The 113,699-nt window shown below is 72.1% G+C and carries 99 protein-coding genes and 1 riboswitch (2 of these 100 running past the window's edge); of the genes, 70 read left to right on the forward strand and 29 right to left on the reverse strand.

Going from position 1 to position 113,699, the window contains the following annotated elements:
• The 10 genes from ruvX to nusB form a co-directional block, all read left to right on the forward strand.
• Positions 1–283 carry the 3' portion of a Holliday junction resolvase RuvX gene (gene ruvX / locus ACZ4Z3_RS24620; protein WP_468503013.1) on the forward strand. The gene continues 224 nt to the left of window position 1, outside the view, so the window shows 283 of its 507 coding nt (coding positions 225–507); its start codon lies beyond the left edge, outside the window; the stop codon is at positions 281–283.
• A 123-nt stretch (positions 284–406) separates the two neighbouring features.
• Positions 407–2,203 carry an endolytic transglycosylase MltG gene (mltG, locus tag ACZ4Z3_RS24625; RefSeq protein ID WP_468503014.1) on the forward strand — a complete coding sequence of 599 codons (1,797 nt, stop codon included), beginning with the start codon at positions 407–409 and terminating at the stop codon, positions 2,201–2,203.
• Complete coding sequence (locus tag ACZ4Z3_RS24630; protein WP_468503015.1) at positions 2,200–3,039, forward strand: shikimate dehydrogenase; 840 nt, start codon at positions 2,200–2,202, stop codon at positions 3,037–3,039. Before mltG ends, ACZ4Z3_RS24630 begins: the two co-directional genes overlap by 4 nt.
• Positions 3,040–3,370: 331 nt before the next feature.
• On the forward strand, positions 3,371–4,555 hold the full coding sequence (gene aroC / locus ACZ4Z3_RS24635) for a chorismate synthase (RefSeq protein ID WP_468503016.1): 1,185 nt from the start codon (positions 3,371–3,373) through the stop codon (positions 4,553–4,555).
• Positions 4,556–4,587: 32 nt separating this feature from the next.
• Positions 4,588–5,070 carry a shikimate kinase gene (locus ACZ4Z3_RS24640; RefSeq protein WP_468503116.1) on the forward strand — a complete coding sequence of 161 codons (483 nt, stop codon included), beginning with the start codon at positions 4,588–4,590 and terminating at the stop codon, positions 5,068–5,070.
• The gene (gene aroB / locus ACZ4Z3_RS24645) at positions 5,067–6,158 is read left to right on the forward strand and encodes a 3-dehydroquinate synthase (protein WP_468503017.1); all 1,092 of its coding nucleotides are present in this window, start codon (positions 5,067–5,069) and stop codon (positions 6,156–6,158) included. The genes ACZ4Z3_RS24640 and aroB overlap by 4 nt, the downstream gene beginning before the upstream one ends.
• Positions 6,159–6,336: 178 nt before the next feature.
• Positions 6,337–7,323, forward strand: a complete 987-nt coding sequence (locus ACZ4Z3_RS24650; protein ID WP_468503018.1) for an AAA family ATPase — start codon at positions 6,337–6,339, stop codon at positions 7,321–7,323.
• Positions 7,324–7,655: 332 nt separating this feature from the next.
• The gene (locus tag ACZ4Z3_RS24655; protein ID WP_468503019.1) at positions 7,656–8,762 is read left to right on the forward strand and encodes an aminopeptidase P family protein; all 1,107 of its coding nucleotides are present in this window, start codon (positions 7,656–7,658) and stop codon (positions 8,760–8,762) included.
• Between the two features lie 60 nt (positions 8,763–8,822).
• Positions 8,823–9,389 (forward strand): elongation factor P, encoded by a 567-nt coding sequence (gene efp, locus ACZ4Z3_RS24660; RefSeq protein ID WP_055522452.1) that lies wholly within the window; start codon positions 8,823–8,825, stop codon positions 9,387–9,389.
• Positions 9,390–9,391: 2 nt separating this feature from the next.
• Entirely contained in the window at positions 9,392–9,826 is a 435-nt protein-coding gene (nusB, locus tag ACZ4Z3_RS24665) for a transcription antitermination factor NusB (RefSeq protein WP_055542045.1), read from the forward strand.
• Between the two features lie 171 nt (positions 9,827–9,997).
• Here the strand turns inward: nusB and bldD are convergent, their stop codons facing one another.
• Entirely contained in the window at positions 9,998–10,498 is a 501-nt protein-coding gene (gene bldD / locus ACZ4Z3_RS24670; protein ID WP_055522449.1) for a transcriptional regulator BldD, read from the reverse strand.
• Positions 10,499–10,717: 219 nt separating this feature from the next.
• Here bldD and pyrR point away from each other — a divergent pair, with 219 nt between their 5' ends.
• The 14 genes from pyrR (at position 10,718) to ACZ4Z3_RS24740 (ending at position 27,470) form a co-directional block, all read left to right on the forward strand.
• Entirely contained in the window at positions 10,718–11,314 is a 597-nt protein-coding gene (gene pyrR / locus ACZ4Z3_RS24675) for a bifunctional pyr operon transcriptional regulator/uracil phosphoribosyltransferase PyrR (protein WP_468503020.1), read from the forward strand.
• A 126-nt stretch (positions 11,315–11,440) separates the two neighbouring features.
• The gene (locus tag ACZ4Z3_RS24680) at positions 11,441–12,421 is read left to right on the forward strand and encodes an aspartate carbamoyltransferase catalytic subunit (protein ID WP_055541601.1); all 981 of its coding nucleotides are present in this window, start codon (positions 11,441–11,443) and stop codon (positions 12,419–12,421) included.
• Positions 12,422–12,426: 5 nt separating this feature from the next.
• The gene (locus ACZ4Z3_RS24685) at positions 12,427–13,713 is read left to right on the forward strand and encodes a dihydroorotase (RefSeq protein ID WP_468503021.1); all 1,287 of its coding nucleotides are present in this window, start codon (positions 12,427–12,429) and stop codon (positions 13,711–13,713) included.
• Positions 13,710–14,276 carry a PH-like domain-containing protein gene (locus ACZ4Z3_RS24690; RefSeq protein WP_468503022.1) on the forward strand — a complete coding sequence of 189 codons (567 nt, stop codon included), beginning with the start codon at positions 13,710–13,712 and terminating at the stop codon, positions 14,274–14,276. Before ACZ4Z3_RS24685 ends, ACZ4Z3_RS24690 begins: the two co-directional genes overlap by 4 nt.
• Entirely contained in the window at positions 14,273–15,415 is a 1,143-nt protein-coding gene (carA, locus tag ACZ4Z3_RS24695) for a glutamine-hydrolyzing carbamoyl-phosphate synthase small subunit (protein WP_468503023.1), read from the forward strand. The genes ACZ4Z3_RS24690 and carA overlap by 4 nt, the downstream gene beginning before the upstream one ends.
• Positions 15,408–18,716: a carbamoyl-phosphate synthase large subunit gene (gene carB / locus ACZ4Z3_RS24700; RefSeq protein ID WP_468503024.1), complete on the forward strand. Its 3,309-nt coding sequence runs from the start codon at positions 15,408–15,410 to the stop codon at positions 18,714–18,716. Before carA ends, carB begins: the two co-directional genes overlap by 8 nt.
• 95 nt (positions 18,717–18,811) lie before the next feature.
• The gene (locus ACZ4Z3_RS24705) at positions 18,812–19,921 is read left to right on the forward strand and encodes a quinone-dependent dihydroorotate dehydrogenase (protein ID WP_468503025.1); all 1,110 of its coding nucleotides are present in this window, start codon (positions 18,812–18,814) and stop codon (positions 19,919–19,921) included.
• Positions 19,918–20,766: an orotidine-5'-phosphate decarboxylase gene (pyrF, locus tag ACZ4Z3_RS24710; RefSeq protein ID WP_468503026.1), complete on the forward strand. Its 849-nt coding sequence runs from the start codon at positions 19,918–19,920 to the stop codon at positions 20,764–20,766. The genes ACZ4Z3_RS24705 and pyrF overlap by 4 nt, the downstream gene beginning before the upstream one ends.
• 299 nt (positions 20,767–21,065) lie before the next feature.
• Positions 21,066–21,389 (forward strand): integration host factor, encoded by a 324-nt coding sequence (locus ACZ4Z3_RS24715; RefSeq protein WP_003977346.1) that lies wholly within the window; start codon positions 21,066–21,068, stop codon positions 21,387–21,389.
• 57 nt (positions 21,390–21,446) lie between these two features.
• Positions 21,447–22,040 (forward strand): guanylate kinase, encoded by a 594-nt coding sequence (gmk, locus tag ACZ4Z3_RS24720; protein WP_055521903.1) that lies wholly within the window; start codon positions 21,447–21,449, stop codon positions 22,038–22,040.
• A 51-nt stretch (positions 22,041–22,091) separates the two neighbouring features.
• Positions 22,092–22,361: a DNA-directed RNA polymerase subunit omega gene (rpoZ, locus tag ACZ4Z3_RS24725; RefSeq protein WP_055541593.1), complete on the forward strand. Its 270-nt coding sequence runs from the start codon at positions 22,092–22,094 to the stop codon at positions 22,359–22,361.
• A 162-nt stretch (positions 22,362–22,523) separates the two neighbouring features.
• On the forward strand, positions 22,524–23,726 hold the full coding sequence (gene coaBC / locus ACZ4Z3_RS24730) for a bifunctional phosphopantothenoylcysteine decarboxylase/phosphopantothenate--cysteine ligase CoaBC (protein WP_468503027.1): 1,203 nt from the start codon (positions 22,524–22,526) through the stop codon (positions 23,724–23,726).
• Positions 23,727–23,966: 240 nt separating this feature from the next.
• Positions 23,967–25,175, forward strand: a complete 1,209-nt coding sequence (gene metK / locus ACZ4Z3_RS24735) for a methionine adenosyltransferase (RefSeq protein ID WP_468503028.1) — start codon at positions 23,967–23,969, stop codon at positions 25,173–25,175.
• 144 nt (positions 25,176–25,319) lie between these two features.
• The gene (locus tag ACZ4Z3_RS24740; protein ID WP_468503029.1) at positions 25,320–27,470 is read left to right on the forward strand and encodes a primosomal protein N'; all 2,151 of its coding nucleotides are present in this window, start codon (positions 25,320–25,322) and stop codon (positions 27,468–27,470) included.
• A 159-nt stretch (positions 27,471–27,629) separates the two neighbouring features.
• Here the strand turns inward: ACZ4Z3_RS24740 and ACZ4Z3_RS24745 are convergent, their stop codons facing one another.
• Positions 27,630–28,247, reverse strand: a complete 618-nt coding sequence (locus ACZ4Z3_RS24745; protein WP_468503030.1) for a hypothetical protein — start codon at positions 28,245–28,247, stop codon at positions 27,630–27,632.
• A gap of 393 nt (positions 28,248–28,640) precedes the next feature.
• Between ACZ4Z3_RS24745 and fmt the strand changes: the two genes are divergently transcribed.
• Positions 28,641–29,585, forward strand: a complete 945-nt coding sequence (gene fmt / locus ACZ4Z3_RS24750; protein ID WP_468503031.1) for a methionyl-tRNA formyltransferase — start codon at positions 28,641–28,643, stop codon at positions 29,583–29,585.
• 207 nt (positions 29,586–29,792) lie between these two features.
• On the forward strand, positions 29,793–31,223 hold the full coding sequence (locus ACZ4Z3_RS24755) for an RsmB/NOP family class I SAM-dependent RNA methyltransferase (RefSeq protein WP_468503032.1): 1,431 nt from the start codon (positions 29,793–29,795) through the stop codon (positions 31,221–31,223).
• A gap of 72 nt (positions 31,224–31,295) precedes the next feature.
• Here ACZ4Z3_RS24755 and ACZ4Z3_RS24760 read toward each other — a convergent pair whose 3' ends face one another.
• Together ACZ4Z3_RS24760 and ACZ4Z3_RS24765 are read right to left on the reverse strand one after the other, a co-directional pair.
• A complete protein-coding gene (locus ACZ4Z3_RS24760; RefSeq protein WP_468503033.1) occupies positions 31,296–31,919 on the reverse strand; it encodes a hypothetical protein in 624 nt (207 codons plus the stop codon).
• 42 nt (positions 31,920–31,961) lie between these two features.
• Positions 31,962–34,079, reverse strand: a complete 2,118-nt coding sequence (locus ACZ4Z3_RS24765) for an MMPL family transporter (protein WP_468503034.1) — start codon at positions 34,077–34,079, stop codon at positions 31,962–31,964.
• A 131-nt stretch (positions 34,080–34,210) separates the two neighbouring features.
• On the opposite strand from ACZ4Z3_RS24765, the gene rpe reads away from it, so the two are divergent.
• The 6 genes from rpe (at position 34,211) to ACZ4Z3_RS24795 (ending at position 40,425) form a co-directional block, all read left to right on the forward strand.
• Entirely contained in the window at positions 34,211–34,897 is a 687-nt protein-coding gene (gene rpe, locus ACZ4Z3_RS24770; RefSeq protein ID WP_468503035.1) for a ribulose-phosphate 3-epimerase, read from the forward strand.
• A 138-nt stretch (positions 34,898–35,035) separates the two neighbouring features.
• The gene (locus ACZ4Z3_RS24775; RefSeq protein ID WP_468503036.1) at positions 35,036–36,079 is read left to right on the forward strand and encodes a sugar-binding transcriptional regulator; all 1,044 of its coding nucleotides are present in this window, start codon (positions 35,036–35,038) and stop codon (positions 36,077–36,079) included.
• A 198-nt stretch (positions 36,080–36,277) separates the two neighbouring features.
• The gene (locus tag ACZ4Z3_RS24780; protein ID WP_468503037.1) at positions 36,278–36,631 is read left to right on the forward strand and encodes a barstar family protein; all 354 of its coding nucleotides are present in this window, start codon (positions 36,278–36,280) and stop codon (positions 36,629–36,631) included.
• 130 nt (positions 36,632–36,761) lie between these two features.
• Positions 36,762–38,204: a GuaB1 family IMP dehydrogenase-related protein gene (locus ACZ4Z3_RS24785; RefSeq protein WP_468503038.1), complete on the forward strand. Its 1,443-nt coding sequence runs from the start codon at positions 36,762–36,764 to the stop codon at positions 38,202–38,204.
• 291 nt (positions 38,205–38,495) lie between these two features.
• Positions 38,496–39,962, forward strand: coding sequence for an amino acid permease (locus ACZ4Z3_RS24790; RefSeq protein ID WP_468503039.1), 1,467 nt, complete (start codon positions 38,496–38,498; stop codon positions 39,960–39,962).
• A gap of 10 nt (positions 39,963–39,972) precedes the next feature.
• On the forward strand, positions 39,973–40,425 hold the full coding sequence (locus ACZ4Z3_RS24795; RefSeq protein WP_055517441.1) for an Lrp/AsnC family transcriptional regulator: 453 nt from the start codon (positions 39,973–39,975) through the stop codon (positions 40,423–40,425).
• Positions 40,426–40,467: 42 nt separating this feature from the next.
• On the opposite strand, the gene ACZ4Z3_RS24800 is transcribed toward ACZ4Z3_RS24795, so the two are convergent.
• Positions 40,468–41,208: a GntR family transcriptional regulator gene (locus ACZ4Z3_RS24800; protein WP_468503040.1), complete on the reverse strand. Its 741-nt coding sequence runs from the start codon at positions 41,206–41,208 to the stop codon at positions 40,468–40,470.
• A gap of 226 nt (positions 41,209–41,434) precedes the next feature.
• On the opposite strand from ACZ4Z3_RS24800, the gene ACZ4Z3_RS24805 reads away from it, so the two are divergent.
• The 8 genes from ACZ4Z3_RS24805 (at position 41,435) to ACZ4Z3_RS24840 (ending at position 51,322) form a co-directional block, all read left to right on the forward strand.
• Entirely contained in the window at positions 41,435–42,586 is a 1,152-nt protein-coding gene (locus ACZ4Z3_RS24805) for an ABC transporter substrate-binding protein (protein WP_468503041.1), read from the forward strand.
• Positions 42,583–43,485 carry an ABC transporter permease gene (locus ACZ4Z3_RS24810; RefSeq protein ID WP_468503042.1) on the forward strand — a complete coding sequence of 301 codons (903 nt, stop codon included), beginning with the start codon at positions 42,583–42,585 and terminating at the stop codon, positions 43,483–43,485. Before ACZ4Z3_RS24805 ends, ACZ4Z3_RS24810 begins: the two co-directional genes overlap by 4 nt.
• Complete coding sequence (locus tag ACZ4Z3_RS24815; RefSeq protein ID WP_468503043.1) at positions 43,473–44,318, forward strand: ABC transporter permease; 846 nt, start codon at positions 43,473–43,475, stop codon at positions 44,316–44,318. Before ACZ4Z3_RS24810 ends, ACZ4Z3_RS24815 begins: the two co-directional genes overlap by 13 nt.
• A gap of 3 nt (positions 44,319–44,321) precedes the next feature.
• Complete coding sequence (locus ACZ4Z3_RS24820; protein WP_468503044.1) at positions 44,322–45,395, forward strand: ABC transporter ATP-binding protein; 1,074 nt, start codon at positions 44,322–44,324, stop codon at positions 45,393–45,395.
• 304 nt (positions 45,396–45,699) lie between these two features.
• On the forward strand, positions 45,700–47,169 hold the full coding sequence (locus ACZ4Z3_RS24825; RefSeq protein WP_468503045.1) for an HAD-IA family hydrolase: 1,470 nt from the start codon (positions 45,700–45,702) through the stop codon (positions 47,167–47,169).
• Positions 47,170–47,331: 162 nt separating this feature from the next.
• Positions 47,332–48,555, forward strand: coding sequence for an MFS transporter (locus ACZ4Z3_RS24830; RefSeq protein WP_468503046.1), 1,224 nt, complete (start codon positions 47,332–47,334; stop codon positions 48,553–48,555).
• A 226-nt stretch (positions 48,556–48,781) separates the two neighbouring features.
• The gene (locus ACZ4Z3_RS24835) at positions 48,782–49,570 is read left to right on the forward strand and encodes a carbon-nitrogen hydrolase family protein (RefSeq protein WP_468503047.1); all 789 of its coding nucleotides are present in this window, start codon (positions 48,782–48,784) and stop codon (positions 49,568–49,570) included.
• A gap of 54 nt (positions 49,571–49,624) precedes the next feature.
• Positions 49,625–51,322, forward strand: coding sequence for a flavin monoamine oxidase family protein (locus ACZ4Z3_RS24840; RefSeq protein WP_468503048.1), 1,698 nt, complete (start codon positions 49,625–49,627; stop codon positions 51,320–51,322).
• Between the two features lie 13 nt (positions 51,323–51,335).
• On the opposite strand, the gene ACZ4Z3_RS24845 is transcribed toward ACZ4Z3_RS24840, so the two are convergent.
• Together ACZ4Z3_RS24845 and ACZ4Z3_RS24850 are read right to left on the reverse strand one after the other, a co-directional pair.
• On the reverse strand, positions 51,336–52,778 hold the full coding sequence (locus ACZ4Z3_RS24845; RefSeq protein WP_468503117.1) for an NF041680 family putative transposase: 1,443 nt from the start codon (positions 52,776–52,778) through the stop codon (positions 51,336–51,338).
• A 581-nt stretch (positions 52,779–53,359) separates the two neighbouring features.
• Positions 53,360–54,043, reverse strand: coding sequence for a DUF5995 family protein (locus ACZ4Z3_RS24850; protein WP_468503049.1), 684 nt, complete (start codon positions 54,041–54,043; stop codon positions 53,360–53,362).
• Positions 54,044–54,251: 208 nt separating this feature from the next.
• On the opposite strand from ACZ4Z3_RS24850, the gene ACZ4Z3_RS24855 reads away from it, so the two are divergent.
• Together ACZ4Z3_RS24855 and ACZ4Z3_RS24860 are read left to right on the forward strand one after the other, a co-directional pair.
• The gene (locus ACZ4Z3_RS24855; RefSeq protein ID WP_468503118.1) at positions 54,252–55,379 is read left to right on the forward strand and encodes a glycoside hydrolase family 6 protein; all 1,128 of its coding nucleotides are present in this window, start codon (positions 54,252–54,254) and stop codon (positions 55,377–55,379) included.
• 95 nt (positions 55,380–55,474) lie between these two features.
• Positions 55,475–55,939 carry an acyl-CoA thioesterase gene (locus ACZ4Z3_RS24860; protein WP_468503050.1) on the forward strand — a complete coding sequence of 155 codons (465 nt, stop codon included), beginning with the start codon at positions 55,475–55,477 and terminating at the stop codon, positions 55,937–55,939.
• Here ACZ4Z3_RS24860 and ACZ4Z3_RS24865 read toward each other — a convergent pair.
• The gene (locus ACZ4Z3_RS24865; protein WP_468503051.1) at positions 55,899–57,110 is read right to left on the reverse strand and encodes an MFS transporter; all 1,212 of its coding nucleotides are present in this window, start codon (positions 57,108–57,110) and stop codon (positions 55,899–55,901) included. The two genes, ACZ4Z3_RS24860 and ACZ4Z3_RS24865, sit on opposite strands and share 41 nt — an antisense overlap.
• Positions 57,111–57,337: 227 nt before the next feature.
• Between ACZ4Z3_RS24865 and ACZ4Z3_RS24870 the strand changes: the two genes are divergently transcribed.
• The gene (locus ACZ4Z3_RS24870) at positions 57,338–58,690 is read left to right on the forward strand and encodes an ROK family transcriptional regulator (RefSeq protein WP_468503052.1); all 1,353 of its coding nucleotides are present in this window, start codon (positions 57,338–57,340) and stop codon (positions 58,688–58,690) included.
• Positions 58,691–59,200: 510 nt separating this feature from the next.
• Here the strand turns inward: ACZ4Z3_RS24870 and ACZ4Z3_RS24875 are convergent.
• Positions 59,201–59,959, reverse strand: a complete 759-nt coding sequence (locus tag ACZ4Z3_RS24875; protein WP_468503053.1) for an SDR family oxidoreductase — start codon at positions 59,957–59,959, stop codon at positions 59,201–59,203.
• Between the two features lie 466 nt (positions 59,960–60,425).
• Positions 60,426–60,556, forward strand: a riboswitch (FMN riboswitch).
• A gap of 156 nt (positions 60,557–60,712) precedes the next feature.
• Here ACZ4Z3_RS24875 and ACZ4Z3_RS24880 point away from each other — a divergent pair.
• The 9 genes from ACZ4Z3_RS24880 (at position 60,713) to ACZ4Z3_RS24920 (ending at position 68,208) form a co-directional block, all read left to right on the forward strand.
• Positions 60,713–61,315: a riboflavin synthase gene (locus tag ACZ4Z3_RS24880; protein WP_468503054.1), complete on the forward strand. Its 603-nt coding sequence runs from the start codon at positions 60,713–60,715 to the stop codon at positions 61,313–61,315.
• Positions 61,312–61,944 (forward strand): nicotinamide mononucleotide transporter family protein, encoded by a 633-nt coding sequence (locus tag ACZ4Z3_RS24885; RefSeq protein WP_468503055.1) that lies wholly within the window; start codon positions 61,312–61,314, stop codon positions 61,942–61,944. Before ACZ4Z3_RS24880 ends, ACZ4Z3_RS24885 begins: the two co-directional genes overlap by 4 nt.
• Positions 61,941–63,230 (forward strand): bifunctional 3,4-dihydroxy-2-butanone-4-phosphate synthase/GTP cyclohydrolase II, encoded by a 1,290-nt coding sequence (locus ACZ4Z3_RS24890; RefSeq protein ID WP_468503056.1) that lies wholly within the window; start codon positions 61,941–61,943, stop codon positions 63,228–63,230. Before ACZ4Z3_RS24885 ends, ACZ4Z3_RS24890 begins: the two co-directional genes overlap by 4 nt.
• A 72-nt stretch (positions 63,231–63,302) precedes the next feature.
• Entirely contained in the window at positions 63,303–63,788 is a 486-nt protein-coding gene (gene ribH, locus ACZ4Z3_RS24895; RefSeq protein WP_055537205.1) for a 6,7-dimethyl-8-ribityllumazine synthase, read from the forward strand.
• A gap of 34 nt (positions 63,789–63,822) precedes the next feature.
• The gene (locus tag ACZ4Z3_RS24900) at positions 63,823–64,095 is read left to right on the forward strand and encodes a phosphoribosyl-ATP diphosphatase (protein WP_031486114.1); all 273 of its coding nucleotides are present in this window, start codon (positions 63,823–63,825) and stop codon (positions 64,093–64,095) included.
• A 53-nt stretch (positions 64,096–64,148) separates the two neighbouring features.
• Positions 64,149–65,006 (forward strand): ATP phosphoribosyltransferase, encoded by an 858-nt coding sequence (gene hisG, locus ACZ4Z3_RS24905; protein WP_055716222.1) that lies wholly within the window; start codon positions 64,149–64,151, stop codon positions 65,004–65,006.
• Between the two features lie 20 nt (positions 65,007–65,026).
• Positions 65,027–65,482, forward strand: a complete 456-nt coding sequence (locus ACZ4Z3_RS24910) for a PH domain-containing protein (protein WP_107462422.1) — start codon at positions 65,027–65,029, stop codon at positions 65,480–65,482.
• 297 nt (positions 65,483–65,779) lie between these two features.
• The gene (locus tag ACZ4Z3_RS24915; RefSeq protein ID WP_468503057.1) at positions 65,780–67,123 is read left to right on the forward strand and encodes a hemolysin family protein; all 1,344 of its coding nucleotides are present in this window, start codon (positions 65,780–65,782) and stop codon (positions 67,121–67,123) included.
• On the forward strand, positions 67,120–68,208 hold the full coding sequence (locus tag ACZ4Z3_RS24920) for a hemolysin family protein (RefSeq protein ID WP_468503058.1): 1,089 nt from the start codon (positions 67,120–67,122) through the stop codon (positions 68,206–68,208). Before ACZ4Z3_RS24915 ends, ACZ4Z3_RS24920 begins: the two co-directional genes overlap by 4 nt.
• 148 nt (positions 68,209–68,356) lie before the next feature.
• On the opposite strand, the gene ACZ4Z3_RS24925 is transcribed toward ACZ4Z3_RS24920, so the two are convergent.
• Positions 68,357–70,225, reverse strand: a complete 1,869-nt coding sequence (locus ACZ4Z3_RS24925; protein ID WP_468503059.1) for an AAA family ATPase — start codon at positions 70,223–70,225, stop codon at positions 68,357–68,359.
• A gap of 434 nt (positions 70,226–70,659) precedes the next feature.
• Positions 70,660–71,313, reverse strand: a complete 654-nt coding sequence (locus ACZ4Z3_RS24930; protein WP_468503060.1) for a uridine kinase family protein — start codon at positions 71,311–71,313, stop codon at positions 70,660–70,662.
• 172 nt (positions 71,314–71,485) lie between these two features.
• Between ACZ4Z3_RS24930 and ACZ4Z3_RS24935 the strand changes: the two genes are divergently transcribed.
• From ACZ4Z3_RS24935 to ACZ4Z3_RS24945, 3 genes are all read left to right on the forward strand, one after another.
• Positions 71,486–72,868 carry a peptidase C39 family protein gene (locus ACZ4Z3_RS24935; protein ID WP_468503061.1) on the forward strand — a complete coding sequence of 461 codons (1,383 nt, stop codon included), beginning with the start codon at positions 71,486–71,488 and terminating at the stop codon, positions 72,866–72,868.
• 95 nt (positions 72,869–72,963) lie between these two features.
• On the forward strand, positions 72,964–73,107 hold the full coding sequence (locus tag ACZ4Z3_RS24940) for an SCO1431 family membrane protein (RefSeq protein WP_468503062.1): 144 nt from the start codon (positions 72,964–72,966) through the stop codon (positions 73,105–73,107).
• A gap of 128 nt (positions 73,108–73,235) precedes the next feature.
• Positions 73,236–73,895 (forward strand): TetR/AcrR family transcriptional regulator, encoded by a 660-nt coding sequence (locus ACZ4Z3_RS24945; protein ID WP_468503063.1) that lies wholly within the window; start codon positions 73,236–73,238, stop codon positions 73,893–73,895.
• Positions 73,896–73,966: 71 nt separating this feature from the next.
• Here ACZ4Z3_RS24945 and ACZ4Z3_RS24950 read toward each other — a convergent pair whose 3' ends face one another.
• The gene (locus ACZ4Z3_RS24950) at positions 73,967–75,211 is read right to left on the reverse strand and encodes a glycoside hydrolase family 18 protein (protein WP_468503064.1); all 1,245 of its coding nucleotides are present in this window, start codon (positions 75,209–75,211) and stop codon (positions 73,967–73,969) included.
• A 391-nt stretch (positions 75,212–75,602) separates the two neighbouring features.
• Between ACZ4Z3_RS24950 and ACZ4Z3_RS24955 the strand changes: the two genes are divergently transcribed.
• Complete coding sequence (locus ACZ4Z3_RS24955; RefSeq protein ID WP_468503065.1) at positions 75,603–76,775, forward strand: acyl-CoA dehydrogenase family protein; 1,173 nt, start codon at positions 75,603–75,605, stop codon at positions 76,773–76,775.
• On the opposite strand, the gene ACZ4Z3_RS24960 is transcribed toward ACZ4Z3_RS24955, so the two are convergent.
• Together ACZ4Z3_RS24960 and ACZ4Z3_RS24965 are read right to left on the reverse strand one after the other, a co-directional pair.
• Complete coding sequence (locus ACZ4Z3_RS24960) at positions 76,738–77,091, reverse strand: hypothetical protein (protein ID WP_468503066.1); 354 nt, start codon at positions 77,089–77,091, stop codon at positions 76,738–76,740. The genes ACZ4Z3_RS24955 and ACZ4Z3_RS24960 overlap by 38 nt on opposite strands.
• A gap of 226 nt (positions 77,092–77,317) precedes the next feature.
• Positions 77,318–77,743 (reverse strand): hypothetical protein, encoded by a 426-nt coding sequence (locus tag ACZ4Z3_RS24965; RefSeq protein ID WP_055542148.1) that lies wholly within the window; start codon positions 77,741–77,743, stop codon positions 77,318–77,320.
• Positions 77,744–78,010: 267 nt separating this feature from the next.
• On the opposite strand from ACZ4Z3_RS24965, the gene ACZ4Z3_RS24970 reads away from it, so the two are divergent.
• The 4 genes from ACZ4Z3_RS24970 to fxsA all read left to right on the forward strand — a co-directional run bounded on the left by ACZ4Z3_RS24970 (position 78,011) and on the right by fxsA (position 82,134).
• Positions 78,011–78,451, forward strand: coding sequence for an Lrp/AsnC family transcriptional regulator (locus ACZ4Z3_RS24970; protein ID WP_451290219.1), 441 nt, complete (start codon positions 78,011–78,013; stop codon positions 78,449–78,451).
• Positions 78,452–78,523: 72 nt separating this feature from the next.
• Complete coding sequence (locus tag ACZ4Z3_RS24975) at positions 78,524–80,128, forward strand: amidohydrolase (RefSeq protein WP_468503067.1); 1,605 nt, start codon at positions 78,524–78,526, stop codon at positions 80,126–80,128.
• A 556-nt stretch (positions 80,129–80,684) separates the two neighbouring features.
• On the forward strand, positions 80,685–81,500 hold the full coding sequence (locus tag ACZ4Z3_RS24980) for a polyprenol monophosphomannose synthase (RefSeq protein ID WP_468503068.1): 816 nt from the start codon (positions 80,685–80,687) through the stop codon (positions 81,498–81,500).
• Between the two features lie 46 nt (positions 81,501–81,546).
• The gene (fxsA, locus tag ACZ4Z3_RS24985) at positions 81,547–82,134 is read left to right on the forward strand and encodes an FxsA family membrane protein (RefSeq protein WP_468503069.1); all 588 of its coding nucleotides are present in this window, start codon (positions 81,547–81,549) and stop codon (positions 82,132–82,134) included.
• A 112-nt stretch (positions 82,135–82,246) separates the two neighbouring features.
• On the opposite strand, the gene ACZ4Z3_RS24990 is transcribed toward fxsA, so the two are convergent.
• From ACZ4Z3_RS24990 to yczE, 4 genes are all read right to left on the reverse strand, one after another.
• Positions 82,247–82,621, reverse strand: a complete 375-nt coding sequence (locus ACZ4Z3_RS24990) for an RNA polymerase-binding protein RbpA (protein ID WP_003977404.1) — start codon at positions 82,619–82,621, stop codon at positions 82,247–82,249.
• A 266-nt stretch (positions 82,622–82,887) separates the two neighbouring features.
• Positions 82,888–84,243, reverse strand: coding sequence for an MFS transporter (locus tag ACZ4Z3_RS24995; RefSeq protein ID WP_468503070.1), 1,356 nt, complete (start codon positions 84,241–84,243; stop codon positions 82,888–82,890).
• A gap of 41 nt (positions 84,244–84,284) precedes the next feature.
• Entirely contained in the window at positions 84,285–85,052 is a 768-nt protein-coding gene (locus tag ACZ4Z3_RS25000) for a glycerophosphodiester phosphodiesterase (RefSeq protein WP_468503071.1), read from the reverse strand.
• Positions 85,049–85,699: a membrane protein YczE gene (yczE, locus tag ACZ4Z3_RS25005; RefSeq protein ID WP_468503072.1), complete on the reverse strand. Its 651-nt coding sequence runs from the start codon at positions 85,697–85,699 to the stop codon at positions 85,049–85,051. The genes ACZ4Z3_RS25000 and yczE overlap by 4 nt, the downstream gene beginning before the upstream one ends.
• Positions 85,700–85,800: 101 nt before the next feature.
• On the opposite strand from yczE, the gene ACZ4Z3_RS25010 reads away from it, so the two are divergent.
• The gene (locus ACZ4Z3_RS25010; protein ID WP_099965430.1) at positions 85,801–87,300 is read left to right on the forward strand and encodes an SCO1417 family PLP biosynthesis transcription factor; all 1,500 of its coding nucleotides are present in this window, start codon (positions 85,801–85,803) and stop codon (positions 87,298–87,300) included.
• 287 nt (positions 87,301–87,587) lie between these two features.
• On the opposite strand, the gene ACZ4Z3_RS25015 is transcribed toward ACZ4Z3_RS25010, so the two are convergent.
• Together ACZ4Z3_RS25015 and ACZ4Z3_RS25020 are read right to left on the reverse strand one after the other, a co-directional pair.
• Positions 87,588–89,138, reverse strand: coding sequence for a hypothetical protein (locus tag ACZ4Z3_RS25015; protein ID WP_468503073.1), 1,551 nt, complete (start codon positions 89,136–89,138; stop codon positions 87,588–87,590).
• Between the two features lie 37 nt (positions 89,139–89,175).
• Positions 89,176–89,370, reverse strand: coding sequence for a hypothetical protein (locus ACZ4Z3_RS25020; RefSeq protein WP_055714125.1), 195 nt, complete (start codon positions 89,368–89,370; stop codon positions 89,176–89,178).
• A gap of 306 nt (positions 89,371–89,676) precedes the next feature.
• Between ACZ4Z3_RS25020 and ACZ4Z3_RS25025 the strand changes: the two genes are divergently transcribed.
• The 5 genes from ACZ4Z3_RS25025 (at position 89,677) to ACZ4Z3_RS25045 (ending at position 95,089) form a co-directional block, all read left to right on the forward strand.
• Positions 89,677–90,069 carry an ankyrin repeat domain-containing protein gene (locus ACZ4Z3_RS25025; protein ID WP_468503074.1) on the forward strand — a complete coding sequence of 131 codons (393 nt, stop codon included), beginning with the start codon at positions 89,677–89,679 and terminating at the stop codon, positions 90,067–90,069.
• Between the two features lie 302 nt (positions 90,070–90,371).
• Positions 90,372–91,790 (forward strand): HEAT repeat domain-containing protein, encoded by a 1,419-nt coding sequence (locus ACZ4Z3_RS25030; protein WP_468503075.1) that lies wholly within the window; start codon positions 90,372–90,374, stop codon positions 91,788–91,790.
• Positions 91,791–91,929: 139 nt separating this feature from the next.
• Positions 91,930–93,060: a glycosyltransferase family 4 protein gene (locus ACZ4Z3_RS25035; protein ID WP_468503076.1), complete on the forward strand. Its 1,131-nt coding sequence runs from the start codon at positions 91,930–91,932 to the stop codon at positions 93,058–93,060.
• Positions 93,057–94,244 carry a glycosyltransferase gene (locus ACZ4Z3_RS25040; RefSeq protein ID WP_468503077.1) on the forward strand — a complete coding sequence of 396 codons (1,188 nt, stop codon included), beginning with the start codon at positions 93,057–93,059 and terminating at the stop codon, positions 94,242–94,244. The genes ACZ4Z3_RS25035 and ACZ4Z3_RS25040 overlap by 4 nt, the downstream gene beginning before the upstream one ends.
• Positions 94,241–95,089, forward strand: coding sequence for an SGNH/GDSL hydrolase family protein (locus tag ACZ4Z3_RS25045; RefSeq protein ID WP_468503078.1), 849 nt, complete (start codon positions 94,241–94,243; stop codon positions 95,087–95,089). The genes ACZ4Z3_RS25040 and ACZ4Z3_RS25045 overlap by 4 nt, the downstream gene beginning before the upstream one ends.
• Before the next feature lie 75 nt (positions 95,090–95,164).
• Here the strand turns inward: ACZ4Z3_RS25045 and ACZ4Z3_RS25050 are convergent, their stop codons facing one another.
• The 5 genes from ACZ4Z3_RS25050 to ACZ4Z3_RS25070 are packed head-to-tail and all read right to left on the reverse strand — an operon-like array spanning position 95,165 to position 99,638.
• Positions 95,165–96,037 carry a 5-oxoprolinase subunit C family protein gene (locus ACZ4Z3_RS25050; RefSeq protein WP_468503079.1) on the reverse strand — a complete coding sequence of 291 codons (873 nt, stop codon included), beginning with the start codon at positions 96,035–96,037 and terminating at the stop codon, positions 95,165–95,167.
• Entirely contained in the window at positions 96,034–96,645 is a 612-nt protein-coding gene (locus tag ACZ4Z3_RS25055; RefSeq protein WP_468503080.1) for a 5-oxoprolinase subunit B family protein, read from the reverse strand. Before ACZ4Z3_RS25055 ends, ACZ4Z3_RS25050 begins: the two co-directional genes overlap by 4 nt.
• Positions 96,642–97,400 carry a LamB/YcsF family protein gene (locus tag ACZ4Z3_RS25060; RefSeq protein WP_468503081.1) on the reverse strand — a complete coding sequence of 253 codons (759 nt, stop codon included), beginning with the start codon at positions 97,398–97,400 and terminating at the stop codon, positions 96,642–96,644. Before ACZ4Z3_RS25060 ends, ACZ4Z3_RS25055 begins: the two co-directional genes overlap by 4 nt.
• 31 nt (positions 97,401–97,431) lie before the next feature.
• The gene (locus ACZ4Z3_RS25065) at positions 97,432–98,319 is read right to left on the reverse strand and encodes a putative hydro-lyase (protein WP_468503082.1); all 888 of its coding nucleotides are present in this window, start codon (positions 98,317–98,319) and stop codon (positions 97,432–97,434) included.
• Positions 98,316–99,638, reverse strand: a complete 1,323-nt coding sequence (locus ACZ4Z3_RS25070) for an MFS transporter (protein WP_468503083.1) — start codon at positions 99,636–99,638, stop codon at positions 98,316–98,318. Before ACZ4Z3_RS25070 ends, ACZ4Z3_RS25065 begins: the two co-directional genes overlap by 4 nt.
• A gap of 158 nt (positions 99,639–99,796) precedes the next feature.
• Between ACZ4Z3_RS25070 and ACZ4Z3_RS25075 the strand changes: the two genes are divergently transcribed.
• The 4 genes from ACZ4Z3_RS25075 to ACZ4Z3_RS25090 all read left to right on the forward strand — a co-directional run bounded on the left by ACZ4Z3_RS25075 (position 99,797) and on the right by ACZ4Z3_RS25090 (position 107,980).
• Positions 99,797–100,492 carry a GntR family transcriptional regulator gene (locus tag ACZ4Z3_RS25075; RefSeq protein WP_468503084.1) on the forward strand — a complete coding sequence of 232 codons (696 nt, stop codon included), beginning with the start codon at positions 99,797–99,799 and terminating at the stop codon, positions 100,490–100,492.
• Between the two features lie 132 nt (positions 100,493–100,624).
• Positions 100,625–102,151 (forward strand): hypothetical protein, encoded by a 1,527-nt coding sequence (locus tag ACZ4Z3_RS25080; protein ID WP_468503085.1) that lies wholly within the window; start codon positions 100,625–100,627, stop codon positions 102,149–102,151.
• A 124-nt stretch (positions 102,152–102,275) separates the two neighbouring features.
• Positions 102,276–103,154, forward strand: coding sequence for a hypothetical protein (locus tag ACZ4Z3_RS25085; RefSeq protein WP_055540884.1), 879 nt, complete (start codon positions 102,276–102,278; stop codon positions 103,152–103,154).
• 110 nt (positions 103,155–103,264) lie between these two features.
• Positions 103,265–107,980, forward strand: coding sequence for a hypothetical protein (locus ACZ4Z3_RS25090; protein ID WP_468503086.1), 4,716 nt, complete (start codon positions 103,265–103,267; stop codon positions 107,978–107,980).
• 87 nt (positions 107,981–108,067) lie between these two features.
• On the opposite strand, the gene ACZ4Z3_RS25095 is transcribed toward ACZ4Z3_RS25090, so the two are convergent.
• The 4 genes from ACZ4Z3_RS25095 to ACZ4Z3_RS25110 all read right to left on the reverse strand — a co-directional run.
• Entirely contained in the window at positions 108,068–109,618 is a 1,551-nt protein-coding gene (locus tag ACZ4Z3_RS25095) for a GMC family oxidoreductase (protein WP_468503087.1), read from the reverse strand.
• Between the two features lie 80 nt (positions 109,619–109,698).
• Positions 109,699–111,303 (reverse strand): APC family permease, encoded by a 1,605-nt coding sequence (locus tag ACZ4Z3_RS25100; RefSeq protein WP_468503088.1) that lies wholly within the window; start codon positions 111,301–111,303, stop codon positions 109,699–109,701.
• A gap of 192 nt (positions 111,304–111,495) precedes the next feature.
• Entirely contained in the window at positions 111,496–112,962 is a 1,467-nt protein-coding gene (locus ACZ4Z3_RS25105; RefSeq protein WP_468503089.1) for an aldehyde dehydrogenase family protein, read from the reverse strand.
• Positions 112,963–113,273: 311 nt separating this feature from the next.
• Positions 113,274–113,699, reverse strand: the 3' portion of a protein-coding gene (locus tag ACZ4Z3_RS25110) for a hypothetical protein (RefSeq protein ID WP_468503090.1). Its footprint extends 123 nt past the window's final position; only the last 426 of its 549 coding nucleotides appear in the window; its start codon lies beyond the right edge, outside the window; its stop codon occupies positions 113,274–113,276.

The raw sequence follows: 113,699 nt of genomic DNA on the forward strand, positions 1-113,699 counted from the left end.
GCTGCCACGCTCTCTGAAAGGCGGAGAGGGTCCGGCGGCCGTCAAGGTACGGGGTTTCGCCCAGGAGTTGGCCCGCATGATCGCGCCGGTTCCGGTCAGACTCATCGACGAGAGGATGACCACGGTGACGGCCGGTCAAGGACTGCGTGCCTCGGGTGTGAAATCCAAGAAGGGCAGGTCGGTCATCGACCAGGCAGCGGCCGTGATCATCCTGCAACAGGCGTTGGAATCCGAACGGATGTCAGGCAAAGCTCCGGGCGAGGGCGTCGAAGTGGTCATCTGATCGCGATACGGTAACGTTCCGCGCGATGCGGTGGCCTTCGAACAGCCACCGCACAAAAAGAGGCGGGGACGACACCGAGCCACAGGCCCCGCGTGACCGCCGCCTCGCGGCTCTAGGGGATCGATGACTGAGTATGGCCGGGGCCCAGGCTCCGAACCGTGGCATCCGGACGACCCGTTGTACGGGGACGACGGATGGGGCGGGCAGCAGGCCCAGGTGGGCCGGCAGGCCCCCTACGGCGGCCAGCCACAGCAGCACTACCCCGAGCAGCAGCAGTACCAGCAGTACGCCGACGGCAACGGCAACGGCGGTTGGGGCAACGGCCAGCAGGACGCATACGCCCAGCAGCAGTACCAGCAGGAGTACGGCGACCCGGGACAGCAGCAGTACGCCGGCCAGCACCAGCAGCCGTACCCCGGCCGTGACCAGCAGCACTACGGCCAGGCCGACGGCGGCTGGGCGAACGGCTCGCACCAGGACGCGCAGGGCGCCTACACCCCCGACCCCTCCGACCCGTACGGACAGCAGCAGGCGGCGGCGTACGGCGGCGGTCAGCAGGACTTCTACGGCACGCCCGACGCGTATCCGCCGCCGGAGCCGCCGTCCCGTCGCGCCGCGGAACCGGCACCCGCGCCGACGGCACCGGCTGCGCCCGAGCCCGAGCGCGAGGAGCGGCAGGCCGACGAGCGCACCGACTGGGACCCCGGACCGGACCAGGGCGAGCTCGCGTTCTTCGCGGGGGGCGCGGATGACGATGACGACGAAGCCGAGGGACGCGGCGGCCGAAGCGAACGGAAAGGCCGCGGAGGCAAGTCGGGGAAGCCGGGCAAGGGCGGCAAGAAACGCCGTAGCGGCCTCGCTTGCCTGGTGGTCGTCGTGGTCCTCGGCGGTGGTTCCGCGGGCGTCAGCTATTTCGGCTACCAGTTCTACCAGAGCCGTTTCGCCGAGGCTCCCGATTACGAGGGATCCGGCACGAACGAGACGGTCACGATCACGGTCGACAAGGGCGAATTCGGCTCGGTGATCGGGCGGAAGCTGAAGGACGCGGGGGTCGTCGAAAGCGTGGAGGCGTTCACCACCGCGCTGGCGGAGGATCCCTCGAAACCCCAGATCCAGGTGGGCGTTTACGTCCTCAAGAAGGAGATGTCCGCCAAGAGTGCCCTCGCCCTGATGCTCGACCCCAAAAGCCAGAACAACTTCACCATCCGGGAAGGTCTCCGGAACGCCCAGGTCTACGTCCTGATCGACAAGGAACTCGGGGTCAAGAAGGGCACCACCGCCGACGTCGCCGAGAAGGAGTGGTCGAAGCTCGGCCTTCCCGAGTGGGCGAACGACAACGAGGGCATCAAGGATCCGCTGGAAGGATTCCTCTACCCGTCCACCTATCCGGTGGCCAAGGGGATGAAGCCCAAGGACGTCCTGAAGGAAATGGTCGACCTCGCGAAGGCGAAGTACGAGCAGTTCGACGTGGAAGGCAAGGCGAAGGGCCTCAAGCTGGAGAGTCCGCTCCAGGTGGTCACGGTGGCGAGCCTCGTGCAGGCCGAGGGCAACAACAAGAAGGACTTCCGGAAGATCGCGCGGGTCGTCTACAACCGGCTCGAGCCGACCAACCAGGAGACCTTCGGGCTGCTCGACTTCGACTCGACGGTGAACTACCTGCGCGGTGAATCCAAGCTGGCGACGGGTTCGGTCGACTCACTGCGGCAGATCGACGACCCGTACAACACGTACAAGATCAAGGGTCTGCCGCCCGGGCCCATCGGAAACCCCGGTGACGAGGCGATCGAGGGAGCCCTCGATCCCGCCAAGGGTGGCTGGTACTACTTCGTCTCCACGAAGAAGGAGACGCTGTTCGCCGAGACGAACGAAGAGCAGAACCGCAATCGCCAGAAGTACCTGAAGGAACTGAACGAGCAATGAGCCGCACCACCAGCAAGCACCGTGCCGCCGTGCTCGGTTCGCCGATCGCTCACTCGCTCTCTCCCGTGCTGCACCGGGCCGCCTACGTCGAACTCGGGCTCACCGACTGGACGTACGACCGGTTCGAGGTCGACGAGGAGGCGCTTCCCGCGTTCGTCGAGCAGCTCGGCCCCGAGTGGGCGGGGCTGTCGCTGACGATGCCGCTGAAGCGGGCCGTCATGCCGCTGCTGGACGAGATCAGCGAGACGGCGATGTCGGTGGAGGCGGTCAACACGCTGGTGTTCGGCGAGGACGGACGGCGGATCGGTGACAACACCGACATTCCCGGCATGGTCGCCGCCCTGCGGGAGCGGGGTATCGAGCAGGTCGAGTCCGCCGCGGTCCTCGGCGCCGGGGCCACCGCGTCGTCCGCGCTGGCCGCGCTCGCGCGGATCTGCACCGGTGAGGTCGTGGCGTACGTGCGCAGCGACGCCCGGGCCGCCGAGATGCGGCAGTGGGGCGAGCGGCTGGACATCGAGATGCGGACGGCGGACTGGTCGGACGCCGAGCAGGCGCTGAGCGCTCCGCTGGTGATCGCCACGACGCCGGCCGGGGCCACGGATGTGCTGTCCGGGGCCGTACCGGAGCGGCCGACGACGCTGTTCGACGTGCTGTACCACCCCTGGCCTACGGAGCTGGCGGCGCGCTGGTCCGCGTACGGCGGTGCCGTGGTCAGCGGGCTCGATCTGCTGGTCCACCAGGCGGTGCTCCAGGTCGAGCAGATGACGGGCTGCAAGGCTGCCCCGGTGGGCGCGATGCGGCAGGCGGGCGAGCGGGCCCTGGCCGAGCGGGGCTAGCGGCCCCCGAGTGACTCGGCGCGGGCCACGCGAGGGTCCTGCGTGAGGGTCCCACGTCGTGAGGGTCCCACGTGGAGGGCCGCTCACCGGCGTGTGCCGATCTCATGAAGGGACCGTACTGAGGGGTAACCCGGCGCGATCACCGCGAGTCGGCCCGGGGCGCCCACCGGCGCGTCCGCCTGATGGACCTGCGGCCGGGTCGCGCGCCCGGACGTGGGAGGATCGGAGGTGGCGGGCCGGGGCCGCGCACCCGGTAGCCGTCGCCGTACGCGAGGACGCGCGTACACGCAGGCAGGACGCAGTACCAGGGCGCGAGCACTGAGGAGCACCGTTGAGCAGGTTGCGCTGGCTGACCGCGGGGGAGTCCCACGGTCCCGCACTTGTCGCGACGCTGGAGGGCCTTCCCGCCGGCGTGCCGATCACCACGGAGATGGTGGCGGACCACCTCGCCCGCCGGCGCCTCGGCTATGGACGCGGTGCCCGGATGAAGTTCGAGCGCGACGAGATCACGTTCATCGGCGGCGTGCGGCACGGACTGACCATGGGCTCGCCGGTGGCGATCATGGTGGGCAACACCGAGTGGCCCAAGTGGGAGCAGGTCATGTCGGCCGACCCGGTCGACCCCGAGATCCTCGCCGGCCTCGCCCGCAACGCCCCGCTGACCCGTCCCCGCCCCGGCCACGCCGACCTGGCCGGCATGCAGAAGTACGGCTTCGACGAGGCCCGGCCGGTCCTGGAGCGGGCCTCCGCCCGGGAGACCGCAGCCCGCGTCGCCCTCGGCGCCGTGGCCCGGTCGTACCTCAAGGAGACCGCCGGCATCGAGATCGTCAGTCACGTCGTCGAGCTGGCCGCCGCGAAGGCCCCCTACGGCGTGTACCCGACCCCCGCCGACGTCGAGAAGCTGGACGCCGACCCGGTGCGCTGCCTCGACGCGGACGCCTCGAAGGCGATGGTCGCCGAGATCGACCAGGCCCACAAGGACGGCGACACGCTCGGCGGCGTCGTCGAGGTGCTGGCCTACGACGTGCCGGTGGGCCTCGGCTCGCACGTGCACTGGGACCGCCGCCTCGACGCCCGGCTCGCCGCCGCGCTGATGGGCATCCAGGCGATCAAGGGCGTCGAGGTCGGCGACGGCTTCGACCTGGCCCGGGTGCCGGGCTCCAAGGCGCACGACGAGATCCTCGCCACCGACCAGGGCATCAAGCGGGCCACCGGCCGCTCCGGCGGCACCGAGGGCGGCCTGTCCACGGGCGAGCTGCTGCGCGTGCGGGCCGCCATGAAGCCCATCGCGACCGTGCCGCGCGCGCTCCAGACCGTGGACGTCACCACCGGCGAGGCCGCGCAGGCCCACCACCAGCGCTCCGACGTGTGCGCGGTGCCGGCCGCCGGCATCGTCGCCGAGGCCATGGTGGCGCTGGTCCTGGCCGACGCGGTGGCCGAGAAGTTCGGCGGTGACAGCGTCACCGAGACCCGCCGCAACGTCCGCTCGTACCTCGACAACCTCGCGATCCGGTGAGCCCGGTGCCTCTGGTCGTTCTCGTCGGCCCCATGGGGGTCGGCAAGTCCACCGTCGGACAACTGCTCGCCGAGCGGCTCGGCGTCGCCTACCGCGACACCGACGACGACATCGTGGCCGCGCAGGGACGCACCATCGCGGAGATCTTCGTCGACGAGGGCGAGGCCGCCTTCCGCGCCATCGAGAAGCAGGCCGTGCACACGGCGCTCGCCTCCCACGACGGGATCCTCGCCCTCGGCGGCGGCGCGATCCTCGACCAGGACACCCGCGCCCTGCTCGCCGGACAGCGCGTCGTCTACCTCTCGATGGACGTCGAGGAGGCGGTCAAGCGCACCGGCCTCAACACCGCCCGGCCGCTGCTCGCCGTCAACCCCCGCAAGCAGTGGCGGGAGCTGATGGAGGCCCGCCGCCACCTGTACGAGGAGATCGCCACGGCCGTCGTGCCCACGGACGGCCGCACGCCCGAGGAAGTCACCCAAGCGGCCCTGAACGCCCTGGAGTTGAAGGAAGCATGAGCGAGACAGTGACCCGGATCCAGGTCGGCGGCACGGCGGGCACCGAGCCGTACGAGGTCCTGGTGGGCCGCCAACTCCTCGGTGAGCTGGGCGGGTTGATCGGCGACCGGGCCAAGCGGGTCGCGGTGATCCACCCCGAGGCGCTGGACGAGACCGCCGAGGCCCTGCGCGCCGATCTGGCCGGGCAGGGCTACGAGGCCGTGGCCATCCAGGTGCCGAACGCGGAGGAGGCGAAGACCGCCGAGGTCGCCGCGTACTGCTGGAAGGCGCTCGGCCAGTCCGGGTTCACCCGCACCGACGTCATCGTGGGTGTCGGCGGTGGCGCCACCACGGACCTCGCCGGGTTCGTGGCGGCCACCTGGCTGCGCGGCGTCCGCTGGATCGCCATCCCCACCACCGTCCTCGCCATGGTGGACGCGGCGGTCGGCGGCAAGACCGGCATCAACACCGCCGAGGGCAAGAACCTCGTCGGTTCCTTCCACCCGCCCGCCGGGGTGCTCTGCGACCTCGCCGCGCTCGACTCGCTGCCGGTCAACGACTACGTGTCCGGGCTCGCCGAGATCATCAAGGCCGGCTTCATCGCCGACCCGGTGATCCTCGACCTCATCGAGGCCGACCCGCAGGCCGCCCGCACGCCCGCCGGCCCGCACACGGCCGAGCTGATCGAACGGTCCATCCGGGTCAAGGCCGACGTCGTCTCCGGCGACCTCAAGGAGTCCGGCCGCCGCGAGATCCTCAACTACGGACACACCCTCGCCCACGCCATCGAGAAGAACGAGCGCTACAAGTGGCGCCACGGCGCGGCCGTGTCCGTCGGCATGCACTTCGCCGCCGAACTCGGCCGTCTGGCAGGCCGGTTGGACGATGCGACCGCCGACCGCCACCGCACGGTCCTGGAGTCCGTCGGACTGCCGCTGCACTACCGCTACGACCAGTGGCCCAAGCTGCTGGAGACCATGAAGGTCGACAAGAAGTCCCGTGGCGACCTGCTGCGCTTCATCGTCCTCGACGGCCTGGCCAAGCCCACCGTCCTGGAGGGCCCCGACCCCGCGGTGCTCCTCGCCGCATACGGCGAAGTGGGCCAGTAACGCCCGTTCGGGCCGTGCCTGCCCGATTCTCCTTGTGGTCATGGCCACTTGGGCACTCCGGGACGCCCCCGGCCGTTCACCAAACGGCGGCCGGGGGCGGTACCGTTCGGTGAGAGCGGGGGTCCGACAGCCCCGCCCGCCAGTGTCGATGTGACTGTACGAGACGGAGTGGCACCGGATGCAGCACGCAGTGGGAGCTCCGCTGCCGCCGCCCCATCGGCCGGGGCAGGACCCGGCGGCCCCCTGGTCGCCCACGGCGAACCACCAGGGACACCCCGCCGCACCGCACCCGGGAGCACCGGGCGCCACCCCTCCGGGCCACCCCGGCGCGAGTCACCCCGTGCCTCCCCCCGTACCCCCGGCCCCGCACCCCGGCCACGCGCCGGGGAGCCCGCCCGCGCCCATGGCGCCCCCCGCGCCGTCGGCCCCGCCGGGATCGGCGCCCCCGCCCGCACCGGGCTTCGCGGGCGGCCCCGGGCATCCGCCCGCCTCACCCCCGCAGCACACCGGCGTGCCCCGGGACACCACCGGACACGTGCAACTGCCGCCGGGCGGCCCCGTCACCATGCCGAGCCCGCCGCCCGCCGCCGGCGCGCCGGACGTCACGACCACCACGCTCGCCGTCCTCCTCATCGGCCCCGCGGGCGCGGGCAAGACGAGCGTCGCCAAGTACTGGGCGGACCACCGCCGGGTGCCCACCGCGCACATCAGCCTCGACGACGTCCGCGAATGGGTCCGCTCCGGGTTCGCCGACCCGCAGTCCGGGTGGAACGACAACTCCGAGGCGCAGTACCGTCTCGCCCGCCGCACCTGCGGCTTCGCCGCGCGGAACTTCCTGGCCAACGGCATCTCCTGCATCCTCGACGACGCGGTCTTCCCCGACCGCCCCGTCGTCGGCCTCGGCGGCTGGAAGCGCCATGTCGGCCCCGGCCTGCTCCCCGTCGTCCTCCTGCCCGGCCTGGAGATCGTCCTCGAACGAAACGCGGAGCGCTCGGGCAACCGCCGCCTCACCGACGAGGAGGTCGCCCGCATTCACGGCCGCATGGCCGGCTGGTACGGCTCGGGCCTCCCCATCATCGACAACTCCCAACTCGACGTCCCCGCCACGGCCCGAGTCCTGGACGAGGTCCTGGCCAGATCGATAGCAAGCCCTCCGAAGTGGTGACACGTCCGGCAAGACGGCCCTGGTGGCGGCAGGGGAGGTCGCGGCCGGCAAGGCAGGTCGCACGAGCGGCGCGGTAGGTCGAGGGCGGCAAGTCAGACCGACGGAACCGGTGACCACCGCTCAGCCCCAGCGAACTCAGGGGGCGCGGAGAACTGCGCGACAAGCCCCAACGCCCCGCACCCGGCACACAACCTCCCCCGCCCCCTCCCGGCGCCGCACCCCCGCACCCCCACTCGGCCGCACTGAACCACCGGCCCTCCGCGGAGCGCCCCCCACCCCCACTCGGCCGCACTGAACCGGCGCCCGACCAGCGGAGCTCATACGCTCGGGGCATGTCAGACGCCCACGCCGCCCGCCGAAACCGGCTGAGAGAACGCTGCCAGGCGAGCGGCAGCGCCACCGCTCTCGTGACCCGCCCGGCCAACGTGCGGTATCTCACGGGCGCGGCACCCCGCGGCGCCGTCCTCCTGCTCGGCGCGACCGAGGACGTCCTCCTCTGCGGCGCACCCCCGAGAGGCGACAGCTCCGAGGGGCGGCCCGACGACGCCGTCCGCGTCCACCTGCTGCCGAAGCACGGCGGCGACCCGGCGGTCGCGGCCGCCGACCTCGTCACGGCCGCCGGCGCCGAGTCCCTCGCCGTGGAGGAGCACCACCTCACCGTGGCCCGGCACCGAGCGCTCCGCTCGGTCGCCCCCCGGCTGCGGCTCACCGACCTCGGCGGCGCTGTCGAGCAGCTCCGGGTCGTCAAGGACGAGGAGGAGATCTCCTGTCTGCGGATCGGCGCGGAGATCGCCGACCAGGCCCTCGGGGAACTCCTGGAGTCGATCCTCGTCGGCCGTACCGAACGCCACCTCGCCCTGGAACTGGAGCGCCGCCTCGTCGACCACGGCGCCGACGGCCCCGCCTTCGCCACCTCCGTCGCCACGGGCCCCGACTCCGGCCGCCGCGGCCACCTCCCCACTGATCGCCGCGTCGAGGAGGGTGACTTCCTCTCCGTGTGCCTCGGCGCCGTCTACCGCGGCTACCGCTGCGAGATCGGCCGCACCTTCGTCATCGGGACCTCGCCCGCCGACTGGCAGATCGAGCTCTACGACCTCGTCTTCGCAGCCCAGCGGGCCGGCCGCGAGAGCCTCGTCCCCGGCGCCGCCTACCGCGCCGTGGACCGCGCGGCCCGTCACGTACTGGACTCCGCGGGCCACGGCGCGGACCTCCCGGCACTGATGGGGCACGGTGTGGGACTCGAAATCGACGAGGACCCGCAGTTGGCCCCCGCGGCCATGGGTAAACTGGACGCTTGCGTGCCGGTCACCGTCGAACCGGGGGTCCACCTCCCGGGCCGGGGCGGTGTCCGGATCGATGACACGCTCGTCGTACGCCCCGAGGCGGACGGCGGACCCGAGCTACTCACCATCACGACCAAGGAGCTGCTCGCGCTCTAGCCCTTGAGCTGCGCGCGTGCCCCGGGGTCGTCCACGTAAGTCCAGGAGATTGAAGCAACCGTGGCTTCCACGAACGACCTCAAGAACGGCATGGTGCTCAAGCTCGACGGCGGCCAGCTCTGGTCCGTCGTCGAGTTCCAGCACGTCAAGCCCGGCAAGGGCCCGGCCTTCGTGCGCACCAAGCTCAAGAACGTGCTCTCCGGGAAGGTCGTCGACAAGACCTTCAACGCCGGCGTGAAGGTCGAGACGGCCACCGTCGACAAGCGCGACATGCAGTTCTCCTACATGGACGGCGAGTACTTCGTCTTCATGGACATGGAGACCTACGACCAGCTGATGGTCGACCGCAAGGCCGTCGGCGACGCCGCCAACTTCCTGATCGAGGGCTTCACCGCCACCGTCGCGCAGCACGAGGGCGAGGTGCTCTTCGTCGAGCTGCCGGCCGCCGTCGAGCTCGTCATCCAGGAGACCGAGCCGGGCGTCCAGGGCGACCGCTCCACCGGTGGCACCAAGCCCGCCACCCTGGAGACCGGCCACCAGATCCAGGTGCCCCTCTTCATCACCACCGGTGAGAAGATCAAGGTCGACACCCGCACGAGCGACTACCTCGGCCGGGTGAACAGCTAACCGTGGCTGCCCGTAACACGGCCCGCAAGCGCGCCTTCCAGATCCTCTTCGAGGGCGACCAGCGCGGGGCCGACGTCCTGACCGTCCTCGCGGACTGGATCCGGCACTCCCGGTCCGACACCAGGCAGCCGCCGGTCAGCGAGTACACGATGCAGCTGGTCGAGGGGTACTCCGAGTACGCCAAGCGCATCGACGAGCTGATCGCGCAGTACTCGGTGGGCTGGACCCTCGACCGGATGCCGGTCGTGGACCGCAACATCCTGCGGCTCGGTGCCTACGAGCTGATCTGGGTCGACGAGACCCCGGACGCGGTGGTGCTGGACGAGATGGTGCAGCTGGCGAAGGAGTTCTCCACGGACGACTCCCCGTCGTTCGTGAACGGACTGCTCGGGCGCCTCAAGGACCTGAAGCCGTCGCTCCGCAGGGAAGCCGAATAGGGGGTCCTCCCGCACGAGGCCGTCCGCCACGGGAGGCCGTCGGCGACGCAGACCCGTCCGCGTCCCGCCCGCCCCTCCGCGTCCCTGGAGACAGAAAACCGCCGGGGTGGCCCGAACCGAAAGGTTCCGGCCACCCCGGCGGCACGTTTCTGCTGAGCCTCGTCCGAGGGGTCAGCCCTCGTCGTGGGAGACGGCGCGACGCGCGTCCGCGTCCAGGACACCCCAGCTGATCAGCTGCTCGGTCAGGACCGAGGGGGACTGGTCGTAGATGACGGCGAGTGTGCGCAGGTCGTCCTGGCGGATGGAGAGCACCTTGCCGTTGTAGTCACCGCGCTGGGACTGGATCGTCGCGGCGTACCGCTGGAGCGGGCCCGCCTTCTCGGCCGGGACGTTGGCCAGGCGCTCCAGGTCGAGGACGAGCTTCGGCGGCGGCTCCGCCGCGCCACCGGGGGTCGTCCCGGGAAGCAGCTCCTGCACGGGAACCCCATAGAAATCCGCCAGCTCCGCAAGGCGCTGCACGGTGACGGCGCGGTCGCCGCGCTCGTACGATCCGACCACGACCGCCTTCCAGCGTCCCTGGGACTTCTCCTCGACACCGTGGAGGGAAAGGCCCTGCTGGGTGCGGATGGCCCGGAGCTTGGCCCCGAGCTGTTTGGCGTATTCGCTGGACATATAGCTCCCCGGACGAAGGCTGGTGACTCACTGTGAGGTTACGCAGCGTGACTCTGCCCCGTCAAGCCGGATGGTCCGGACCGACTCTTCCGTGGTAAACGCTCTCCGTTGGGCCAGGGGGGTGATCAGGGGCGTTCCCGGGGCCTGCTACCGTTGATGGCGCAAATCCGACGTCCTTTAAGGTCCGTCCCGTGAGGCGGAGAAGGAGGTCCGTTTCGTATGGACACGCAGGAAAATCCGCAACAGGATCCGCAGCCGTCCGATGCCAGGCCCGTTCTCGAGGCCCCCGACATCGCACGCGTACTGACCCGCATCGCCCACGAGATCGTCGAACGCGCCAAGGGCGCCGACGACGTGGTGCTCCTCGGCATCCCGACCCGGGGCGTCTTCCTCGCCCGGCGGCTCGCCGACAAGCTGGCGGAGATCACCGACCGCAAGATCCCGGTCGGCTCGCTCGACATCACCATGTACCGCGACGACCTGCGCATGCACCCGCCGCGTGCGCTGGCCCGCACGGAGATCCCCGGTGACGGGCTCGACGGCCGCCTCGTCGTCCTCGTCGACGACGTCCTCTTCTCCGGCCGCACCATCCGCGCCGCGCTCGACGCGCTGAACGACATCGGTCGCCCACGCGCCGTCCAGCTCGCGGTCCTCGTCGACCGCGGCCATCGCGAACTGCCCATCCGCGCCGACTACGTCGGCAAGAACCTCCCCACGTCGCTGCGGGAGACGGTCAAGGTCCAGCTCGCCGAGGAGGACGGTCGGGACACCGTGCTGCTCGGTGCGAAGCCGGCCGCCCGGGGCGCGCAGCAGTAGCGACCACCCGGTGTACGGCCCCGCCGTGCGCCCCGCGTCGCCCACCCGCGCGTCCGCCCGCCCGGCTGTGACCGGCCGGCCGGGCCTCGCCTCCCGACACCGAATCGCCTTTACGGAGCCTGACAGATGCAGCGTCATCTCATCTCGGCCGCCGACCTCACCCGCGACGACGCCGTCCTGATCCTCGACACCGCCGAGGAGATGGCCCGGGTCGCCGACCGGCCGATCAAGAAGCTGCCGACCCTGCGCGGCCGCACGATCGTCAACCTCTTCTTCGAGGACTCCACCCGCACCCGGATCTCCTTCGAGGCCGCCGAGAAGCGCCTCTCCGCGGACGTCATCAACTTCTCCGCCAAGGGATCGAGCGTGTCCAAGGGCGAGTCCCTCAAGGACACCGCCCAGACCCTCGAGGCCATGGGCGTCGACGCCGTCGTCATCCGCCACGGCGCCTCCGGAGCGCCGTACCGCCTGGCGAACTCCGGCTGGATCGACGCCGCCGTCATCAACGCGGGCGACGGCACCCACCAGCACCCCACCCAGGCCCTGCTCGACGCCTTCACCATGCGCCGCCGCCTCGTCGGCCGTGACACCGGCCTCGGCCAGGACCTGTCCGGCAAGCGCATCACGCTCGTCGGCGACGTCCTGCACAGCCGCGTCGCCCGCTCCAACGTCGATCTGCTGCACACCCTCGGCGCCGAGGTCACCCTCGTCGCGCCGCCCACCCTGCTGCCGGTCGGCATCGAGTCCTGGCCCTGCGAGGTGTCGTACGACCTCGACAGCACCCTGCCCAAGTCCGACGCCGTGATGATGCTGCGCGTGCAGCGCGAGCGCATGCACGCCGCGTTCTTCCCCACCGAGCGCGAGTACTCCCGGCGCTACGGCCTCGACGGCGACCGCATGGCGCGGATGCCCGAGCACGCGATCGTGATGCACCCCGGCCCGATGGTCCGCGGCATGGAGATCACCGCCGAGGTCGCCGACTCCGACCGCTGCACCGTCGTCGAGCAGGTCGCCAACGGCGTCTCCATCCGCATGGCCGTCCTCTACCTGCTGCTCGGGGGCAACGAGCCCGCCGTCACCCACACCCGCACCACCGAGGAGAAGTAAGACAGATGAGCAAGATCCTGATCCGTGGTGCGAAGGTGCTCGGCGGCGAGCCGCAGGACGTGCTGATCGACGGCGAGACCATCGCCGAGGTGGGCACCGGGCTGTCCGCCGAGGGCGCCGAGGTCGTCGAGGCTGGCGGCAAGGTCCTCCTGCCGGGCCTGGTCGACCTGCACACGCATCTGCGCGAGCCCGGCCGCGAGGACTCCGAGACGGTCCTCACCGGCACCCGCGCGGCGGCCTCCGGCGGCTACACCGCCGTGTTCGCCATGGCCAACACCTTCCCGGTCGCCGACACCGCCGGTGTGGTCGAGCAGGTCTACCGGCTCGGCCAGGAACACGGCTACTGCGACGTCCAGCCCATCGGCGCCGTCACCGTCGGCCTCGAAGGCCAGAAGCTCGCCGAGCTGGGCGCCATGCACGAGTCGGCCGCCGGCGTCACTGTCTTCTCCGACGACGGCAAGTGCGTGCACGACGCGGTGATCATGCGCCGCGCCCTGGAGTACGTGAAGGCCTTCGGCGGTGTCGTCGCCCAGCACGCCCAGGAGCCGCGGCTCACCGAGGGCGCCCAGATGAACGAGGGCGTCGTCTCCGCCGAGCTGGGGCTCGGCGGCTGGCCCGCGGTGGCCGAGGAGTCGATCATCGCCCGCGACGTCCTGCTCGCCGAGCACGTCGGGTCCCGCGTCCACATCTGCCATCTGTCGACCGCCGGGTCCGTCGAGATCGTCCGCTGGGCCAAGTCCCGGGGCATCGACGTCACCGCGGAGGTCACCCCGCACCACCTGCTCCTCACCGACGAGCTGGTGCGCTCGTACAACCCGGTCTACAAGGTCAACCCGCCGCTGCGCACCGAGCGCGACGTGCTGGCCCTGCGCGAGGCGCTCGCCGACGGCACGATCGACATCGTCGCCACCGACCACGCCCCCCACCCGCACGAGGACAAGGACTGCGAGTGGGCCGCGGCCGCCATGGGCATGGTCGGCCTGGAGACCGCCCTGTCGGTGGTCCAGGAGACGATGGTCGAGACCGGACTGCTCGACTGGGCGGGCGTCGCGGACCGCATGTCGTTCACGCCCGCGCGCATCGGGCAGGCCACCGGTCACGGCCGTCCCGTCTCGGCAGGTGAGCCCGCCAACCTCACGCTCGTCGACACGGCATACCGTGGTGCGGTGGACCCCGCGGGCTTCGCCTCGCGCAGCCGCAACACCCCGTACGAGGGCCGCGAGCTGCCGGGCCGTGTCACGCACACGTGGCTGCGGGGCAAGGCCACGCTCGTCGACGGGAAGCTCACGTGACACCTGTAATTCTGCTGGCCGCCCAGAAGGAGTCGGCCGAGGTCACCAACTGGGCCGGACGCATCGGCTGGGTCGTCGGACTCGCCCTCTTCGTCGCCCTCGTCTACTGGCTGATGCGCGAGGGCTGGAAGTGGCGCGGCACGCTCCAGAGCGACCTGCCGGAGCTGCCCGCCGCGCCGGAGTCGCCCGGTGCGGCCAGACTGACGATGAGCGGCCGCTACCACGGCTCCACCACCGCCGGGCAGTGGCTCGACCGCATCGTGGCGCACGGCCTGGGCACCCGCAGCAGGGTCGAGCTCACCCTGACGGACGCGGGCCTGGACGTCGTACGGCCCGGAGCGACGGACTTCTTCGTCCCGCGTGAGGCGCTGCGCGAGGCCCGGCTCGACAAGGGCATCGCCGGCAAGGTCCTCACCGAGGGCGGACTGCTCGTCGTCACCTGGGCACACGGCGACAAGCTCCTCGACTCGGGGTTCCGCTCCGACCACGCGGCCGAACACAACGAGTGGGCCGAGACCCTGAACCAGATGATCAAGAAGACGGAAACGGAAGGCGCACGATGACGACCTCCACCAGGGGAGCCACCAAGGTTCCCGCAGTACTCGTCCTGGAGGACGGCCGGATCTTCCGCGGCCGCGCCTACGGGGCCGTGGGGGTGACCTTCGGCGAGGCCGTGTTCTCCACCGGTATGACCGGCTACCAGGAGACCCTCACCGACCCGTCGTACCACCGCCAGGTCGTCGTGATGACCGCCCCGCACGTCGGCAACACCGGTGTCAACGACGAGGACCCCGAGTCGCAGCGCATCTGGGTCGCGGGCTACGTCGTACGCGACCCCGCGCGCGTGCCGTCCAACTGGCGCTCCCGGCGCACCCTCGACGAGGAGCTCGCCCAGCAGGGCGTCGTCGGCATCAGCGGCGTCGACACCCGCGCCCTCACCCGCCACCTGCGCGAGCGCGGCGCCATGCGGGTCGGCATCTTCTCCGGCAACGCCCTGCCCGACGAGGGCACCATGCTCACCGAGGTCCGCCAGGCCCCCGAGATGAAGGGCGCCGACCTCTCCGCGGAGGTCGCCACCAAGGAGCCGTACGTCGTCCCCGCGATCGGCGAGAAGAAGTTCACCGTCGCCGCCGTCGACCTCGGCATCAAGGGCATGACCCCGCACCGCATGGCCGAGCGCGGCATCGAGGTGCACGTGCTGCCCGCCACGGCGACCGCCGACGAGGTGTACGCCGTGAACCCCGACGGGGTGTTCTTCTCCAACGGCCCCGGCGACCCGGCCACCGCCGACCACCCGGTCTCCGTCATGCAGGCCGTCCTGGAGCGCGGCACCCCGCTGTTCGGCATCTGCTTCGGCAACCAGATCCTCGGGCGCGCCCTCGGCTTCGGCACCTACAAGCTGAAGTACGGCCACCGCGGCATCAACCAGCCGGTGCAGGACCGTACGACCGGCAAGGTCGAGGTCACCGCGCACAACCACGGCTTCGCCGTCGACGCCCCGCTCGACAAGGTCTCCGAGACCCCCTACGGCCGCGCCGAGGTCTCCCACGTGTGCCTCAACGACAACGTGGTGGAGGGGCTCCAGCTCCTCGACCGCCCCGCTTTCAGCGTCCAGTACCACCCCGAAGCGGCAGCCGGCCCGCACGACGCCGCCTACCTGTTCGACCGCTTCGTATCCCTGATGGAGGGCCAGCGTGCCTAAGCGCACCGATATCCAGTCCGTCCTGGTCATCGGCTCCGGCCCGATCGTCATCGGCCAGGCCGCCGAGTTCGACTACTCCGGCACGCAGGCGTGCCGGGTCCTCAAGGCAGAGGGCCTGCGCGTCGTCCTGGTGAACTCCAACCCGGCGACGATCATGACCGACCCGGAGATCGCCGACGCCACCTACGTCGAGCCGATCACCCCCGAGTTCGTCGAGAAGATCATCGCCAAGGAGCGCCCCGACGCCCTGCTCCCGACCCTCGGCGGCCAGACCGCGCTGAACACCGCCATCTCGCTCCACGACAACGGCGTCCTGGAGAAGTACGGCGTCGAGCTGATCGGCGCCAAGGTCGAGGCGATCCACAAGGGCGAGGACCGCGACCAGTTCAAGCTGGTCGTCGAGGCGGTCAACGCCAAGATCGGCCACGGCGAGTCCGCCCGCTCGGTCATCTGCCACTCCATGGACGACGTCCTCAAGGGCGTCGACACGCTCGGCGGCTACCCCGTCGTCGTCCGCCCCTCCTTCACCATGGGCGGCGCCGGCTCCGGCTTCGCGCACGACGAGGAGGAACTGCGCCGCATCGCCGGCCAGGGCCTCACCCTGTCGCCGACCACCGAGGTGCTGCTGGAGGAGTCCATCCTCGGCTGGAAGGAGTACGAGCTGGAGCTGATGCGCGACAAGCACGACAACGTCGTGGTCGTCTGCTCCATCGAGAACTTCGACCCCATGGGCGTGCACACCGGTGACTCCATCACCGTCGCGCCCGCGATGACCCTCACCGACCGCGAGTACCAGGTGCTGCGTGACGTCGGCATCGCGATCATCCGTGAGGTCGGCGTCGACACCGGCGGCTGCAACATCCAGTTCGCGGTCAACCCCGAGGACGGCCGGGTCATCGTCATCGAGATGAACCCGCGTGTGTCGCGGTCCTCGGCCCTCGCCTCCAAGGCGACCGGTTTCCCGATCGCCAAGATCGCCGCGAAGCTCGCCGTCGGCTACACGCTCGACGAGATCCCGAACGACATCACCGAGCAGACCCCGGCCTCCTTCGAGCCGACGCTCGACTACGTCGTCGTGAAGGCCCCGCGCTTCGCCTTCGAGAAGTTCCCCTCCGCCGACTCGTCGCTCACCACCACCATGAAGTCGGTCGGCGAGGCCATGGCCATCGGCCGCAACTTCACCGAGGCCCTCCAGAAGGCCCTGCGCTCGCTGGAGAAGAAGGGCAGCCAGTTCACCTTCGTCGGCGAGCCCGGCGACAAGGCGGAACTGCTGCGCGAGGCGGTCCGCCCCACCGACGGGCGCATCAACACCGTCATGCAGGCCATCCGCGCCGGCGCCACCCAGGAGGAGGTCTTCGAGTCCACGAAGATCGACCCCTGGTTCGTCGACCAGCTCTTCCTCATCAAGGAGATCGCGGACGAGCTGGCCGCCGCCGACAAGCTCGACCCCGACCTGCTCGCCGAGGCCAAGCGGCACGGCTTCTCCGACCAGCAGATCGGCGAGATCCGCGGGCTGCGCGAGGACGTCGTGCGTGAGGTCCGGCACGCGCTGGGCGTACGCCCGGTGTACAAGACGGTCGACACCTGCGCCGCCGAGTTCGCGGCGCGGACCCCGTACTTCTACTCCTCGTACGACGAGGAGAGCGAGGTCGCGCCCCGCGAGAAGCCGGCCGTCATCATCCTGGGCTCCGGCCCGAACCGCATCGGCCAGGGCATCGAGTTCGACTACTCCTGCGTCCACGCCTCCTTCGCGCTCAGCGACGCGGGCTACGAGACCGTGATGGTCAACTGCAACCCCGAGACCGTCTCCACGGACTACGACACCTCCGACCGTCTGTACTTCGAGCCGCTCACGCTCGAGGACGTCCTGGAGATCGTGCACGCCGAGTCGCTGGCCGGCCCCATCGCGGGCGTCGTCGTCCAGCTCGGCGGGCAGACCCCGCTGGGCCTGTCGCAGGCGCTCAAGGACAACGGCGTACCGGTCGTGGGCACCTCCCCGGAGGCCATCCACGCCGCCGAGGACCGCGGAGCCTTCGGTCAGGTCCTCGCCGAGGCCGGCCTCCCGGCCCCGAAGCACGGCACGGCGACCACCTTCGCGGGCGCCAAGGCCATCGCCGACGAGATCGGCTACCCCGTCCTCGTCCGGCCGTCCTACGTCCTCGGCGGACGCGGCATGGAGATCGTCTACGACGAGGCGCGCCTGGAGGCGTACATCGCCGAGTCGACCGAGATCAGCCCCTCCCGGCCCGTCCTCGTCGACCGGTTCCTCGACGACGCCATCGAGATCGACGTCGACGCCCTCTACGACGGCGACGAGCTGTACCTGGGCGGCGTCATGGAGCACATCGAGGAGGCCGGCATCCACTCCGGCGACTCGGCGTGCGCCCTGCCCCCCATCACCCTCGGCGGCTTCGACATCAAGCGCCTGCGGGCCTCCACCGAGGCCATCGCCAAGGGCGTCGGCGTGCGCGGCCTGATCAACATCCAGTTCGCGATGGCCGGCGACATCCTCTACGTGCTTGAGGCCAACCCGCGCGCCTCCCGCACCGTCCCCTTCACCTCGAAGGCGACGGCGGTGCCGCTCGCCAAGGCCGCCGCCCGGATCTCACTGGGCGCGACCATCGCCGAGCTGCGCGAGGAGGGGCTGCTGCCGAAGAACGGCGACGGGGGCGAGCTGCCGCTGGACGCGCCGATCTCCGTCAAGGAGGCCGTCATGCCGTGGTCGCGCTTCCGCGACATCCACGGGCGCGGCGTCGACACGGTCCTCGGCCCGGAGATGCGCTCCACCGGCGAGGTCATGGGCATCGACTCGGTCTTCGGCACGGCGTACGCCAAGTCGCAGGCCGGCGCGTACGGCCCGCTGCCCACCAAGGGCCGCGCGTTCATCTCGGTCGCCAACCGCGACAAGCGCTCGATGATCTTCCCGGCGCGCGAGCTGGTCGCCCACGGCTTCGAGCTGCTCGCCACGTCCGGCACGGCCGAGGTGCTGAGGCGCAACGGCATCAACGCCACCGTGGTGCGCAAGCAGTCCGAGGGCACCGGTCCGAACGGCGAGAAGACCATCGTCCAGCTCATCCACGACGGCGAGGTCGACCTCATCGTCAACACCCCGTACGGCACCGGTGGCCGCCTCGACGGCTACGACATCCGTACGGCCGCCGTGGCCCGCTCCGTGCCGTGCCTGACGACGGTCCAGGCGCTCGCCGCGGCCGTCCAGGGCATCGACGCGCTCAACCACGGTGACGTCGGGGTGCGCTCCCTCCAGGAACACGCCGAACACCTGATCGCGGCCCGCGACTAGCAGCCCTGAGGGGGACACCGGAAACGGTGTCCCCCTCTTCATGAGGACACCTGTCATGAGGCCGTGAGCCCTCATGAGGACCCGAGGACTTCGAGATGTACAAGTTGTTCTTCCGTCTGGTTTTCACCCGGATGGACCCGGAGGAGGCCCATTACCTGGCCTTCCGCTGGATCCGCCTGGCCGCCCGGATCCCCGTGCTGCGCACCTACCTCGCGGCCGCTCTGGCACCCCGCTACGAGGAACTGCGCACGGAGGCGTTCGGCCTGCGCATGCACGGCCCGTTCGGGCTGGCCGCCGGCTTCGACAAGAACGCCGTCGCCGTCGACGGGATGTCGATGCTGGGCTTCGACCACGTCGAGATCGGCACGGTCACGGGCGAGGCGCAGCCCGGCAATCCCAAGAAGCGGCTGTTCCGCCTGGTCGGTGACCGGGCGCTGATCAACCGCATGGGCTTCAACAACGAGGGCTCCCTGGCCGTCGCCGCCCGACTGGCCTCCCGCAACCCCGTCTTCAGGACGGTCGTGGGCGTCAACATCGGCAAGACCAAGGTCGTCCCCGAGGAGGAGGCCGCCGCGGACTACGTGAAGTCCACCGAGCGCCTCGCCCCGTACGCCGACTACCTGGTCGTCAACGTCTCCTCGCCCAACACTCCCGGTCTGCGCAACCTCCAGGCCACCGAGGCGCTGCGGCCCCTGCTGACCGCCGTCCGCGAGGCCGCCGACCGCACGGTGCGCACCCGCCGGGTGCCGCTGCTGGTCAAGATCGCCCCCGACCTCGCCGACGAGGACATCGACGCCGTCGCCGACCTCGCCGTGGAGCTGGGCCTGGACGGGATCATCGCCACCAACACCACCATCGCGCGCGAGGGACTCGGTCTGACCTCCGAGCCTTCCCTCGTGAAGGAGACCGGCGGACTCTCCGGCGCCCCGCTGAAGGCCCGCTCCCTCGCGGTCCTGCGCCGCCTCTACGCGCGCGTGGGCGACCGGATCACCCTGGTGGGCGTCGGCGGCATCGAGAACGCCGAGGACGCCTGGCAGCGCATCCTCGCCGGAGCCACCCTCGTCCAGGGCTACAGCGCCTTCGTCTACGAGGGCCCCTTCTGGGCGCGCGCCGTCCACAAGGGCCTCGTCGCCCGGCTGCGCACCAGCCCGTACGCCACCCTCGCCGACGCGGTCGGCGCCGACGTGAGGAAGAAGACGGCATGACCGAGCCCTTCGGCGCGCGACTGCGCCACGCCATGGACGAACGCGGCCCGCTCTGCGTCGGGATCGACCCGCACTCCGCCCTGCTCACCGCCTGGGGCCTGAACGACGACATCACGGGCCTGGAGCGCTTCAGCCGGACCGTCGTCGAGGCGCTCGCGGGCCGGGTGGCCGTCCTCAAGCCGCAGAGCGCGTTCTTCGAGCGCTTCGGCTCGCGCGGCATCGCCGTCCTGGAGAAGTCCGTCGAGGAGGCGCGGGCGGCCGGTGCGCTGGTCGTCATGGACGCCAAGCGCGGCGACATCGGCTCCACCATGGCGGCGTACGCCGAGACCTTCCTGCACAAGGACGCGCCACTGTTCTCGGACGCGCTGACGGTCTCGCCGTACCTCGGCTACGGCTCCCTCAAGCCGGCGGTGGACCTCGCGCGGGAGAACGGCGCCGGGCTGTTCGTGCTGGCGCTGACCTCCAACCCGGAGGGCGGCGAGGTGCAGCACGCCGTGCGCACGGCGGACGCCGCCGGGCGGGACGTCGGGGCGACGATGCTGGCGCACCTGGCCGCCGAGAACGCGGGGGAGGAGCCCATGGGGTCCTTCGGTGCCGTCGTCGGCGCCACGCTCGGCGACCTCTCGTCGTACGACCTTCAGATCAACGGACCTCTCCTCGCGCCCGGCATCGGGGCGCAGGGGGCCACCCCGTCCGATCTCCCGGCGGTCTTCGGGGCGGCCGTGCGCCATGTGGTGCCCAATGTCAGCCGGGGTGTTCTTCGTCACGGTCCCGATGTCGTCGCGCTGCGTGACGCCTCGGATCGTTTCGCGGACGAGATCAGGGCCGCCGTGGAGGCCGCCTGAGACCTCCGATGAGTCCTCCGGCGGCGCTTACCGGACGGCTTGAGTCTGAATACATCCTCAAATCCGGGGCAATATGCGGCTTATGTCCGACTCCAGGGAGGCTGACCAGGACTTTTCCGCTGTTCTCGCTGACTCTGGCGGAGTTGGCCGCTAGTCTCCGACGAGTGAGGGCACCTCCCACGCCCTCCAGGCAGTAGGGGGAGAACGGGCAGGCGTGTTGCTCGTACTCCCCAGGTGTGGGGCGACTAGGTTCCTCACCGGTCCGTATCCGACAGTTCGACATCCGAGGTGACGTAGGCGTGGCTCTTCCGCCCCTTACCCCTGAACAGCGCGCAGCCGCGCTCGAAAAGGCCGCCGCGGCTCGCCGGGAGCGGGCCGAGGTCAAGAATCGACTCAAGCACTCCGGCGCCTCCCTGCATGAGGTCATCAAGCAGGGTCAGGAGAACGACGTCATCGGCAAGATGAAGGTCTCCGCCCTCCTTGAGTCGCTGCCCGGCGTGGGCAAGGTCCGCGCCAAGCAGATCATGGAGCGACTCGGCATCTCCGAGAGCCGTCGTGTGCGCGGCCTCGGCTCCAACCAGATCGCATCCCTGGAGCGTGAGTTCGGCAGCACCGGTTCCTGACCCGGTACTCCGGACAGGAAGTCCCGGGCACTCCGGGATTGCTGGAATAATCGCTGCATGGCTGCAACATTCCGGGGGACGACCCCCGAGCCCCCGGACGTACGTCCGCGGCTGACCGTGCTCTCCGGCCCCTCGGGGGTCGGCAAGAGCACGGTCGTCGCCCATATGCGCAAGGCACACCCCGAGGTGTGGCTCTCGGTGTCGGCGACGACCCGCAAGCCCCGCCCCGGCGAGAAGGACGGCGTCCACTACTTCTTCGTCACCGACGACGAGATGGACAAGCTGATCGCCAACGGCGAGCTGCTGGAGTGGGCCGAGTTCGCCGGCAACCGCTACGGCACCCCACGGGGTGCCGTGCTAGAACGCCTGGAGCGCGGCGAGCCCGTCCTGCTGGAGATCGACCTCCAGGGCGCCCGGCAGGTCCGCGAGACCATGCCCGACGCCCAACTGGTGTTCCTGGCTCCGCCCTCCTGGGACGAGCTGGTCCGCCGGCTCACCGGCCGGGGCACCGAACCGCCCGAGGTGATCGAACGCCGCCTGGACGCGGCCAAGGTCGAACTCGCGGCCGAGCCGGAGTTCGACGTCACCCTGGTCAACACCTCCGTCGAGGACGTGGCCCGCGAGCTGCTAGCCTTGATGGACGTTGTGTGATCGTCACTGACGATGCACACTGAATCTTTCCCATCCATCGGAAGGTAGAGCGTGTCCTCTTCCATCTCCGCGCCCGAGGGCATCATCAACCCGCCGATCGACGAGCTCCTCGAGGCCACGGACTCGAAGTACAGCCTCGTGATCTACGCGGCCAAGCGTGCCCGCCAGATCAACGCGTACTACTCGCAGCTCGGCGAGGGCCTCCTCGAGTACGTCGGTCCCCTCGTCGACACGCACGTCCACGAGAAGCCGCTCTCGATCGCCCTGCGCGAGATCAACGCGGGTCTGCTGACGTCCGAGGCCGTCGACGGCCCCGCGTAAGCAGCACACGACGGTTTCGTCGGATAGTCATATCCGCGGACCGCAGTAAGTTTTTCCACAGGCCCGGCAGCGACTGTCGGGCCTGTGGTGTGTGATGGATGCGTACGCCGACGAGCCGCGGTGTGCGTCTGTCAGGTTCGGGTTCGAGTGCGGGGAGGCCCGGTGGGCAAGCCGAAGGTCGTTCTGGGGGTCAGCGGTGGCATCGCCGCCTACAAGGCGTGCGAGCTGCTGCGCCGGCTGACCGAGTCCGGGCATGACGTGCGGGTCGTGCCGACCGACTCCGCGCTGCACTTCGTCGGTGCCGCCACCTGGTCCGCGCTCTCCGGCAACCCGGTCTCCACCGAGGTCTGGGACGGCGTCCACGAGGTGCCCCACGTCCGCATCGGCCAGGAGGCCGACCTCGTCGTCGTGGCCCCGGCGACGGCCGACATGCTCGCCAAGGCCGCCCACGGCCTGGCCGACGACCTGCTGACCAACACCCTGCTCACCGCCCGCTGCCCCGTCGTGTTCGCCCCCGCGATGCACACCGAGATGTGGGAGCACCCCGCCACCCAGGAGAACGTGGCGACGCTGCGCCGCCGCGGCGCCCTCGTCATCGACCCGGCCGTGGGCCGGCTGACCGGCGTCGACACCGGCAAGGGCCGACTGCCGGACCCCGCCGAGATCTTCGAGGTCTGCCGACGGGTGCTCTCCCGCGGCACCGCCGGACCGGACCTCGCCGGACGGCACGTCGTGGTCAGCGCCGGCGGTACCCGCGAGCCCCTCGACCCCGTCCGCTTCCTCGGCAACCGCTCCTCGGGCAAGCAGGGGTACGCCCTCGCCCGCACGGCCGCCGCCCGGGGCGCCCGGGTCACACTGATCGAGGCCAACACCGGACTGCCGGACCCGGCGGGCGTGGACATCGTCCGCGTCGGCACGGCGGTCCAGCTGCGCGAGGCGGTGCTCAAGGCGGCGCCGGACGCGGACGTGGTGGTGATGGCGGCCGCCGTGGCGGACTTCCGCCCGGAGAACTACGCCACCGGCAAGATCAAGAAGAAGGACGGCCAGGACCCCGAGCCGATCGTCCTGGTCCGTAATCCGGACATCCTCGCCGAGATAGCGGCCGACCGCCCCCGTCCGGAGCAACTGGTCGTCGGCTTCGCCGCGGAGACCGACGACGTCCTCGCCAACGGCCGCGCCAAACTGGCACGCAAGGGCTGCGACCTGCTCGTGGTGAACGAGGTGGGGGAACGCAAGACCTTCGGCTCCGAGGAGAACGAGGCCGTCGTTCTGGGAGCCGACGGGAGCGAGACGCCCGTGCCCCACGGCCCGAAGGAAGCCCTGGCCGACACGGTGTGGGACCTGGTCGTGCGCCGACTGGGCTGACTGCCCCATTCGCACCACGGACCGTGAACAGAACGCAACTTAGGGGTGTGGCGACCCTGGCGGACAGCGACGGCCATTGGGCAGAATGCACGTGCCGCAGGTCACAGAGCTCCCGAGAGGCGAGACGGGTGGGCCGGTGGTCGAGACCGACCGATAAACTGTTCACGGACGACGCCGGGCGCAGCCCCCGTCCCGTCCGCCAATGATCAGCCAGCAGCCGCTGCAACCACAGGGAGCGTTGTGTCCCGTCGCCTGTTCACCTCGGAGTCCGTGACCGAGGGTCACCCCGACAAGATCGCTGACCAGATCAGCGATGCCATTCTCGATGCACTGCTGCGCGAGGACCCCACGTCCCGTGTCGCGGTGGAGACGCTCATCACGACCGGCCTGGTGCACGTGGCCGGCGAGGTCACGACCAAGGCCTACGCGCCGATCGCCCAGCTCGTCCGCGACACGATCCTGGCCATCGGCTACGACTCGTCGAAGAAGGGCTTCGACGGCGCGTCCTGTGGTGTCTCGGTGTCGATCGGCTCGCAGTCCCCTGACATCGCGCAGGGTGTCGACACGGCGTACGAGAACCGGGTCGAGGGCGACGAGGACGAGCTGGACCGCCAGGGCGCCGGCGACCAGGGCCTGATGTTCGGCTACGCGACGGACGAGACGCCGACGCTGATGCCGCTGCCGATCTTCCTGGCGCACCGTCTGTCCAAGCGCCTGTCCGAGGTCCGCAAGAACGGCACCATCCCCTACCTGCGTCCGGACGGCAAGACCCAGGTCACCATCGAGTACGACGGTGACAAGGCGGTCCGCCTCGACACGGTCGTCGTCTCCTCTCAGCACGCCAGCGACATCGACCTGGAGTCGCTGCTCGCCCCGGACATCCGCGAGTTCGTCGTCGAGCCGGAGCTGAAGGCCCTCCTCGACGACGGCATCAAGCTGGACACCGAGGGCTACCGCCTCCTGGTCAACCCGACCGGCCGCTTCGAGATCGGCGGCCCCATGGGTGACGCCGGCCTCACCGGCCGCAAGATCATCATCGACACGTACGGCGGCATGGCCCGCCACGGCGGCGGCGCCTTCTCCGGCAAGGACCCGTCCAAGGTCGACCGCTCCGCCGCGTACGCGATGCGCTGGGTCGCCAAGAACGTCGTCGCCGCGGGCCTCGCCTCCCGCTGCGAGGTCCAGGTCGCGTACGCCATCGGCAAGGCAGAGCCCGTCGGTCTCTTCGTCGAGACCTTCGGCACCGCCAAGATCGACGCGGACAAGATCGAGAAGGCGATCGACGAGGTCTTCGACCTCCGCCCCGCCGCGATCATCCGCGACCTCGACCTGCTCCGCCCGATCTACGGCCAGACCGCCGCGTACGGCCACTTCGGCCGTGAGCTCCCCGACTTCACCTGGGAGCGCACGGACCGCGTGGACGCCCTCCGCGAGGCGGCGGGTCTGTAGCACGCGGAACCCCGCGGTTCTTTCCGAGGCCCGGTGTCCCCTCTGGGGCGCCGGGCCTCGGCGTTGTCACCGGACCGACGGCGCCCACCGATCCCGGACCGGCGGGCACCGTCGGTTGTCAGTGGGGTTTGGGAGAATGCTGGCGTGAGCAGCGAGGACGGGACGCGTGGCGGTGACGCGGGGGGTGCGGGGCCGGAGCAGCTCGCGCTCATTCGGGAGGCCGTGAAGAAGGCCAGGGCGCCGCGGGCCAAGCCGCGGACGTGGCGGGGGGCCGCCCTGGCGAAGGAACTTCCGGTTGCGCGGGTGCTGGTCGACAAAGGGGTGCTGCATCTCGACCGGTACTTCGACTACGCCGTGCCCGAGGAGCTGGACGCCGTCGCGCAGCCGGGGGTGCGGGTGCGGGTGCGTTTCGGGGCCGGGGGGCGCAATGTCCGGGAGGGGCGGCGGGAGGGCGGCTCGCTGATCGACGGGTTCCTCGTCGAGCGGGTCGCCGAGTCGGACTACGCGGGACCGTTGGCCGCGCTCGCCCAGGTCGTGTCGCCGGAGCCGGTGCTGAGCCCGGAGCTGCTGGGGCTCGCACGGGCGGTGGCGGACCGGTACGCGGGGAGCCTCGCGGATGTGCTGCAGCTGGCCGTGCCGCCGCGCCACGGTCGCGCCGAGGCGGCCGAGACGGGCGGGCCGCCACCCGCTCCGGCCGCGCCGGAACCGGGGTCCTGGGCGAGGTACGCGCGGGGCCCGGAGTTCCTGCGGGCCCTGGCCGCCGGTCGTTCGCCGCGCGCCGTGTGGACCGCTCTGCCGGGGCCCGAGTGGGCGGAGGAGATCGGTCGGGCCGTGCAGGCGACCCTGGCCTCCGGGCGGGGCGCGCTCGTCGTCGTACCGGCGGGGCGGCCCGCCGCGCGGGTCGACGAGGCTCTCCGGGAGCTGTTGGGGGAGGGGCAGCACGCGCTGTTGACCGCCGACGCGGGGCAGGAGCGGCGGTACCGGGAGTGGCTGGCGGTGCGGCGCGGGGCGGTGCGGGCCGTCGTCGGGACGCGGGCCGCCATGTTCGCCCCCGTGCGAAACCTGGGACTGGTCGTCGTCTGGGACGACGGCGACGCCAGTCACAGCGATGACAACGCTCCCTTCCCGCATGTGCGGGAGGTGCTGGAGCTGCGGGCGACCCGGGACAAGGGCGCCTTCCTCCTGGGGAGCTGGAGCTGCACCGTGGAGGCCGCCCAGCTCGTCGAGAGCGGGTGGGCCGCGCCGATCGTCGCCACCAGGGAGCAGGTGCGGGCCGTCGCGCCGCTGGTGCGGACCGTCGGGGACGGGGAGTTGGCGCGCGACGAGGCGGCCCGGGCCGCGCGTCTGCCCAGCCTCGCCTGGCAGGTCGCCCGGGACGGACTGCGGGACGGCCCGGTCCTCGTCCAGGTGCCCCGGCGTGGATACGTGCCGAGGATGGCCTGTGCGCAGTGCCGGGAGCCCGCCCGGTGCCGGCACTGCGCGGGGCCGTTGGAGGCACGGGAGGGCGCCGGTGCCCTGGTGTGCGGGTGGTGCGGCCGTGAGGAGGAGGGCTGGCAGTGCGGGGAGTGCGGGAGCCGTCGGCTCAGGGCCCAGGTCGTGGGGGCGCGGCGTACCGCAGAGGAACTGGGGCGGGCCTTTCCGGCCGTGCCGGTGCGGACCTCCGGGCGGGAACATGTGCTCGCCACCGTGCCGGGGACGCCCGCGCTGGTCGTGAGCACACCCGGCGCCGAACCGGTCGCCGAGGGCGGGTACGCGGCCGCTCTGCTGCTCGACGGCTGGGCCATGCTCGGGCGCCCCGATCTGCGGGCCGGGGAGGAGGCGCTGCGCCGGTGGATCGGTGCGGCCGCGCTCGTGCGGAACCAGGGTGCCGGCGGCACGGTCGTCGTGGTCGCCGAGCCGACGCTGCGGCCCGTGCAGGCGCTCGTGCGGTGGGACCCGGTGGGGCACGCGGTGCGGGAGCTCGCGGACCGTGCCGAGCTGGGGTTTCCGCCGGTGTCCCGGATGGCGGCCGTGTCGGGTACGGCCCAGGCGGTGGCGGACTTCCTGGGCGGCGTGGAACTGCCTGCGGACGCGGAGGTGTTGGGGCCCGTTCCGTTGCCCGGCGTGGAGACGGGGCGGGCACGGCGGGTGGGGGCACCGCCGCCGGGGGAGGCGTGGGAACGTGCGTTGATCCGGGTGCCGCCGGGCAGCGGTGCGGCGCTGGCCGCCGCGCTGAAGACCGCGCAGGCCGCGCGGATGGCGCGTGGGGGCGGCGAGGGGGTCAGGATCCGGGTGGATCCCCTCGACATCGGGTGAGGAGAATGACGATCTGACCGGTCGCTGGTCGGTGGTGGTTCTGGGGGTGTCGCTGTACGGGGGAGCGGGGGAGCCGGTGAGCGCGGGGCCTTGTTACGACGCTGTCGCCCGGCGTACGGCATTGCCTCCCGGTGGGGGCCGGGAGGCAGTCTTGGGGCGTCAGCCGTTGCGCGGGCCGGGGAAGGCCGTGGGTCTTGCCTCGTCCCGGAGGGTGGGGCTGCCGGCTGTCGGCTGCGTGGGCATCTGACTCGGCATCGGGCCCGTCATCTGGCTCGGCATCTGAGCCGGCATCTGGCCCGGCATCTGTCCGGGCAGCTGGCTCGGCATGGAGCGGGCCGCGGGGACCGTCGGCAGGCCGGAGCCCACGTTGACGGTGCGGCTGCCCTGCGGCTCTCCCGTGCGCTCCGCCTCGGCCGCTGCCTGGGCGGCGGCGCGGCGGGCGCCGTAGCGGCGGTGCACCGCTTGTTTGGTCACCCCGAGGGCCGAGCCCACCGCGTCCCACGAGAAACCGAGTGAGCGGTCGAAGTCCACGGCGGCCGTGACCAGGGTCTCGACACTGTCCCGCAGCTCCTGGGCGAGGCGGACGGTCGGGGCGGGGGCGCGTCCGTAGACGACGAAGCCCGTGGAGGGGCCGGAGCGGCGCGGGCGGTAGACATTGCCCAGTTGGGCGGTGAGGGTGCGTAGTGCGTCCACCTGCCGGCGGACCCGCTCGATGTCCCGCACCAGCAAGTGCAGGCTGGCCCGAGCCTGGGCGTCGTGGGTTGCGTGGTCGGCCATGAACAAGCCTCTCGAACCGGCGTTGAAAAGGAAGTACCGCGATTGCGGTCGGTAGTGGTCAACTCTTTCTTGACCAACGCGGATCCGCTCCGCTGGTAACGGGGTGGGGGCGTGGGGGCATATGCGCGGGGCGCGTGGGGGTGGCTGTGCGACGTGATCTCCCGCCCGCGCACCGCCCGTGCGGGGCGGCCGATACGCGGGGGTTTCCCAGGAGTGCGCCGACCGATGACAGCACACCCTGTTGGCGGCCGGCGGTCGGCGGTCGGCGTCGACGGTCGACGGTCGACGGGGTGCGAGCGGTCGCCGGGGGAGCCGGGGCATAGACTGGTGCGTTGTCCTGTGTCTTGTGTGCAGGGGTTGTTGAAGTTCCGTCCGAGAGGCCGACAGTCACCCATGAGGCTTGTCTTCGCTGGTACCCCCGAGGTCGCGGTTCCCGCCCTGGACGCGCTGATCGCGTCGGGGCGGCATGAGGTGGCCGCGGTGGTGACGCGGCCGGACGCGCCGGCGGGACGGGGACGGCGGCTCGTCGCGAGCCCTGTGGCGCAGCGGGCCGAGGAGGCCGGCATCGAGGTGCTGAAGCCGAACCGGCCGAGGGACGAGGACTTCCTCGCCCGGCTGCGGGAGATCGCGCCGGACTGCTGCCCGGTCGTGGCCTACGGAGCCCTGCTGCCGCGCGTCGCCCTCGACGTCCCCGCGCACGGCTGGGTCAACCTGCACTTCTCGCTGCTGCCCGCCTGGCGCGGCGCCGCGCCCGTGCAGCACTCGATCATGGCGGGGGACGAGATCACCGGGGCGTCCACGTTCCTCATCGAGGAGGGGCTCGACTCCGGGCCGGTGTACGGGACGGTCACCGAGGAGATCCGGCCCACGGACACCAGCGGCGACCTGTTGACGCGGCTCGCCTTCGCGGGGGCCGGACTGCTCGCCGCCACCATGGACGGGATCGAGGACGGCACCCTGAAGGCGGTGCCTCAGCCCGCCGACGGGATCACCCTCGCCCCGAAGATCACCGTCGACGACGCGCGGATCGACTGGGCGGCGCCCGCGCTGCGGGTCGACCGGGTCGTGCGCGGGTGCACACCGGCGCCGGGCGCGTGGACCACGTTCCGGGGCGAGCGGCTGAAGCTCATCCATGTCGCGCCGGTCCCCGAGCGAACCGAACTCGCGCCGGGCGCGCTGGAGGTCGGGAAGAACAACGTGTACGCCGGGACCGGCTCGTACGCCGTGGAGCTGCTCTGGGTGCAGGCCCAGGGCAAGAAGCCGATGCGGGCCGCCGACTGGGCGCGCGGCGTGCGCATCTCCTCCGGGGAGTCCCTCGGCACCGAGAGCGCCGTCTAGGGTCTGTCGTTTGGATCATGCCGGCTTCGGGCTACGGCACCTTGTGGCTGCCGCGACCCAGGCATGATCCAAACGACAGGCCCTAGAGGCGGTTCCGCGGCACCGAGGGCACCGCCCGGAGGTATCGCCCCAGGGCCCCGCCCCCACCGCCGACCCGCGTCGTACGCTGGTCGTGCCATCTCATCCCTTATCCGGAGCACCTTTTTCGTGAGTGAGCAGTCCCGCCCTCCCCGTAAGCCGGGCAAGCCGTACCGACGGCCCCAGAAGGACCCCGTCCGCCTCCTCGCCTTTGAGGCGTTGCGGGCCGTCGACGAGCGGGACGCGTACGCGAATCTCGTCCTGCCGCCGCTGCTGCGGAAGGCACGGGAGAAGGAGGGACCCGACGCGTTCGACGCGCGGGACGCGGCGCTGGCGACCGAGCTGGTGTATGGGACGCTGCGCCGGCAGGGGACCTACGACGCGGTGATCGCCGCGTGCGTGGACCGGCCGCTGCGCGAGGTCGACCCGCCGGTGCTGGACGTGCTGAGCCTGGGCGCGCACCAGCTGCTCGGGACGCGCATCCCGACGCACGCGGCCGTCTCCGCGTCCGTGGACCTCGCGCGGGTCGTGCTCGGCGACGGGCGCGCCAAGTTCGTGAACGCCGTGCTGCGGAAGATCGCCCAGCACGACCTCGACGGCTGGCTGGAGCGGGTCGCGCCGCCGTACGACGAGGATCCCGAGGACCATCTCGCCGTCGTGCACTCGCACCCCCGGTGGGTCGTCTCCGCGCTGTGGGACTCGCTCGGCGGAGGTCGGGCCGGGATCGAGGACCTGCTGGAGGCGGACAACGAGCGGCCGGAGGTCACGCTGGTCGCCCGTCCGGGCCGGGCCACCACCGAGGAACTGCTCCGGGAGGACTCCGCGATGCCGGGGCGCTGGTCGCCCTACGCCGTGCGGCTCACCGAGGGCGGGGAGCCGGGCGCCGTCGACGCCGTACGGGAAGGCCGTGCCGGTGTGCAGGACGAGGGCAGCCAGCTCGTGGCGCTGGCCCTCGCGAACGCGCCGCTCGACGGGCCCGACCGGGCCTGGCTGGACGGGTGCGCCGGACCCGGCGGCAAGGCCGCGCTGCTGGCCGCGCTCGCCGCCGAACGCGGTGCCGTCCTGCTCGCCTCCGAGAAGCAGCCGCACCGCGCCGGCCTGGTCGCCAAGGCGCTCGACGGCAACCCCGGGCCGTATCAGGTGATCGCGGCCGACGGTACGCGTCCGCCGTGGCGGCCCGGTTCCTTCGACCGGGTGCTGATGGACGTGCCCTGCACGGGGCTCGGGGCGCTGCGAAGGCGGCCCGAGGCGCGCTGGCGGCGCCGCCCGGACGACCTCGACAACTTCGCCCCGCTGCAACGGGCCCTGCTGGGGACCGCGTTGGAGTCCGTACGGGTCGGCGGTGTCGTCGGGTACGCGACCTGTTCGCCGCACCTCGCCGAGACCCGCGCGGTCGTCGCGGACGTCCTCAAGCAGTACGGCGACACGGCCGACCTCATCGACGCGCGGCCCATGCTGGAGGGCGTACCGGCGCTCGGCGAGGGCCCCGACGTCCAGCTGTGGCCGCATCTGCACGGCACGGACGCGATGTACCTGGCTCTGCTTCGCCGCACCGCCTGAACACCGGGTTCCGCGCGGCGCCGGGCTTCGCGCCAGGGGCGGCGACGGCTCCTCCGGACCGGTCCCGGGGCCTCAGCCGCGTCGCGCCGCCTCGTCGGGCGGCTCCTCCCCGGTGGTCTCGTCGTCCGGCTCGTAGGCGTCGGCGAGTTCGCGTACGTCGGGGTCCTGTGACCTGCGGACCGTTTCGTGCCACCGGGCCAGGAGGGCGGTGTCGCCGACGTCGTCCAGGAGCATGCCGAGGCCGTTCATCGCCTCCAGGTCCTCCCGCTCGTCCTCGTCGCCCAGGGTCCTCGTGACCAGCGGCGCGAGGGCGTCGTGGAGGTCGGTGGTCCGGGCGAGGGTGCGCAGGATCTCGCGGCCCCAGATGCTCACCTTGTTGATGCCCAGACAGCAGTCGTAGAGCTCCGGGAGCAGGGCGAGGACCAGGTCCGGGTGGTCACCTCCCACCTCGCGCAGCAGGTACAGCACGGACAGGGTGTGCCTGCCCCTGCGCATCTCCTTCTTGAGCGCCGGCGCCAGATCGCCCTCCAGGGCGCGCTCCCGGGCGGCCGCCAGCTTCTCCTCGGCCTCGCGGAGCGCCTCCTCGGCGATGTGGACGTCGTGGCTCGCCCCCAGGAAGTCCGTCCACAGACGATCCGGGTCGCCCGCCTCCAGGACGTCCTCCAGTTTGTCCATCATGTTGTCGAACCAGCTCACCGGCTGCCCCCTGGACCCCGTACGCCACCGTCTGACGACGGTTCAGACCGACGAGGGCGCCCGGGGGTTGTCCTCCTGGGCCAGCCGGTGCGGCCACCACACCTTCGGGCCGATGTCCAGGAAGAGGGACGTGACGAGGACGGAGCGGACGATCAGGGTGTCGAGGAGGACGCCGAGGGCGACCGCGAAGCCGATCTCGGCGAAGGCGACCATGGGCAGGGTGGCGAGCGCGGCGAACGTGCCCGCCAGGACGAGGCCCGCCGAGGTGATGACCGCGCCCGTGGCCGCGAGGCCCGTCACGACACCCTTGCGGGTGCCCAGGTGGGCGGCCTCCTCGCGGATGCGGGTGGTGAGGAAGATGTTGTAGTCGATGCCCAGCGCGACCAGGAACACGAAGACGAAGAGCGGGAAGTCCGTCGTCTCTCCCGCGTAGTCGAAGAGATGGCGGAACGCGAGCGCGCTGATGCCGAGGGCCGCCGCGAACGACAGGATCACCGTGCCGATCAGCACCAGTGGGGCGATCAGCGCGCGCAGCAGGGCGCAGAGGATCAGCAGCACCACGAGCAGCACCAGCGGGATGATCAGCAGATTGTCGTGCGTGGTGGCCCTGTCCATGTCGAGCAGGGCCGCCGTACCGCCGCCGACCTGCGCGTCGGCGTCCGGGACCGCGTGGACGGCGTCCCTGACCCGTTCGACGGTGTCCTTCGCGGCCTCGCTGTCGGCCGGGTCGGACATGGTCGCCTCGAAGAGGACCTTGCCCTCGTGGAAGGGTTTCGTGCCCGGCGGCAGCCCGAGGGAGTCCGGTACGACCCCCTCGGTGTCGGCGACCGTGCGGCCCACCTCGCGGGCCTGTGCCTGGTTGCTGATGATCACCAGGGGATCGCCGCTGCCCGCGGGGAAGTAGCGTGCGGAGACCTCCTGGCCGACGATCGAGTCCGGTTTCCCGGTGAACGCGTCCGCGTTGGAGATGCCCTCGGCGCGCAGCTGGATCAGGCCCAGCGAGCACAGGGCCAGGGCGGCCGCCGTGGCGATCCAGGTCGTACGCGGACGGCCGGAGATCCGCCGGCCCATCCGCGCCCACACGCCCCGCTCGGTCGGGTCGGCGGTGCCGAGGTGCGGGACGGCCGGCCAGAAGATCCAGCGGCCCACGATCACCAGCAGGGCGGGGAACAGCGTCATCATCGCGAGCAGCGCGACCGTGACGCCGATGGCGGCCACCGGGCCGAGACCGCTCGTCGAGTTCATCTCGGCGGCCAGCAGCACCAGCATGCTCAGCACGACCGTCGCGCCCGAGGCGATCACCGCCGGGCCCGCCCGGTGCAGGGCCAGCGCCATCGCCTCATGGCGGTCCTCGTGGCGGCGCAGCTCCTCGCGGTAGCGGGCGACGAGGAGCAGGGCGTAGTCGGTGCCCGCGCCGAAGACCAGCACGGTGAGGATGCCCGCGCTCTGCCCGTTGACGGTCAGCCCCGCGTGCTCGGCCAGCAGATAGATCAGCGCCTGGGCCGTGAACAGCGCGGCGACCACCGCGAGCAGCGGGATCACCAGCAGGGTCGGACTGCGGTACGTGAACAGCAGCATCACGATGACGACGGCCATCGCCGACAGCAGCAGGGTGGAGTCGATGCCCTCGAAGGCCTCGGAGAAGTCGGCGCTCGTCCCGCCCGGACCTGTGATGTGCACGGCGAGCCCGTCGCCGCCCTCACCCACGTCGTCGCGGATCGAGTCGACCGCCGGCGCGATCCGCTCCCAGCCCTTCTCGTCCATCGTGATCGGCACATAGATCTGGGCGGCCCTGGGGTCGGTCTCCCGGTCGTACACCGGCCCCCGGGTCTGGGCGCCGATGATCCCGTGATCGGTCAGCTGTTTGAGCTCCCGCACGTCCTGCTCGATCGCTGCCCGGTCCTCGGCGGTGAGCCCGCTTTCCCTGGCGTAGACGACCACCGCGGGGATCTGCTCGGGCCTGAAGTCCTCGGACATCTCCAGGACCTGTGTGGACTCGGCGGAGCCCGGCAGCCACGACGCCGCGTCGTTGTCCTGCGCGTCGGTCAGTTTGGAGGCGAGCGGTGCCACCACGAAGAGCAGGACCAGCCACAGCCCCAGCACGACCCACTTCGCGCGCCGCCCGCACACCAGGTGGCCGACACCCTGGCCCCTCGTCATGACAACCCTCGCGACCTCGCCGCCCCAGGGGCGCGGGGAACCGCGCGCGCGAGCAGGGACGGCCCGCGGCCGACGTACCACGGTGCCCACCCCGGCCCCGCTACCCCCGGAGGGCATGGCAGGCTTGGTCCATGGCCGCGCAGATCAACCCAAGTATCCTGTCCGCCGACTTCGCCCGTCTCGCCGACGAGGCGAAAGCGGTCGAAGGGGCCGACTGGCTCCATGTAGACGTGATGGACAACCATTTCGTCCCGAACCTCACGCTCGGTGTGCCGGTCGTAGAATCCCTGGCCCGTGCGACGCAGACGCCGCTGGACTGTCATCTGATGATCGAGGCCCCCGATCGGTGGGCGCCCCAGTACGTGGAAGCGGGTGCCGGTTCCGTCACCTTCCATGCCGAGGCGGCCGCCGCACCGGTGCGGCTCGCCCGTGAGATCCGGGCCAAGGGTGCCCGGGCCTCCATGGCGCTCAAGCCGGCGACGCCGATCGAACCGTTCGAGGACCTGCTGCCCGAGCTCGACATGGTGCTGATCATGACGGTCGAACCGGGCTTCGGAGGCCAGGCCTTTCTCGACATCATGCTCCCCAAGATCCGCCGGACCCGCGAGTTGATCAGCAAGCACGGCCTCGACCTGTGGCTCCAGGTCGACGGCGGCGTCGCCGCGTCCACCATCGAGCGCTGCGCCGAGGCGGGCGCCGACGTCTTCGTCGCCGGTTCCGCGGTGTACGGGGCCGACGACCCGGCCGAGGCGGTCCGCGCCCTGCGCGCCCAGGCCGACGCCGCCACGGCCACCGCCGGATGGGCCTGCGGGCACTGAGACACCCTGTCGTACGACCGTGCGACCGCCGGACGGGCGGGGCAGGTCAGGCGACCTCCGGGCCAAGGAAACGTGAACGGCGTTCCTTCCGGCTGATCGAAAACGTCGGATCTGCAAGGATGAACGGCGTATCCATGTGTGAAGAGCAGTGAGGAGATGGCCGTGTCGGGTATGTCGGCGGGCCGGTCAGCCATGCGGATGGGACCCGCTGAGCTGGTTCAGGCGGCGGCGATGGCCCGCCGCTTCTACCTCGAGGGCAAGTCCAAGATCCAGATCGCCGAGGAGTTCGGCGTGAGCCGCTTCAAGGTGGCCCGTGTCCTGGAGACCGCCCTCGAGCGGGATCTCGTACGCATCGAGATCCGAGTCCCCGCGGAACTGGACGCCGAGCGCTCCGACGCCCTGCGTGCCCGCTACGGCCTCCGGCACGCCGTGGTCGTCGAGTCCCCGGCCGAGGCCGAGGAGTCGCCCGACCCCGAGAACCTCGGTGAGGTGGCCGCGGACCTGCTCGGTGAACTGGTCAACGAGGGCGATGTCCTCGGGCTGGCGTGGGGGCGCTCGACCATCCACATGGCGGCCGCCCTCGACCGGCTGCCGCCGTGCACGGTGGTGCAGCTGACGGGTGTCTACGACGCGGGGACCGCCGAGCGCGGCTCGGTGGAGGCGGTACGGCGGGCCGCGCAGGTGTCGGGCGGCGACGCCCACCCCATCTACGCGCCGATGCTGCTGCCGGACGCGGCCACCGCGGCCGCCCTGCGCCACCAGACGGGGATCGCCCGGGCCTTCGAGTACTTCGACAAGGTCACGGTCGCCTGTGTCTCCATCGGCTCCTGGGAGGCGGGCATCTCCACGGTGCACGACATGCTCAGCGACGAGGAGCGGGCCCACTACGCCTCCCTCGGTGTCGCCGCCGAGATGTCCGCGCACCTCTTCGACGCCGAGGGCCGCCGGGTCGGGCGGGACCTCGGGGAGCGGTGCATCACGGTCAAGGCCGACCAGCTCCGCCGTATCCCCGAGGTCGTCGCGATCGCCGGCGGACAGCGGAAGGCGGCGGCGATCGACGCGGTGCTGCGGTCGGGGCTGGTCACCAGCCTCGTCACCGACACGTCCGCGGCGGACTCCCTGCTGACGGCCGGACAGACCCCCCGCCCCGCGCTCAACCGCGCGGACCCGGACGGGAACTGAGCGGCCACGGGAGCACAACGGACGGTCCCGGCGGGGAGCCGGGCGGGGGCGGGCGCGGTGGCACCGGCAGGTGCCGCGGCGGTCCGCCCCTCGCGCTCTGGCGGGTCGGTGCCGGGGGACGGAGAACGCGGGGGACGGAGGAAGCCGACCGCCACCAGGCGTCGGTCACGGCGGTACCGAGACGAAGGCGGTACGGAGATGAGCGGCAGCACACTGGCGGAGGTGCTGGGCGCCGGCGACTGGCTCCACGTCGAGCTGGACCTCACCGGGGTCACCGACAAACCCGCGTTCATGGACCGCTGTACCCGCGCCCTGGACCTGCCCGACCACTTCGGCCGCAACTGGGACGCCCTCGCCGACTGCCTCACGGACCTGTCGTGGGCGCCGCCCGTACGCGGACGGCTGGTCGTGATCACCGGCTGGCGTGAGTACGCGCTGGCCGAGCCGAACGACTGGAGCATGGCTCAGGAGGTGTTCGCCGAGGCCGTGGACCGCTGGGCGGGCACCGGGACCGATCTGCGCGTCGTGCTCGCTCTCGGAGGATCCTCCTAGCCCGCGCCCGGTCCTCTGGACGATCCGTCGGGGACGCCCATACCCGCTGACATGGGACAATGAAGTACGTGCTCTTCCCCCTGGCGGTCCTGTCAGGGGGTCACCTCTGAACGACTGGGATGTGCGGCACGTGCGTTTCCTCAATGACATCCAGCCCGCGTACGACCTGACCTACGACGACGTCTTCATGGTCCCGAGCCGTAGCGCCGTCGGATCGCGGCAGGGCGTCGACCTGGCCTCCCCGGACGGCACGGGCACCACCATCCCGCTCGTCGTGGCCAACATGACCGCCATCGCCGGCCGCCGCATGGCCGAGACGGTCGCCCGCCGCGGCGGCCTCGTGGTCATTCCGCAGGACATCCCCATCGAGGTCGTCACCGACGTCATCTCCTGGGTCAAGAGCCGCCACCTCGTCCTCGACACCCCGATCGTGCTCAACCCGCACCAGACCGTCGCCGACGCGCTCGCCCTGCTGCCGAAGCGCGCCCACAACGCGGGCGTCGTCGTCGACGACCAGTTGCGGCCCGTCGGTGTGGTCACCGACCAGGACCTGACCGGGGTCGACCGCTTCACCCAGCTCGAAGTCGTCATGTCCAAGGACCTGTTGCTCCTCGACGCTGACATCGACCCCCGCGAGGCCTTCAACCGCCTCGACCACGCCAACCGCCGCTACGCGCCCGCCGTCGACAAGGACGGGCGCCTCGCCGGCATCCTGACCCGCAAGGGCGCCCTGCGGGCCACTCTCTACACCCCGGCCGTCGACGCGAACGGCAGGCTGCGCGTCGCCGCAGCCGTCGGCATCAACGGCGACTTCGCGGGCAAGGCGAAGCAACTGCTCGACGCCGGCGTCGACACGCTCGTCATCGACACCGCGCACGGGCACCAGGAGTCGATGATCAGCGCGATCAAGCTGGTGCGGGACCTCGACCCCCGGGTGCCGATCGCCGCGGGCAACATCGTCGCCGCCGAGGGCGTCCGCGATCTCATCGAGGCGGGTGCGGACATCGTCAAGGTCGGTGTCGGACCCGGCGCCATGTGCACGACCCGCATGATGACCGGTGTGGGGCGGCCCCAGTTCTCGGCGGTCCTGGAGTGCGCGGCGGAAGCCAAGAAGTACGGCAAGCACGTGTGGGCCGACGGAGGCGTCCGACACCCCCGTGACGTGGCCATGGCGCTCGCCGCGGGCGCGTCCAACGTGATGGTCGGGTCGTGGTTCGCGGGGACGTACGAGTCGCCGGGCGACCTCCAGCAGGACGCCGGGGGGCGGCTGTACAAGGAGTCGTTCGGCATGGCCTCGGCGCGGGCGGTGCGCAACCGCACGAGCGAGGAGTCGGCGTACGACCGGGCGCGCAAGGCGCTGTTCGAGGAGGGCATCTCCACGTCGCGGATGTTCCTGGACCCGGCGCGGCCCGGGGTCGAGGACCTGATCGACTCGATCATCGCAGGCGTGCGGTCGTCGTGCACGTACGCCGGCGCGGGATCGCTGGAGGAGTTCGCGGAGCGGGCCGTCGTGGGCGTCCAGAGCGCGGCCGGGTACGCGGAGGGCAAGCCGCTCCACGCCAGCTGGAGCTGACGGCTGCCGAACGTCCTCCGAGGGAGGGGTGACTTCGTTGCGTGTACGCCGGCCCCGAAAGGCACCGGTCGCAACGGTGTGAAGCAGGCGTGCAACGAACGCACGCCCCTCCCCGAGGAACGCAACGATCTTGCGTGGCTGCGCAAGGTTGCCGCATTACGCATGTAAAGCCCTGGCTCATAGGGTCGTGCGCTGTACGTGGCGTTGCGGGGACCTCCTGCTCGGTGGCCCTCGGTTGCTGTGGTGTCGGTCCTCCCTCGCCCTGAACCCATTCGATGAAGGAGCCGGCGCGTGCTCGACCAAGGCGCACCCCCGCAGCAGCAGAGTCACCCCGTCCCGCCACCCGGCGGTGTCGCCGGACGGCTGATGCGCCGTAAGCCCGTGGAACGCCTGGTCGCGGAGGGTGGGCAGGGCGAGGGCGGCTCGCTGCGGCGCTCCCTCGGCATGTGGCAGCTGACGATGATCAGCATCGGTGCCACCCTCGGCACCGGCATCTTCGTCGTCCTCGGCGAGGCCGTCCCCAAGGCCGGGCCCGCCGTCACCCTCTCCTTCGTGATCGCCGGCCTCACCGCGCTGTTCTCGGCCCTCTCCTACGCGGAGCTGGCCGGCAGCATCCCGGTCTCCGGCTCCTCCTACTCGTACGCGTACGCAACGATGGGTGAGCTGGTCGCCTGGGTCTGCGGCTGGTGCCTGGTCCTGGAGTACGGCGTCTCGGTGTCGGCCGTGGCCGTCGGCTGGGGCGAGTACCTGAACGAGTTGCTCGACGGGACCCTCGGCGTGACCATCCCGGACGCGCTGTCGGCGCCGCCCGGTGACGGCGGGATCTTCAACCTCCCCGCCCTCATCGTGGTCCTGCTCGCCATGGCGTTCCTGCTCGGCGGCGCCCGTGAGTCCGCCCGCGCCAACACGATCATGGTGGTCGTGAAGATCGCCGCGCTGCTGCTGTTCTGCCTGATCGGCGTCCAGGGCTTCCGCTCCGGCAACTACGAGAACTTCATGCCGCTCGGCATGGCCGGCGTCAGCGCCGCTGGGGCGACCCTCTTCTTCTCGTACATCGGGTTCGACGCCGCCTCCACCGCCGGCGAGGAGGCGAAGAACGCGCAGCGGGACCTGCCGCGGGCCATCATGCTGTCGCTGATCATCGTGACCGCGCTGTACGTGCTGGTCGCCGCCGTCGCCGTCGGGGCGCGGCCGTGGAAGGGCTTCGACGGCTCCGAGGCCGCGCTCGCCGGGATCATGAAGGACGTCACCGGCGACGCGTTCTGGGGGACGCTGCTGGCCGCCGGCGCGGTCATCGCCATCGCCAGCGTCGTGCTGACCGTGCTCTACGGCCAGACGCGCATCCTCTTCGCCATGTCGCGGGACGGGCTCGTGCCCAAGGTGTTCTCGCGGGTCCACCCGAAGACCGGGACCCCTCGGGTGAACACCGTCATCGTGTCGCTGTTCTGCGGTGTGCTCGCCGCGGCCGTTCCGCTCGGGGAGCTCGCCAACGCCACCAGCATCGGCACGCTGTTCGCGTTCGCGCTGGTCAACGTGGCGGTCGTGGTGCTGCGGCGGACGCGGCCCGACATGCCGCGGACCTTCCGGGTGCCGCTGTCGCCGGTGCTGCCCGCGCTCGGGCTCGCGTTCTGCGTGTGGATGATGGGCAGCCTCGACACCATCACGTGGGTGGTCTTCGGGGTCTGGATGGCCGTCGGGCTCGTGTTCTACTTCAGTTACGGCTATCGCCGCTCCCGTCTCGCGACTCCAGAGAAGTGATCCACCCGCAGTGCTGAACGATCTCGACGAACGCATCGTGCACGCCCTCGCCGAGGACGCCCGCCGTTCCTTTGCCGACATCGGCCAACTCGTCGGCCTGTCCGCGCCCGCGGTCAAGCGGCGCGTGGACCGGCTGCGGGCGACCGGCGCCATCACCGGGTTCACGGTCCGGGTGGACCCCGCCGCGCTCGGCTGGGAGACCGAGGGGTTCGTCGAGATCTACTGCCGGCGCAACACGTCGCCGGAGACCATCCAGCGGGGGCTGGAGCGCTACCAGGAGGTCGTCGCCGCGTCGACGGTCACGGGGGAGGCCGACGCCGTGGTGCAGGTCTTCGCCTCGGACATGCGGCACTTCGAGCGGGTGCTGGAGCGGATCGCGGGGGAGCCGTTCGTGGAGCGGACGAAGTCCGTGCTCGTTCTCTCCCCTTTGCTGCGGCGGTTCTCATCCGGGTCGCCCGCCTGAGAGCTCTGTGTGTCAGCGGTCTGGTGGGCCGGGAGCTCGACGTCACTCCGCGGTCTTCCTCGCCAGCGCGTTGTTGCCGATCGAGTTGTGCACGCTGAAGCTCACCGCGTCCGGGCGGTAGCGGTCGTCGGACCATTCCACCGGTCGGCCCTCGCGCGTGGTGGTGACGCGTCGGACACGCAGGAGGGGGCTGGTCCGGCGTACGGCGAGGAGCTCGGCGTCGCGGGCGCCGGCCGCCACCGCGTCGATGACGTGCTCGCCGTAGGCGAAGACCAGCCCGGTGTCGTCCAGCAGACGCTGGGTGACCGACGGGCAGTCCGCCTCGATGTGCTCGACGGCGGGGGAGATCCAGTCCGCGTACACCGTGCGCTCCAGCAGGACCGGCCGGCCGTCGAGACCGCGCAGCCGCAGGACGTGCAGGACGCGGGTGCCCGGGTCGAGCTGGAGGCGGACCCGGTCCTCCGCCGTGGCCGTGCGCCACTCCTGGGTGATCACCCGGCCCGTCGCCTCACGGCCCATCGCCCGCGCCCACTGCGCGAAACTGCGCAGCTCCGCGAAGCTCTGGCTGCGCCGGCCGGCCAGCACCACCCGCCGGGCGCCCTGACGCGAGCCGATGAGCCCCTCGGCGGTCAGCGTCGCCACCGCCTGGCGGACGGTGCCGCGCGAGACGCCGTAGCGGGCCGCGAGTTCGGTCTCCGGGGGCAGCAGACTCCCCACCGTGTAGTCCTCACGGTCGATCGCGCGCCGTAGCGCCTCGGCGATCTCCTCGTGTCGCGCGGCCATGCTCCCCCTCCGTCGTCCGGTCACCGGCTGTGTACAGCGCGACCAGCCTAACGAGCCGGGGAAGAGGCCGCTGAAGGAGCGCGTCCGCCGGTGATTGTGCGGGAAAACGTGCACGAGTATTTCGCCGGAGTTTACGCGCGTGATATGAAGCGCGGACCTAATGAGGCCAACTTGTTCAGACAAGTGCTCCACCCAGATCGTCCCTGCGCGTACCCCTGGAGAGCCCGTGAACCTCTTCCCGCCGAGAACCGCCGTCATCGGCGGCGCCCTCGCCGCCGCCGTCCTCACCCTCAGTGCCTGTGGCGCGGCACCCGAGACCACCACCAGCGGCGACGGCGTCAACGCGGCCAAAGCGACCTCGGCCGAGGACTTCGGCGGCATGGACCAGCTGATCGCCGCCGCCAAGCGGGAGGGCGAGCTCAACGCGATCGCCCTGCCCCGTGACTGGGCCAACTACGGCGCGCTGATCGACGGCTTCCAGAAGAAGTACGGGATCAAGATCGAGGTGGAGAACCCCGACGGGGCCAGCCAGGACGAGATCAACGCCGTCACCTCCCGCAAGGGACAGGACCGCGCGCCCGACGTGCTCGATCTCGGCAGCTCCTTCGCGCTGAGCGCCGCCCAGCAGGGACTGCTCGCGCCGTACAAGGTGGCCGCGTTCGCGGACATCCCCGAGGGCCAGAAGGACCCGAAGGCCCGCTGGTACAACGACTACGGCGGCTACATATCCATCGGGTGCGACGCCAAGCGCGTCAAGGAGTGCCCGGAGACCTTCGCCGACCTGCTGAAGCCGAAGTACAAGGGCCAGGTCGCCCTCAACGGCAACCCCACCAAGTCAGGTTCGGCCTTCGGCGGTGTGTGGGCGGCGTCCCTGGCGAGCGGCGGTTCCTTCGACGACATCCAGCCCGGCCTCGACTTCTTCGCCAAGCTGAAGAAGAACGGCAACTACACGCCCGTCGAGTCCACCCCGGCCACCGTCGAGAAGGGCGAGACGCCCATCAGCATCGACTGGGACTATCTGAACGCCGGGTACGCCGACGAGTTCAAGTCCAAGGGCGTCGACTGGAAGGTCGTCGTCCCTGAGGACGGCAAGTTCTCCCAGTACTACTCCCAGGCCATCAACAAGGACGCGCCGCACCCGGCCGCCGCCCGGCTGTGGCAGGAGTACCTCTACAGCGCCGAGGGCCAGAACCTGTGGCTCGCCGGATACGCCCGCCCGGCCCTGATGCCCGCCATGGAGAAGGCCGGCACGCTCGACAAGACGGCCGCGGCCAAGCTGCCCGAGGTGGAGGGCACCCCCGAGTTCCCGACCGAGGACCAGCAGACCAAGGCCAAGGACGTGCTCGGACAGGGCTGGGCCAAGGCGGTCTCCGGGTGACCGCCGTCGCCACCGAGGCCGACACCCCGCTGGTGGCCGCCGCTTCCCCGAAGCGGCGGCCACGCCCCGGCGGATGGCTCGCCGTGCTCCCGCTGCTGGCCTTCGTCGCCGTCGCGTTCGGGCTGCCCGCGCTCGCCATGCTGAACGGCGCGTTCACCGTCAAGGACCAGGCGACCGCGGCCACGTCGTACACCACGGCGAACATGGCGGCCTCCGTGCAGGGGGCCTACCTCACGGCCATGCTCGGCAGCGTGAAACTCTCCGCCGTCTCGGCGGGCCTCGCCGCCGTGCTGGGGCTGCCGCTCGCCCAGGCCGTGGTGACCTCCCGCTTCCCGGCGCTGCGCGAGGCCGTGCTCACCGCCTCCGGGGTGCTCGCCAACTTCGGCGGCGTCCCCCTCGCCTTCGCCTTCGTCGCCACCCTCGGCAACTCCGGTGTGCTCACCCGCCAGCTGGGCCTCACGGACAAGGGCTGGGACCTCTACAGCTTCTGGGGCCTGGTCATCGTCTATCTGTACTTCCTGATCCCGCTGATGGTGCTCACCATCACCCCCGCCCTCGACGGACTGCGCGTCCAGTGGCGGGAGGCCGCCCAGAACAACGGCGCCACCGGCCTCCAGTACTGGCTCCACGTCGCCCTGCCCGTCCTCGCGCCCTCCCTGCTCGGCGGACTCGTGCTCCTCTTCGGCAGCGCCTTCGCCGCGTACGCCACCGCCGCGGCCATGGTGGGCAGCTCGATCCCGCTGGTCACCCTCCAGATCGCCGACGCCATCTCCGGCAACGTCCTCGTCGGCCAGGAGAACGTGGCGCTCGCCCTCAGCCTCGACATGGTCCTCATCGCCGGACTCGTCATGGCCGTCTACCTGCCCCTGCAACGTCGGAGCGCCCGATGGCTGGCCTGAACCCCGGGCGCGCGGCACGGCGCCCCGCCCTGTGGCGCCCGCTCGTCCTCGCGTGCGCCGGGCTGTACTTCCTCGTCCCGCTCGCCGCCTCCGTGATCTTCACGGTCGACGTTCCCGGCGAGGGCGTCACCTTCGACGCGTACACGCGGATCCTCGGCACCGACGGCTTCGTCTCCAGCCTGCTGCTGTCGCTGGAGCTGGCCGCCGCGACCATCGCCGTCGTCCTGCTGCTGATGGTGCCCGCCATGGTCGCGCTGCGGCTCGGCGCGCCCCGGCTGCGGCCCGTCGTGGAGGTGGTGTGCTCCCTGCCGCTGGTGGTGCCGCCGATCGCGTTCGTCGCCGGGCTCGGCACCGTGCTCAAGTGGGGGCCCGAACACCTCTCCCGCACCCCGCTGTTCCAGACGTTCGTCGCGATCCAGAACCCCGACTTCCCCGTGGTGCTGGTCCTCGCCTACGTCGTGATGGCGCTGCCCTTCGTTTACCGGGCCCTCGACGCCGGCCTGCGCGCCATGGACGTCCGCACCCTCGTCGAGGCCGCCCGCAGCTGCGGGGCGAACTGGCCGCAGGCGCTGGTGCGGGCCGTGCTGCCCAATCTGCGCGGGGCCCTGCTGAACTCCGCGTTCCTCACCCTGGCCCTCGTGCTCGGCGAGTTCACCGTCGCCCAGCTGCTGGGCTTCAGGCCGTTCGCCGTGTGGATCGTCAACGTCAGCGGCTCGCAGGCCCAGCTCTCCGTCGCCGTCTCGGTGCTCAGCCTGCTCGTCACCTGGGCCATGCTCCTCGCGCTCGCCTCCTTCGGCGGACGCACCCCAACCGCTTCCGCCTCACGGGGATGAACCATGACCGTGCTTGAGACCACCGCCACCGACACCGCCGCCACCGTCGAATTCCGGGGACTGCGCCGCGAGTTCGGGACGACCGTCGCCCTGGACGGACTCGACCTGACCGTCCGGCCCGGCGAACTGCTCGCCCTGCTCGGCCCCTCCGGCTGCGGCAAGACCACCGCCCTGCGGATGCTCGCCGGCTTCGAACACCCCGACGCGGGCGAGGTGCTCGTCGACGGGGAGGACGTCACCCGCGTCCCGGCCCACCGGCGCGACGCCGGCATGGTCTTCCAGTCGTACAGCCTCTTCCCGCACCTCAGCGCCCTCGACAACGTGGCGTTCGGGCTGCGCATGCGCAAGGTGCGCACGGCTACACGGCGTTCCCGCGCGGCCGAGTTGCTCGACCTCGTGGGCCTCGCCGACAAGGGCGACCGGTATCCGCACCAGCTCTCCGGCGGCCAGCAGCAGCGCGTCGCCCTCGCCCGGGCGCTCGCCCTGCGGCCCCGCGTCCTGCTGCTCGACGAACCGCTGTCCGCCCTCGACGCCAAGGTGCGGCTCACGCTCCGCGAGGAGATCCGCCGGCTCCAGCAGGAGCTGGGTATCACCACCCTGTTCGTGACCCACGACCAGGAGGAGGCCCTGTCCATGGCCGACCGGGTCGCCGTGATGCACGCCGGGCGGCTCGAACAGTGCGCGGCGCCCGTCGAACTGTACGGGCGTCCGGCCACCGCCTTCGTCGCCGAGTTCGTCGGCACGATGAGCCGGATACCCGGACGGCTGGACGGTACGACGGTCGAGGTGCTCGGGCGGCGGCTGCCCGTGGACGGGACGGCGCCGACCGGCGACGAGGTGGACGTCCTCGTGCGCCCGGAGGCGGTCGGGGTACGGCCCGACGACACCGGGGACGCCCGCGTGGTCGCCTCCGCGTTCCTCGGCGCCGCCACCCGCCTCACCGTACGGCTCGCCGACGGCACCGAGGTCAAGGCCGACCTGCCCACCCACGAGGCGGCGACCCTCGGCGCGGGAACGGCCGTGTCCGTGAGTCTCCCGGAGCGACCGGTGCTGGTCGCCCCCCGTGCCACGCCCTGACCACCCCGCTCCGCGGGCCACGCTGCCATCCCGCGCCACGGGCCGCGCTGCGACCGGGTCCTGTGGGCCGCGGGCTGCGACCGGGTCCTGGTGGGCCGTGCGCTGCGATCGGTCCTTGCGGGCCCCGCGCGCAGCCCGCGAGCCATGGGGGCCGCGCGCTGCCACCGAGCCTTGCGGGGTCCGCGCCGCCCGCCCCGCCCGCGTGCCGTCCGCTGACGGCCACCCGGCCGACGTGCCACACCGATGACCCCGTCCGGCTCCCGCGGCCGGGTACCGTCCCGACACCCCACGGAAAGAGAAGCCCTTGTCCCGACCCCCGTTGCAGGCCGCCCTGTTCGACATGGACGGCACGCTCGTCGACACCGAGCGGCTCTGGTGGGAGGCGGTGGAAGACGTGGCCGCCGGCCTCGGACGCGCGCTGACCGGGGCCGACCAGCCGGACGTCCTCGGCCGCCCGGTCGAGCACACCGCCGCCTGGCTCGCCGGGATCACCGACGCGCCGTTCGCCGAACTGGCCGCCGCGCTCCACCGGGAGTTCGCCGAGCGGGTCCGCACCGGGATCGTGCCCCGGCCGGGCGCCCTGGAGCTGCTGCGGGCGCTGGCCCGCGAGGGCGTCCCCACCGCCCTGGTCACCGCGTCGCCCCGTGCCGTCGCCGACACCGTCCTCGACGTCCTCGGGCGTGAACTGTTCGCCGTCTCCGTCACCGCCGACGACACCGAGCACACCAAACCCGCCCCCGACCCCTATCTCGCCGCCTGCCGCGCCCTCGGCGTCGACCCGGCCGCCTGCGTGGCCGTCGAGGACACCGAGACCGGTGTCGCCTCGGCCGAGGCGGCGGGCTGCGTGGTCCTCGCGGTGCCCTCGCTCGCGCCGATCGACGAGGCGCCCGGCCGGACCGTGCGGGAGAGCCTGGCGGACGTGACCCCGGCGAGCCTGCGCCGGCTGGTCGCCCCCGACGGACCCACTCTGCGCGTGATGACCTGGAACCTCTGGCACGGCGGCACCAAGGTCCGCGACCACCGCGCCAAACAGCTCGCGGTGATCGCCGAGACCGGGGCCGACGTGGTGGGCCTCCAGGAGACGTACGGCACCGCCGCCGAGGAGCTCGCCGAGGCGCTCGGCTGGCACCACCACCGGGCCGGCGACAACCTCGGCGTCATCAGCCGCCACCCGATCACGGCCCGCCTCGGCGACCCGCACGTCGGCTTCTACGGGGCGGCGGGCGTCCGCGTCAGGACCGGCACCGGCACCGAGGTCGACGTGTGGACCGTCCACCTGGACTACAAGCCGTACGGGCCCTACGAGGCCGCCTTCGACGGGCTGGGCGCCGACGAGCTGATCGCCCACGAGGAGGTTCGCCTCGGCCAGCTGCGGGACTGCCTGCGCCGGCTCGACGGCACCGTGCCGGTCGTCCTGGTGGGCGACTTCAACAGCCCCTCGCACCTCGACCGGCCCGAGGTCGACTGGCCGGTGACCAGGGCCGCCGAGGCGGCCGGCCTGCGCGACTCCTACCGCGAGGCACACCCCGACCCCGTGCGGGACCCCGGCCACACCTGGTCGCCCATCCACGTCGAGCACGAGGACGGCAGCGGCCGCCCGGAGCCGCAGGACCGCATCGACTTCGTCCTGCACCGGGGCCTGGCCGTGCTCGACTCCCGCACCTACGTGCGCGGCACGCCCCGCACCTGGCCGGACGTCGAGGACAACGACTGGCCGTCGGACCACGCGGCGGTCGTCACGACGTTCGCGCTCGGCACGGCCGTCGAGGGGTGACGGCCGCCGAGGGGTGACGGCCGAAATCCCCTGGGTCGGGCCGGACGGCCCGGCTAGCATCGGTGCCATGACCTGGCGACATTGATCCACCAGCCGTGCCTCCCGAGGGCCGCCTCGGACGCCGTACCTCCGACGTCCGAATCGCCCCTGCGGGAAGGCCTCATGACACTCTCACCTGCGCGTGCGCCCCGCGCCGCGGACCTCCGGACCACCGGTGTCCGCCGGCTGACGGCCACGCTGTACGGCTACGCGTTCCTCGACGACTTCGTGCTGCTGTACCCGGTGTACGCGCTGCTGTTCAGCGACACCGGCCTGTCCCTCTGGCAGGTCTCCTCGCTGTTCGCCCTGTGGTCGATCACCGGGATCCTGCTGGAGGTCCCCTCCGGTGCCTGGGCCGACGCCGTCTCCCGACGGCTGCTGCTGTGGCTCGGCCCACTGCTCACCGCCGTCGGCTTCGCCCTGTGGGTGATCGTGCCGTCGTACTGGGCCTTCGCCCTCGGCTTCGTGCTGTGGGGCGTGCGCGGAGCGCTCGGCTCCGGCGCGCTGGAGGCGCTGGTCTACGACGAGCTGGACCGGCTCGGCGCCGCCGACCGGTACGCGCGCGTGATGGGCCGGGCCCAGGCGGCCGGGATGATCGCCGTGATGGCGGCGATGGGGCTGGCCGGGCCGGTGCTCGACCTCGGCGGCTACCCGGCCGTCGGGGCGGCGAGCGTCCTGGTCTGCGTGCTGACCTCGGCGCTGGCGACCCGCTTCCCCGAACACCGTCCGACGGCCGCCGGCGGCGCTGACCGTGCCTCCACCCTCACGACCCTGAGGACCGGGCTCGCCGAGGCCCGCCGTAGCCGTTCCGTGCGCGGAGCCCTGCTCCTGGTCCCAGCGGTCGGCGCGGTCTGGGGCGCCCTCGACGAGTACACCCCGCTGTTGGTCCGCGACACCGGTGTGGCCCAGCAGACGGTGCCGTACCTGCTGCTGCTGATCTGGACCGGGCCCACGGTCGGCAGTCTGCTGACCGGTGTGGGCGAACGCCTCGGCACGGCCGGGCTCGGAGTGGTCCTCGCCGTCTCGGCCCTCGCCCTCGCCGGGGGCGCCCTGACGGCGACCCCCGCCGGTGTCGCCCTCGTGGGTGTCGCCTTCGGCGGCTTCCAGCTGGTCAACGTGCTGGTCGACGCCCGGCTCCAGGACCGTATCGAGGGGGAGCGCCGGGCCACGCTCACCTCGGTGGCGAGCATGGGCACCGAACTGGCCACCGTCGCCGTCTTCGCCGGGTACGCCCTGCTCGGCGCACACCACGCCCACAGCACCGTCTTCGCGGCGTTCGCGGTGCCCTACCTGGTGACGGCGCTGGCCCTGGTCGCGAGACGGGGGACGTCCACCGCACGCCCCTGACAGCCGCCCGGTGGGGCTGCCCCGTCCCGTCCGTGACGGGGCAGCCCCACCGGGCCCCGCACGACGGGAAAGCACCGTCCGAGGCGCGCAACGAATCGCCGCGGACCCGGCCCAGGACGCAACGAACCGCTCACCGGCGCGCAACGGCTCCTCCTTGTCCGGCCTGGTCAGCCGCCCGTACCGTCTACATGACCCCCAGACCCCCTCCTTCCGGTGAGGAACGCGCATGCGCATCGCCCTGCTCCAGAGCTCCGGCCGCCCCGGCTCGGTCGTCGAGAACCTCAAGGTGCTCGACGAGGCCGCGGGCCGCGCCGCCGGTGCCGGGGCGGGGCTGCTGATCGCCCCCGAGATGTTCCTGACGGGGTACGCGATCGGCGACGACATCGCCCGGCTCGCGGAGCCCGCCGACGGCGACTCGGCCGACGCGGTCGCGGAGATCGCCGGACGCCACGGTCTGGCCGTCGCGTACGGCTACCCCGAGCGGTCCGGCGAGGTCGTCTTCAACTCGGCGCAGCTCGTCTCCGCCGACGGCACCCGGCTCGCCAACTACCGCAAGACGCACCTCTTCGGCTGCTTCGAGCGGGACCACTTCACGCCGGGCGAGCAGCCCGTCGTCCAGGCCGAGCTGGACGGCGTCCGCGTCGGGATCATGATCTGCTACGACGTGGAGTTCCCGGAGAACGTCCGCGCCCACGCCCTCGCCGGCACCGACCTGCTGGTGGTGCCCACGGCCCAGATGCATCCGTTCCAGTTCGTCGCCGAGTCGATGATCCCGGTGCGGGCCTTCGAGAACCAGATGTACGTCGCGTACGTCAACCGGGTCGGCCGGGAAGGGGAGTTCGAGTTCGTCGGGCTGTCCACGCTGGCCGGGCCCGACGGGGTCGCGCGCACCCGCGCCGGACGCGAGGAGGACCTCGTCCTCGCCGACGTCGACCCCGCCCTCGTCGTGGCCTCCCGCGAGGCGAACCCGTATCTGACGGACCGCCGCCCCGGTCTCTACGGATCCCTCGTCTGACCCTCTCTCCCGCCCGCCCCGCCCCGCCGCTTTCCCGCAAGGAGTCCGTACCCCATGACGTCCACCGTGCCCAACGCCATCGAGCACGCAGACGAGCAGCAGCCGCCGATCACCATGTTCGGCCCGGACTTCCCGTACGCGTACGACGACTTCCTGGCCCACCCGGCGGGCCTCGGCCAGATCCCGGCGACCGAGCACGGCACCGAGGTCGCGGTCATCGGCGGCGGGCTGTCCGGCATCGTGGCCGCGTACGAGCTGATGAAGATGGGCCTCAAGCCGGTCGTGTACGAGGCCGACCGGATCGGCGGACGGCTGCGGACGGTGGGCTTCGAGGGCTGCGACCCCTCGCTCACCGCCGAGATGGGCGCCATGCGCTTCCCGCCCTCCTCCACCGCCCTCCAGCACTACATCGACCTGGTCGGCCTGGAGACGCGGCCCTTCCCCAACCCCCTCGCGGAGACCACGCCCTCGACCGTCGTCGACCTCAAGGGCGAGTCGCACTACGCCGAGACGATCGCCGACCTCCCGCAGGTCTACCGCGATGTCGCCGAAGCCTGGAACAAGTGCCTCGACGAGGGCGCCGACTTCTCCGACATGAACCGCGCCATGCGCGAGCGGGACGTCCCGCGCATCCGTGAGATCTGGGCGCGGCTCGTGGAGAAGCTCGACAACCAGACCTTCTACGGCTTCCTCTGCGACTCCGAGGCGTTCAAGTCCTTCCGGCACCGCGAGATCTTCGGCCAGGTCGGCTTCGGCACCGGCGGCTGGGACACCGACTTCCCGAACTCCATCCTGGAGATCCTGCGCGTCGTCTACACCGAGGCCGACGACCACCACCGCGGCATCGTCGGGGGCAGCCAGCAGCTCCCGCTGCGCCTCTGGGAGCGCGAGCCCGAGAAGATCGTGCACTGGGCGTACGGCACCTCCCTCGCCACGCTGCACGAGAACGGCGAGCCCCGCCCGGCCGTGACCCGGCTGCACCGCACCGCAGGCAACCGGATCACCGTGACCGACGCGAACGGCGACATCCGCACCTACCGGGCGGCCGTCTTCACCGCCCAGTCCTGGATGCTGCTGTCGAAGATCGACTGCGACGACTCGCTCTTCCCGATCGACCACTGGACGGCGATCGAGCGGACCCACTACATGGAGTCCAGCAAGCTGTTCGTGCCCGTCGACCGGCCGTTCTGGCTGGACAAGGACGAGGAAACGGGTCGGGACGTCATGTCGATGACGCTCACCGACCGGATGACGCGCGGGACGTACCTCCTCGACGACGGCCCGGACAAGCCCGCCGTCATCTGCCTCTCCTACACCTGGTGCGACGACAGCCTGAAGTGGCTGCCGCTGTCCGCGAACGAGCGGATGGAGGTCATGCTGAAGTCGCTCGGCGAGATCTACCCGAAGGTCGACATCCGCAAGCACATCATCGGCAGCCCGGTCACCGTCTCCTGGGAGAACGAGCCCTACTTCATGGGCGCGTTCAAGGCCAACCTGCCCGGCCACTACCGCTACCAGCGGCGCCTGTTCACCCACTTCATGCAGGACCGGCTGCCCGAGGACAAGCGGGGCATCTTCCTCGCCGGCGACGACATCTCCTGGACGGCCGGCTGGGCCGAGGGCGCGATCCAGACCGCGCTCAACGCCGTCTGGGGCGTCATGCACCACCTCGGCGGCACCACCGACGCCAGCAACCCCGGCCCCGGTGACGTGTACGACGAGATCGCGCCCGTGGAACTCCCGGAGGACTGAGCTTGTTCTTTATCTACCAGGATCTGCCAGGTCTGCCGATGGCCTTGAGGGTTTCAGGGCGTTTGACAGTTTTGCCGACGTCGTAGCGGGTGGCGGGCCGCCGGTTCTTCGAGCCGAGGGGTCGTCCTGGCCCGGTTCCCGTCGGTTGAGGAACACGGGCCGGGCAGAGCAGGTGCGCGCGGATGTTCCTGAACCCGCGGCGGACCCGGGCCGGGGTGAGGCGTTCGGGCTTGGCACGCTTCTCCCAGGGGCGGCGGAGGTCGGCAGCGAGGGGTCGGGCGAGGCGGAGCTGGGTGTGGGCGACTACCAAGAGCCAGGTCCAGCGGTCCGCCGCCTGGGGAGTACGGACTTTCGGGGTAGTCCAGCCGAGCGTCTGTTTCCCGAAACGGAACGTGTGCTCCAGGTCGAATCTCCTGAGGAACACCTGCCACCACAGGTCCACGTCCGCCGGGGCGGCGCTGGTCTTCGAGGACCACAACCACACCGGCGGGGCCTCCCGCTCCTTCGAGAGATGCTCGACCTGCAAGCGGACCAGAGTGCCCTCGACGATGGGGAGTTCGCCCTCGTGCTCCAGCCAGGCCGAGCGGTGCGTCAGTCTCGGGTGGACCCGGTCCCACGCCTGGGCTTCGGCCTTTCCGTAGTTCACCGTGTCGGTGGTCGTGGTGATCGCCGGTTTGGGCCAGGTCTCGGGCTTGGTGAAGCGGAACTCCGGTCCGTGCTTGGGCGGCCGGCCATTGACGCCGTGCATCCTCGGGGGTTTCGGCAGACGCATCACCCGGTCGCTGCGGATCCGCCCAACCAGCTCAACGGGCAGATCCCGCAGCACCCAGGCCAGACGGGTGACGTCGTAGCCGGCGTCCATGACGATCACGATGTTCGGGTCTGCGGGCGTCCACTGGCCGGCCGCGACGAGCCGCTCGACCACGGCCCTCAACTGGGCGGCGGTGACCGCGGTCGCATCGTCCTCGGGCCCGAGCCGGACTACGTCCAGGATCCCGGTCCACGACGTGGCACCGGGCTCCAGGACGGCGACGAAGGAGTACGGCCACCCCGGAATGAACTGTGACGCGGACTTCGCACGCCCGTAGATGTGGCAGAACAGCCGTTCCGCCGAACAGGGCGCGTCCGACCGCAGCCACGGCCACACATCGACTGCCAGCACCAGGCGGCCACCATCGAACCGTGGCAACGGCAGCCCGGCCAGCGCCGTCCGCAACCGCTCGACGTTGATCCGGCCGTGGTTGAGGGCTCCGTACAAAGCTCCGTGTCCACGGCGGTGCTCGGGCACCAACGTCAGGTCCACGGGCGAGACCACCGGTCCGTCGACGCACAGCAGTGCGTCGGTCAGTTCGAACAGTTCATCGCGTCGGGCGGTCAGGCACTCGTAGAACTCTCCCCGGAAGCGCGATGCTTCCGCGAACGCTTCCCGCCGGACATCGTGGTGCAGCAGACTCACCCTCACGGCCTTCGTCGTGGTCACGTGTATTCCTTGGTCGGAGCACATGATCAGACGAAGGCCGCCCCTACGTCCGGCAAATCCCCTGGCGGGCGAACCCGTTCGAGGGACCGTGCGAGATCGTGGCACCATGGACGGCATGACGACCAACCGAACGGTCCATGCCGCGTAGACGGCCAGGACGCATCCGGGCGGGAATCCCGGACCGGCAGCAGTCACAGCAATCAAGGCCGTCCATCGACCGCCTCTCACCGCGAGCCCTGTCCGAGATCGTTCGCCTTGAACGCACGCGGAACTACCTCCAGCCGGGAGACACCAGCGCGGCATTGCGCCTGTGGAAGGACTACGTCCACCGTCCCGAACGCGAGCTCTGGCACGACGACGAGTTCGGAAACGTGCACTGGTACTGCTGCGGCAACCCACTTGAAGGCCGTGCTCTGCTCGACAGCGTGATCCGAGCTCTGTCGCCTAGCGCAGCCCGCGAGCTCCGCAAGATCATCGAAGAGCTTGATGCCTTCATGGGCCCGTCTTACCTGGTCGTAGACCGCCGAAGATAAAGAACAAGCTGAGCCGGCCGCCGTTCAGTCCGGCAGCGGCGTCAGCAGCATCCGGCCCGCGCACCCCACCGCCGAGTCCAGGCGGTGGGCCAACTCCTCGGCGAGATCGGGGAGTCCGCGCAGTGCCCACAGCGCCCTGGCCGCCGCCCAGGTGGACTCGCGGGCCCGCTCCAGGCTCCACGCCCCGAGCAGATGGGTGAGCGGATCGGCGACCTGGAGGAGATCGGGACCCGGCATCAGCTCCTCGCGGACCCGCTCCTCCAGCGAGACGAGGAGATCGCCCACGTGCTCGAACTCGTCCCGCAGGTCGACGGGTTCGCAGCCGAGCGTACGACAGGCGTCCACGACGGCGAGCGCGAGATCGTGCCCGATGTGCGCGTTGATGCCCGAGAGCGCGAACTGCAGCGGGCGTACGCCGGGATGGCGCCGCAGCTGCAGCAGCGGCCGCCAGCAGGCGGGCGCGGGACCACCTTCCGCCACCCGCAGGTACCGCTCCGCGAAGCGCACGTCGAGGGCGATCGCGGCCCGTGGGTCCGCGAAGCAGCCGGCGTCGACACGCCGGCCCACGGCCTCCGTGACGGTGAGGTAGACACGGTTGAAGACCGCGATCCCGTCCCGCTCGGGCAGGGTGGCGTCGAGGGCCCGCATACGGGCGACGACGGCGTCCACCGAGTCCACGGAATTGGTGAAATGTTCCAACTGCGCCATAAGGGGCAGGGTCCCAGGCCTAGGCTGACACCGACGCCGCCGTGCCCGGCACGTCCCCGGATCGGGGGAACGCGGGCTGGGCGGCGCGTACCGGGAGGCCGGTGAGTCCTGGTCCGGGAGCAGGGGGGAGCACCACGTGGCAGGCTTACGCGCCCAGCGACTGGCCGCACGCCGCGCCGCGCACAGGCGGAAGATGCGCCGCGGCGCCATGATCGTCGCGGCGTCGCTCGTGGCCGTCGCCGGCACCGTCACCGGTGCGATGGCCGGACTGAACGGCGACGGAGGTGCCGCCGAGGCCCGGACCCTGTCCGACGACCCGCCCGGCCGGCCGTCCCACCCGAGCCCGGCCTCCCCGTCCCCGTCGAGGACCTCGCCCGCCCCGTCGGCATCGCCCGAACCGTCCCGGACGCCCGAGGCGCGCCCCTCGGCCAAGGAGACCCGTCGGCACACCCGGCCCCGGCCGGACGCCCCCGTCAAGCTCTACCGGCACCCCGAGTCCCAGGTCCGCGACTGGGTGCGGGCCCACCCCGACGACCCGCGCAGCGCCGTCATCGAGTCCCGTATCGCAGACCGTCCCGCGGCCGTCTGGTTCACCGACCCGAACCCGGCCACCGCGACCGCCGAGGTCGCCGCGGTCGCCTCCGGCGGTGCCGAGCACGACCGGGTGCCGGTCCTCGTGGCGTACGCCATCCCGGACCGCGACTGCGGCGGAGCCTCCCAGGGCGGCGCCAGGAACCTGGACGCCTACGACGCCTGGATCGACGCGTTCGCAGCCGGGCTGGGCGAGGACGAGGTCATCGTCATCCTGGAGCCCGACGCGATCGCCCAGTCCGACTGCCTCTCCGCCGACGAGCGGGCCGACCGGTTCACCTCGCTCGTCCGCGCCGGCCGCGTCCTCAAGGACGCCGACCCCAAGGCCCGCGTCTACTACGACGCCGGGCACTCGGAGTGGAACGCGCCCGACAAGCAGGCCACCCTGCTCCGCCTCGCGGGAGCCGCCGCCCCGGCCTCCTCCGACGGCGTCTTCAGCAACGTGTCGAACTTCAACCGCACCGACGCGGAGATCGCCTACACCCGGAAGGTGCTGGACGCCCTCGGCGGCCCGGCGGACCTCGTCGCCGTCATCGACACCAGCCGCAACGGCAACGGCGCCCCGACCGACGGAGCCTGGTGCGACCCGTCAGGCCGGGGCCTCGGCCGCCCGCCGACGCTCACCACCGGCGAGTCCCGCATCGACGCCTATCTGTGGGTGAAACTGCCGGGCGAGTCCGACGGATGCCGGGGCGAGGCGGGCGAGTTCTCACCGGGGTACGCGTACGAGCTGGCACGGGGCTGAGCGGGGTCTGAGCACCACGCCCCCGGCCCGCACTGAGCGGTTGCTTAGGATGAGGGCGTCCCGTTCCGCGTCGACGTTCCCCAGGAGCACCACCCGTGACCGCCGAAGCCCCGACAGCTCCCGCCCCCGCCCCCGCCCACGGCAGGCTCGTCCCCGTCACCGTGCACTTCGACGACCTGGACGCCCTCGGCATGCTGCACAACGCCCGCTACCCGGTGATGGTCGAGCGCGCCTGGACCCAGCACTGGCGGGAGCAGGGCTACGGCTTCGACGGCGACTGGGCCGCCGCCGGCGACTTCTGCAACGTGGTCAAGGAACTGCGGATCAGCTACGAGGCACCGGTCACCCGGCCCGGCACCTACGCCGTGCACCTGTGGCTGGAGCGGCTCGGCACCACCGGCCTGACCTACGGCTTCCGCTTCTGCTCGACCGACGGCTCGCGGACCTACGCGCAGGGCACCCGCGTCCTCGTCAGGCTGGACGCGGACACCCTGCGGCCCACCGCGTGGAGCGACGGCTTCAGGGCTTCGGGTCGGCAACTGCTGCGTCCGGCCGACTGATCCGCGTCCGGTCGCCCTCCCCGGCCCGCAGCACCCCCGCGAACACGGCGAGCCCGCACGCCAGCACGGTCACCAGTCCGAACGACACCACCAGGCTGGTCAGCTGCGCCAGACCGCCGATCGCGCTCGGCGCGATCAGCCCCGAGGTGTAGGTGATGGTCGCGACCCCCGCGATGGCCTGGCTCGGGTTCGGGCCGCTGCGGCCGGCCGCGGCGAAGCAGAGCGGTACGACGACGGCGATGCCCAGTCCCATCAGCGCGAACCCGGCCATGGCGACCGCCGGGTGGTTCGCGACGACGATCAGCACACCGCCGAGCGCCGCGAGGACACCGCTCGCCCGCACCGTGCGCACCGCGCCGAAGCGGTTCACCACCGCGTCGCCCACCAGCCGGGCCACCGCCATGGTGAGCATGAACCCGGTGGTGCACGCCGCCGCAAGGCCCGCCGAGGTCGCCAGCTCGTCCCGCAGATACACCGCCGACCAGTCCAGGGCCGCCCCCTCCGCGAAGACCGCGCAGAATCCGACCGCACCGATGAGCAGCGCCGACCTGGGCGGCAACGCGAACCGGGGTGGCGGCTCCTCGTCCTCGGTGGCCCGGATGTCCAGCACCCACTGACAGGCGACCAGACCGAGCACGGTGAGGGTGGCCGCCGCGAGCGCGTGGTGCAGCCGGGCGTCCGAGCCGAGGTGCGCGGCGAGCGTGCCGGCCGCCGAGCCGACGAGGGCGCCCGCGCTCCACATGCCGTGCAGCCCCGACATGATCGACTTGCCGAGGCGGGCCTCGACCTCGACGCCGAGCGCGTTCATCGCCACGTCCGCCATGCCGGCCGTCGCGCCGTACACGAACAGGGCGGCGCACAGCGTCCACAGGTTCGGCGCGAGGGACGGCAGGATGAGCGCGAGGGTCCACAGCGCGATCAGGGCCCGCATCGCCGTACGGGCGCCGAGCCGGTGGCTGACATAGCCGGCGAGTGGCATCGCCACGGACGCGCCGATCGCCGGGAACGCGAGGGCCAACCCTAGCTGACCCGCGCCGAGCTGGGCGTGGTCCTGGATCCAGGGCACCCGGGTCGCGAACGAGCCGGTCACCGCTCCGTGCACGGCGAAGACGGCGGCCACGGCGTACCGGGCCCGCCGCACATCGCGCTGTTCGTAGACCACCGCGCTCATTCTCCGCCCTCCGTGGCTTCCTTGAATGCCCTCGAACTCGGACCCCAGCCGTCCCCGCCCGTTTCCGGCCTCCCGACCCGCTCTCGCGCCGCCGTAAACTATCAGGAACCCTGCCTGATAGATAGAGAGCGCTGTCCGTACGGCGGCACGGGGCCGGCGGTCGGTCGTGTGCCCTGCTGTCACAGGGCCGGCATCCGTACGCGTCGTCGATCTGGGAGGATCCCGGCATGCCCGCATCACCCAGCACCGCCCGGGCCATCAACGACCGGCTCGCCCTGCGGCTGCTGCAGGAGGAAGGGCCGTTGACGGCGGGGCAGTTGAAGCAGCTCACCGGTCTGTCCCGGCCCACCGTCGCCGACCTGGTGGAGCGCCTCACCGAGGCCGGACTGATCTCGGTGGTGGGGGAGTGGGGCGAGCAGCGGCGTGGGCCGAACGCCCGCCTCTACGGCATCGTCGCCGACCGCGCGTACCTCGCCGCGCTCGACGTGCGTACCGAGGGCGTCACGGTGGTCGTCGCCGATCTGCTCGGCAGGGAACTGGCGCGGGCGTCCGTCCCGATCGCGGACGACGCGGGTACGGGGCCCGCCGTCGAGCAGGCCGTCACCCTCGTGGAGCGCGCCGCGAAGGAGGCCGGCGCCGACCGGCTGCACACCGTGGCGATCGGCGCCCCCGGGCTCATCGACCCGGCCACCGGCGAACTGCGCGACAGCACCGGGCTGCCCGAATGGCACCGCCGGCTGGCCGCCGCCCTCGGTGAACGCCTCCCGGCCCGGATCCTCGTCGAGAACGAGACCAACCTCGCGGCGCTCGCCGAGCAGCGGGACGGCGCCGCCCGCGACCGCGACACCTTCGTCCTCCTCTGGCTCGGCCTCGGCACCGGCGCGGCCGTCGTCCTCGACGGCACCCTCCGCCGCGGCGCCTCCGGCGGCACCGGCGAGATCGGCTTCCTCCCGGTCCCGGGCACCACGACCCTGCCCTCGGCCACCGACTGCGAGGGCGGCTTCCACTCCCTGGGCGCCGCCGCCGCGATCGACTCCCTGGCCAGGGAATACGGCCTGGCGGTCGCCGCCCCCGCCGGCAGCGAGCCATACGCGGCCACCCTGGTGAGGGCAGCCGCGCAGGGGGTGACGAGCCGACCCCCGGCGGACGGGAGCGCGGCCCCACCGGCCGACGCGCGCGCCCCGCAGGCGCGTCCCGCACCGGTTGGGGCCGGCGCCTCGTCGGACGGGACGGACACTCCCGCGCACCCCTCGGACGACGCCCACGCGACCCCGGACACCCGCCCGTCGGCCGACGCCGCCCCTTCCCGCTTCCTCGACGCCCTGGCCGATCGTCTCGCCATCGGTGCCGCCTCCGTCGTCGCCGTTCTCGACCCCGGCTGCGTGGTGCTCGGAGGGGAGGTCGGTCAGGCCGGAGGGGAGGTGCTCGCCGCCCGGGTCGAGGCGCGGCTGGCGGCACTGTCGCCGCTGCCCACCGAGGTCCGGCCCAGCGCCCTCGGCGGCGCCGCCGTACTCCGAGGGGCCCTGCTCATGGCGAGGGACACGGCCCAGGACGAACTGTTCGCACCGCCGCCACGGTAAGGGCAGGCGGCGGGCGAGCCATGGCGAGGCGGGGGTCGGCCCGCTGTACCTGGCCGCCGGCCGCGCGGGCCTGAACGGTGAGCTGCCGGCCGTCGGGGCTACGGCCCGTCCGCCCATCCCCATCCCGCCGGGGAACAGGCCGCGCGACTCCCCGTGCCGTCGACGTCCGTCCGCCGATCAGGGCCTGGTGGTCGGGTTTCGTGTCTGGCCTTGGCTTGGGTGTTGGCCTGGCGGTCGGGTTTCGCGTCTCGCGTCGCCTTGGGTGTCCGCCCGGAGGTGGGGTTTCGCGTCTCGCCTCGCCTTGGGTGTCCGCCCGGAGGTGGGGTTTCGCGTCTCGCGTCGCCTTGGGTGTCCGCCCGCCGATCGGCCTTTACGGCTCGCTTGGCCTTGGGCGGTCGGGCCTGCCGGTCGGCACCCGTGAAGCAGGCCGCCCTCGGTATTCCCCGCCGGGTAGGGCCCGGACCCGGGCCGCCCCGGCATCCGCCCCCCCCGGCCCGGCGGCCCCTCGGCTCACCCCGTCCTGCGGACCCGGCCGAACCGTTCGGCCACGTGCTCCCCGAACGTCCCCTTGCCCACCGCCCTTTCCGGGGCCAGATGGCCCCCGGCCCGGAAGCCCGCGTACGCCTTGCCGAACAGGGGCACCGTCAGGAGGGCGCGGCGGCGGCCGGTAGCGGTCAGATAGGTGCGGGCCAGCGTGCGGAGGCTGAGGATCTCAGGGCCGCCCATGTCCGGGACGCGGCCCGCGGGGGCGGACACGGCGAGCTCGGCCAGGCGGTCGGCGACCTCGGAGACGGCGATCGGCTGGTCGCTCACCCCCGCCGGCACCGGCATGACCGGGGACTTCGACAGGCCCTCGAAGAGCGTCACGAGCAGGTCGTGGAACTGGGTCGCCCGCAGCGTCGTCCAGCCCAGCCCCGACTCCTCGATCAGCCGCTCGACCGCCAGCTTGCTCCGGTAGTAGCCGAGCGGCACCCGGTCGACGCCGACGATCGAGATGTACACGAGATGCCCCACCCCGGCCCGCCGCGCCGCGGCGATCAGATGCGCCGCCGCCTTCTCGTCGCCCCCACGCGGTGAGGACGCACAGTGCACCACCGCGTCCACCCCCGCCAACGCCGAGTCCAGCCCGCTCCCGCCCGCGACCAGATCGACGGCGTACGGCTGGGCGTGCCGGCTGAGCACCCGGACCTCGTGCCCGTCCGCCCGCAGCCGTTCGGTCACGCGCCGGCCGAGGACACCGGTCCCGCCGGTCACCAGGATCGTGGTCATGCTGTCCACCTTTCGACACCGGCGCTCCCCGCGAACGCCTTCGGTAGCTATGACCGGACAGCACCCATGGAATGTGACACGGGGGCGAGGAACATTGACCAGGTTGGTCTAGTCCTTTTAAGGTCTGCGATCGCGGTTACTCGTCCGGAAGGCGCACTGGCCGCCCCCAGTCGGCCCGGCGGCGGTGACGACGGCCCTTGCCCCGCCGCCGGGTCCCCTCTCCCCCTCCCTTCCCCTTCCCCCCTCTCCCCCTCCCTCGCCGACCGGGGGGGTCCGGCGTGCCGCTCGGCAGGGCTCGACCTGGTTCGACTGGGGCCGGTGGGGCGGAAAGTGACGCGTGGTCAGTCAGGGCCCGGCCTCCGTGTCACTCGCCGTAGAAGTCCAGTGACACCATCTGTGAGCCACCCCACAGTCATCACCCGCATGGGTGGCGATCAGTCGTGGCACACTGGCCATGTACCAGAAGCAGCGCACTCCGGGGTCGGTGAAAGTCCGAACCGGCGGTTACAGTCCGCGACCCGGTCGCTTCCAGCGGCCGGTTGACCAGGTGAAATTCCTGGACCGACGGTTAAAGTCCGGATGGGAGGCAGTGCGCGGCGGGCGGGCATGCGTGCGCGCCGCCGACTGTTGTCGGCCTGCTCCAGCAGGAGTGGGTCCTCCACACGGCGTCGCCCCCTGTGCCGTAGTCCGCTGATCTCTGTCGTCTTCGACAGCCCCGGAGTCCGAGCCCTACGAGGCAGGAGGACCCGGGAAGTGTTCACCGGAATCGTCGAAGAGCTGGGTGAGGTCACCACCGTCGAGAACCTCGGCGACTCCTCCCGCTTCCGACTGCGTGGCCCCGTCGTCACCCAGGGGGCGAAGCACGGCGACTCCATCGCCGTCAACGGCGTCTGTCTCACGGTCGTGGAGCACGAGGACGACTGGTTCACCGCCGACGTCATGGCGGAGACCCTCGACCGCTCCAGCCTCGGCGCCCTCACCGTCGGCTCCCGCGTCAACCTCGAACGCCCCATGGCCGTCGGCGAACGCCTCGGCGGCCACATCGTGCAGGGCCACGTCGACGGCACCGGCCAGATCATCGAGCGCAAGCCGTCCGAGAACTGGGAGATCGTCAAGATCTCGCTCCCCGCCGACCTCACCCGGTACGTCGTGGAGAAGGGCTCCATCACCGTCGACGGCATCAGCCTCACTGTCGTCGAGGCCGGCACCGACCACTTCACCGTCAGCCTCATCCCCACCACCCTCGACCTGACCACCCTCGGCCGCAAGCAGCCCGGCGACCCGGTCAACCTCGAGGTCGACGTCATCGCCAAGTACGTCGAGCGGCTCCTCGGATCGCAAGGGGCCACGCGATGAACTCGCTGAACTCGGTCGCCTTCACGGCGTTCGGCCAGCAGATCCTCTGGTCGGACATGATCGGGAACATCCTGGGCCTCATCGCCCTCGCCCTCGGCGCGATCCGCTCCATCTGGAACTGGCCCGTGCAGTTCCTCTCCGGCCTCATCCTCTTCGGTGCCTTCGCCGGCCACCTCACCGGCAGCGCCGGCAAGCAGGTCATCGTCATGGCCGTCGCCGCGTACGGCTGGTGGCAGTGGAACCGCACCAAGGGACAGGCCGCGGACGGTGCCATCGCCCCCCGCTTCGCCACCTGGCGCGAACGCGGCTACCTCCTCGCCGGCGCCGCCCTCGGCACCCTCACCGTCGGCGGACTCTTCACCGCGTTCCCCACGCTGTCCTGGGACCCCTGGCCGGACGCGTACATCTTCACCGGCACCATCGTCGCCATGTACGCCCAGGCACGCGGCATGGTCGAGTTCTGGTTCGCCTGGCTGCTGGTCGACCTCGTGGGCGTACCGCTCAACTTCGCCAACGGCTACGCCTTCTCCGGTTTCGTCTACATCATCTACGGCGCGCTGGTCCTGTGGGGCATGCGCGACTGGTGGCTGCGGTCCCGCAAGCCCGCCCTGGAAGGAGCCCCGGCATGACCATGGCGCCGATTCTCTACAGCACCGACGGCATCGAGAACTTCGGGCTCGACCCGGTGGAGCAGGCCATCGCCGACATCGCGGCCGGCCGCCCCGTCGTGGTCGTCGACGACGAGGACCGGGAGAACGAGGGAGACCTCGTCATCGCAGCCGAGAAGGCCACCCCCGAGATCGTCGCCTTCATGATGAGCGAATGCCGGGGCATGATCTGCGCCCCCATGGAGGGCGACGAACTGGACCGGCTCGAACTGCCGCAGATGGTGCAGCAGAACACCGAGTCGATGCGCACCGCCTTCACCGTCACGGTCGACGCCGCCCCCGAGCACGGCGTGACCACCGGCATCTCCGCCTCCGACCGCTCCACCACCCTCCAACTGCTGGCGAGCGGCACGGCCCGGCCCACCGACTTCGTCCGCCCCGGCCACATCTTCCCGCTGCGCGCCCGCACCGGCGGCGTCCTCGTGCGCGACGGCCACACCGAGGCCGCCGTCGACCTCGCCCGCCTCGCGGGCCTGCGCCCGGCCGGCGCGATCGTCGAGATCGCCGGCGAGGACGGCCGCATGCTGCGCCTGCCCGAGCTGATCCCCTTCGCCCGCAAGCACGGCCTGACGATCATCTCCATCGAGGACCTGATCGCCTACCGCCGCTCCTCCGAGCCCACTGTCAAGCGCGAGGCGAAGACCCAGCTGCCCACCGCCTTCGGCGACTTCACCGCCTACGGCTACCGCTCCACCGTCGACGGCGTCGAGCACGTCGCCCTCGTCCACGGCGAGATCGGCGACGGCGAGGACGTCCTCGTCCGCGTCCACTCCGAATGCCTCACCGGCGACGTCTTCCACTCCCTGCGCTGCGACTGCGGCCCCCAGCTGGAGACCTCCCTCGAACGCATCGCCACCGAGGGCCGCGGCGTCGCCGTCTACCTCCGCGGGCACGAGGGGCGCGGCATCGGCCTGCTGTCCAAGCTGCGCGCCTACGAACTCCAGGAACGCGGCCGCGACACCCTCGACGCCAACCTCGAACTGGGCCTGCCCGCCGACGCCCGTGACTACGGCGCAGGCGCCCAGATCCTCCGCGACCTCGGCGTGCGCAGCCTCCGGCTGCTGACCAACAACCCCGAGAAGACCGACGCCCTCGTCCGGCACGGCCTCGCCGTCACCGGCCGCGAACCGATGCCCGTCCGCGCGGGCGAGCACAACCTCCGCTACCTGCGCACCAAGCGGGACCGGATGGGCCACGACCTGCCCTGGCTGGACACGACCACCGTGACCACCTGCGGCGAGCAGTAACAAGCCGGACCAGAGCACCACAGAACCACAGCACGACCGTCTCGAACCGAGATTCAGGAACCAAGGAGCAACGTGAGCGGCAAGGGCGCACCCGAACTGTCCGTCAGCAACGTCGGCGACCTGCGCGTCGCGGTCATCGCGGCCCAGTGGCACGAGAAGGTGATGGACGGCCTCGTCGACGGCGCCCTGCGCGCCCTGCACGACCTGGGCATCGACGAGCCGACCCTCCTGCGCGTCCCGGGCAGCTGGGAGCTCCCGGTCGTCGCCAAGGTCCTCGCCGGCCGCGGCTACGACGCCATCGTCGCCCTCGGCGTCGTCATCCGCGGCGGCACCCCCCACTTCGAGTACGTGTGCCAGGGCGTCACCCAGGGCCTCACCCAGGTCTCCGTCGACACCGGAGTCCCCGTCGGCTTCGGCGTACTGACCTGCGACACCGAGGAGCAGGCACTGGACCGCGCCGGCATCGAGGGCTCCAACGAGGACAAGGGGCACGAGGCGGTGACCGCGGCCGTGGCGACCGCGGCCACGCTCCGCTCAGTATCTGAACCCTGGCGCTGAGACACGCCCGTGACGGCGTAGTGTGGGGCCCACCATGTCCAAGAAGACGTTCGAGGAGCTCTTCACCGAGCTCCAGCACAAGGCCGCCAACGGCGACCCCGCCACCTCCCGCACCGCCGAACTGGTCGGGAAGGGCGTCCATGCCATCGGCAAGAAGGTCGTCGAAGAGGCCGCCGAGGTCTGGATGGCCGCCGAGTACGAGGGCAAGGAAGCGGCCGCCGAGGAGATCTCGCAGCTGCTCTACCACGTCCAGGTGATGATGGTCGCCCGCGGCATCTCCCTGGACGACGTGTACGCCCACCTCTGAGCCGTCACCCCGCACACATCTGAGCACCCACGACAACGAAGGAAGCCCGCCTCATGCTGCGCATCGCCGTCCCCAACAAGGGTTCCCTGTCCGGCCCTGCGGGGGAGATGCTGCATGAGGCCGGCTACCTCCAGCGCCGTGAGTCCAAGGAACTGCGGATCGTCGACCCGGAGAACGAGGTCGAGTTCTTCTACCTCCGCCCCCGCGACATCGCGATCTACGTCTCCTCCGGCCGTCTCGACATCGGCATCACCGGCCGCGACCTGCTGATCGACTCCGGTGCCAACGCCGAGGAGATCCTCCCGCTCGGCTTCGCCCGCTCCACCTTCCGCTTCGCCGCCAAGCCCGGCACGGCGGCCGGCATCGCCGACCTCAAGGGCAAGACCGTCGCCACCTCGTACGAGGGCATCGTCGCGGGACACCTCGCCGACCACGGCATCGACGCCTCCGTCGTCCACCTCGACGGCGCCGTCGAGACCGCCATCGAACTGGGCGTCGCCGAGGTCATCGCCGACGTCGTCGAGACCGGAACCTCCCTGCGCAACGCGGGCCTGGAGGTCTTCGGCGAGCCGATCATGAAGTCCGAGGCCGTCGTCATCCGCCGCGTCGACGCCGACACCTCCTCGGAGAACGAGCCCAAGGTGCAGCAGTTCCTGCGCCGCCTCCAGGGCGTCCTCGTGGCCCGCACCTACGTGATGATGGACTACGACTGCCGCGTCGAGCAGTTGGAGAAGGCCGTCGCCCTCACCCCGGGCCTGGAGTCACCGACCGTCTCGCCGCTGCACAACGAGGGCTGGGTCGCCGTACGCGCCATGGTCCCGGCCAAGGAGGCCCAGCGGATCATGGACGACCTGTACGACATCGGTGCCCGGGCCATCCTGACCACCGCCATCCACGCCTGCCGCCTCTGAGTTCCGGGGAGTCGTACGCGATGTCGGATCTGCCCGCCCTGCCGGTCACCTTCCGGCCGGGGCGCACCCGGGCCGTCCTGCTGACCGCCGCCGCCGCGATCTTCGCGGTCATCACCGTCGTCGCGCTGCTGCTGCCGACCCTCGGCCCGGGGGAACGGCTCAGCTTCGTCTTCACGGCCGCCCTGCTCGCCGGGGTGCTGTGTCTGCTCTCCCGGCCCAAGGTGGTCGCCGACGAGTCCGGAGTGACCGTCGTCAACATCGCCGGGAGGCGCCGACTCGGCTGGGCGGAGATCGTCCAGGTGAACCTGCGGGTGGGCGACCCCTGGGTCTTCCTCGACCTCACCGACGGCACCAGCCTGCCCGCGCTCGGCATCCAGCCCGGCATCGCCAAGCAGCACGCCATCGAGGACGCCCGCACCCTGAGGGCACTGGTCGAGGCCCGCTCCGTCGGTGAACCCGAACAGCCCCGGGGCTGACACCGGGTGACACCGGGTGACCCCGGACTGACAGTGAGCGCATCCGGGGCGCCCCCGAGCAGGCTCGAGGGCGACACAGGGGAAGATCGGGGCCGACTCAGGGCCGCCGCCCCTGCCGTACCGGCCCATGTCTTGATTAATCTGTTGGCGGAGGCGTTTTCGTTGCGCCTCCGCCACTGTTGTGCCACCGGGTACACCAGTGGCCCCCTGCTACTTCGAGGAGTGACTCCTTCCAGCGATGGACGGATCGTCCTGTAGTACCTGCGCCGCCCCCTCCCGACATATCGAGGCGGCGGCATGACCATCCCTCTGCTGCTGCTCGCAGCCGCTTTCCTCCTGATCCTCGCCAACGGCTTCTTCGTGGCCGCCGAGTTCGGCCTCGTCACGGTCGAGCGACCGGACGCCGAGAAGGCCGCGGCCGAGGGCGACCGCCGGGCCCACAAGGTGGTGGGCGCCCTCAAGGAGCTGTCCTTCCAGCTCTCCGGCACCCAGCTCGGCATCACCATCACCTCGCTCGTCGTCGGCATGCTCGCCGAACCGGCGCTAGCGGAGCTGCTCCACGGCCCCTTCACCGCGCTCGGCACACCCGAAGGCGCGGTCTCCGGAGTCTCCGTCGTCGTCGGCATGCTGCTGGCGTCCGCCGTGCAGATGGTGATCGGCGAACTCGTCCCGAAGAACTGGGCGGTGTCGCGGCCGATGCAGGTCGCCCGCTTCGTCGCGGGCCCCCAGTACGTCTTCTCCCGCCTGTTCCGCCCGGTCATCGCCGGCCTCAACGCGGTCGCGAACCGGCTGGTCCGCGCGCTCGGCGTCGAACCCGCCGAGGAACTGGCCTCCGCCCGCACCCCCGACGAACTGGTCTCCCTGGCCCGCCACTCCGCGCAGGCCGGAGCCCTGGAGCAGGACACGGCCGACCTCTTCGTCCGCACCCTGTCCCTCGGCGAGCTGACCGCGGAGAACGTGATGACGCCCCGCGTGAAGGTCAGCGCCCTGCAGTCCTCGGCCACCGCCGAGGACGTGGTCAACCTGACCCGCGCCACCGGTCTGTCCCGCTTCCCCGTCTACCGGGAGCGGATCGACGAGATCGTCGGCATGGTCCACCTCAAGGACGCCCTCGCCGTCCCCGCCCACAACCGGCTGCACACCCCGGTCGGCCATATCGCCAAGGCCCCGCTGCTCGTGCCCGAGACGCTGCCCGTGCAGCCGCTCCTGGCCCGGCTGCGCAGCGAACAGCCCATCGCCGTCGTCGTCGACGAGTACGGCGGCACGGCAGGCGTGGTGACCCTGGAGGACATCGTCGAGGAACTGGTCGGCGAGGTGCGCGACGAGCACGACGGGCAGGACCTGCCCGAACTCGCCGTGGCCGCGCCCGAGGACGGCCGCCCCGCCTGGGACGTCGACGGCAGCTGCCGGGTCGACGTGCTCCAGCGCATAGGCCTCGATGTGCCCGAGGGCCCCTACGAGACGGTCGCGGGCCTCGTCGCCGACCTGCTCGGCCGGATCCCGGCGCCGGGCGACAAGGCGGAGCTGCCCGGCTGGCGGCTGGCGGTGCGCCAGGTCGGGCACTACCGCGCCGAGCGGGTACGGCTCGTGCGTACCGCTCCCGCCACCGAACCCCTCACCGTGGCGGAGGCGGCCCGATGAGCGCGCTCCAACTCCTGTTCGCCCTGCTCCTCGTGCTCGCCAACGGGTTCTTCGTCGGCGCCGAGTTCGCCCTGGTCTCGGTCCGCCGCAGCCAGATCGAACCGCTCGGCACGGCACGGGCCCGGCAGGTCCTCCACGGCCTGGAGAACCTGCCGCGGATGATGGCGGCGGCCCAGTTCGGCATCACGGTCTGCTCCCTGACGCTCGGCGCGGTCGCGGAGCCGACCGTGGCGAAGCTGCTTGAACCGGTGTTCGAGGCGATCCATCTGCCGCACGGGATGATCCACCCCCTGGGATATGTGATCGCGCTGGCCGTGGTGGTGTTCCTGCACCTCGTCATCGGCGAGATGCTGCCGAAGAACCTGGCGATGGCCGCGCCCGAGAAGACGGCGCTGTGGCTGAGCCCCGGCCTCGTCGCCTTCGCGCGTGTCTGCGGACCGGTCACGGTGGGCCTCGGCGCCTGCGCCAGGGGCATCCTGAAGATCTTCCGCGTCGAGCCCAAGGACGAGGTGGAGGCGGTCTTCACCAGCGTCCAGCTCGGCCGACTGGTCGAGGACTCGGGCCAGGCGGGACTGCTGGACCCCGAGGAGCAGGAACGCCTGGAGGACGCGCTGGAGCTGGGCTCCCGCCCGGTCACGGACGTCCTGCTCAAGCGCGACTCGCTGGTGACGGTGGGCCCCTCGGTCACCCCCGCGCAGGTGGTGGCCCTGACCGCCCGCACCGGCTACTCCCGCTTCCCGGTGGTCGCGGAGACCGGCGCGTTCATGGGCCGCTACCTCCACGTCAAGGACGTCCTCGACGTGGAGGACTCCGACCGGGCCGTCCCCCAGCAGGTGTGGCGCCCCATGACCACCCTCCGCTCGGAGCTCCCCCTCGACGACGCGCTCACGGTCATGCGCCGCGCGGCCACGCACCTCGCGCAGGTCGTCGACGCGTCCGGCAAGGTCCTCGGCCTGGTGGCCCTGGAGGACGTCCTGGAACTCCTGGTGGGCGAGGTCCGCGACCCGGCCCACCGGCAGGCTCCGCCGGTACGCCTGGCAGAACCGAGGACGACGGGATCCCCGGAGAACGTCCTGGCGAGCTGAGGGCCAGGGTGCGGGTGCGGGGTGGCTGGTGGAAAAGCACGGGGCACAGCCCCGGTCGCTTTTCAGGGGCGCGGGGAACTGCGCGAGCAGCCACAACGCACCCGCACCCGCCGAACCGACGCGCACCCCCGAGCCGCAAGGCGCCCCCTCACCGTGCAGACGGATCCTGCGGCCCCCGCCCCGACAAGACCTCCCCGTACGCCTGCATGAGATCCGGCAGCCTCAGCGTCGACAGGTCGTCCCGCGTCGGCACGCTCGGATACCCCGACAGCCGCAGATCCCGGTACGCACAGCTCTTCTCGTACAGCGTCCGCAGGAAACGCCCGTTGCCCAGTTCGTCGATCCACCCCTGCTCGACGACATGTCCGGCGATGGAGCGCAGCTCCTCCAGCGCCTCCTCGTCCCACACGTCCCCGTTCTCCGCGGCGAGCACCTCACCGATCGCGGTGAGCTCCAGCGGCCGGTAGGAGGGGAAGTCGACCCGTGTGGTGAACCGCGACGACAGTCCGGGGTTCGCGGCGAGCAGCCGGTCCATCCCCTCCGGGTACCCCGCGAGTATCACGACGAGATGGTCCCGGTTGTCCTCGGCCCGCTTCAGCAACACCTGGAGCGCCTCGTCGCCGTACGCGTCCCCCTTGCCGTACCCGGAGTTGGACAGGGAGTACGCCTCGTCCACGAACAGCACCCCGCCGATCGCCGAGTCGATCAGCTCGTTGGCCTTCACGGCGGTCTGGCCGAGGTACTCGCCGACGAGATCCGCCCGCTGGGCCTCCACCAGATGGTCGCCGCCCAGCAGCCCGAGCGCGTAGAAGACCCGGCCCAGTATTCGGGCGACGGTCGTCTTCCCCGTCCCGGACGGCCCGGAGAAGACGAAGTGGCGCTTGGGAGGCTGCACGGGCAGCCCCTGCCCGGCCCGCAGCCGCGCCATGTTCAGCTGCGCGGACAACGCCTTGACCTGCCGTTTGACCGGTTCCAGGCCGACCATCCGCTCCAGCTCGGCGAGGGCCTCCTCCAGCAGTTCGGGATCGGTCGGCCCGGCCGGCAGCGGATCGATCCGCACCGCGGACTTCTGCCGTACGAAGGTGTCGCCCGCCTCGGGCGGCAGCCCGCCCGGCGGTACGGGGTCCGGGTCGGAGAGCTTCAGGTCCCGGCCGTCGGCGTCGAAGAGCAGGTCGAGACCGTCGCCCCCGTCGAGCGCGTCCTGCCCGATCCCGGTGAGCGTGATCGCCGCGAGGTCGGCCGCGTCGTCGTACCCGTCGCCCTCGGCGATGGCCGCGAGCCGCGCGGAGGTGTCCATGAAGGCCGGGTCGACCCGGTGCACGGCTCGGTAGAGCGGCAGCGCGGCGGCGCTGCGCCCGGTCCCCTCGTGCGCCCGGGCCAGCCAGTACCGCAGTTCCTTGCGCTGCGGCTGCTCGCTGCGGCAGCGCATCAGCGCCGCGGACAGCAGCGGCTCGGCCTGCCCGTACGTCTCCAGCCGTACCCGGGCCATGCCGCCGAAGAGGCCGGCCTCGATACCGAGCAGGGGATCGTCGAGGAGGGGATCGGTGTGCCGGACGAGCTGCTCCCAGTCCTTGACGAGGTAGGCGCGGCAGGCGTGCAGGAAGCGCACCTGGGAGTCGGCGTCCACCGGCGGCAGCCCCGCGAGCGCCCGGTCCAGTTCGGGGACGTGGCGCCCGTCCAGCCAGTGCGAGGCGTGGGCGAGGAGCAGGTCGCGCGGGGTCTCCAGGACCGGCTGGACCCACCAGCCGAGCCAGTACCAGGAATTCAGGGTGCGCCGATGGCGGGCCCGCTGCTCACCGAAGCGCTCCCGGTGCCGGAACATCCGAAGCAGGGCGGTCGTCGTGTCCACTCGCAGCGCGTGCAGTCCGAGCCAGCCGTCGGCCATGCCCGGATCCATCCGCACCGCCGCGCGGAACTCCTCCTCCGCCTGCGGATACGCGCCCATGGTGTAGGCGTCCACGCCTCGCAGCCAGGCGAGGTCGGCCGGAGCCTCGGGGCCCCGCGAGCCGAAGTCCATCACGTCCCCCACAAACCGTGCCCCCGTGTGGAAACCGAACGGGCCGGTGCCCGTCGGCAGCCTTCTCGAACCGCTGTGCCGCGGACGGGAGTTGCGTGGTCACGTTGCCGCAACCGTCCGAAGGTCGCACCCAGGGCATCGTACCTGCGGGTCGGGCGCCCTTCGAAGGGTGCCGCAGGGCTCGAATTACGAGGTGGGAGCAGACGGGGCGCATAGCGCACGGTGACCGAGGGTGAAGAAAACGTGCGCCGGGAGGGGCTCGGAGACCGTCCGAGGGCAGAACGAAGCCCCCGATCACGGGGGAACAATCGGGGGCTTCGCGTACGAGGGCGGCTCCCATGGGCCGCACATTGAGAACGTAAGACCTGTACGGGCCCTCGGTCAAGCCGAGTTGAGGCACTCGGGGAACTTCTCGGACGAGGGCCTTCACAAGTTCAGCACATTGCCGATGGGTCGTCACCCTGAGTGAGGTCGAGCCTCGAGCGCGGGGTCACACCAGGTCCCGCCAGCACCTCGTACCCCGCCTTTCCCCCGCGAACCAGAAGATCGGCGAACGGCCGGGAGGGGTCCTCCGCGAAGTGTCGGCGTTCCGCCCGGACCCATCCGGCCCAGAACTCACTCTGTTCCGCCCCGTCCCGCGCCCGCCCCCGCGCCCACGCCTCCTCGTCCGGCAGCTCCATCCACACCAACCCCGCCAGATACGGCCGCAGCGCCCGGCGTCCCGCTCCGACCCCCTCGACGACGATCACGGGTTCCGGCGGCAGGGCGACGCGGGGGCCGAAGGTCCGCCGCCGCCAGTCGTAAGGGGCGTAGTGAGCGGTACGGCCGAGCCGCAGTGGTTCGACCACCTGGCCCAGCAGCCGTTCGGTCCACGCGAACAGTTCGTCGTGGGTGGCGATGTCGTCCAGATGGAGCACGGGGGCGTCTCCCAGCGCCTGGGACAGCCGTCCGGCGAACGTGGTCTTCCCGGAGCCCGCGTGCCCGTCGACGCCGATGAGCCGGACCGGCCCGCAGGAGGGCGGCAGCAGCCGCAGCCGCTCGGCCAGATCGCTGACGACGGGGTCCTCGGGGACGGGGGAGATACGCATGGGGCGATTGAACACCGGGACGGGCGGCACCGGAACGTGCCAGTGGTATCGACCAATATTGGAGGGCGTGGCGAGGCCCGAGATGCTGGCAGAAGTCCGCGTCCGGCGTCCATAGTTGGCGAACGTCGTGCGTCTGAACTGTCTTTCCCGGACCACTGGGGGTAACCCGTCCATGTCGAGACTTTCCGAGCCGTCCCGCAGGACCGTCCTGACCGCAGCCGTCGCCACCGCCGCCGCGGCGGCCGGCGCGGCCGCCGTCCCGGCCGCCGCCGCACCACCGGTCGGGACCAAGGCCCCCGCGCGCCCGGCGCGCGCACCGGAGCGCCTCGTCGACCACCACGGCTGGACGTCGTACGCCGACTGGTGCGGCGGCACCTCCGAGGGCACCCGCGCGCAGGCCGGGAAGCGGCCGGGGCTGGTGATCGGCACCCCGGTCGGCACCACCGACTACACCGACCCGCACACCGGCCGCACGGCCACCTGGGAGTACGCCACCTGGACCTCGCCCGTGCACCGGCTCGCCGTGCCCGCCACCGAGGTCATCCCCTCCTGGAACGCCCGCACCCCGGCCGGCACCTGGATCCAGATCGAGCTCCGGGGCACCTACTCCGACGGCACCGACACCCCCTGGTACGTGATGGGCCGTTGGGCGTCGGGCGACAAGGACATCCGGCGGACCTCCCTCGACGGGCAGAAGGACGGCCGGAGCAGCGTCTGGACGGACACCTTCGCGATCGACGACCCGGCCACGGGGCTGCGTCTCGCCGCGTACCGGCTGCGGCTGACGCTCCACCGCACCCCCGGCACGCGCCTCACCCCCACGGTCTGGCGGGTCGGCGCGATGGGCTCCGACGTCCCCGACCGCTTCACCGTCCCGGCCTCCACCCCCGGCCTCGCACGCGAACTGGACGTCCCCCGCTACTCCCAGGAGACCCACAAGGGCCAGTACCCGGAGTACGACAACGGCGGCGAGGCCTGGTGCAGCCCCACCTCCTCCCAGATGATCATCGAGTACTGGGGGCGGAAGCCCAGCACCGAGGACCTGTCCTGGGTCAACCCGGAGTTCACGGACCCGCAGGTGTGCCACGCCGCCCGGTTCACCTACGACTACGCGTACGAGGGCTGCGGCAACTGGCCCTTCAACGCCGCCTACGCCGCCACCTACCGGGACCTCCAGGGCGTGGTGACCCGGCTGGGCTCGCTCACCGACCTGGAGAAGCTGATCGCGGCGGGCATCCCGGTGATCACCTCCCAGTCGTTCCTCGCCACCGAGCTGACCGGGGCGGGCTACGGCACGGCCGGCCACCTGATGACGGTGATCGGCTTCACCGCCGACGGGGACGTCGTCGCCAACGACCCGAACTCCCCGACCAACGAGGCGGTGCGCCGCGTCTACCTGCGGCGCGAGTGGGAGAACATCTGGCTGCGGACCAAGCGGTACAACGCCTCCGGCAAGGTTGTCTCCGGCACCGGCGGCGTCTGCTACCTCTACTTCCCGGCGCGGCCCACCGCCCGCCAGCGCGCGGCACTCACGGCGGTCGGGGTGCGTGTGTGACCAAGGTCTCGGCCGCGACCGCCGCGACCGGTGGCAAGGTGGACGCACGGTAGGGGGGAAGTCCACCGCACGTCGATCACACCCAGCGAGCTGCCATGACCGCGACCTCTGCCACCGCCGACGTCCGCGCCCGCACGGGCGGCCCCGAGGACGACGGCCCCGAGATCGTCGAACACATCATGGGGTGGATCCTCGTCGTGGTCGTCGCGATGCTGGTGGTTCAGCTGGGTCTGCTGTGACCCGCCCCCCTGCCGATCCCGAGGCCTGATCCACCGCCCGATCCTGTCGATCAGAGTCGAACAAGCTGGTGGTGCGGGTCTGCCATACTGCGGGTTGTCCCGCTGGCAGTTGGAGACCAGGACCGAAATTGAATAGCAGTCAACAGCGTGGGATCGAACGTCCGCGGGCCCGGGGCACCGACCGATCCCTAGCGCGCCGCGCCGAACTCATCTCCATCGGGCGCAGGTTGTTCGCGGACACGTCCTACGACACGCTGTCGATGGACGACATCGCCAAGCAGGCGCATGTGGCCAAGGGACTGATCTACTACTACTTCAAGTCCAAGCGCGGCTACTACCTCGCGATCGTCGAGGACTCGGTGGCCGACCTGATCACGCATGCGGCCAGTGGCCTCCGACTGCCCCCGGTGGAGCGGGTGCAGCGCACCATCGACTGCTATCTGCGCTACGCCCAGGACAACCAGGCCGCCTACCGCACGATCGTCAGCGGTGGCGTCGGCTTCGACACCCAGGTGCACGCCATCCGGGACGGCGTCCGCGAGGCCATCGTCACCACCATCGCCGAGGGCGCCTACGGCAGGAGCGACATAGCCCCGGTGGTCCGCATGGGCCTGTTCGGCTGGGTCTGCGGGGTCGAGGGCGCCACCCTCGACTGGATCGACCGCCCGGGGCTGGACCGCGACACCATGCGCGAGCTGCTGGTCAAGATGCTGGGCGGGGCACTGCGCGCCATCGAGGAGATCGACCCGTCGTACGCGGCCCCGGCGCCGGCCCGCCGCGAGGGCTGACCGTTCGGATCACCGGGGAGGGGGCGGAGGCCCGCCGGCGGCCCTCCGCCCCAAGTGCCGTGCCTCCGGCGTCAGCTGATCGCCCTGATCAGCTCGCCGTCCGGGGTGTCACCGCTGAGCTCCCAGAAGAAGGTGCCGCCGAGGCCCTGCGCCTTCCTGTACTTCATCTTCCCCTTGACCGTCGCCGGGGTGTCGTAGCTCCACCACTCGTCCCCGCACTTGGCGTAGGCGGTGCCGCCCACCCTGCCGTTCGCCGGGCACCGGGTCCTGAGCACCTTGTAGTCCTCGTAACCGGCCTCGTACGTCCCCGGGGCGGGGCCGGTGGCGGTGCCGCCGGGCGCCGATGCGGTGACCCCCGTCCAGCCCCGCCCGTAGAAGCCGAGGCCGAGCAGCAGCTTGGAGGACGGGATGCCGAGCCTCTTGAGCTTCGCGATGGTCGACGCGGTGTTGAAGACCGGGTTCGCGATGCCGGGGTACGGATACAGCGGCGAGTGCGGGGCGGTGGTCGCGTCCCAGGCGCCGAAGTAGTCGTACGTCATCGGGTTGTACCAGTCGACGTACTTCGCGGCGCCCGCGTAGTCGGCCGCGTCGATCCTGCCGCCCTTCGAGGCGTCGGCCGTGATCGCGGCGGTGACCAGCTCCTTCTTGCCGAATCGCTTGCGCAGTGCCGCCATCAGCTCCTCGAAGGACTCCCTGCCGCTGGTGTCGCAGGTGAGACCGCAGGCGTTGGGGTACTCCCAGTCGATGTCGATGCCGTCGAAGATGTCCTTCCAGCGGGAGTTCTCGACGAGGTCGTAGCAGGAGTTCGCGAAGGCCTCGGGGTTCTTCGCCGCCTCGCCGAAGCCGCCGGACCAGCTCCAGCCGCCGAACGACCAGATGATCTTCAGCTTCGGGTGCAGCTTCTTGAGCTTGCGGAGCTGGTTGAAGCTGCCGCTCAACGGCTGGTCGGCGGTGTCGGCGACGCCGTCCACGGACTCCTCCGCGGTGAACGGCTTGTCGGCGTCCGCCCAGGGGTCGCCGAGCGCGCACTTGCCGTCGACGACGTTGCCGAAGGCGTAGTTGATGTGGGTGAGCCGGTCCGCCGAACCGGACGTCTCGATGTTCTTGACGTAGTACTGGCGGCCGTATACGCCCCAGTCGATGAAGTAGCCGACGACCTTGGAGCCGGGGGCCGCCTGCGGTGCGGCCGTATCGGCCGCCGTCTCGCCGGCGGACGCGGGGCCCGCGCCGGCCAGGAGCCCCGCGCCGAGGGCGGCGCAACACGCGGTGGCGAGCAGCGCCCGGGAGCGGGTGCGGGGGTGGGACGGTCGGAGCATGGGGTCTCCTCGTGAGGGAGCGGGGAGGGAGCGGGGGAGGAAAGCCGACCTGCTGGTGGCGCGCCGGGGCGCCGCCTCGCGCGGCTCGGGCCCGCCGATTGGCGTGGACGCGATGGCGCGTTGCCGGAACACTAGAAGGACTAGACCAATTGGTCAATGGTTTGGACCAATTGGCTTAGACGAGAGCCGCTCCCGGCCTTTGTTCTAATTAGCGGTCGTTAACTGGTGACTCGATGCCGCTGATCGGGCATACTCCAAGCGCCACAGCCGCTGACCAGCACACTTCCGAGATCCGGAGGGGCAGCATCGGCCGCGGCCCGTAAGACCCGGCGGGGCCGCCCCATCCCTGGTGTGCGCCGCCGCAGTGCCCGACAGGGAGGAGAGCGTCGCCATGCCCGACCGCGCCCCGCAGCCGGTGGACCGTCAACTGCCCACGGAAGAGGCCCGGGATCTGATCTCGCTCGTCCGTGAGATCGCGCAGCGGGAGATCGCCCCGTACGCGGCCGAGGAGGAGGACGCCGGTCGCTTCCCTCGCGGACTCTTCGGCCTGCTCTCGGAGTCGGGACTGCTCGGCCTGCCGTACGACTCCGAGCACGGCGGTGGCGACCAGCCGTACGAGGTCTATCTGCAGGTCCTGGAGGAGCTCGCCGCGGCCCGCCTCACCGTCGGTCTCGGCGTGAGCGTCCACTCCCTCGCCTGTCACGCCCTCGCCGCCTACGGCACCAAGGAGCAGCAGGTCGAGCACCTCCCGGCGATGCTCGGCGGCGGCCTGCTCGGCGCCTACTGCCTCTCCGAGCCCTCGTCGGGTTCGGACGCCGCGTCCTTGCGGACGAAGGCGGTGCGGGACGGCGACGACTGGGTGATCACCGGCACCAAGGCCTGGATCACGCACGGCGGGATCGCCGACTTCTACACGGTCATGGCCCGTACGGGCGGCGAGGGCTCACGCGGCATCACGGCCTTCCTGGTGCCCGGCGACGCCGAGGGGCTGAGCGGGGCGGCGCCCGAGAAGAAGATGGGCATGAAGGGCTCGCCCACCGCGCAGGTCCACTTCGACGGGGTGCGCGTCCCCGACAGCCGGCGCCTCGGCGAGGAGGGCCAGGGCTTCGCGATCGCCCTGTCCGCGCTGGACTCCGGGCGGCTCGGCATCGCGGCGTGCGCGATCGGTGTGGCCCAGGCGGCACTGGACGAGGCGGTCGCCTACGCGACGTCCCGCCGGCAGTTCGGGCGCCCGATCGCGGACTTCCAGGGGCTGCGCTTCATGCTCGCCGACATGGCGACCCGGATAGAGGCGGGCCGCGCGCTGTACCTCTCCGCAGCCCGGCTGCGGGACGCGGGCCGGCCGTTCTCCAAGCAGGCGGCCATGGCGAAGCTGCTGTGCACCGACAACGCGATGCAGGTGACCACGGACGCCGTGCAGATCCTCGGTGGATACGGCTACACGGCCGACTTCCCGGCCGAACGCTATATGCGCGAGGCCAAGGTGCTGCAGATCGTCGAGGGCACCAATCAGATCCAGCGCATGGTCATCGCCCGCCACCTCGCGGGTCCCGAGTCACGCTGAACGAATTGACGAAGTCGACGGGGGAGCCGTCGAAGGGCCCGTGGAAGCCGAGCGCCGAGCTGCCGAACGAGCTGCTCGTGGCGAACGGGTCCCCGGCGGCACCGAACTGACCGAGGCCGCTCGGCGGCTTCGTCAGCCGCACCCACTCCGGGTCGTGACGCCCCGGCAGGGTGCGGCCCCCGTCGGCCCACGTCCGCATCAGGGCCCGGTAGATGGGCGGATCCTGCGAGGAGGCCGCCCCCTGGGGAACCGATTCTGCCGGGGCCGGGACGAAGATGTGGTGGCGACGTCCGGCCACCGAGTACGTAGAGGTCATACCGGGTCAACGCGACGACCGGCGCGCCGGTCACCGCTCAGGTGAGTCGTGCCTGCGTTCGCCACTGCCCCGGTCGGCGTGGCGTGCGCCCCCCTGCTCCGGACGCACCGGACCCGCACCAGGGCGGCCTGGCGGACGCCATGGCGCGGGCGACCACGACAGAAGGTCTCAGGGGCGGTCACGACGGCGGGCGGCCGCGGACGCGGAGGGCCGACGGCCCCGTGGATCAGGCGGCCTGGCGCCGTGTCATCGGCACACGCATCGGGCGCGATCCCGGGCCGCCGACGTGCGAGAAGGGCTGTGTCCGCCAGTCGAGCCCCTGCGGGAGCGTCAACAGAAGGGCGGTGTCCTGCTCCTGCGGCTCGACCGACTCGTCCGCCGACCGGGCGTCGGTGGCCGCACGGCCCGTACCGGCGCAGACCGTGAGCCCGAACGGGTTCCACGGCGACACGACCTGCGCGTGCTCCGGCAGGGCGTCCTCGTCGGACAGCAGGGCGATGGGCTGAGCGCAGTCCGGGCAGATGACCCGGTACATCTCGAAGGTGTCGTACGCGTCGAACTCGTCGTCCGGTTCGACACCCTCCGGCTCGGGCTCGATGACCGACTGGAGGCGCTTGGGCGCGGTACGACCAGGGCGCTTAAGACTCTGCATGGGATTCTCCCCCTCGGGCTGGGCCGTTCGGGCACTGCGGCCTCGACCACAGCAAGCACTTCCCGTCCCGTGTTGGCGGTAATCACGAGATCATCACGAAGCCTGTTCGGATGCTGTGGCCTTCGTCACATGCCGCTCGCAGATGCCCCGCCCACCGGCCCGATCGCCCCGACGGCCCGAGGCGGGCCCCCGGTCACATCACGAACCGGTCATGACCTGCGCCGCTGAGTATCCGAGGAGATCAACCGCCCTGTAGGTTCTTGCGCCATGGAGGAGCTGGACCGACAGATCGTGCAGCTGCTCGTCGCGGACGGGCGGATGAGCTACACCGACCTGGGCAAGGCCACGGGCCTGTCCACGTCGGCCGTGCATCAGCGCGTGCGCCGACTCGAGCAGCGCGGTGTCATCCGGGGCTATGCCGCGGTCGTGGACCCGGAGGCCGTCGGGCTGCCCATGACCGCGTTCATCTCGGTGAAACCGTTCGACCCCAGCGCCCCCGACGACATCGCGGAACGCCTCGCCGGCGTGCCCGAGATCGAGGCGTGCCACAGCGTCGCCGGCGACGAGAACTACATCCTGAAGGTCCGCGTCGCCACCCCCCACGAGCTGGAGGAGCTGCTGGCCCGGCTGCGGACCCTCGCGGGCGTCTCCACCCGCACGACGGTGGTGCTGTCCACCCCCTACGAGGCCAGGCCGCCCAGAATCTGACCCCGGGGGGCGGTGACCGCCGCCCCAGGCCCAGGTGTGGCCGCGCCGGCGGCAGGCGCGAGACTGTCCCCCATGAGTGAACGCACCGCCTCGTCGGACACCGTGTTGCTGCGCGGAGGAGAGGTCCACAGCCCCGCCGACCCGTTCGCCACCGCGATGGTCGTCGAACACGGACAGATCGCCTGGGTCGGCTCCGAGGGCGCCGCCGACGCCTTCGCCGAGGGTGTCGACGAGGTGATCGACCTCGAAGGCGCCCTGGTCACCCCGGCGTTCACCGACGCCCATGTGCACACCACCTCCACCGGTCTCGCGCTCACCGGACTCGACCTCTCGGCCGCCCCCTCCCTGGAGGCCGCACTCGTTCTCGTCCGGGAATTCGCCGCAGCCCGCCCGGCCGACCGCGTGCTGCTGGGCCACGGCTGGGACGCCGCCCGCTGGCCGGGCGGCCGTCCCCCGACCCGCGCCGAACTCGACGAGGCCACCGGCGGACGCCCGCTGTACCTGAGCCGTATCGACGTCCACTCGGCGGTCGCCACCACGGCCCTGCTCGATCTCGTCCCGGGCGCCGACCGCTTCGACGACGGCCCGCTCACCCGCGACGCCCACCACGCCGTACGGGCCACCGCCCTCGGCGCCATCACCCCCGCCCAGCGCACCGAGGCCCAGCGCGCGGCCCTCGCCCGTGCCGCCTCCCTCGGCATCGGCTCGGTCCACGAGTGCGCGGGCCCGGAGATCTCCTCCGAGGACGACTTCACGGGGTTGCTGCGGCTCGCCGCCGAGGAGCCGGGCCCCCGGGTCGTCGGCTACTGGGCCGAGCGGGACGTCGCCAAGGCGCAGGCGCTCGGGGCCGTCGGCGCCGCGGGCGACCTCTTCGTCGACGGTGCCCTCGGCTCGCACACGGCGTGCCTGCACGAGCCGTATGCCGACGCCCCGCACACCGGCACCGCGTACCTCGACGCGGACGCCGTCGCCGCCCATGTGGTCGCGTGCACCGAGGCGGGCCTCCAGGCGGGCTTCCACGCCATCGGAGACGCCGCCGTGACCGCCGTGGTCGACGGAGTCCGGGCGGCCGCCCAGAAGGTCGGTCTGCCCCGGGTGCGGGCCGCCCGCCACCGCGTCGAGCACGCGGAGATGCTCACCCCGGACGCGGTCGCCGCCTTCGCCGAACTCGGCCTCACCGCCTCCGTGCAGCCCGCCTTCGACGCGCTGTGGGGCGGTGAGGAGGGCATGTACGCCCAGCGCCTGGGCGCCGAGCGCGCCCGTGCCCTCAACCCGTTCGCGGCCCTCCTGCGGGCCGGGGTGCCGCTCGCCTTCGGCTCCGACAGCCCGGTCACCCCCCTGGACCCCTGGGGCACGGTCCGCGCGGCGGCCTTCCACCGCACGCCGGAGCACCGTGTGTCCGTGCGCGCGGCGTTCACGGCCCACACGCGGGGTGGCTGGCGGGCCGTCGGACGGGACGACGCGGGCGTCCTCGTCCCGGGCGCCCCCGCCGACTACGCGGTCTGGCGCACCGGCGAGCTGGTCGTCCAGGCCCCCGACGACCGGGTCGCCCGCTGGTCCACCGACCCCCGTTCCGGCACCCCCGGCCTGCCCGATCTCAGCCCCGGCACCGACCTGCCCGTCTGTCTGCGGACCGTCGTGGCCGGACGCACGGTCTTCGTACGGCCGGGCGAGTGATCTCCACGGCGGGCGGGGAGGGGTGAGGGCCCGCCCCGCCGCCGTGCGACCTGCGCCTCCTCCGCGCTCACCAGGCCACATACGGTGAACCCGCAGGTCAGACGGATTTGACAGTGGGCGGCGGGAGGCCGATAGGTTCGGCCGGGTCCACCACCGGACGTCCGACCGAGGAGCTTTCGCGCGGTCGTCGAAGCGCCGCTGGGTCAGGGATGGTGCGCCGTACCGGCGTACCACCGCTGGCAGCCAGGCCCAGGGTTCGCGCTCGGCGAGGGAACGTTCCGGTCGGGTAGGTGCGACCCGGGTGGGGCCCGGCAGCTCAGTAGACAACGGCTTTCGGTCGACCCGCAGCCAGCGGGTCCCAGGTCGGCCCGAAGGGCACCGGGCCCCCATCCGCCGCGGCGGACGGCACCGCGTTCTGGCCCGGCGTACACGCCCCCCGGGGCGTGCTCCCGCACACCCCCTGTCGAATCGACATCCCTCTGGACAGGAGGCGACACTCCGGCGCAGGCCGTGGCCACTATGGTGGACCCCTGCGTACGGACTTGAAGGGGCAGCAGTGAACGACGGCGACGGGACCCTCGCGGCAGCAGGCCAGGAGAGGCGCTTCGGCCCGCTCGGCACGGCCTTGGTGATCATTCCGACCTACAACGAGGCGGAGAACATCAAGACCGTGGTCGGCCGGGTGCGCAAGGCTGTTCCGGAGGCGCACGTCCTGGTGGCCGACGACAACAGCCCCGACGGCACCGGCAAGCTCGCCGACGAACTGGCCGCCGAGGACGACCAGGTCCAGGTGCTGCACCGCAAGGGCAAGGAAGGGCTCGGCGCCGCGTACCTCGCGGGCTTCCGCTGGGGCATGGAGCACGGCTACGGCGTCCTGATCGAGATGGACGCGGACGGTTCGCACCAGCCCGAGGAACTGCCCCGGCTGCTGACCGCGCTCAAGGGCGCCGACCTCGTCCTCGGGTCCCGGTGGGTGCCGGGCGGGCGCGTGGTGAACTGGCCCAAGTCCCGCGAGTTCATCTCCCGCGGCGGCAGCCTCTACTCCCGGGTCCTGCTCGATGTCCCCGTCCGCGACGTGACCGGCGGCTACCGCGCGTTCCGCCGGGAGACCCTCGAAGGGCTCGGCCTCGACGAGGTCGCCTCCCAGGGCTACTGCTTCCAGGTCGACCTCGCCCGCCGGGCGATCAAGGCCGGCTACCACGTCGTCGAGGTGCCGATCACCTTCGTCGAGCGCGAGCTGGGCGACTCCAAGATGAGCCGGGACATCCTCGTCGAGGCGCTGTGGCGGGTCACCGCCTGGGGCGTGGGCGAACGGGTCGGCAAGGTCCTCGGCCGCGACAGCAGGAGCGCGGACGCGGACGGGAAGGGCTGATCGTTCCCTTATCCCGTCCTGAGACGGCGGCAGGCACACTGGGGGCATGACGACTGGCGCTTCGACCCCGACGTACCCCGCCCGGCCTCGGCGCTCCCGGCTGCGCACGTTCCTGCCCCTGGGGATCGCCGCGTGGCTGGTGCTGGAGATCTGGCTGCTCACAGTGGTCGCGGGCGCGGCCGGTGGGCTCGCGGTGATCGTGCTGCTGGTCGCCGGGTTCCTCGCCGGGTCCGCGGTGGTCAAGCGGGCCGGGCGGCGGGCGTTCCGGTCGCTGACCGAGACACTGCAACAGCAGCAGGCCGGCGGCGTGGCGTCGGGGGTCGAGGCCGGCAAGAACGAGGGCAACGGCTTCCTGATGCTGGGCGGCCTGCTGCTGATGCTGCCGGGCATCGTCTCGGACGTGGTCGGGCTGGTGCTGTTGGTGCCGCCGGTGCAGAAGGCGCTGGGGCGGTACACGGAGCGCACCTTCGAACGGAAGCTGCGGGAGGCGGGAGCCGGGGGGCTCGGGGACGCGTACACCCAGGCGCGGATCCACCGGCCCGACGGCAAGGTCGTCCCGGGCGAGGTCATCAGGGACGGGGCGCCGGGCGGCGCCGACGAGCCGAGGGACGCGCGACCGCCGCTGGGGTACTGAGGGGTTCGGCAGCAATCCGCTCAGGGAGACACGAAGACCGCGGGCGCCGTACGTGATGTACGGCGCCCGCGGTCTTCGTCGCTCTGGGTCTGCCGCCCAGCCCCCGCAGGGGCTACGCGGACTTGCGGCTGTCTCGGGGATGGACAGCGATGTTCATCGCGCCGGAGCGGAGAACGGCCAGGCGCTCCTCGAGGACCTCTTCGAGTTCCTCACGGGTGCGCCGCTCCATCAGCATGTCCCAATGCGTACGCGCGGGCTTGGCCTTCTTCTCCTCGGGGCCGTCGCCGTCCACGAGGAGTGCCTGGGCCCCACAGACCTTGCACTCCCACTCCGGCGGGATCTCCGCCTCCACCGAGAAGGGCATCTCGAAGCGGTGCCCCTTCTCGCATGCGTACTCCACGGCCTGGCGCGGAGCCAAGTCGATGCCGCGGTCCGTCTCGTAGCTGGTCACCACGAGGCGCGTGCCGCGAAGAGCTCGCTCACTCATGAATCGTGCCTCCCGGGCTTGTCGCCCACAGGACAGGTGTCGCTGTCGTCGTCATCCGGTCAACGTCCGGTCGGCGGTAAAGATTCCCGTCCCGTGTCCCGTTCCGGGTCATGCGTCGCCGTCGTAGCCGCCCTTGTTGTACCCACCGGCGCCCGGTTTGTCACATCTGGCAGCAGATGTCACCCAGCGTTTCGGCATCTTTGACGCGCAGTAACGGTACGCCTGGCAGGCCAAACGCGTACACTACAGCCCTTTCGCTCCCGGTGCTAAATCCTCTCGGGAACGGGATTGCCCGCGTCGCCGATCGCCCGGCGCACCGGAACCCTCGCGAGCAGGGCGAATCCGAGCACGAAGAAGAGGACCAGCGAGATGATCGCGTCCCGATAACTTCCGGTCAGCTGGTAGGTGAGACCGAACAGCAGCGGGCCGAGCCAGCTCATCCCGCGGTCGCTCATCTCGTACGCCGAGAAGTACTCGGCCTCCTTGCCGGGCGGGACGAGGTGGGAGAAGAGGGAGCGGGACAGGGCCTGGCTGCCGCCGAGGACCAGACCGATGCCGCCGGCCAGGACGAAGAACCAGACGGGTGCCCCCGCCGGGAGGAAGTAGCCGACGGAGAGGATCAGCGTCCAGGCGACCAGCGAGCCGAGGATCGTCCGCTTGGCGCCGTGGCGGCGGGCCAGCCGGCCCATGCCGAGGGCGCCGCACACCGCGAGCACCTGCACCAGCAGTACCGCCACGATCAGCGTGGACTGGCCGAGGCCGAGCTCCTCGGAGCCGTAGACCGATGCCTGGGAGATCACCGTCTGGATGCCGTCGTTGTAGATCAGGTACGCCAGGAGGAAGGCGAGCGTCAGGGGGTGGCGGCGCATGTCCCGGACGGTCGCCGCCAGCTGGCGCAGCCCCGGTGCGGTGGCCTCCCCGGTGGCCGCGACCGGTGTGCGGCGGTCCCGCAGCCGACGCAGCGGGATCAGGGCGAAGGCGCCCCACCACAGGCCCGCGGAGGCCAGACAGACGCGGACGGCCATGCCCTCCGAGAGACCGAAGCTGTCGTGCGAGGTGAAGAGAATCAGGTTCGCGACGAGGACCAGGGAGCCCGACGCGTAGCCGAAGGCCCAGCCCCGGGAGGAGACGGCGTCGCGTTCCTCGGGCGGCGCGATCTGGGGGAGGTAGGAGTTGTAGAGCATCATCGCGACGGACTGCGCCGCGTTCGCCACGACGAGGAGCACGCCGCCGAGGAGATAGCGGTCGCCGTCCAGGAAGAACATGCCGGCCGTCGCGGTGGCGCCCACGTAGGCGGCCGCCGCCAGGAGGGGCTTCTTGCGGCCGGTGCGGTCGGCGGCGGCACCCACCAGCGGCATGACCACCACGGCGACGATCACCGACAGGGACACCGAGTAGGCGAAGAACGAGCCCGCCCGGACGGGGATGCCCAGCGGGTGGACGTAACCGTCCGGGTCGGCGGCGGACTTGGCGACCTCGGTCAGATAGGGGCCGAGGAACACGGTCAGGACGCTGGTCGAGTAGACGGAACAGGCCCAGTCGTAGAAGTACCAGCCGCGTTGTTCGCGTCGCCGGTCCGCGGCCTCGTCGGCCTCGTCCGTCCGCACGGTGTCGCTGCCCACCCGTGCCCCCTCGCTTCCCCGGGAAGGGCCGCGCGGTGGCCTCAGACCCAGATCCCCCGGTCTTCGAGCACCTTGCGCAGCGTGTCGATGTGATCGGTCATGATGCCATCGACGCCGAGGTCGAGGAGACGGTGCATACGTTGCGGTTCGTTCACGGTCCACACGTGGACCTGGAGCCCGCGGGCATGGGCGGCCCGCACGAAACGGTGGTCGACGACCGGCACCCCCGACTGGGCCTCCGGTACCTGCGCGGCGATCGCCGAGTGGCGCAGCGGGGCGGGGATACCCCATGAGCGCAGCCGCAGCCCGAGGACGCCGCCGGTGCCGTACGAGGTGGCCAGGCGGGGGCCGGCAAGGCGCTGGGCCCGGGCGACGCGCGGCTCGGAGAAGGAGCCGACGCAGACGCGGTCCCAGGTGTCGGTGCGGGCGATCAGGTTGAGCAGGGGGTGGAGCGCCGACTCCGCCTTGACGTCCACGTTCCAGCGGGCGTCGGGGAAAGTCTCCAGGAGTTCCTCGAAGAGGGGGACCGGTTCGACGCCCGCCACGCGCGCGTGCCCCACCTCCTTCCACGGCAGGTCCGCTATCCGGCCCGCCCCGTCGGTCACCCGGTCCAGGGTCGCGTCGTGGAAGGCGACGAGCTTGCCGTCGAGCGTGGCGTGCACGTCGGTCTCCAGGTACCGGTAGCCCGACTCCACCGCCCGCCGGAACTGGGCCGTGGTGTTCTCCAGTCCGTCCGCCGCCCCGCCCCGGTGGGCGAAGGCGATCGGGCCCGGATGGTCGAGGTACGGATGGCGTATCAGGGCGGTCACCCGGGAAGTATCGCCCGCTCCGATGGACCCGTGGCAACGACCGTGCTGCCGGATGCCGAGGGAACGGCGAACACGCGCAGGAACAGCTGGGCGAGCGGGCCGATGGAGACGGCGTACAGGAGGGTGCCGACGCCGACCGTGCCGCCGAGGACGAAGCCGGTCGCGACCACCGTCAGTTCGATGCCCGTGCGGACGAGACGGATCGACAGGCCGGTCACCCGGTTCAGGCCGGTCATCAGGCCGTCGCGGGGGCCCGGGCCGAAGCGGGCGGCGATGTAGAGGCCGGTCGCGGCGCCGTTCAGGACGATCGCGACGACCATCAGGGCGATGCGGGCCGCCCAGGTGCGGGCGTCGGGGGCCAGGGCGAGCGTCGCGTCCATGGCCGCGCCGATCACCAGGACGTTGGAGACGGTGCCGAGGCCCGGCCGCTGGCGCAGCGGGATCCACAGGAGCAGGATCGAGGCGCCCACGATGGTGAGGACGATCCCCATGGACAGGCCGGTCCGTTCGGAGAGTCCCTGGTGGAGCACGTTCCAGGGCTCCAGCCCGAGGCCCGACCGGACGAGGAGCGCCGAGCTCAGGCCGTAGAGGGTGAGACCGACATAGAGCTGAAGCAGGCGCCGCGTGAAATGCCCGTGTGCGGACACGAGAGGTCCCCCTTGTTGGTGGTAGTGGCCTGTCGCATGTCACCCTGTGGCTTGAGGAGTGAAGTGCTCCATGGCCAATTCGGGGAAGGTGGACTGGAAACGTGTCTCAGTGGACTTCCGCGGTCGGGGCCGCGCAGCTCGCTCGCATGCTCAACTCCCAGCAGGACCGACCCAGTGGGCCGGGCAGCAAGCGTCCGCCCGCCTATCGCGCCCTCGCCGACGGCGTCCGGCTGCTGGTCCTCGAAGGGCGCGTGCCGGTGGCGGCCCGGCTGCCCGCCGAGCGGGAGCTGGCGCTCGCGCTCTCCGTCTCCCGTACGACCGTCGCGGCGGCCTACGAGGCGCTGCGCACGGAGGGGTTCCTGGAGTCCCGGCGCGGGGCGGGCAGCTGGACCGCCGTACCGGCCGGGAAGCCGCTGCCGGCGCGCGGCCTGGAGCCGCTGCCCCCGGAGGCGCTCGGCTCGATGATCGACCTGGGGTGCGCGGCGCTGCCCGCGCCAGAGCCCTGGCTGACCCGGGCCGTGCAGGGCGCCCTGGAGGAGCTCCCGCCGTACGCGCACACGCACGGCGACTATCCGGCCGGGCTGCCCGCGCTCCGCTCGATGCTCGCCGACCGTTACACCGCGCGCGGCATCCCCACGATGCCCGAACAGATCATGGTGACCACGGGGGCCATGGGCGCCATGGACGCCATCTGCCACCTCTTCGCGGGGCGCGGTGAACGGATCGCCGTGGAGTCGCCCTCGTACGCCAACATCCTGCAGCTGATGCGGGAGGCCGGCGCCCGCCTGGTGCCGGTCGCGATGGCCGAGGGACTCGCCGGGTGGGACATGGACCGCTGGCGGCAGGTGCTGCGGGAGGCGGCGCCGCGCCTCGCGTACGTCGTCGCCGACTTCCACAACCCGACCGGGGCGCTCGCCGACGAGGACCGCCGACGGGGGCTCGTCGACGCGGCCAGGGCCGCCGGCACGGTGCTGGTCGTGGACGAGACCATGGCCGAGCTGTACCTCGACGAGGGGGTGGAGATGCCCCGGCCGGTCTGCGCGTTCGATCCGGCGGGGTCCACGGTGATCACGGTCGGGTCGGCCAGCAAGGCGTTCTGGGCGGGCATGCGGATCGGGTGGGTGCGGGCCGCGCCCGAGGTGATCCGCAGCCTGGTCGCCGCGCGGGCGTACGCGGACCTGGGGACGCCGGTGCTGGAGCAGCTGGCCGTGAACTGGCTGATGGGTTCCGGCGGCTGGGAGCAGGCCGTCGGGATGCGGCGGGAGCAGGCCCGGGAGAACCGGGACGCGCTCGTCGCCGCCGTGCGCAGGGAGCTGCCGGACTGGGAGTTCACCGAGCCGCGGGGCGGGCTGACCCTGTGGGTCCGCACGGGGGGTCTGTCCGGGTCGCGGCTCGCGGAAGTGGGGGAGCGGGTCGGCGTCCGGGTGCCGTCCGGGCCGCGGTTCGGGGTCGACGGGGCGTTCGAGGGGTACGTGCGGCTGCCGTTCACCGTGGGCGGGGCGGTCGCGGAGGAGGCGGCGACCCGCTTGGCCGCGGCGGCGCGGCTGGTGCGGAGCGGGGCGTCCGGGGGGAACGAGGGGCCGCGGACGTTTGTGGCGTGAGGGTGCGGTCGGAGGTGGGGTGCCGGGGTCCGCTGGGTGGCTGGGCGGGCTTGGTTCCGCGGCTCGGCGGTGACGAGGTGCCGCTGCGCCCACCCGTGCCGCCCCAGCGGCACGACCGCCCGCGGCTGTGTGGCGGGCGGCAGCCGGGCATGGCGGCCGACGGCTGGGTATGGCTGGCATGGCGGGCGGCGGCTGGGGATCGGCGGCGAGGGCGCCTCTGCCGTAGCAGCCGCACGACCGCCCGCGGCTGGGCAGCCGGCCCGTGCCTGGCGTGGTCCGTGCGGGGGTCAGTTGTCGGCTGCCGCCAGGTCCTTCATCTCGTCCGCCGGGGTCGTGTGCGGTGGGAGGAGGGCCAGGACTGAATCCCGGTGTGGCTCGGGGGCGTCGGGGTCGTTGGGGTCGGGGGTGGCGGGGACCTGGAGGCGCAGGACGGGGGCGGTGCCCAGGCGGGCGTAGCCGCGGCCCGCGGGGACGTCGGGGGTCGGGGTCGTGGGGGGTGGTGCCCCCAGGACGGACTGGAGCTGCTCGGCGGTGGCGGGGCCGAGGACCACGCGGGCGCGGGTGTGACGCAGCACCGCCTCGCCGAGGGCGTCCAGGTGGTCGAACTGCTCGGCCACGACGACCGTGACGTTCGCGGCCCGGCCGTGGCGCAGGGGGACCTGGAGGAGGGACTGCGGGTCGCGTCCCCCGTCGGCCGCCGCCAGATGCGCCAGGACGGTCGGGCGGTCGAGCAGCAGCCAGAGGGGGCGCTTGGTGTCCTCCGGGGCCGGATGCCCCGCCTGACGGGCGCGGTTCGTGGCGATCAGTCGGCGTTCCGTCTCCTGGGACGCCCACTCCAGACTCGCCAGTGCCCCGGAGAGCCCGCTCTCCACGGCGAGGACGCCGTCCCGGCCGGTCAGGCACGCGTGGTCGCCGCTGCCTGCGCCGTCGACGATGACGACGTCGCCGTGCTGCAACGCCTGGAGGGCGATGGAACGCAGCAGCGTGGTCGTACCGCTGCCCGGTTCGCCCACGGCCAGCAGATGGGGTTCGGTGGAGCGGGCGCCGGTGCGCCAGACGACCGGCGGTACGTCGCGCCGCTCCTCCCCGAAGGAGAGGGGGAGCGTGCGCTGCACCTGCGCCGGGTCGGTGAAGCCGAGGACCGTCTCGCCCGGAGCCGTCACGAAGCGCTGGGCGGCGATGTCGGTGGCGAGCGGGGGCAGGACGCTGACGGACAGGGTGTTGCCCTCCTCGTCCCAGTCGAAGCGGTACTCGCGGCCGCGGCCTGCCTTGGCGTGCAGCAGGTGTTCGACGCGCGCCCGGGAGTCGGGCTCGCCGTCGGCGAAGTACGCCGGGTAGTGGATCAGCAGATGGCTGATCCGCCCGGTGCCGTCGAACGCGTAGGTGGGGAAGGCCTTGTCCCAGGCACCGCCGTGCGCGTAGAGCGGCTCGGGGTCCTCGGCGGCCGAGAAACAGGGGACCAGGGCCTCGTAGAGGGAACGCAGACGCTGGGTCTGGGACTCGTCGGGGCCGGTGGGTTCGGGGTTCGCGCCGTCGCGGCCCGCCCAGGCTGCCGCCGCCATCAGGGCGATGACGGCGAGCAGCGCTCCGTACGGCACGAGGGTCACCACCAGGACCACCGAGGCGGCGAGGAACAGCAGTGACCCGCGCCGGTCCGCCGGTGTCTCCACCCATCTGCGCCGGCCGGCCGCCGCCAGCCGGCGCAGTCCCCGGGTGATCGTGATCAGCGGATGGAGGACGTCGGTGGCGCCGTCGGCCGCCGTCCGGGCCAGCTCCCGGCTCTTGGCGAGATGCGCGCCGCCATTGCTCAGAATGCGGGGGAGGGTGACCCGGGCCACGGCTGTCTCCTGGAGGTGCGTACGGATGGGGACGGGGTCAGAACTTGATCCCGCCGAGGAGGCCTGCGAGGCTCTCGCCGCCCGCCGTGATGCTCGGGGCGATACCCGTACTGGCCAGGTAGAAGCCGAAGAGGGTGACGACGATGGCGTGCGAGGCCTTGAGGCCGTCCTTGCGGAAGAAGAGGAAGACGATGACGCCGAGCAGAACGACGCCGGAGATGTTCAGGATCATGTGGGTTCTCCTGGTAGGTGGGGACAGTCACCATGAGTCCTTCCAAGGTCACAGCATGTATCCATACGATTAAAGGTGCAAATGAGGGAAATCCCGGCGTTTCCACCTGGGCGGGCGAGCGGGCGTTCGGCCGCCCGAGCTGGGCTGTTGCGCCGCGCGTGACCCGATGTGATCTTTGCCTCGGCCACGACCGCTCATGTGCGCGAGAAGCCAGTACTCTGGCGATTCACCCGTACGGCGCTGTCGTCGTACGCTCCAGAGGCACACGTGCTCGTGGCGGCAACACGAAGAGAGGTGGACCCGGCGATGAGCGAAGCCCCCGACCCGGAGGTCGTGGAGCTGGCGACCAAGGTCTTCGATCTGGCCCGGCGGGGCGAGACGGAGGCGCTCGTGGCGTACGTCGACGCCGGCGTCCCGGCCGGACTCACCAATGACCGCGGTGACTCGCTCGTGATGCTGGCCGCCTACCACGGCCACGCCGACGCCGTACGGGAGTTGCTGGCCCGCGGCGCCGAGGCGGGCCGCGTCAACGACCGGGGGCAGACCCCCCTCGCGGGGGCGGTCTTCAAGGGGGAGGCCGGTGTCATCCGGGTTCTTCTGGAGGGCGGCGCCGACCCGCTGGAGGGCACGCCGAACGCCGTCGACACGGCGCGGATGTTCGGCAGGACCGAGCTGCTCGAACTCTTCGGCGCACACTGATCCACGTGTTCTGACCAGGTAAAAAACGAAAGACGGGGGAGGCGGTACAGGGCCGCCGGAAATATCGGTCGCGGCAGGAAGAACCGCCGGGTCATCATGACGTCGTGATTCACGGACGCGATGGCTGGGCAGGTGTTGCCGCACCACGTGGACCGTGATGCGGTCCGCATGGGCCACTGACGAGAGGCAGAGGAAGATGGTCTACAGCAAGCAGGAAACGGCGGGCGCCCCGACGTGTTGTCACGCGGCCAGGTAGAGCAAGATCCCCGGTTGCGTCGACGCTTGATGTGAGGCTGTTTCCCATGTTCGAACCGTTCATAGCGCCCAGCGGTACGCTGCTCGGCCTGCTGCAGCGGGGCCGTGGCGACGGCACGCTGCACGCGCTCACCGCCCCGCGGGCCGAGGCGCTCGCGGCACTGAACACCTGTGTGCTGAGCGACCCCCGCCACGACTGGCAGGTGGAGAACCGCTCGCTCTACTACGCCCGGCTCTACCTCGACCTGCACGGCGAACTCGACGAGATCGAACGGCATCTCTTCGACGCCGAGGACGTCCTGGACACCGAGGAGTCCCGCACCGGACTCGCGCTCGCGGTCCTCGGACATCTCGCCTCGTACGGCAGGCGAGATGCGCTCGACCTGCTGCGCAGGTACGCCGCCACGGGCACCAACTGGGCCTGGGCCCTGGACGAACTGGCCCTCAGGGACGACGACGAAGGGCTGCGCGCCCTCGCCGAACCCGTCCTCGCCCGCTTCTCCACCGACCCGGAGGGCGAGGCGGAACTCGCCGCCACCGTCCGGGACGCCTTCGAACCCCGGCCCTGGCGGTTGTGGGCCGACGACCCCCGCGAGGCCGTCGCCACACGCGTGCGTGCCGCCCAGGAAGCCGGCTGCTTCGACCGCTGGCAGCGGCAGATGCGGCCCAGCGGACCCCGGCCCGGCTGGAGTGTCAGCGCCGTCTTCGAATGGGCCCGCCAAGGCATCGAACGCGGAGCCGTCCTCCATGTGCCGGCCGCGCGCTGCCTCACGGCCGTCGCCGGCCCCGAGGACCGGCCGGAGATCATCGCGGCCGCCCGGTCCGGCGACGACGCCGCCCGCTGTACCGCCTTGCGCTATCTCGCCGACGGCAACGATCCCGACGCCCTCGACCTCATCGAGGGCGCGGTGGCCGACGGCACCACGACGGTCGTGGAGGCAGCCGTCGACGCCTTCGAACGGATGCGCAGCGTGGCCGCCGTCGACCGGGCGCGCGGCTGGGTGCACCGGCCCGACGCCCTGGGCGCGGCCGCCGGGCGCATGCTCGCCTGCCGGGGCGGCGCACAGGACAGCGACCTGGTGCTGGGCGCCCTGCGCGAGGCCGTACGCGGCGAGGGCCCCGACGCCCCCACCCTGTGGACCCTCGTCGACGGCACCGGACGCCTCGGCATCGCCTGCGCGGCACCCGTACTGCGCCACATCTACCGGGAGACCGCCTCCTCCCACCTACGCGGCCGCGCCGCCCGCGCACTCGCCGCCACCGACCCCTCCTTCCCGGCCGGCTTCGCCGTCGAGTGCCTCTGGGACTGCGAGGAGACCACCCGTGAGATCGCCGCCCGGCACGCCGAGACGGGCGACACGCGCGTCGTCGACCAGCTCCGCCGACTGGCGGCCGACCCGGCCGAGGAGGCCGAGGTCCAGACAGCCGTACGCAGCCGAATCGGTCCTGACATGCCCGCAATGTGAACAGCCCGTGACCCGGAGGTCAGGAGGGCATGGACACGGTCTGACCTGGACATGTGTGCAGCGCAACGCTCATGGGACGTTCCTCGTCCGGAAAGATCCACGTTGACGCGGCCACGTCCGGTACGACGACAACACGGGTATGCGTGTCGTCATCGTGACCGAGTCCTTTCCTCCCGATGTGAACGGCGTGGCCCACTGCGCCCTGCAGACCGCGCGGCACCTCGTCGCGCGCGGTCACTCGCCGCTCGTCGTGGCCCCGGCCACCGCCGCGGGCGCGGCGGCGGGCGCCGACCTCCAGGCGCCGTGCCCCGTCGTCCGTGTCCCCTCCCTCCCGCTCCCGGGCTACCCCCAGGTCCGCGTCGCTCTGCCCAGCCGCCGGGTGGCCGGGGCGATCGTCGACCACCGGGCCGACATCGTCCACCTGGCCAGCCCCTTCGTCCTCGGGGTGCGCGGCATGGCCGCCGCCGCGCGCCTCGGGGTCCCCGCCGTCGCCATCTACCAGACCGACCTCGCCGGCTACGCCCGCACCTATGTGCACGCCGGCGAGGCGGCCGCCTGGCGGCGCATCCGCTCCGTCCACGCCGCCGCCGACCTCACCCTCGCCCCGTCCGGCGTCGCCCTGCGTGACCTGGAGGCACACGGGGTGCCCCGGGTGAAGCTGTGGCAGCGCGGCGTGGACACCGTCCGCTTCCGGCCCGCCCTGCGCGACGAGGCGCTGCGCCGCGAACTGGCGCCGAACGGCGAGCTGATCGTCGGCTACGTCGGCCGCCTCGCGCCCGAGAAGCAGGTCGAACTGCTGGCCGGAGTGTGCGGCCTGGACGGCGTACGCGTCGTCGTCGTGGGCGACGGCCCCAGCGAACCCGGGCTGCGCGAGGCCCTGCCCGGCGCCGTCTTCCTCGGCCGCCGCACCGGCGACGACCTCGCCCGGATCTTCGCCTCCCTGGACGTCTTCGCCCACACCGGCCCCTTCGAGACCTTCTGCCAGACCGTGCAGGAGGCCATGGCCAGCGGAGTGCCCGTCGTCGCCCCCGCCGCCGGCGGACCGCTGGACCTCGTGGCACACGGTCGTACAGGGCTGCTGGTGCCGCCGCGCGACGCCGCGGCCGTACGGGACGCCGTGTCGTCGCTGGCCGGCGATCCGGCGCTGCGGGCGGCCTACGGGGCCGCCGGGCGGGCCATGGTCGAGGGGCGCACCTGGGCGGCCGTCGGCGACCAGCTCATCGGGCACTACGCCGATGTGCTCGCGGCGCGGACGGCGGTGGCGGCATGAACGGGGCTTCCTCCGGGGCCGCACGGAACGACGCCGCCCGCTCGGGCCTGCGGATCGTGCGGCTCGCCAACTTCGTGGCACCCGCCTCGGGCGGCCTGCGCACCGCCCTGCGGGAGCTGGGGCGCGGTTACGAGGCGGCGGGGCACCACCCGGTGCTCGTCGTGCCCGGCGAGCGGTACACCGACCGCGAGACCGAGCATGGCCGCGTCATCACCCTCCCCGGGCCCCTGCTGCCCGGCACCGGCGGCTACCGCGTCCTCATGGACAAGCGGCGGGTCGCGTCCCTCCTGGAGTCCCTCCGCCCCGACCGGCTGGAGGTCTCCGACCGCACCACCCTGCGCTGGACCGGGGCATGGGCGCGACGTGCCCGGGTGCCCGCGGTGATGGTCTCCCACGAGACCGCCGACGGGGTGCTGCGCACCTGGGGCCTCTCCGAGAGGATGGCCCGGCGGGCCGCCGACGCCCTCAACGTCCGTACCGCCCACACCTACACGCGTGTGGTGTGCACCACCGAGTTCGCCGAGCGAGAGTTCGTAAGGATCGGCGCCCGGAACGTCGTCCGCGCACCGCTGGGCGTCGACCTCGTGGGGCGGCACCCCGGTCTCCTCGACCCGGGGGTGCGTGAGCGGCACGCGCGCGTGGACGACGTGCTGCTGGTGATGTGCTCCCGGCTCTCGGTGGAGAAACGTCCCGGCACGGCGCTCGACGCGCTGGAGGCGCTGCTCCGGCGCGGACGGCGCGCGGTGCTGGTGGTCGCCGGGGACGGACCGCTGCGGGCCCGGCTCGAACAGCGGGCCCGCGGGCTGCCCGTGACCTTCCTCGGCCATGTCGCCGACCGCCACCTGCTGGGCGCCCTCCAGGCCACGGCTGACGTGTGCCTGGCGCCCGGGCCCGCCGAGACGTTCGGGCTGGCCGCGCTGGAGGCGATGGCCTGCGGCACGCCGGTCGTGGCCAGCTCCTCCTCGGCGCTGCCCGAGGTCGTCGGGTCGGCCGGGGCCACGGCGGCGGACAGCGGTACCTCCTTCGCGGACGCCGTCGAGTCGCTCCTGGACCGACCCGAGCGGGACCGCCGGGACGCGGCACGCGCGCGTGCCGAGTGCTTCGGCTGGCAGACCTCCGTGGACGCCTTCCTCGCCGCCCACGACGCGCACGCCGGCCGCCCGGCATGGGAGGGCGTCGGATGAGACCCCTGCGCTTCGTGGCCCTCGGCGACTCCCTCACCGAAGGCGTCGGGGACCCCGTCGCGGACGGCTGGCGGGGCTGGGCCGCGCTGCTCGCCGACGGACTCGCCCCCGAGGTGGAGTTCACCAACCTCGCCGTCAGCGGCTCCCAGACGCGCGACGTCCTGGACCGCCAACTGTCCGCCGCGCTCGCGCTCCGCCCGGACATCGCCTCCGTCGTCATCGGCGTCAACGACACCCTGCGCTGCACCTTCGACATCCACGCCGTGGCCGCCCGCCTGGACGAGGTGTACGGGGCCTTGCGGGACCAGGGCGCCGAACTGCTCACCGCGTGCCTGCCCGACCCCGGCGCGATGCTCGGCCTGCCCGGAGCCCTCGCCCGGCCGCTCGCCCGGCGGCAGCGGGCCGTCAACACCGTCGTGCACGCCCTGTCCGAGCGCCATGGAGCGGTCCATCTGCACGCCTGCGAGGGCGCCTGGCTGACGGACCGCGCGATGTGGAGTGCCGACCGGCTCCACCCCGGCGAGCGCGGACATCGGCGGCTCGCCGTCCGCTTCCACGCGCTGCTCACGGAGGCCGGGCTCGTGACGGGTCCGGCGCCCTCACCGGAACCCGGCTCCCCCGCGCCGACCCGCGCCGCCGGCCTGTGGTGGCTGGCCACGGCGGGCACGGGGTGGGTGGCCAGGCGGTGCACCGACCTGCTGCCGCAGCTCCTCACCCTCGCCGCCGCCGAGGTACGCCACAAGGCACGCGGCACCAGCGCCCGCCTCGACCTGACCGCGGCCCACGCGGTGGCCTCGGCCCTCGCGGCGCTGACGGGGTCCGAGCAGCGGCCGGAGGTGGCGTGAGGCGACCGCCGCCGGGGAAACCGGTGCCCGTGAGACCACCGTGGAAGTGGGGTGGAGGCGGCGTCGTACGGTCGGTCAGCGGCGGTGTCGTACGGCGATGAATCGCACGGGCGTGCCCGGTGTGGCCTGGGCCGCGGCCGGGAGGTCCGCCGGGTCGACGACCGCGATCACCGGATAGCCGCCGGTGGTCGGATGGTCGGCGAGGAAGACGACCGGGCGGCCGTCAGGCGGCACCTGGACCGCTCCCAGCACCATGCCCTCGCTCGGCACCTCACCCGGTCGCGCCCGTTCCAGCGCGGGGCCCTCCGTGCGCAGCCCGATGCGATTGCTCGCCGACGACACGGCGTAGGGACGGGAGGCCAGGGTGGTGAGCGCCGAGCCCGTGAACCAGTCGTGGCGTGGGCCCAGCGTGACCCGCAGGACCAGCTCCGAGGGCGGCGCCGGGTGCGGAACGGCGTCCACGCACGCGTGCGGCCCGGTCGGGTGTCCCAGGGGCAGCACGGTGCCGTCCGTCAGCGGGGGAGGACCCAGACCGGACAGCAGGTCCGTGGAGCGGCTGCCGAGGACCGGTTCGACGGTCACGCCGCCGGAGACGGCGAGATAACTGCGTACCCCCGCGCGTGCCGGCCCGATGTCCAGCAGCGCGCCACCGGGAACCCGCACGGGCGCTCCCCAGGCCGCCGGGCGGCCGTCCACGGTGACCGGGCAGGGCGCGCCCCCCACGGCGACGGTGACCGTCGCGCGGGGCCGTACGGAGCAGCCGTTGACCGTGGTCTCCAGGACGGCCGCCTCCGGGGCGTTGCCCACCAGACGGTTGACCAGGGCGGCGGCGGGCGCGTCCAGCGCCCCCGAGCGGGGGACGCCGAGGTGCGCCTGGCCGGGCCGCCCCCGGTCCTGGACGGTGGTCAGGGCACCGGCCCGGACGACGGCGAGGGCACGGTCGCTCATGGCGCCGCCACCGGGGTGAAGCGGACACGGGTGCCCGGCGTCAGCAGCGCGGCCGGCACGCGCGCGGGGTCCCACAGGACGAGGTCCGTCGTACCGATCAGCTGCCAGCCGCCCGGCGAGGAGCGCGGGTAGACACCGGTGTACGGACCGGCCAGGGCCACGGAACCCGCCGGGACCGCCGTGCGGGGCGTCGCCCGGCGCGGCACCTCGCGCGGCAGCCCGGTGAGGTAGCCGAAGCCGGGGGCGAACCCGCAGAACGCCACGCGGAATTCAGCCGCCGCGTGGATACGGGCGACCTCCGCCTCGTCGACCCCCCAGTGCGCGGCGACGGCGCCCAGGTCGGGGCCGTCGTACCGCACGGGGATCTCGACGACGTCCTCCGTGCGCGGCGGGACGGGCGGCACCTCCCAGGTGGCGAGGCGCTCGGCGAGGCGGGACGGGGCGTCCAGACCGTCAAGGAGGACCGTACGGGCCGCGGGGACCAGCTCCTCCACCGTCAGCTCACCCGTGGCGCGGCGGCGCAGCAGCTCGGCGTGCAGGGCCTCGGCCTCCTGACCCGAGTCCACCTCGATCAGCAGCGCGCGATCGCCGACCGGCAGCGCCCTCATGCGAACGCCTCCACACGCACCCCCGCCGCCGCCAGCTCGGCCCGCACCCGGCGGGCCAGCTCCACGGCCCCCGGTGTGTCGCCGTGCAGGCACAGCGAGCGGGCGCGGACGGGGATGCGCTCCCCCGAGTGCGCGACGACCGTGCCGGAGCGGGCCAGCTCCACGGACCGCCCGACCACCGCGTCGGCGTCCGTGATCACCGCGCCGTCCTCGCCGCGCGGCACGAGGGTGCCCCGCGCGGTGTACGCGCGGTCGGCGAACGCCTCGGTGACCGTCGGCAGCCCCGCTCCCGCCGCCAGGTCGAGGAAGCGGGAGCCGGGCAGGCCCAGGACCGGCAGCGCGGCGTCGGCGAGTACCACCCCGTCGACCACCGCCGCCGCCTGCGCCTCGTCGTGCACGACCCGGTTGTAGAGCGCGCCGTGTGGCTTCACGTACGACACGCGCGTGCCCGCCGCGCGGGCGAAGACCTCCAGGGCGCCGATCTGGTACGCCACCTCGGCCGCCAGTTCGGCGGGCGGCACGTCCATCGCGCGCCGCCCGAAGCCCGCCAGATCGCGGTACGAGACCTGGGCGCCGACCCGTACACCGCGCTCGGCCGCCTGTTCGCAGACCCGGCGCATGGTGGCCGCGTCCCCGGCGTGGAAGCCGCAGGCCACGTTGGCGCTGGTGACGACGGTGAGCAACTGCTCGTCGTCGGTCAGCCGCCAGCGGCCGAAGCCCTCGCCCAGGTCGGCGTTGAGGTCGATCGAGGTCATGGTTCCCATTCTGCTCGTTCCGGGCTCTCGCTCAGACCACGCGATACCGCTCGTCGCGGGCGTCCGTCAGGAACATCCGCCCCGGCGCGTGAGTGATCGCGAACGGTGGGCGCGACGCCATCACGGCGGCCTGCGGGGTGACCCCGCAGGCCCAGAACACCGGGATGTCGTCCGGCTCGGCGGTCACGGCCTCGCCGAAGTCCGGGCGCGACAGGTCGGCGATGCCGAGGCCGGCCGCCTCCCCGCAGTGCACCGGGCCGCCGTGCACCGCCGGGAGCAGACTGCTCTCCCGGATCGCGGCGGCGAGATGCTCGGGCGGCACCGGACGCATCGACACCACCATCGGCCCGTGCAGCCGGCCCGCGGGCCGGCACTGGCGGCCGGTGACGTACATGGGGATGTTGCGGCCCTGTTCGATGTGGCGCATCGGGACGCCGGCCTCGGTGAGGGCCCACTCGAAGGTGAAGCTGCACCCGATGAGGAACGACACCAGGTCGTCCCGCCAGACGTCGACCACGTCGGTCGGTTCGGCCACCAGGTCGCCGTGTTCCCACACCCGGTAGCGGGGAAGGTCGGTGCGCAGGTCGGCGCCCGCGGCGAGCGGGGTGGTCCAGGCTCCAGCGTCCGTCACGTCGAGTACCGGACACGGCTTCGGATTGCGCTGGCAGAACAGCAGCATGTCGTACGCCCAGTCGGCGGGCACCGAGATCAGGTTCGCCTGGGTGTGCCCGGCCGCGACCCCTGCGGTGGGCCCCGGCAGCCCGGCGCGGAACCGGGCGCGGGCCTCACCGGGGCTCCACGCGTGCGCGTGCGGCTCGACCAGGGTCACGGGACGGTCGTCGGGGGTGAGGGAGGAAGCGCCGTCCCACGTCGGGTCGGTGTCGGACAGCGGGAGGTCCTGTGCGGTCGCGGGGTTCATACCAGCTCCCTCCCGCGCGTCTCCGGCAGACCGAGGAGGGCGACGGCCGCCAGGGCGTAGCCGATCGCGCCGAAGACCAGCGCGCCGCCCACACCCCAGCTGTCCGCCAGGAAGCCGACCGTCGTCGGGAACACGGCGCCGACGGCGCGCCCGGTGTTGTACGTGAAGCCCTGCCCGGTGCCGCGCACGGCCGCCGGGTACAGCTCGCTCAGGTACGACCCGAAGCCGCTGAAGATCGCCGACATGCAGAACCCGAGGGGGAAACCGAGCACCAGGAGAAGGCCGTTGGCGCCGCTCGGTATGTTCGCGTACGCCAGGATGCACAGCGCCGACAGCACCGCGAACAGCCAGATGTTCCGCCTGCGGCCCAGGCGGTCGGTGAGGTAGCCGCCGGTGAGGTAGCCGATGAAGGCACCGGAGATCAGGAACGTGAGATAGCCGCCGGTGCCGACGACGGACAGGTCGCGCTCGGTCTTCAGATACGTCGGCACCCAGGTCGCCAGCGTGTAGTAGCCGCCCTGGACCCCCGTGGACAGCAGCACCGCGAACAGCGTCGTGCGCAGCAGGCCGGGAGCGGCCGCGGTGCCGGGCCGGAAGATCGCGGCGAACGAGCCCTTCTCGGTGCTCCGCTCCCGCGCGGCGGCCGCCTCCGGGGCGTCCTCGACCGAGCGGCGCACCCAGACGACGAGGAGCGCGGGCAGGGCTCCCGTCCAGAACATCACGCGCCAGGCGAGGTCGTCGCCGAAGACGGAGAAGACCACCGTGTAGACGATCACGGCGAGCCCCCAGCCGACGGCCCAGGAGCTCTGGATCGCGCCGAGCGTGCGCCCCCGGTGCTTGGCGCTCGCGTACTCGGCCACCAGGATCGCGCCGACCGCCCACTCGCCACCGAAGCCGAGGCCCTGGAGGGCCCGGAAGACCAGCAGCGTCTCGTAGTTGGGCGCGAAGCCGCAGGCCACGGTGAACACCGCGTAGGTGATCACCGTGATCATCAGGGCCTTCACCCGGCCGATCCGGTCCGCGAGCACACCCGCGGCGGCGCCGCCGATCGCCGAGACGACCAGCGTGACCGTGGTGAACAGGCCGGTCTGGCCGCTGTCCAGCCCGAAGTAGGCCGTGAGCGCGACCATGCTCAGCGGCAGCGTGAAGTAGTCGTACGAGTCGAGGGCGTAGCCGCCGAAAGCGCCACCGAAGGCGCGGCGGCCGCGTGGACCGAGGGCGCGCAGCCAGCCGAACGCGCCGTCGTCAGCGGCGGGTGCGCCCGCCTGGGGCTGAGATGTGGTCGTAGGGACCGGGGACGAGGGAGGGGTCGAGCTCATGAGCACCTCGCAATGAGGGACGGAGGATGCGTGAGAGGTGAGCCGTGCCGTCGTGCTGAGCCATGTTTCAGGGCGCCTGTCAGCAAGGTAGAGGATCGTTGAACGATCCTTCAATACCCATGTTGTCTCGTTCTGACGACTGCGGTTGAATTCGGCGCATGGCCGCCGAACTGACGGGACTTGCCGACGACCGGGCCCTGCTGGGCCGCACCAGCACCGCCGAGCGGGTTTCGGACATCCTCCGGAGCCGGATCGCCGAAGGTTTCTTCCCGCCGGGCACCCGCCTGTCCGAGGACAGCATCGGCGGCGCCCTCGGGGTCTCCCGCAACACCCTCCGGGAGGCGTTCCGCCTGCTCACCCATGAACGGCTCCTCGTGCACGAGCTCAACCGCGGGGTCTTCGTGCGGGTCCTCACCGTCCAGGACGTCGAGGACATCTACCGCACCCGCCGGCTCGTGGAGTGCGCCGTCGTCCGCGGGCTCGGCGAGCCGCCGTACGGCCTCGACGGGCTCGCCGCGGCCGTCGCCGACGGTCAGCGGCAGGCGCGAGAGGGCGACTGGAAGGGCGTCTCCACCGCCAACATCCACTTCCATCGCGAACTGGTCGCCCTTGCGGGCAGCGCCCGCACCGACGAACTCATGCGGAGCGTCTTCGCCGAACTGCGGCTCGCGTTCCACGTGGTGGACAACCCGCGCAAGCTCTACGAGCCGTACCTGGCACGGAACCAGCTGATCCTCGGGACGCTCCAGCGGGGGGAACGCGACCGGGCCGAGGAGATGCTGGCCGAGTACCTCGACGACTCGCTGCAGGGCCTGGTCGAGGTCTACGGCCGCCGGGTGGCCGACGTGTCCTGAGCGGGCTGCGACCCAGCCCGGGGGCACGGCGTTCGCCCGGCCCGATGGCGTGGCGTTCTCAGCCCGGCCCGGTGCCCCGCCCCGGCGCAGCGATTTGGGTCGCTGTCAGACCCAGGACCTAATCTGTGCACCGTGACTTCACCCGTATCGACGGACAGCGTTCCGCCCCAGCTCAGTGCGGGGCCGCGCCCGGCGCCGGGCCCGGCCGCCGACGAGGGCCTGGCGCGGCGGCTGCGCGCCCTCGCCTGCACCGCGCCGCTGCACGACCTCGACGCGCGCAAGGCCAACCTCGCGGGTGAGTACTCGGTGTACGGCATGGCGGAGGTCGCCCTCGCCGCGATCGACCTGGTCACGCTCAACATGGACTTCGACACCGGCGCCGACCACGACCAGATCGTCGCCCGGCTCATCCCCCGTATCGCCGCCCAGGCCCCGCGGCGCCCCGTCGAGGAGCACGAGCGCGTCGCCCGCTGGGTCCTGGAGAACCTGATCAACGTCGGCAGCGTCGACCGCGGGTTCCGCGCCGTCTACGGCACCTTCGCCTCCGACGGCACCTATGTGCGCCGCGACTACGACTTCAAGCTGATCGAGGAGGTCCCCGGCTACGGCGGCGGGGTCTACCTCCGCACCACCGACGAGGCCGTCAACGTCCTCGTGGGCGCCCTCGACACCGACGTCACCAGCGCGCAGATCGCCGCCGAGGTCAAGCTGGAGGTCCTCATCAGCCGGGGCCGGCTCGCCGATGCCCAGCTCGCCGCCGAACAGGCGCGCTACCGGACCGTGCAGTACTCGGAGACGCTCCGCAAGGCCCTGGACGCCACCCGGCGCAACGTCCGCGCGGTCGACTGGCTCCGGGCCGTCCCCGACATGATCGCCGAGGCGCTCGACCACGTAGCCGACCGCTACCGCCACGAGAACGCGATCCTCACCAATATCCGCAAGGCCCGCGACGAGTCCGAGGACCCCGAGCAGAAGCGGCGCGCCGCCGAGCTCGTCGACATCGTCAAGGACTGCATCCGGCGGCACACCCAGTTGCAGTCCCGGCTGCTGGAGGCCGGCCCCCTGTTCCGCGCGGAGCAGGACCGGCAGGCCTTCGCCACCCCCATGACGACCTCGGGCACCGACCTCTACGGCCATCTGCTCGCCCCGCTGCTGCCGCTGCCCGTGGAGCAGGCCCGGCGGGTGACCGACGCGTTCTTCGCCCGCGGGACGGGGCTGCGTACGCCGGGATCCCCGCGGCTCGGGGACCTCGTCGACCTCCTGTTCACGCCCCCGGTGGAGCGGGAGCACCTGGGCGCGGAGATGCCGGAGCCGGACCTGATCGCCACCCCGGACGACAGCCGGTTCAGCGAGGAACAGCTGGCCGCGGCCATGCGGCTGCTGGACCTGCCCGCCGACGCGCCCCGACGGCTGTCGGGACTGCTCGCGGAGGCCCGGCGGTCCGACCCCGAACTGCCCTATCTCGTCGCCCTGCTGGCCGTGCACGCGGCCAGCCCCCCGGTCGGCACGGCCTACCGGCAGGGGGAGGAGAAGCTGCTCTTCGCGGTGGACGACGGGACGGAGCTGGACGACCCGGAGTTCGGCGGGGCCGACCTCATCGTGGGGACGGCACTGCTGGACGCGGCCGGGATGGCGGCCGACCGTTCGGAGGCGGCATGAGAACGCCCTCGGGCCCCCGCACGGGCCCCGCCCCCGCTGTCCCTGTCCCCAGTTCCGAGACCTGTCGCGACAGCCGTTCCGAGACCTGTTTCGAGTCCTGTTCCGAGATCGAGGAGTCCCTGCCGTGAGCGAGCACGTCGAGTGGAGTGAGCCGGAGGCCGCCCCCGCTCCGGTGGCCGCCGCCGTCACCCCCGCCGACGCCGCCGACGCGGCGCGGCTCGTCGCCTTCGGGCTCCAGCCCAAGCTCCAGCCCGCCCGCGACCAGGAGTACGGCGACCTGTTGCGCCGCTACCGCGAGGACCCGGCCTTCGCCCGGCTCGCCGACGCCGTCGCCACCGGGCTCGGACTGGTGGTGCTGGAGGTGTCACCGAGAGCCGGGATGGCGGTGACGGCCGCCGAGGACTCCGTGTTCGCCGTGCGCATGGGGGACTACGCACGGCGCACCTCGGCCGACTCCGTGGACCGCTTCCTGCACGGGCTCGCCCACCTCGCGGTCGCCGCGATGGCGTTCCCCCGCCCGGAGGACCTCGCGGACGACGGATACATCGGGCGCGTGTCGGTCAACGGGGTCGACTCGTTCGTACGGCAGGCCTGCCGGCGGCTGGAGGAGCGCGCCGAGGAGCAGGGGGAGAACACCGACCCGGCGACGGACGCGCCCGGACTGGAGGCCGCCTGGCGGATCTGGGCCAGACGCAGCTCCACCGGGGCCACCAAGGACGCCCGCCGGCTCGCCGGTTCCACCACCGGCATCGTCGGCAAGGCGGTGGGCTTCCTCACCGACTCCGGCTTCCTCCAGCGCACGGGCGACGACAACGGCGGTACGTACCGTACGACCGCCCGCTACCAGCTCCAGGTACGGGACATGGCGGGCAGCGCCGCGATGGCCGAACTGCTCGACCTGGGGATCGTCCCGGTCACCGACGGCACGGCCAGCCTGCTGCCCCCCGACGACACCGACGACCTGGAGCTGGTGGCCGACGCCGGGCTGCCCTTCCACTCCTGACCCGCCCGCACCCGCCCCGCCCGCGCACACCGCCCGCACCCGCCCCGAACCGCACCGCCCGCACCACGTCTCCGCACGAACCACCCCCACGACCGCGAAAGTCCCCCACCATGTACGAGCTGTCCCGGGTCCGCCTCTACTCCATCGGGCCGGCCGGTGCGCGCTACGCCGACACCGTGCTGGACCTGAGGGGTGTCGGCGAGCCGGTGCCCGACCCCGCGCCGCAGCAGGCGGAGTTCTTCGAGGAGGAGCCCACCGGGCCGCCGCGCCGGCCCGCGCCCGCGGGCGTGCTCTTCCTGGAGAACGGCGGCGGCAAGTCGGTCCTGCTCAAGCTGATCTTCTCGGTGATGCTGCCGGGGCACCGCAACACCCTCGGCGGCGCAAGCTCGGGCGTGCTGCGCAAGTTCCTGCTCGCCGACGACTGCGGACACGTCGCGCTGGAGTGGCAGCACACCCTCACCGGTGAGTGCGTCGTCGTGGGCAAGGTGAGCGAGTGGCGCGGACGCCAGGTCTCCAATGACCCGCGCAAGTTCGCCGAGGCCTGGTACTCCTTCCGGCCCGGCCCCGGCCTCAGCCTCGACAACCTCCCCGTCGCCGAGTCCACCGCCGTCCGGCCGCCCGTCGAGGGAGCCTCCGGCGCGCAGGGGCGGCGGCGGACCATGAAGGGGTTCCGGGACGCCCTCACCGAGGCGGGCAAGGCGTATCCGCACCTCGAAGTGCACTGGGAGGAGATCCACGACCGCTGGAACGAGCATCTGACCGACCTCGGCCTCGACCCCGAACTCTTCCGCTACCAGCGGGAGATGAACGCCGACGAGGGTGAGGCCGCCGGTCTGTTCGCGGTGAAGAAGGACTCCGACTTCACCGACCTGCTGCTCCGCGCGGTCACCGACACCCGGGACACCGACGGGCTCGCCGACCTCGTCGGCGGTTTCGGCAACAAGCTCGGACGCCGGGCCGAGCTGATCGCCGAACGCGACTTCACCGCCGGTTCCGTGGACCTGCTCGGCCGGATCGTGGAGGCCGCCGAGGCACGGTCACGGGCCCGTGACATCCACACGGCGGCGGAGCGGCGGACCCGCACCCTGGCCCGGCGACTCTCCGCCAGGGCCACCCGGGAACGGGTCAGGGGCACCGATCTCGCCCAGCGGGTCACCGCCGCCGCGTACGCGGTCACCCATGCCGAGGGCGCCCGCGAGCGCAGCGCGCTGATCGCGGCGGAACTCGCCTACCGGCACGCCTCGCTCGCGCTGGCCGCCGCCGAGAAGTCGGCCGCCGCCCAGAAACGGGAACTGGCCGACGCGCGCACCCTGCACTCCGCCTGGCAGGCCGCCGAGGCCGTGCTCAGGCACCGCGCCGCCGCCGACCGCGTCGCCCGTGTGGCCGCAGCCATCCAGGAGGCCGAGCGGGACGCGGCCCCCGCGCTCGCCGCCCGCGCCAAGGCCGCCGTCGACCTCGTACGGGCCCTGCACGCGGCCGCCGAGAGCGCCGAGCACCTCGCCAACGAGGGCGAGGAGCGGTCGGCGGCCCTCCAGGAGCTCGGCGAGGCCGCCCACCGGGACTCCACCGCCGCCGCCACCGAGGCGCAGCGCGCCCGCAGCGAGATCGGGCACCTGAAACAGCGGCTCAGCGAGGTCGAGCAGGAGACCGCCGAGGCGGTCCGGGCCGGCTGGCTCGACGACAGCGCACCCGACGCCGACCCGGCCCGGGCCGCCCTCGCCGCCAGCGACGCCGAGAAGACCGCCGTCGCCGCCTGGGACACCGCCCGCGAGGCCTCACGACGCGCCTCCGAGCACGCCAGGGAGGCGGCCTCCGCCGAGGCCCGCGCGGAGCTGACGGCCGCCCGCGCGGCCGACGCCGCCGTCGCCGCCGAGCGCGCGTACGACGGGGAGCGGCGCACCGCCGAGGCCCTCGCGGCGGAGGAGCGCCTCGCCGAACTGCTGAGCCTGCCGGGCGCCGCCCGCAAGACCCGAGCCGGGGTGCCCGTCCCCCGCACCGCAGGCGACGGTCCCGGCGGCGCGGCGGCCGCGAGGCCCGCCGAACCGGAGCGGACGGGACCGGCGGCCGACGGCGCCGACACCTCCGGTTCCCCGGGCGAGGGCCCCCTCACCCCCGAGGAGCTGGACCGCTTCGCGGACGAGCTGCGCGAGCTGCTCGACGAGAACGTGTCCTCCGCGGAGCGCACCCTGTTCGAGCTGCGCACCGCCGCGGCCGACGACTCCCGCATCCTCGGCGCCCTCGGCGACGGCGGACTGCTGCCGCCGGGCCCCGACGTCCTCGCCACCGTCGAGTTCCTCGGCGAGCACGGCATCCCCGCCCTGCCCGGCTGGCGATACCTCGCCCAGGCCGTGGACCCCGCCGACCACGCGCGCGTGCTCGCCGCGCGCCCGGAGCTGGTCGACGGCGTCATCATCACCGACCCCGACTCGCACGTCCGCGCCCGTGCGGCGCTCAGCGACGCGGCTCTGCTCCCGCGGTCCGCCGTCGCCGTCGGCACGGCAGCCGCCCTGCTCGCGCTCACACCGCCCCTGGACGCGGGCGACGGCGCCTCGTCCGAGGTGTTCCTCGTCCCGCCGAACCCGGCCATGCACGACGAGCGCGCCGCCGACGAGGAGCGCCAGGCCCTGCGCGCCCGCGCCACCGAGCGAGACGAGGAGATCCGGGCCCTCGCGGCCCGCCTCGGCAAGGACCGGGAACTCGCGGCGCGACTCGCCTCCTGGCGCACCGGCTGCCCGGCGGGCCGACTCACCGAGCTGGCCACGTCGGCGGGGGAGACCCGCGCGTTCGCCGAGGAGGCCGAGGCGGAGCTGGCCGAGGCCCGGACCGTGCGGGCGGAGGCCGAGGAGGCGGCGGCCGAGGCCGCCCAGGTGCGGGACGAACGGCAGGAGGCCGCGCAGAAGGCCCGGCGCGCCGCCGACGCCCTCGCCGGACTCGCCTTCCGGCTGCGTGAACGTGCCGGCTGGCAGGTCAAGCTCCGTGAACTCGCCGACGAGGCCGCCGAGTCCGAGGCCCGCGCCCAGATCTGCCTGGAGCGGGCCCGCGCCGCCGACGAGGACCGCCGCGCCACCCAGCGCGCCGCCGACGACGCCCGCCGCACGGCACGCGCGCTGCGCGCCGAGCGCGCGGAGATCGCGGGCGCCCCCGACGACGTACCGGAAGCGGACACCGACGCGCCCAAGCAGCCCCTCGCCGCCCTCCGCGAGGCCTACCGCGCCGCCTCCCAGGTGTACGAGAAGGTCGGTGTGGGCGCCGACCTGCGCGCCGAGCAGGCCCGGGCCGAGAGCGACGAGAGCGCCGCCCGCGCGGAACTGGACCGGCTCAGCAACAAGGTCCGCAACCGCGCCGAGCAACTCCTCCAGTCGCCCGACGGCTCCGACGGCCCCTCCCGGCAGGCCGCGTCGGCCCGCGCCGAGGAGCTGGTGCAGCTGCTGGAGACCCGTATGTCCACGGCGAGCGAACAGCTCGGACGACTGCGCGGCGAGGCCGAACGGCACGCCCCCGAGGACGGCGAGGCGCACACCGAGCTGCCCGAGGAGATGGTCCCGCGCGACGCCGACCACGCCCAGGCCCTGCTGCGCACCGCCACCGCCGAACTCGCCTCCCGCACCGAGGCGCTGGCCCAGGCCCGCGAGGCCCACGCGGAGCTGCTGGCGGCCCACCGCGCCGCCGAGGACGCGGCCGGCGGCTTCGACGAGACGGCCGCCCTGCTCAGGGACCTCCTGCGCGACCATGCCCCGGACGACGACCAGGAGGAGCCCGAGCCCTACCCGGGCGGCCTAGAGGACTCCCGCAAGGCCGCCGCCGAGGCCCGCCGCTCCCTGCGCGGCTGCGCCGCCGACCTCTCCGCCGCCGAGGGCGCGGTGCGCGAGGCGAGCGACATCCTCGTACGGCACGCCAACTCCACCCGCTACGAGCAGGTGCGCACCCCGGCGCGCCAGCAGATCCGTGAGCTGCCCGCCTCCGCGCTGCCCGAGCACGCCCAGAAGTGGGCGGACGCCTTCGCGCCCCGGCTGCGGGTCCTCACCGACGAGCTGGCGCAGCTGGAACGCAACCGCGACTCGATCGTGGACCGGCTGCGGGGACTCGTGGAGTCGGCGCTCGCCACCCTGCGCTCGGCCCAGCGGCTGTCCCGGCTTCCCGAGGGCCTGGGGGAGTGGTCCGGACAGGAGTTCCTCCGCATCCGCTTCGAGGAACCCGACCAGGCGACACTCACCGAGCGGCTCGGCGAGGTCGTCGACGAGGCGACCCGCGCGGCCGTGAAGAAGAACTCCGACATGCGGCGCGACGGCATGTCCCTACTGCTGCGCGGAGTCAGCGCGGCCCTCCAGCCGAAGGGCGTCGCCGTCGAGATCCTCAAGCCCGATGCCGTGCTCCGCGCCGAGCGCGTCCCTGTGGGGCAGATGGGCGACGTCTTCTCCGGCGGTCAGCTGCTCACCGCGGCCATCGCCCTGTACTGCACGATGGCCGCGCTCCGCAGCAACGACCGGGGCCGCGACAAGCACCGCCACGCCGGCACCCTGTTCCTCGACAACCCCATCGGCCGGGCCAACGCGACGTACCTGCTGGAGCTGCAGCGGGCCGTGTCGGACGCCCTCGGCGTCCAGCTCCTCTACACGACGGGCCTCTTCGACACGACCGCCCTGGCCGAGTTCCCCCTGGTCATCCGCCTGCGCAACGACGCCGACCTCCGCGCCGGCCTGAAGTACATCAGCGTCGAGGAACACCTCCGCCCGGGACTGCCGCAGCAGCCCCGGGCGGGAGAAGCGGGTCACAGCGAGATCACGGCGACGCGGATGTACAAGAGGCCCACGCCGAACCCCGCGTGACAGGGGCGCGGGGAACTGCGCGACCGGCCACGACGGACCCGCAGCCGCCCCGCGTCCCCAGGCACCCAACCCCTGGGCATCCACCCCCTAGGCGTCGGCCTTCAACAGATCCGCGCACTTCTCGCCGATCATCATCGTCGTGATGCACGGATTGACCGTCACCAGATCCGGCATCACCGACCCGTCGGCCACCCGCACCCCCTCGACCCCCTTGACCCTCAACCGCGCGTCGAGCGGCGCCGAGGGGTCGTCGTCCGCGCCCATCTTCACGGTGCAGGCGGGGTGGTAGACGGTGTTGTGCGTCTTGCGGATGTAGTCGAACAGCTCGTCGTCGGTCCGCACGTCGGGACCGGGCGCCAGTTCGGCTCCCGCCCATCCGCTCAGCGCCGGCTGCGCGGCGATCCGCCGGGCCAGCCGCAGCCCGTACGTCATCACCCGCACGTCGTGCTCATGGGTGAAGTACCGCGGGTCGACCTTCGGCTTGTCCCGGTAGTCGCGGGTGCGCAGCCGTACGGTGCCGCGCGACTTGGCCCGTGTCACGTTCGGCGTCAGACAGAACGCGTTCTCGGTCGTGGGGTAGCCGTGCCGGGCGGTGTTCATGTCGAACGGCACGGACCCGTAGTGGAACATCAGGTCGGGGCGGTCCAGGCCGGGCTCGGTGTCGTAGAAGATGCCCGCCTCCCACCACTGGTTGGACGTGGTGGGCATCGGCTGCGCGGCCTCCCACATGATGACGCCCTCGGGGTGGTCCTGGAGGTTCTCGCCGACGCCCGCCGAGTCGACGACCACGTCCACGCCCACCTCGCGCAGGTGCTCGGCGGGGCCGATACCGGAGAGCATCAGGAGCTTCGGCGTGTCGATGGAGCCGCAGGAGACGATGACCTCGCGCCGGGCCCGGACCGTGCGGGTGTGGATCAGGTCGGGGTCCAGGTACTCGGCGCCGACGCAGCGCCGCCCCTCCAGCACCAGCTTCTTGGCGCGGACGCCCGTGCGGACCTCCAGGTTGTGCCGCTTGCCCATGATCGGGTGCAGATAGGCCACCGAGGAGGACTGCCGGATGTTGTTCTCGTCGGAATTGATCTGGAACCAGTTGGCGCCCCGGATCACCGTCGTACCGGTGTTGAAGGGCTTCGTCGGTATCCCGGCCTGGGCGCACGCCTCCAGCAGGGCGGTGCCGCACGGGTCGTCGCTCTTGATCGTGCGGAGTTTGACCGGCCCGCTGCGGCCGTGGTGGTCGCCGGGGGCGTCGTTGTTCTCCAGCCGCTGGTAGAGCGGGAAGAGGTCGGCCGCCGACCAGCCCGTACAGCCGGCCGCCGCCCAGTCGTCCAGGTCCTCTGCGGGGGCCCAGAAGGCGATGCAGGAGTTGTGGGAGGAGCAGCCGCCGAGGACCTTCGCACGGGCGTGCCGCATGAAGCTGTTACCGCTGGTCTGCGGCTCGACGGGGTAGTCCCAGTCGTAGCCGGACTCCAGCAGGCCCATCCAGCGGTCCAGTTGCAGGACGGCGTCGTCGCCGACGTCGCTGGGTCCGGCCTCCAGCACGCACACGGTGACCGACGGGTCCTCGGAGAGCCGGGCCGCCACCACGTTTCCCGCGGTGCCGCCGCCGACCACGACGTAATCGAACTCTTCTGCGCTCATGGGGAGTTGTCCTCCTTGCGTTGCATGCGGCCCCGGCGGATCGGCGCCGGGGACCGCGTGTTGCGTGCTGCGTCGTTCTGTCAGTCGGCCGCGGGGGAGGCGACGGTCGGGGCGGGGGGCGCGGTCGGGCCGGACGGCGCGGTGCCGGTCCCGGCGGCCGCCGTCGCGTGCTCGGCGAGCACACCGGTCTTGTGGCGCTGGACGAACCAGTAGTAGGCGAAGCCGCCACCCGCGATGAGAGCGACGAAGAGGACCGCGCCCCAGCGCAGGTACCAGTGGAACGGCTCGGTCGCGTTGTAGACGGAGGCCCGGGGCCAGATCAGGTTGAGGGTCATGCCCGTGCCCCACAGGACGGCGAGGGCGTTGACGAGGACGCCCCAGCGGCCCAGGGAGAACCTGCCGTCGCCCGCCGGCTGCCACTTGCCGCGCAGCCGCGCCACCAGCATCGGCACGGTGACGCCGAGGTAGGCGAGGTAGATCATGATGATGCCGATGCTGGTCACCACCGTGAAGATCTGCGGCTGGCGGATGTTCACGAGCAGAATCGAGAGGGCCAGCACGCCGATGATCACGGCCGGGAGGACCGGGGTCTGGAAGCGCGGGCTGACCTTGGCCAGCAGCGAGGACGCGGGCAGGTTGTTGTCGCGGGCCATCGCGAAGGCCAGGCGGATCGCCGCCGTGTGTACGGCGAGCGCGCACACCGTGACCGCGATCAGCACGCACCAGAGCATCGCCTTGCCGGCCGTCGGGCCGAGCACGTCGAGCACCACGTACTGCAGACCGTCCGTGGACAGCCTCTCGCCCTTCAGGCTGGAGACGCTCATCAGCGCCAGCAGCAGGATGAGACCGCCGAGGACGAAGGAGGCGACGATCGCCCGGATGATGGCGCGCGGCGCGTTCCGGGACGGGTCCAGCGACTCCTCACCGAGCGATGCGGCCGTGTCGAAGCCGTACATGACGTACGCCGACGCCAGCGAGGCCACGAGGAACGCGCCCAGGTACCCGGCGCCGCCGTACCCCTCGCCGGTGCCGTTCGTCTCCAGGACGACCTGCGGGCCACGCGTGATGTGCACCGCGAACAGGGCGATCAGCACCACGGTGGCGATCAACTCGATGAACACGCCCGCCGTGTTGATCGTGGCCATCAGCTTCACGCCGAAGGCGTTCACCAGCGTGGTGAACAGGATCAACACCGCGGCCAGGATGACCGCGTTGGTCGCCACGTCATAGGTGCCGGTGCCGTCCCCGACGAACTGGAACACATCGGAGATCTGCGGCAGCGTCAGCTGGTAGGCGAGCGCCACCGCCGCGATGGACACGATCGACGCGGTCAGCATCATCCAGCCGGCGAGCCAGCCCAGATGCGGATTGCCTATCTTCTTCGACCAGTTGTAGACGGAGCCCGCCACCGGATAGCGCGCCGCCAGTTCGGCGAAGCAGAGCGCGACCATGAACTGGCCGACGAACACCATGGGCCACGACCACCAGTAGGCGGGGCCGCCGCTGCTGTAGCCGAAGTAGAACAGCTGGAAGGTGCCGGTGAGGATCGAGATGTAGCTGATCCCGGCGGCGAAGGTGTGGAAGTTGCCGAGGGTGCGCTTGAGTTCGGGTTTGTAGCCGAACTCGGCGAGTTCGGCGTCGTCGTTCGGTTTCTGTGGTCCGGTCGGTTGCTCGATGGTCGTCATGAGCGGACTCCTGGGGGGCCTCGGGGAAAGAGGGAGCGGCTCTTACGGGTGCCGGGATGAGGGCCGGGACGGGTGCCGGGATGGGGGGCCGGGGTGAGGTGCCCGCGGGCACGGGCAGGGAGGGGGACCGCATCCGCGGGACTCGGAAGAGGAGTCATACCTACGCTTCAAGTCCCCCTTGTCACAAGGGAGTTACGCGAACCAGCCCTGCGGTGCCGGATCCGTGTTGCGCCAGATGTGCTTGGCCTCGCGGTACTCGGCGAGCCCCGCGGGTCCGAGTTCACGTCCGAAGCCGGACTGCTTGTAACCGCCCCACTCCGCCTGCGGGACGTACGGGTGGTAGTCGTTGATCCACACCGTGCCGAGCCGCAGCCGGGCGGCCACCCGCCGGGCCCTGGCCTCGTCCGTCGTCCAGACGGCGCCGGCCAGGCCGTAGATCGTGTCGTTGGCGAGCCGTACGGCCTCCGCCTCGTCGCTGAACCGCTCCACGGTCAGGACGGGGCCGAACGACTCGTCCTGGACAACGGACATCGTGCTCGCGCACTCGTCCAGGACGGTCGGCGGATAGTAGAAGCCCTGGTCGTACGCCTCGCCCGTGGGCCGCTCGCCGCCACAGCGCAGGACCGCGCCCTCCGCGACGCCCTTGGCGACGTACTCCTCGACCTTCGCGCGGTGCGCCGCCGAGATCAGCGGGCCGGTCTGCGCCCGCTCGTCGAACGGGCCGCCCAGCCGGATCCGCTCCGCCCGACGCACGAGTTCGTCGACGAACCGGTCGTGCAGCGCGTCCTCGACCAGCAGCCGGGCACCGGCGGAGCACACCTGTCCCGAGTGCAGGAAGACGGCGGTGAGGGCCATGTCGACGGCGGTGTCGAAGTCGGCGTCGGCGAAGACGATGTTGGGGTTCTTGCCGCCGAGCTCCAGGGCGACCTTCTTCACGCTCGCGGCGGCGTTGGCCATCAACCGCCGACCGGTCTGGAGGCCGCCCGTGAACGAGACGAGGTCGACGTCCGGATGCTCGGAGAGCGGGGCGCCCGCCTCGGGGCCGGCGCCGAGGACCAGATTCGCCGTGCCCGGCGGCAGCCCGGCCTCCTCCAGCAGCCGCATCAGATGGATCGCGGTGTGCGGGGTCAGCTCGCTGGGCTTCAGCACGAAGGTGTTGCCGGCCGCGAGCGCCGGGGCGACCTTCCAGGCCGTCTGGAGGAGCGGGTAGTTCCACGGGGTGATCAGCGCGCACACCCCGACCGGCTCGTACACGACCCGGCTGTCGACACCGTCCTGCCCGGTGTCCACGACCCGGCCCGTCTCGGCGGTGGCCGCGTGACCGAAGTAGCGGAAGCAGTTCGCGATGTCATCCATGTCGTACTCGCTCTCCACCAGCCGTTTGCCGGTGTCGAGCGACTCGGCACGGGCGAGCGCGTCCTTGTCGCGTACGAGCAGGTCGGCGACCCGCAGCAGCAGGGCGCCCCGCTCGGCTGCCGGGGTCGTGGGCCACGGACCCTCGTCGAAGGCGCGCCGCGCGGCGGCGATCGCCTCCACGGTGTCCTCGCGGCCGGCCTCGTCGACGACGGCGACCAGGCTGCCGTCGGCGGGACAGCGGATCTCACGGGTCCGCCCGTCGAGCGCGCCACGCCACGCTCCGCCGATGAAAAGTTCGGGCATGTCTCTCGTTCCTCCTGGTCAGCGCCGTGCCGACGCCCTTGCGGCTGAGCGCCTAACCGGAAGACCGCGTTCTATGCCCACCAACCGGCCAAATGTGACGGTTGACACGTCCGGTCGGAAAGAACGGCAGAAGGAACCCGTGCGGGAGCGCCGAAGGGGCTCCGGAAGGCGCACTGCAAGGAGCACCCGAGGAGCCCGCACGGGGTCCACAGAAGGGCCACACGAGGCCCCGCGCGGGGGTCCACAGAAGGGCCACACGAGGGGCCCCGCACGGAGCGCCAGAAGGAACGAGGAGACGGGCCGCGCGCCCTTTACGGGTGCGAGAGCTGCCCGGCGCCGCCCCGACGGCGTATTCGCGCCTGCGTACGCTCCGCCGCGCGTGCCTCACGGCGGGCCCGCCGCCGCTCACGCCGCAGCGCACGCGCGGTGCTGCTGGGCGCCGACACCACGCCGTTGCGCTGGCTCCACACCTGGCGGGTCACCCAGACGTCCAGCACGCCCCAGGTCGCCGCGATCGTGCTGGCGACGCTGCTCAGGACCATCGGGAAGGCCAGCCAGGAACCGGCCAGGGTGGACAGCACCGCCACCATCGCCTGAATCAGCGTCACCGCGATGATGAGGACCGCGCGCACCGCAGCCGTCCGCACCGGGTCGGGCAGTCGGCGCCTGCGCGCCGGCTCCTCGATCCACAACGCCCGGTCCTGCACACTCTGTTCGTCCCTGGCGGCGGGCTTCCT

The sequence above is a fragment of the Streptomyces sp. NPDC030296 genome, from assembly GCF_055572815.1.

What these genes read in the sequence shown, in the direction of transcription:
- fxsA (WP_468503069.1), top strand. Translation starts at nt 81,547, where the DNA reads ATGACGACTGGCGCTTCGACCCCGACGTACCCCGCCCGGCCTCGGCGC.
- hisG (WP_055716222.1), top strand. Translation starts at nt 64,149, where the DNA reads ATGCTGCGCATCGCCGTCCCCAACAAGGGTTCCCTGTCCGGCCCTGCG.
- ACZ4Z3_RS24640 (WP_468503116.1), top strand. Translation starts at nt 4,588, where the DNA reads ATGGGGGTCGGCAAGTCCACCGTCGGACAACTGCTCGCCGAGCGGCTC.
- ACZ4Z3_RS25050 (WP_468503079.1), bottom strand. Translation starts at nt 96,037, where the DNA reads ATGAGCGACCGTGCCCTCGCCGTCGTCCGGGCCGGTGCCCTGACCACC.
- ACZ4Z3_RS24870 (WP_468503052.1), top strand. Translation starts at nt 57,338, where the DNA reads ATGCCCGCATCACCCAGCACCGCCCGGGCCATCAACGACCGGCTCGCC.
- ACZ4Z3_RS24940 (WP_468503062.1), top strand. Translation starts at nt 72,964, where the DNA reads ATGACCGCGACCTCTGCCACCGCCGACGTCCGCGCCCGCACGGGCGGC.
- ACZ4Z3_RS24850 (WP_468503049.1), bottom strand. Translation starts at nt 54,043, where the DNA reads ATGGCGCAGTTGGAACATTTCACCAATTCCGTGGACTCGGTGGACGCC.
- ACZ4Z3_RS24745 (WP_468503030.1), bottom strand. Translation starts at nt 28,247, where the DNA reads ATGGCCGACCACGCAACCCACGACGCCCAGGCTCGGGCCAGCCTGCAC.
- ACZ4Z3_RS24935 (WP_468503061.1), top strand. Translation starts at nt 71,486, where the DNA reads ATGTCGAGACTTTCCGAGCCGTCCCGCAGGACCGTCCTGACCGCAGCC.
- ACZ4Z3_RS24990 (WP_003977404.1), bottom strand. Translation starts at nt 82,621, where the DNA reads ATGAGTGAGCGAGCTCTTCGCGGCACGCGCCTCGTGGTGACCAGCTAC.
- ACZ4Z3_RS25030 (WP_468503075.1), top strand. Translation starts at nt 90,372, where the DNA reads ATGTTCGAACCGTTCATAGCGCCCAGCGGTACGCTGCTCGGCCTGCTG.
- carA (WP_468503023.1), top strand. Translation starts at nt 14,273, where the DNA reads ATGACGACCTCCACCAGGGGAGCCACCAAGGTTCCCGCAGTACTCGTC.
- ACZ4Z3_RS24820 (WP_468503044.1), top strand. Translation starts at nt 44,322, where the DNA reads ATGACCGTGCTTGAGACCACCGCCACCGACACCGCCGCCACCGTCGAA.
- fmt (WP_468503031.1), top strand. Translation starts at nt 28,641, where the DNA reads ATGAGGCTTGTCTTCGCTGGTACCCCCGAGGTCGCGGTTCCCGCCCTG.
- ACZ4Z3_RS25025 (WP_468503074.1), top strand. Translation starts at nt 89,677, where the DNA reads ATGAGCGAAGCCCCCGACCCGGAGGTCGTGGAGCTGGCGACCAAGGTC.
- ACZ4Z3_RS24835 (WP_468503047.1), top strand. Translation starts at nt 48,782, where the DNA reads ATGCGCATCGCCCTGCTCCAGAGCTCCGGCCGCCCCGGCTCGGTCGTC.
- ACZ4Z3_RS24830 (WP_468503046.1), top strand. Translation starts at nt 47,332, where the DNA reads ATGACACTCTCACCTGCGCGTGCGCCCCGCGCCGCGGACCTCCGGACC.
- ACZ4Z3_RS24920 (WP_468503058.1), top strand. Translation starts at nt 67,120, where the DNA reads ATGAGCGCGCTCCAACTCCTGTTCGCCCTGCTCCTCGTGCTCGCCAAC.
- ACZ4Z3_RS24840 (WP_468503048.1), top strand. Translation starts at nt 49,625, where the DNA reads ATGACGTCCACCGTGCCCAACGCCATCGAGCACGCAGACGAGCAGCAG.
- ACZ4Z3_RS25055 (WP_468503080.1), bottom strand. Translation starts at nt 96,645, where the DNA reads ATGAGGGCGCTGCCGGTCGGCGATCGCGCGCTGCTGATCGAGGTGGAC.
- pyrR (WP_468503020.1), top strand. Translation starts at nt 10,718, where the DNA reads ATGGACACGCAGGAAAATCCGCAACAGGATCCGCAGCCGTCCGATGCC.
- ACZ4Z3_RS25100 (WP_468503088.1), bottom strand. Translation starts at nt 111,303, where the DNA reads ATGACGACCATCGAGCAACCGACCGGACCACAGAAACCGAACGACGAC.
- ACZ4Z3_RS24630 (WP_468503015.1), top strand. Translation starts at nt 2,200, where the DNA reads ATGAGCCGCACCACCAGCAAGCACCGTGCCGCCGTGCTCGGTTCGCCG.
- ACZ4Z3_RS24875 (WP_468503053.1), bottom strand. Translation starts at nt 59,959, where the DNA reads ATGACCACGATCCTGGTGACCGGCGGGACCGGTGTCCTCGGCCGGCGC.
- ACZ4Z3_RS24975 (WP_468503067.1), top strand. Translation starts at nt 78,524, where the DNA reads ATGAGTGAACGCACCGCCTCGTCGGACACCGTGTTGCTGCGCGGAGGA.
- ACZ4Z3_RS25045 (WP_468503078.1), top strand. Translation starts at nt 94,241, where the DNA reads ATGAGACCCCTGCGCTTCGTGGCCCTCGGCGACTCCCTCACCGAAGGC.
- ACZ4Z3_RS25020 (WP_055714125.1), bottom strand. Translation starts at nt 89,370, where the DNA reads ATGATCCTGAACATCTCCGGCGTCGTTCTGCTCGGCGTCATCGTCTTC.
- ACZ4Z3_RS24650 (WP_468503018.1), top strand. Translation starts at nt 6,337, where the DNA reads ATGCAGCACGCAGTGGGAGCTCCGCTGCCGCCGCCCCATCGGCCGGGG.
- ACZ4Z3_RS25040 (WP_468503077.1), top strand. Translation starts at nt 93,057, where the DNA reads ATGAACGGGGCTTCCTCCGGGGCCGCACGGAACGACGCCGCCCGCTCG.
- gmk (WP_055521903.1), top strand. Translation starts at nt 21,447, where the DNA reads ATGGCTGCAACATTCCGGGGGACGACCCCCGAGCCCCCGGACGTACGT.
- ACZ4Z3_RS24765 (WP_468503034.1), bottom strand. Translation starts at nt 34,079, where the DNA reads ATGACGAGGGGCCAGGGTGTCGGCCACCTGGTGTGCGGGCGGCGCGCG.
- ACZ4Z3_RS24925 (WP_468503059.1), bottom strand. Translation starts at nt 70,225, where the DNA reads ATGGACTTCGGCTCGCGGGGCCCCGAGGCTCCGGCCGACCTCGCCTGG.
- ACZ4Z3_RS24965 (WP_055542148.1), bottom strand. Translation starts at nt 77,743, where the DNA reads ATGCAGAGTCTTAAGCGCCCTGGTCGTACCGCGCCCAAGCGCCTCCAG.
- ACZ4Z3_RS25105 (WP_468503089.1), bottom strand. Translation starts at nt 112,962, where the DNA reads ATGCCCGAACTTTTCATCGGCGGAGCGTGGCGTGGCGCGCTCGACGGG.
- bldD (WP_055522449.1), bottom strand. Translation starts at nt 10,498, where the DNA reads ATGTCCAGCGAATACGCCAAACAGCTCGGGGCCAAGCTCCGGGCCATC.
- ACZ4Z3_RS25060 (WP_468503081.1), bottom strand. Translation starts at nt 97,400, where the DNA reads ATGACCTCGATCGACCTCAACGCCGACCTGGGCGAGGGCTTCGGCCGC.
- ACZ4Z3_RS24930 (WP_468503060.1), bottom strand. Translation starts at nt 71,313, where the DNA reads ATGCGTATCTCCCCCGTCCCCGAGGACCCCGTCGTCAGCGATCTGGCC.
- ACZ4Z3_RS24955 (WP_468503065.1), top strand. Translation starts at nt 75,603, where the DNA reads ATGCCCGACCGCGCCCCGCAGCCGGTGGACCGTCAACTGCCCACGGAA.
- ACZ4Z3_RS25095 (WP_468503087.1), bottom strand. Translation starts at nt 109,618, where the DNA reads ATGAGCGCAGAAGAGTTCGATTACGTCGTGGTCGGCGGCGGCACCGCG.
- ACZ4Z3_RS24655 (WP_468503019.1), top strand. Translation starts at nt 7,656, where the DNA reads ATGTCAGACGCCCACGCCGCCCGCCGAAACCGGCTGAGAGAACGCTGC.
- ACZ4Z3_RS25070 (WP_468503083.1), bottom strand. Translation starts at nt 99,638, where the DNA reads ATGAGCTCGACCCCTCCCTCGTCCCCGGTCCCTACGACCACATCTCAG.
- ACZ4Z3_RS24685 (WP_468503021.1), top strand. Translation starts at nt 12,427, where the DNA reads ATGAGCAAGATCCTGATCCGTGGTGCGAAGGTGCTCGGCGGCGAGCCG.
- ACZ4Z3_RS24865 (WP_468503051.1), bottom strand. Translation starts at nt 57,110, where the DNA reads ATGAGCGCGGTGGTCTACGAACAGCGCGATGTGCGGCGGGCCCGGTAC.
- ACZ4Z3_RS24855 (WP_468503118.1), top strand. Translation starts at nt 54,252, where the DNA reads ATGATCGTCGCGGCGTCGCTCGTGGCCGTCGCCGGCACCGTCACCGGT.
- ACZ4Z3_RS25065 (WP_468503082.1), bottom strand. Translation starts at nt 98,319, where the DNA reads ATGAACCCCGCGACCGCACAGGACCTCCCGCTGTCCGACACCGACCCG.
- ACZ4Z3_RS24890 (WP_468503056.1), top strand. Translation starts at nt 61,941, where the DNA reads ATGACCATGGCGCCGATTCTCTACAGCACCGACGGCATCGAGAACTTC.
- ACZ4Z3_RS24815 (WP_468503043.1), top strand. Translation starts at nt 43,473, where the DNA reads ATGGCTGGCCTGAACCCCGGGCGCGCGGCACGGCGCCCCGCCCTGTGG.
- ACZ4Z3_RS25075 (WP_468503084.1), top strand. Translation starts at nt 99,797, where the DNA reads ATGGCCGCCGAACTGACGGGACTTGCCGACGACCGGGCCCTGCTGGGC.
- ACZ4Z3_RS25090 (WP_468503086.1), top strand. Translation starts at nt 103,265, where the DNA reads ATGTACGAGCTGTCCCGGGTCCGCCTCTACTCCATCGGGCCGGCCGGT.
- ACZ4Z3_RS24910 (WP_107462422.1), top strand. Translation starts at nt 65,027, where the DNA reads ATGTCGGATCTGCCCGCCCTGCCGGTCACCTTCCGGCCGGGGCGCACC.
- mltG (WP_468503014.1), top strand. Translation starts at nt 407, where the DNA reads ATGACTGAGTATGGCCGGGGCCCAGGCTCCGAACCGTGGCATCCGGAC.
- ACZ4Z3_RS24705 (WP_468503025.1), top strand. Translation starts at nt 18,812, where the DNA reads ATGTACAAGTTGTTCTTCCGTCTGGTTTTCACCCGGATGGACCCGGAG.
- ACZ4Z3_RS24915 (WP_468503057.1), top strand. Translation starts at nt 65,780, where the DNA reads ATGACCATCCCTCTGCTGCTGCTCGCAGCCGCTTTCCTCCTGATCCTC.
- ACZ4Z3_RS24800 (WP_468503040.1), bottom strand. Translation starts at nt 41,208, where the DNA reads ATGGCCGCGCGACACGAGGAGATCGCCGAGGCGCTACGGCGCGCGATC.
- ACZ4Z3_RS24950 (WP_468503064.1), bottom strand. Translation starts at nt 75,211, where the DNA reads ATGCTCCGACCGTCCCACCCCCGCACCCGCTCCCGGGCGCTGCTCGCC.
- ACZ4Z3_RS24970 (WP_451290219.1), top strand. Translation starts at nt 78,011, where the DNA reads ATGGAGGAGCTGGACCGACAGATCGTGCAGCTGCTCGTCGCGGACGGG.
- ACZ4Z3_RS25035 (WP_468503076.1), top strand. Translation starts at nt 91,930, where the DNA reads ATGCGTGTCGTCATCGTGACCGAGTCCTTTCCTCCCGATGTGAACGGC.
- pyrF (WP_468503026.1), top strand. Translation starts at nt 19,918, where the DNA reads ATGACCGAGCCCTTCGGCGCGCGACTGCGCCACGCCATGGACGAACGC.
- ACZ4Z3_RS24885 (WP_468503055.1), top strand. Translation starts at nt 61,312, where the DNA reads ATGAACTCGCTGAACTCGGTCGCCTTCACGGCGTTCGGCCAGCAGATC.
- ACZ4Z3_RS24960 (WP_468503066.1), bottom strand. Translation starts at nt 77,091, where the DNA reads ATGACCTCTACGTACTCGGTGGCCGGACGTCGCCACCACATCTTCGTC.
- ACZ4Z3_RS24780 (WP_468503037.1), top strand. Translation starts at nt 36,278, where the DNA reads ATGAGCGGCAGCACACTGGCGGAGGTGCTGGGCGCCGGCGACTGGCTC.
- ACZ4Z3_RS24900 (WP_031486114.1), top strand. Translation starts at nt 63,823, where the DNA reads ATGTCCAAGAAGACGTTCGAGGAGCTCTTCACCGAGCTCCAGCACAAG.
- rpe (WP_468503035.1), top strand. Translation starts at nt 34,211, where the DNA reads ATGGCCGCGCAGATCAACCCAAGTATCCTGTCCGCCGACTTCGCCCGT.
- ACZ4Z3_RS24680 (WP_055541601.1), top strand. Translation starts at nt 11,441, where the DNA reads ATGCAGCGTCATCTCATCTCGGCCGCCGACCTCACCCGCGACGACGCC.
- aroB (WP_468503017.1), top strand. Translation starts at nt 5,067, where the DNA reads ATGAGCGAGACAGTGACCCGGATCCAGGTCGGCGGCACGGCGGGCACC.